98 protein-coding genes (2 of these 98 running past the window's edge) are annotated in these 115,343 nt (G+C 57.5%); 27 read left to right on the forward strand and 71 right to left on the reverse strand.

Going from position 1 to position 115,343, the window contains the following annotated elements; genetic code table 11:
- Together L362_RS13810 and L362_RS13805 are read right to left on the reverse strand one after the other, a co-directional pair.
- Positions 1 to 2,889 carry the 5' portion of a nitrate reductase subunit alpha gene (locus L362_RS13810; RefSeq protein WP_023344353.1) on the reverse strand. The gene continues 855 nt to the left of window position 1, outside the view, so only the first 2,889 of its 3,744 coding nucleotides appear in the window; the start codon lies at positions 2,887 to 2,889; its stop codon lies off the left edge, out of view.
- Positions 2,890 to 3,268: 379 nt separating this feature from the next.
- Positions 3,269 to 4,666 carry a NarK family nitrate/nitrite MFS transporter gene (locus tag L362_RS13805; protein ID WP_023344354.1) on the reverse strand — a complete coding sequence of 466 codons (1,398 nt, stop codon included), beginning with the start codon at positions 4,664 to 4,666 and terminating at the stop codon, positions 3,269 to 3,271.
- A 309-nt stretch (positions 4,667 to 4,975) separates the two neighbouring features.
- Between L362_RS13805 and narX the strand changes: the two genes are divergently transcribed.
- Together narX and narL are read left to right on the forward strand one after the other, a co-directional pair.
- The gene (narX, locus tag L362_RS13800; RefSeq protein ID WP_023344355.1) at positions 4,976 to 6,772 is read left to right on the forward strand and encodes a nitrate/nitrite two-component system sensor histidine kinase NarX; all 1,797 of its coding nucleotides are present in this window, start codon (positions 4,976 to 4,978) and stop codon (positions 6,770 to 6,772) included.
- Complete coding sequence (gene narL, locus L362_RS13795; protein ID WP_008499531.1) at positions 6,765 to 7,415, forward strand: two-component system response regulator NarL; 651 nt, start codon at positions 6,765 to 6,767, stop codon at positions 7,413 to 7,415. Before narX ends, narL begins: the two co-directional genes overlap by 8 nt.
- A gap of 3 nt (positions 7,416 to 7,418) precedes the next feature.
- Here the strand turns inward: narL and L362_RS13790 are convergent, their stop codons facing one another.
- From L362_RS13790 to nasR, 7 genes are all read right to left on the reverse strand, one after another.
- The gene (locus L362_RS13790) at positions 7,419 to 8,825 is read right to left on the reverse strand and encodes a YchO/YchP family invasin (RefSeq protein WP_023344356.1); all 1,407 of its coding nucleotides are present in this window, start codon (positions 8,823 to 8,825) and stop codon (positions 7,419 to 7,421) included.
- A 47-nt stretch (positions 8,826 to 8,872) separates the two neighbouring features.
- Positions 8,873 to 11,398 carry a nitrate reductase gene (locus L362_RS13785; RefSeq protein WP_023344357.1) on the reverse strand — a complete coding sequence of 842 codons (2,526 nt, stop codon included), beginning with the start codon at positions 11,396 to 11,398 and terminating at the stop codon, positions 8,873 to 8,875.
- Positions 11,395 to 15,381, reverse strand: a complete 3,987-nt coding sequence (gene nirB / locus L362_RS0122975; RefSeq protein WP_023344358.1) for a nitrite reductase large subunit NirB — start codon at positions 15,379 to 15,381, stop codon at positions 11,395 to 11,397. Before nirB ends, L362_RS13785 begins: the two co-directional genes overlap by 4 nt.
- A 13-nt stretch (positions 15,382 to 15,394) precedes the next feature.
- Positions 15,395 to 16,183, reverse strand: coding sequence for an ABC transporter ATP-binding protein (locus L362_RS13780; RefSeq protein ID WP_021240347.1), 789 nt, complete (start codon positions 16,181 to 16,183; stop codon positions 15,395 to 15,397).
- A gap of 9 nt (positions 16,184 to 16,192) precedes the next feature.
- Complete coding sequence (ntrB, locus tag L362_RS13775; RefSeq protein WP_008499525.1) at positions 16,193 to 17,071, reverse strand: nitrate ABC transporter permease; 879 nt, start codon at positions 17,069 to 17,071, stop codon at positions 16,193 to 16,195.
- 2 nt (positions 17,072 to 17,073) lie between these two features.
- Entirely contained in the window at positions 17,074 to 18,321 is a 1,248-nt protein-coding gene (locus tag L362_RS13770) for a CmpA/NrtA family ABC transporter substrate-binding protein (RefSeq protein WP_023344359.1), read from the reverse strand.
- A 228-nt stretch (positions 18,322 to 18,549) separates the two neighbouring features.
- A complete protein-coding gene (gene nasR, locus L362_RS13765) occupies positions 18,550 to 19,734 on the reverse strand; it encodes a nitrate regulatory protein NasR (protein WP_023344360.1) in 1,185 nt (394 codons plus the stop codon).
- A 72-nt stretch (positions 19,735 to 19,806) separates the two neighbouring features.
- Here nasR and L362_RS13760 point away from each other — a divergent pair, with 72 nt between their 5' ends.
- From L362_RS13760 to L362_RS13750, 3 genes are all read left to right on the forward strand, one after another.
- Positions 19,807 to 20,160 (forward strand): DsrE/DsrF/TusD sulfur relay family protein, encoded by a 354-nt coding sequence (locus L362_RS13760; protein ID WP_023292217.1) that lies wholly within the window; start codon positions 19,807 to 19,809, stop codon positions 20,158 to 20,160.
- 106 nt (positions 20,161 to 20,266) lie between these two features.
- A complete protein-coding gene (locus tag L362_RS13755; RefSeq protein WP_023344361.1) occupies positions 20,267 to 22,051 on the forward strand; it encodes a methyl-accepting chemotaxis protein in 1,785 nt (594 codons plus the stop codon).
- 211 nt (positions 22,052 to 22,262) lie between these two features.
- Positions 22,263 to 22,502, forward strand: a complete 240-nt coding sequence (locus tag L362_RS13750) for a DUF1883 domain-containing protein (protein ID WP_008499520.1) — start codon at positions 22,263 to 22,265, stop codon at positions 22,500 to 22,502.
- 29 nt (positions 22,503 to 22,531) lie between these two features.
- On the opposite strand, the gene L362_RS13745 is transcribed toward L362_RS13750, so the two are convergent.
- Positions 22,532 to 23,227 carry a gamma-glutamylcyclotransferase gene (locus L362_RS13745; protein WP_023344362.1) on the reverse strand — a complete coding sequence of 232 codons (696 nt, stop codon included), beginning with the start codon at positions 23,225 to 23,227 and terminating at the stop codon, positions 22,532 to 22,534.
- 177 nt (positions 23,228 to 23,404) lie between these two features.
- Positions 23,405 to 23,635 carry a putative cation transport regulator ChaB gene (gene chaB / locus L362_RS13740; RefSeq protein ID WP_008499518.1) on the reverse strand — a complete coding sequence of 77 codons (231 nt, stop codon included), beginning with the start codon at positions 23,633 to 23,635 and terminating at the stop codon, positions 23,405 to 23,407.
- Between the two features lie 269 nt (positions 23,636 to 23,904).
- Here chaB and chaA point away from each other — a divergent pair, with 269 nt between their 5' ends.
- On the forward strand, positions 23,905 to 25,005 hold the full coding sequence (chaA, locus tag L362_RS13735; RefSeq protein WP_008499517.1) for a sodium-potassium/proton antiporter ChaA: 1,101 nt from the start codon (positions 23,905 to 23,907) through the stop codon (positions 25,003 to 25,005).
- 115 nt (positions 25,006 to 25,120) lie between these two features.
- On the opposite strand, the gene kdsA is transcribed toward chaA, so the two are convergent.
- From kdsA to hemA, 5 genes are all read right to left on the reverse strand, one after another.
- Positions 25,121 to 25,975, reverse strand: a complete 855-nt coding sequence (gene kdsA, locus L362_RS13730; protein ID WP_008499516.1) for a 3-deoxy-8-phosphooctulonate synthase — start codon at positions 25,973 to 25,975, stop codon at positions 25,121 to 25,123.
- A gap of 36 nt (positions 25,976 to 26,011) precedes the next feature.
- A complete protein-coding gene (gene sirB1, locus L362_RS13725) occupies positions 26,012 to 26,821 on the reverse strand; it encodes an invasion regulator SirB1 (protein WP_023344363.1) in 810 nt (269 codons plus the stop codon).
- A 121-nt stretch (positions 26,822 to 26,942) separates the two neighbouring features.
- Positions 26,943 to 27,773, reverse strand: a complete 831-nt coding sequence (gene prmC, locus L362_RS13720; protein WP_023344364.1) for a peptide chain release factor N(5)-glutamine methyltransferase — start codon at positions 27,771 to 27,773, stop codon at positions 26,943 to 26,945.
- Entirely contained in the window at positions 27,773 to 28,855 is a 1,083-nt protein-coding gene (prfA, locus tag L362_RS13715) for a peptide chain release factor 1 (RefSeq protein WP_008499513.1), read from the reverse strand. Before prfA ends, prmC begins: the two co-directional genes overlap by 1 nt.
- 41 nt (positions 28,856 to 28,896) lie before the next feature.
- Positions 28,897 to 30,153 (reverse strand): glutamyl-tRNA reductase, encoded by a 1,257-nt coding sequence (gene hemA / locus L362_RS13710; protein WP_008499512.1) that lies wholly within the window; start codon positions 30,151 to 30,153, stop codon positions 28,897 to 28,899.
- A gap of 201 nt (positions 30,154 to 30,354) precedes the next feature.
- On the opposite strand from hemA, the gene lolB reads away from it, so the two are divergent.
- The 4 genes from lolB (at position 30,355) to dauA (ending at position 34,709) form a co-directional block, all read left to right on the forward strand.
- Entirely contained in the window at positions 30,355 to 30,966 is a 612-nt protein-coding gene (gene lolB, locus L362_RS13705; protein WP_023344365.1) for a lipoprotein insertase outer membrane protein LolB, read from the forward strand.
- On the forward strand, positions 30,963 to 31,832 hold the full coding sequence (gene ispE / locus L362_RS13700) for a 4-(cytidine 5'-diphospho)-2-C-methyl-D-erythritol kinase (RefSeq protein ID WP_008499510.1): 870 nt from the start codon (positions 30,963 to 30,965) through the stop codon (positions 31,830 to 31,832). Before lolB ends, ispE begins: the two co-directional genes overlap by 4 nt.
- A 125-nt stretch (positions 31,833 to 31,957) precedes the next feature.
- Positions 31,958 to 32,905 (forward strand): ribose-phosphate diphosphokinase, encoded by a 948-nt coding sequence (prs, locus tag L362_RS13695; RefSeq protein ID WP_003856663.1) that lies wholly within the window; start codon positions 31,958 to 31,960, stop codon positions 32,903 to 32,905.
- Between the two features lie 124 nt (positions 32,906 to 33,029).
- A complete protein-coding gene (gene dauA / locus L362_RS13690; protein WP_021240363.1) occupies positions 33,030 to 34,709 on the forward strand; it encodes a C4-dicarboxylic acid transporter DauA in 1,680 nt (559 codons plus the stop codon).
- Here dauA and L362_RS13685 read toward each other — a convergent pair.
- Both L362_RS13685 and ychH read right to left on the reverse strand, forming a co-directional pair.
- Positions 34,695 to 35,753, reverse strand: a complete 1,059-nt coding sequence (locus tag L362_RS13685) for a MerR family transcriptional regulator (RefSeq protein WP_023344366.1) — start codon at positions 35,751 to 35,753, stop codon at positions 34,695 to 34,697. The two genes, dauA and L362_RS13685, sit on opposite strands and share 15 nt — an antisense overlap.
- 120 nt (positions 35,754 to 35,873) lie before the next feature.
- The gene (gene ychH / locus L362_RS13680; protein WP_008499505.1) at positions 35,874 to 36,149 is read right to left on the reverse strand and encodes a stress-induced protein YchH; all 276 of its coding nucleotides are present in this window, start codon (positions 36,147 to 36,149) and stop codon (positions 35,874 to 35,876) included.
- Positions 36,150 to 36,423: 274 nt separating this feature from the next.
- Here ychH and pth point away from each other — a divergent pair, with 274 nt between their 5' ends.
- Positions 36,424 to 37,008 (forward strand): aminoacyl-tRNA hydrolase, encoded by a 585-nt coding sequence (pth, locus tag L362_RS13675; RefSeq protein ID WP_023336005.1) that lies wholly within the window; start codon positions 36,424 to 36,426, stop codon positions 37,006 to 37,008.
- 126 nt (positions 37,009 to 37,134) lie between these two features.
- Positions 37,135 to 38,229 carry a redox-regulated ATPase YchF gene (ychF, locus tag L362_RS13670; RefSeq protein WP_003856650.1) on the forward strand — a complete coding sequence of 365 codons (1,095 nt, stop codon included), beginning with the start codon at positions 37,135 to 37,137 and terminating at the stop codon, positions 38,227 to 38,229.
- A 60-nt stretch (positions 38,230 to 38,289) separates the two neighbouring features.
- Here ychF and L362_RS13665 read toward each other — a convergent pair whose 3' ends face one another.
- The 38 genes from L362_RS13665 to L362_RS13500 form a co-directional block, all read right to left on the reverse strand.
- Positions 38,290 to 38,712: a hypothetical protein gene (locus tag L362_RS13665; protein WP_032638008.1), complete on the reverse strand. Its 423-nt coding sequence runs from the start codon at positions 38,710 to 38,712 to the stop codon at positions 38,290 to 38,292.
- Positions 38,713 to 38,828: 116 nt separating this feature from the next.
- On the reverse strand, positions 38,829 to 39,170 hold the full coding sequence (locus L362_RS24930; protein ID WP_230469168.1) for a hypothetical protein: 342 nt from the start codon (positions 39,168 to 39,170) through the stop codon (positions 38,829 to 38,831).
- Between the two features lie 367 nt (positions 39,171 to 39,537).
- Positions 39,538 to 40,197, reverse strand: coding sequence for an Imm43 family immunity protein (locus tag L362_RS13660; RefSeq protein ID WP_023344369.1), 660 nt, complete (start codon positions 40,195 to 40,197; stop codon positions 39,538 to 39,540).
- A complete protein-coding gene (locus tag L362_RS13655; protein WP_023344370.1) occupies positions 40,197 to 44,585 on the reverse strand; it encodes an RHS repeat-associated core domain-containing protein in 4,389 nt (1,462 codons plus the stop codon). Before L362_RS13655 ends, L362_RS13660 begins: the two co-directional genes overlap by 1 nt.
- 3 nt (positions 44,586 to 44,588) lie before the next feature.
- On the reverse strand, positions 44,589 to 45,029 hold the full coding sequence (locus L362_RS13650; protein ID WP_023344371.1) for a DcrB-related protein: 441 nt from the start codon (positions 45,027 to 45,029) through the stop codon (positions 44,589 to 44,591).
- A 75-nt stretch (positions 45,030 to 45,104) separates the two neighbouring features.
- The gene (locus L362_RS13645; protein WP_023344372.1) at positions 45,105 to 46,181 is read right to left on the reverse strand and encodes a hypothetical protein; all 1,077 of its coding nucleotides are present in this window, start codon (positions 46,179 to 46,181) and stop codon (positions 45,105 to 45,107) included.
- Positions 46,182 to 46,190: 9 nt separating this feature from the next.
- Positions 46,191 to 46,751 carry a hypothetical protein gene (locus tag L362_RS13640; RefSeq protein WP_023344373.1) on the reverse strand — a complete coding sequence of 187 codons (561 nt, stop codon included), beginning with the start codon at positions 46,749 to 46,751 and terminating at the stop codon, positions 46,191 to 46,193.
- A 63-nt stretch (positions 46,752 to 46,814) separates the two neighbouring features.
- The gene (locus L362_RS13635; protein WP_229020386.1) at positions 46,815 to 47,312 is read right to left on the reverse strand and encodes a hypothetical protein; all 498 of its coding nucleotides are present in this window, start codon (positions 47,310 to 47,312) and stop codon (positions 46,815 to 46,817) included.
- On the reverse strand, positions 47,305 to 49,227 hold the full coding sequence (locus L362_RS13630; RefSeq protein ID WP_023344375.1) for a type VI secretion system Vgr family protein: 1,923 nt from the start codon (positions 49,225 to 49,227) through the stop codon (positions 47,305 to 47,307). Before L362_RS13630 ends, L362_RS13635 begins: the two co-directional genes overlap by 8 nt.
- Before the next feature lie 59 nt (positions 49,228 to 49,286).
- The gene (locus L362_RS13625; RefSeq protein ID WP_230469169.1) at positions 49,287 to 49,724 is read right to left on the reverse strand and encodes a hypothetical protein; all 438 of its coding nucleotides are present in this window, start codon (positions 49,722 to 49,724) and stop codon (positions 49,287 to 49,289) included.
- A gap of 364 nt (positions 49,725 to 50,088) precedes the next feature.
- Complete coding sequence (gene tri1 / locus L362_RS13620; RefSeq protein ID WP_023344377.1) at positions 50,089 to 51,159, reverse strand: ADP-ribosylarginine hydrolase Tri1; 1,071 nt, start codon at positions 51,157 to 51,159, stop codon at positions 50,089 to 50,091.
- Positions 51,156 to 52,490, reverse strand: a complete 1,335-nt coding sequence (locus L362_RS13615; RefSeq protein ID WP_023344378.1) for a PAAR domain-containing protein — start codon at positions 52,488 to 52,490, stop codon at positions 51,156 to 51,158. Before L362_RS13615 ends, tri1 begins: the two co-directional genes overlap by 4 nt.
- Before the next feature lie 2 nt (positions 52,491 to 52,492).
- Positions 52,493 to 53,287, reverse strand: coding sequence for a DcrB-related protein (locus L362_RS13610; RefSeq protein ID WP_008503526.1), 795 nt, complete (start codon positions 53,285 to 53,287; stop codon positions 52,493 to 52,495).
- Positions 53,288 to 53,298: 11 nt separating this feature from the next.
- Positions 53,299 to 55,227 (reverse strand): type VI secretion system Vgr family protein, encoded by a 1,929-nt coding sequence (locus L362_RS13605; RefSeq protein WP_023344379.1) that lies wholly within the window; start codon positions 55,225 to 55,227, stop codon positions 53,299 to 53,301.
- A 64-nt stretch (positions 55,228 to 55,291) separates the two neighbouring features.
- Positions 55,292 to 55,702 carry a hypothetical protein gene (locus L362_RS13600; protein ID WP_230469170.1) on the reverse strand — a complete coding sequence of 137 codons (411 nt, stop codon included), beginning with the start codon at positions 55,700 to 55,702 and terminating at the stop codon, positions 55,292 to 55,294.
- 231 nt (positions 55,703 to 55,933) lie between these two features.
- Entirely contained in the window at positions 55,934 to 57,352 is a 1,419-nt protein-coding gene (locus L362_RS13595) for a serine/threonine protein kinase (protein ID WP_023344381.1), read from the reverse strand.
- Between the two features lie 24 nt (positions 57,353 to 57,376).
- On the reverse strand, positions 57,377 to 59,992 hold the full coding sequence (tssH, locus tag L362_RS13590) for a type VI secretion system ATPase TssH (protein ID WP_023344382.1): 2,616 nt from the start codon (positions 59,990 to 59,992) through the stop codon (positions 57,377 to 57,379).
- Between the two features lie 38 nt (positions 59,993 to 60,030).
- Positions 60,031 to 61,074 (reverse strand): type VI secretion system baseplate subunit TssG, encoded by a 1,044-nt coding sequence (gene tssG / locus L362_RS13585; protein WP_023344383.1) that lies wholly within the window; start codon positions 61,072 to 61,074, stop codon positions 60,031 to 60,033.
- Entirely contained in the window at positions 61,071 to 62,942 is a 1,872-nt protein-coding gene (tssF, locus tag L362_RS13580; protein ID WP_023344384.1) for a type VI secretion system baseplate subunit TssF, read from the reverse strand. Before tssF ends, tssG begins: the two co-directional genes overlap by 4 nt.
- A gap of 2 nt (positions 62,943 to 62,944) precedes the next feature.
- The gene (gene tssE / locus L362_RS13575) at positions 62,945 to 63,508 is read right to left on the reverse strand and encodes a type VI secretion system baseplate subunit TssE (RefSeq protein ID WP_008502634.1); all 564 of its coding nucleotides are present in this window, start codon (positions 63,506 to 63,508) and stop codon (positions 62,945 to 62,947) included.
- Positions 63,501 to 64,313, reverse strand: coding sequence for a type VI secretion system accessory protein TagJ (locus tag L362_RS13570; RefSeq protein ID WP_008502635.1), 813 nt, complete (start codon positions 64,311 to 64,313; stop codon positions 63,501 to 63,503). Before L362_RS13570 ends, tssE begins: the two co-directional genes overlap by 8 nt.
- Before the next feature lie 9 nt (positions 64,314 to 64,322).
- Positions 64,323 to 65,321, reverse strand: a complete 999-nt coding sequence (locus L362_RS13565; protein WP_021240378.1) for a hypothetical protein — start codon at positions 65,319 to 65,321, stop codon at positions 64,323 to 64,325.
- A gap of 16 nt (positions 65,322 to 65,337) precedes the next feature.
- The gene (locus L362_RS13560) at positions 65,338 to 66,135 is read right to left on the reverse strand and encodes a PP2C family protein-serine/threonine phosphatase (RefSeq protein ID WP_008502637.1); all 798 of its coding nucleotides are present in this window, start codon (positions 66,133 to 66,135) and stop codon (positions 65,338 to 65,340) included.
- Positions 66,132 to 67,895, reverse strand: a complete 1,764-nt coding sequence (tagH, locus tag L362_RS13555; RefSeq protein WP_023344385.1) for a type VI secretion system-associated FHA domain protein TagH — start codon at positions 67,893 to 67,895, stop codon at positions 66,132 to 66,134. The genes L362_RS13560 and tagH overlap by 4 nt, the downstream gene beginning before the upstream one ends.
- Before the next feature lie 82 nt (positions 67,896 to 67,977).
- Positions 67,978 to 68,385 (reverse strand): putative T6SS immunity periplasmic lipoprotein, encoded by a 408-nt coding sequence (locus L362_RS23845; RefSeq protein WP_023344386.1) that lies wholly within the window; start codon positions 68,383 to 68,385, stop codon positions 67,978 to 67,980.
- A gap of 67 nt (positions 68,386 to 68,452) precedes the next feature.
- Complete coding sequence (locus tag L362_RS13550; RefSeq protein WP_008502640.1) at positions 68,453 to 68,935, reverse strand: Hcp family type VI secretion system effector; 483 nt, start codon at positions 68,933 to 68,935, stop codon at positions 68,453 to 68,455.
- A gap of 180 nt (positions 68,936 to 69,115) precedes the next feature.
- Positions 69,116 to 69,565 carry a T6SS amidase immunity protein Tai4 family protein gene (locus L362_RS0122985; RefSeq protein ID WP_084832129.1) on the reverse strand — a complete coding sequence of 150 codons (450 nt, stop codon included), beginning with the start codon at positions 69,563 to 69,565 and terminating at the stop codon, positions 69,116 to 69,118.
- Positions 69,550 to 70,044: a T6SS effector amidase Tae4 family protein gene (locus L362_RS13545; RefSeq protein WP_021240383.1), complete on the reverse strand. Its 495-nt coding sequence runs from the start codon at positions 70,042 to 70,044 to the stop codon at positions 69,550 to 69,552. Before L362_RS13545 ends, L362_RS0122985 begins: the two co-directional genes overlap by 16 nt.
- Positions 70,041 to 70,472, reverse strand: a complete 432-nt coding sequence (locus L362_RS23850) for a Rap1a/Tai family immunity protein (RefSeq protein WP_021240384.1) — start codon at positions 70,470 to 70,472, stop codon at positions 70,041 to 70,043. The genes L362_RS13545 and L362_RS23850 overlap by 4 nt, the downstream gene beginning before the upstream one ends.
- Before the next feature lie 80 nt (positions 70,473 to 70,552).
- Positions 70,553 to 72,052, reverse strand: coding sequence for a type VI secretion system contractile sheath large subunit (gene tssC / locus L362_RS13540; RefSeq protein WP_021240385.1), 1,500 nt, complete (start codon positions 72,050 to 72,052; stop codon positions 70,553 to 70,555).
- A gap of 3 nt (positions 72,053 to 72,055) precedes the next feature.
- Positions 72,056 to 72,580 carry a type VI secretion system contractile sheath small subunit gene (tssB, locus tag L362_RS13535; RefSeq protein ID WP_008502644.1) on the reverse strand — a complete coding sequence of 175 codons (525 nt, stop codon included), beginning with the start codon at positions 72,578 to 72,580 and terminating at the stop codon, positions 72,056 to 72,058.
- A gap of 75 nt (positions 72,581 to 72,655) precedes the next feature.
- Positions 72,656 to 73,672 carry a type VI secretion system protein TssA gene (tssA, locus tag L362_RS13530; protein WP_023344387.1) on the reverse strand — a complete coding sequence of 339 codons (1,017 nt, stop codon included), beginning with the start codon at positions 73,670 to 73,672 and terminating at the stop codon, positions 72,656 to 72,658.
- Between the two features lie 11 nt (positions 73,673 to 73,683).
- A complete protein-coding gene (tagF, locus tag L362_RS13525; protein WP_008502646.1) occupies positions 73,684 to 74,400 on the reverse strand; it encodes a type VI secretion system-associated protein TagF in 717 nt (238 codons plus the stop codon).
- 16 nt (positions 74,401 to 74,416) lie between these two features.
- Positions 74,417 to 78,037, reverse strand: coding sequence for a type VI secretion system membrane subunit TssM (gene tssM / locus L362_RS13520; RefSeq protein ID WP_023344388.1), 3,621 nt, complete (start codon positions 78,035 to 78,037; stop codon positions 74,417 to 74,419).
- Positions 78,038 to 78,040: 3 nt separating this feature from the next.
- The gene (locus L362_RS13515) at positions 78,041 to 79,279 is read right to left on the reverse strand and encodes a DotU family type VI secretion system protein (protein WP_008502648.1); all 1,239 of its coding nucleotides are present in this window, start codon (positions 79,277 to 79,279) and stop codon (positions 78,041 to 78,043) included.
- Between the two features lie 17 nt (positions 79,280 to 79,296).
- Positions 79,297 to 80,640, reverse strand: coding sequence for a type VI secretion system baseplate subunit TssK (tssK, locus tag L362_RS13510; RefSeq protein ID WP_021240388.1), 1,344 nt, complete (start codon positions 80,638 to 80,640; stop codon positions 79,297 to 79,299).
- Positions 80,641 to 80,668: 28 nt separating this feature from the next.
- Positions 80,669 to 81,172 (reverse strand): type VI secretion system lipoprotein TssJ, encoded by a 504-nt coding sequence (tssJ, locus tag L362_RS13505; RefSeq protein ID WP_023344389.1) that lies wholly within the window; start codon positions 81,170 to 81,172, stop codon positions 80,669 to 80,671.
- A gap of 23 nt (positions 81,173 to 81,195) precedes the next feature.
- Complete coding sequence (locus L362_RS13500; RefSeq protein WP_023344390.1) at positions 81,196 to 81,690, reverse strand: hypothetical protein; 495 nt, start codon at positions 81,688 to 81,690, stop codon at positions 81,196 to 81,198.
- A 1,003-nt stretch (positions 81,691 to 82,693) separates the two neighbouring features.
- Here L362_RS13500 and L362_RS13495 point away from each other — a divergent pair.
- Together L362_RS13495 and L362_RS13490 are read left to right on the forward strand one after the other, a co-directional pair.
- Positions 82,694 to 84,982 (forward strand): FdhF/YdeP family oxidoreductase, encoded by a 2,289-nt coding sequence (locus tag L362_RS13495; RefSeq protein ID WP_023344391.1) that lies wholly within the window; start codon positions 82,694 to 82,696, stop codon positions 84,980 to 84,982.
- Positions 84,983 to 85,003: 21 nt separating this feature from the next.
- Positions 85,004 to 85,900, forward strand: coding sequence for a LysR family transcriptional regulator (locus L362_RS13490; protein ID WP_023344392.1), 897 nt, complete (start codon positions 85,004 to 85,006; stop codon positions 85,898 to 85,900).
- On the opposite strand, the gene L362_RS13485 is transcribed toward L362_RS13490, so the two are convergent.
- Together L362_RS13485 and L362_RS13480 are read right to left on the reverse strand one after the other, a co-directional pair.
- Positions 85,879 to 86,637 carry a phosphate/phosphite/phosphonate ABC transporter substrate-binding protein gene (locus tag L362_RS13485; RefSeq protein WP_023344393.1) on the reverse strand — a complete coding sequence of 253 codons (759 nt, stop codon included), beginning with the start codon at positions 86,635 to 86,637 and terminating at the stop codon, positions 85,879 to 85,881. The two genes, L362_RS13490 and L362_RS13485, sit on opposite strands and share 22 nt — an antisense overlap.
- Complete coding sequence (locus L362_RS13480; protein WP_032638010.1) at positions 86,630 to 87,601, reverse strand: fatty acid desaturase; 972 nt, start codon at positions 87,599 to 87,601, stop codon at positions 86,630 to 86,632. Before L362_RS13480 ends, L362_RS13485 begins: the two co-directional genes overlap by 8 nt.
- A 148-nt stretch (positions 87,602 to 87,749) precedes the next feature.
- Here L362_RS13480 and L362_RS13475 point away from each other — a divergent pair, with 148 nt between their 5' ends.
- Both L362_RS13475 and gap read left to right on the forward strand, forming a co-directional pair.
- Positions 87,750 to 88,730, forward strand: a complete 981-nt coding sequence (locus L362_RS13475) for a GlxA family transcriptional regulator (RefSeq protein ID WP_023344395.1) — start codon at positions 87,750 to 87,752, stop codon at positions 88,728 to 88,730.
- Between the two features lie 78 nt (positions 88,731 to 88,808).
- Positions 88,809 to 89,819, forward strand: coding sequence for a type I glyceraldehyde-3-phosphate dehydrogenase (gap, locus tag L362_RS13470; RefSeq protein WP_021240396.1), 1,011 nt, complete (start codon positions 88,809 to 88,811; stop codon positions 89,817 to 89,819).
- Between the two features lie 41 nt (positions 89,820 to 89,860).
- Here the strand turns inward: gap and L362_RS13465 are convergent, their stop codons facing one another.
- On the reverse strand, positions 89,861 to 91,048 hold the full coding sequence (locus L362_RS13465) for an MFS transporter (RefSeq protein ID WP_021240397.1): 1,188 nt from the start codon (positions 91,046 to 91,048) through the stop codon (positions 89,861 to 89,863).
- Positions 91,049 to 91,163: 115 nt separating this feature from the next.
- On the opposite strand from L362_RS13465, the gene L362_RS13460 reads away from it, so the two are divergent.
- Positions 91,164 to 92,120, forward strand: a complete 957-nt coding sequence (locus tag L362_RS13460) for an AraC family transcriptional regulator (RefSeq protein ID WP_008502659.1) — start codon at positions 91,164 to 91,166, stop codon at positions 92,118 to 92,120.
- 102 nt (positions 92,121 to 92,222) lie between these two features.
- On the forward strand, positions 92,223 to 93,908 hold the full coding sequence (locus tag L362_RS13455) for an alpha,alpha-trehalase (protein WP_023344396.1): 1,686 nt from the start codon (positions 92,223 to 92,225) through the stop codon (positions 93,906 to 93,908).
- A 64-nt stretch (positions 93,909 to 93,972) separates the two neighbouring features.
- On the opposite strand, the gene L362_RS13450 is transcribed toward L362_RS13455, so the two are convergent.
- Together L362_RS13450 and L362_RS13445 are read right to left on the reverse strand one after the other, a co-directional pair.
- Positions 93,973 to 96,075, reverse strand: coding sequence for a TonB-dependent siderophore receptor (locus tag L362_RS13450; RefSeq protein WP_032637778.1), 2,103 nt, complete (start codon positions 96,073 to 96,075; stop codon positions 93,973 to 93,975).
- A 112-nt stretch (positions 96,076 to 96,187) separates the two neighbouring features.
- The gene (locus L362_RS13445) at positions 96,188 to 96,442 is read right to left on the reverse strand and encodes a GlsB/YeaQ/YmgE family stress response membrane protein (protein WP_008502662.1); all 255 of its coding nucleotides are present in this window, start codon (positions 96,440 to 96,442) and stop codon (positions 96,188 to 96,190) included.
- 208 nt (positions 96,443 to 96,650) lie between these two features.
- Here L362_RS13445 and L362_RS13440 point away from each other — a divergent pair, with 208 nt between their 5' ends.
- Positions 96,651 to 97,382, forward strand: a complete 732-nt coding sequence (locus L362_RS13440) for a flagellar brake protein YcgR (protein WP_008502663.1) — start codon at positions 96,651 to 96,653, stop codon at positions 97,380 to 97,382.
- 39 nt (positions 97,383 to 97,421) lie between these two features.
- On the opposite strand, the gene emtA is transcribed toward L362_RS13440, so the two are convergent.
- The gene (emtA, locus tag L362_RS13435; protein WP_008502664.1) at positions 97,422 to 98,033 is read right to left on the reverse strand and encodes a membrane-bound lytic murein transglycosylase EmtA; all 612 of its coding nucleotides are present in this window, start codon (positions 98,031 to 98,033) and stop codon (positions 97,422 to 97,424) included.
- Between the two features lie 107 nt (positions 98,034 to 98,140).
- On the opposite strand from emtA, the gene ldcA reads away from it, so the two are divergent.
- Positions 98,141 to 99,055: a muramoyltetrapeptide carboxypeptidase gene (gene ldcA / locus L362_RS13430; RefSeq protein ID WP_023344398.1), complete on the forward strand. Its 915-nt coding sequence runs from the start codon at positions 98,141 to 98,143 to the stop codon at positions 99,053 to 99,055.
- Between the two features lie 97 nt (positions 99,056 to 99,152).
- A complete protein-coding gene (locus tag L362_RS13425) occupies positions 99,153 to 100,886 on the forward strand; it encodes a potassium/proton antiporter (RefSeq protein ID WP_021240401.1) in 1,734 nt (577 codons plus the stop codon).
- A 94-nt stretch (positions 100,887 to 100,980) separates the two neighbouring features.
- On the opposite strand, the gene dadX is transcribed toward L362_RS13425, so the two are convergent.
- Entirely contained in the window at positions 100,981 to 102,051 is a 1,071-nt protein-coding gene (dadX, locus tag L362_RS13420) for a catabolic alanine racemase DadX (protein WP_023344399.1), read from the reverse strand.
- 9 nt (positions 102,052 to 102,060) lie between these two features.
- The gene (locus L362_RS13415) at positions 102,061 to 103,359 is read right to left on the reverse strand and encodes a D-amino acid dehydrogenase (RefSeq protein ID WP_023344400.1); all 1,299 of its coding nucleotides are present in this window, start codon (positions 103,357 to 103,359) and stop codon (positions 102,061 to 102,063) included.
- 321 nt (positions 103,360 to 103,680) lie between these two features.
- Between L362_RS13415 and L362_RS13410 the strand changes: the two genes are divergently transcribed.
- On the forward strand, positions 103,681 to 105,213 hold the full coding sequence (locus L362_RS13410; RefSeq protein WP_023293929.1) for a SpoVR family protein: 1,533 nt from the start codon (positions 103,681 to 103,683) through the stop codon (positions 105,211 to 105,213).
- Positions 105,214 to 105,322: 109 nt separating this feature from the next.
- Here the strand turns inward: L362_RS13410 and fadR are convergent, their stop codons facing one another.
- Positions 105,323 to 106,042 carry a fatty acid metabolism transcriptional regulator FadR gene (fadR, locus tag L362_RS13405; protein WP_008500512.1) on the reverse strand — a complete coding sequence of 240 codons (720 nt, stop codon included), beginning with the start codon at positions 106,040 to 106,042 and terminating at the stop codon, positions 105,323 to 105,325.
- A 201-nt stretch (positions 106,043 to 106,243) separates the two neighbouring features.
- Between fadR and nhaB the strand changes: the two genes are divergently transcribed.
- Positions 106,244 to 107,782 carry a Na(+)/H(+) antiporter NhaB gene (gene nhaB, locus L362_RS13400; protein ID WP_023325493.1) on the forward strand — a complete coding sequence of 513 codons (1,539 nt, stop codon included), beginning with the start codon at positions 106,244 to 106,246 and terminating at the stop codon, positions 107,780 to 107,782.
- A gap of 143 nt (positions 107,783 to 107,925) precedes the next feature.
- A complete protein-coding gene (gene dsbB / locus L362_RS13395; protein ID WP_028015880.1) occupies positions 107,926 to 108,456 on the forward strand; it encodes a disulfide bond formation protein DsbB in 531 nt (176 codons plus the stop codon).
- Between the two features lie 115 nt (positions 108,457 to 108,571).
- On the opposite strand, the gene L362_RS13390 is transcribed toward dsbB, so the two are convergent.
- From L362_RS13390 to L362_RS13380, 3 genes are all read right to left on the reverse strand, one after another.
- Positions 108,572 to 109,012: a YcgN family cysteine cluster protein gene (locus L362_RS13390; protein WP_008500509.1), complete on the reverse strand. Its 441-nt coding sequence runs from the start codon at positions 109,010 to 109,012 to the stop codon at positions 108,572 to 108,574.
- Positions 109,013 to 109,105: 93 nt separating this feature from the next.
- Entirely contained in the window at positions 109,106 to 109,765 is a 660-nt protein-coding gene (locus tag L362_RS13385) for a fumarylacetoacetate hydrolase family protein (protein WP_008500508.1), read from the reverse strand.
- Positions 109,766 to 109,812: 47 nt separating this feature from the next.
- A complete protein-coding gene (locus L362_RS13380; protein WP_008500507.1) occupies positions 109,813 to 110,088 on the reverse strand; it encodes a YcgL domain-containing protein in 276 nt (91 codons plus the stop codon).
- 123 nt (positions 110,089 to 110,211) lie between these two features.
- On the opposite strand from L362_RS13380, the gene minC reads away from it, so the two are divergent.
- Genes minC through minE form a run of 3 tightly spaced genes read left to right on the forward strand, consistent with a single transcriptional unit; the run spans position 110,212 to position 112,028 of the window.
- Positions 110,212 to 110,919, forward strand: a complete 708-nt coding sequence (minC, locus tag L362_RS13375) for a septum site-determining protein MinC (protein ID WP_023344401.1) — start codon at positions 110,212 to 110,214, stop codon at positions 110,917 to 110,919.
- Positions 110,920 to 110,942: 23 nt separating this feature from the next.
- Positions 110,943 to 111,755: a septum site-determining protein MinD gene (gene minD, locus L362_RS13370; protein ID WP_008500505.1), complete on the forward strand. Its 813-nt coding sequence runs from the start codon at positions 110,943 to 110,945 to the stop codon at positions 111,753 to 111,755.
- Positions 111,756 to 111,758: 3 nt separating this feature from the next.
- On the forward strand, positions 111,759 to 112,028 hold the full coding sequence (gene minE / locus L362_RS13365) for a cell division topological specificity factor MinE (RefSeq protein WP_008500504.1): 270 nt from the start codon (positions 111,759 to 111,761) through the stop codon (positions 112,026 to 112,028).
- 74 nt (positions 112,029 to 112,102) lie between these two features.
- Here the strand turns inward: minE and rnd are convergent, their stop codons facing one another.
- From rnd to L362_RS13350, 3 genes are all read right to left on the reverse strand, one after another.
- On the reverse strand, positions 112,103 to 113,218 hold the full coding sequence (gene rnd / locus L362_RS13360) for a ribonuclease D (RefSeq protein WP_123277559.1): 1,116 nt from the start codon (positions 113,216 to 113,218) through the stop codon (positions 112,103 to 112,105).
- A gap of 83 nt (positions 113,219 to 113,301) precedes the next feature.
- A complete protein-coding gene (gene fadD, locus L362_RS13355) occupies positions 113,302 to 114,987 on the reverse strand; it encodes a long-chain-fatty-acid--CoA ligase FadD (protein ID WP_023344402.1) in 1,686 nt (561 codons plus the stop codon).
- Between the two features lie 203 nt (positions 114,988 to 115,190).
- Positions 115,191 to 115,343, reverse strand: the final stretch of a protein-coding gene (locus L362_RS13350) for a Slp family lipoprotein (RefSeq protein ID WP_023344403.1). Its footprint extends 429 nt past the window's final position; only the last 153 of its 582 coding nucleotides appear in the window; its start codon lies off the right edge, out of view; the stop codon is at positions 115,191 to 115,193.

Genomic DNA, 115,343 nt, shown 5'->3' on the forward strand with positions numbered 1-115,343 from the left:
GGTTTCCGGGGCCAGGGTCAGGATCATCTCTGCCGCATCAATCGCCGTGTTCAGCATGGGCTGGCCTTTCGCCGGGCCGTCCGCTTTGGTGTAGTTGAGCTTGCGCAGCAGATCCATTTCGCTCTGGGTGTTCCAGGCGATCCCTTTCCCGCCGTTGCCGATTTTCTCCATCAGCGGGCCGATAGAGGTAAAGCGCTCGTAGGTTGCCGGGTAGTCACGTTCAACCGGAATGATGTGCGGTGCGGTCACGCCCGGGATCAGGTCGCATTCGCCTTTTTTCCAGTCCTTCACGTCCAGCGGCTGCGCCAGTTCGGCAGCGGAGTCGTGCTGGATGGGCAGCGTTACCACGTCGGTCTCTTTGCCGAGGTGCCCCACGCAGACTTCGGAGAAGGTCTTCGCGATGTCTTTGTAGATTTCCCAGTCGCTTTTTGATTCCCACGCCGGGTCAACGGCCGCAGACAGCGGATGAATAAACGGATGCATATCCGAGGTATTCATGTCGTCTTTTTCGTACCAGGTGGCGGTAGGCAGCACGATGTCGGAGTACAGGCAGGTGCTGGACAGACGGAAGTCGAGGGTCACCACCAGATCCAGCTTGCCGTCGAGACCGTTGTCTTTCCACTCCACCTCTTCCGGCTTCACGCCGCCCTGCTTGCCGAGATCTTTACCCTGGATACCGTTTTCGGTACCGAGCAGGTACTTCAGCATGTACTCGTGGCCTTTACCGGACGAGCCCAGCAGGTTGGAGCGCCAGATGAACAGGTTGCGCGGGTGGTTTTTACCATTTTCCGGCTGTTCTGCCGCAAAGCGGATTGAGCCATCCTTCAGGGATTGCACGGTGTAATCCACCGGTGACATGCCCGCTTTCTTGGCCTCTTGTGCAATGCGCAGCGGGTTCGTGCCCAGCTGCGGCGCCGACGGCAGCCAGCCCATGCGCTCGGCGCGGACGTTGAAGTCAATCAGATGGCCGCTGTAGCGGGATTTATCCGCCATCGGCGACAGCAACTCCTGTGCGGTAACCGTCTCGTAACGCCACTGGCTGGAGTGGTTATAGAAGTAGGAGGTGCTGTTCATGTGGCGTGCCGGACGCTGCCAGTCAAGGGCAAACGCCAGCGGCTGCCAGCCGGTCTGCGGACGCAGTTTTTCCTGACCCACGTAGTGCGCCCAGCCGCCGCCGCTCTGGCCGACGCAGCCGCAGAAGATCAGCATGTTGATCAGACCACGGTAGTTCATATCGAGGTGATACCAGTGGTTAAGACCCGCACCGACGATGATCATCGAGCGACCGTGGGTCTTGTCGGCGTTTTCCGCAAACTCGCGGGCGATACGCACGATCTGCGCGCGTGGAACGCCGGTGATCTGCTCCGCCCATGCCGGGGTATAAGCCTTCACGTCGTCATAGCCGGTTGCGCAGTTTTCATCACCCAGACCGCGTTCCAGGCCGTAGTTCGCCATGGTCAGGTCATAGACGGTGGTGACCAGCGCGGTAGTCCCGTCGGCCAGCTGCAGGCGTTTCACCGGCAGCTTGTGCATCAGCACGTTTTTCAGCTCAACCTTGTTGAAGTGCTCGGAACCTTCGCCGCCAAAGTACGGGAAGCCCACCTCAGCGATCTCGTCCTGGCTACCCAGCATGCTCAGACGCAGTTCCGTCTCTTCACCGGTCGTGCCGTTACGCTGCTCAAGGTTCCACTTGCCCTTCTCGCCCCAGCGGAAGCCGATAGAACCGTTTGGCGCCACCAGCTCGCCGTTGCTGTTATAGGCAACGGTTTTCCACTCTGGGTTATTTTCCTGGCCCAGCGCGTCCACCAGATCGGCGGCGCGCAGCGTACGGCCTGCTGCGTAGTAGCCGTCACGCTCTTCGAGCATCACCAGCATCGGCATATCGGTGTAGCGACGGACGTAGTCGGTGAAGTACTGGCTTGGTTTATCCAGGTGGAACTCGCGCAGCATGACGTGGCCCATCGCCATCGCCATCGCGGCATCGGTCCCCTGTTTCGGTGCCAGCCACAGGTCGCACAGCTTGGCGATTTCGGCGTAGTCCGGGGTCACCGCAACGGTTTTGGTGCCTTTGTAACGCACCTCGGTAAAGAAGTGTGCGTCCGGCGTACGGGTCTGCGGCACGTTTGAGCCCCAGGCAATGATGTAGCTGGAGTTGTACCAGTCGGCGGACTCCGGTACGTCGGTCTGTTCGCCCCAGGTCTGTGGAGACGCCGGCGGCAGGTCGCAGTACCAGTCGTAGAAGCTCAGGCAGGTACCGCCGATTAAGGAGAGATAGCGCGCGCCGGAAGCGTAAGAGACCATCGACATCGCCGGGATTGGCGAGAAGCCTGCCACGCGGTCAGGACCGTAGGTTTTCACGGTGTAGACGTTGGAGGCCGCAATCAGCTCGTTCACCTCTTTCCAGGAAGAGCGAACGAAACCACCGCGACCGCGCGCCTGTTTGAAGCTTTTCGCTTTGTCGGCGTCCTCGATGATGGATGCCCACGCATCAACCGGGTCGCTGTGCTGCACTTTCGCTTCACGCCACATTTTCATCAGGCGTTTACGCATCAGCGGGTATTTGAGACGGTTGGCGCTGTAGAGATACCAGGAGTAGCTGGCGCCGCGCGGGCAGCCGCGCGGTTCATGGTTCGGCATATCCGGACGGGTGCGCGGGTAGTCGGTCTGCTGCATTTCCCACGTCACCAGACCGTTTTTAACGAAAATCTTCCAGCTACATGAGCCAGTGCAGTTTACGCCGTGGGTAGAACGGACGACTTTGTCATGCTGCCAGCGCTGGCGGTAACCGTCTTCCCAGTCCCGGTTGGTATCCAGAACCTGGCCGTGCCCATCGGCAAACGTTTCGCCCTTCTGCTTGAAGTAGCGAAACCGGTCCAAAAACTTGCTCATCGGGTATCTCCTGTATGGAGCCTGTGGCTCTCTAAATCGACATTGCTGATTTGCAGCGAAGGTAACGCCCTGAAAGAGAGGGAGAATTGATAACGATCAAGACGACGAGGGACTTTCAGGCGAGGGATTACACCAAATACCACCAAAGCGGTATCTTTATAAATTTTATATCTATATGAAATATAAGGTTATTTCAATTTCATCCTACAAAAGACCAGGCAAAATTTAACATCTCAGGTATTAAGGGGTAGAGCGCCCTGGAAAGCGATGGCGATCACAGTGTTGCCTGCGGATTTCCTGAGAAGAGCTTTCAGTATGTTGTAACTATTTTGACCCAAAAAAAACGCGGCCCGAAGGCCGCGTAAACGGATAATCACACTTACTTATTTTTTTTGGTATTACGGCCATATACCAGCCACGTAATCACAACGCAGGCGATATAGAAGATGAGGAAGACCTTCATTGCACCCGCCGGAGAGCCGGTCAGATCCAGTGAGATGCCGAACGCTTTCGGAATAAAGAAGCCGCCAATTGCGCCAATCGCAGAGATAAAGCCCAAGGCTGCAGCCGTATCCGTTGCCGCTTCACGCATCGCCTGCTCTTCGCTTCCGCCCTGCGCCTTCACGCGGTCCATCGTCAGCTTGCGGAAGATCACGGAGATCATCTGGAAGGTAGACGCACTCCCCAGCCCGGCCGTCAGGAACAACATCATAAACACGCCGAAGAAGGCGATGAAGCTCCCGCCCTGTCCGTCAGCAGGCAGCGTCAGGAACAGCAGCGCACAGAAGACTGCCATCACGACGAAGTTAACCAGCGTCACGCGGGTCCCGCCCAGACGGTCGGATACCATGCCGCCCAGCGAACGCGCCAGGGCGCCAATAAACGGGCCGAAGAAGGCGAATTGCAGGATCTGCACGTCCGGGAACTGCGTTTTCGACAGCATCGCAAAGCCCGCCGAGAAGCCGATAAACGAACCGAAGGTCGCCAGATACAGCAGCGCCATCACCCAGAGGTGTCCACGCTTCAGCACCGGCAGCTGTTCGCTCAGCGACGCCTTCGACGCGGACAGGTCATTCATAAAGAACCAGGCTGCAAGGGTAAAGACCACGAGGAACGGCACCCAGATCCAGGCTGCGTTTTGCAGATAGAGGGAAGAACCATCCGCCTGCTCAACGCCACCGCCGCCAAAGGCTGCAAAAATGGAGACCGAGATCGCCAGGGGAGCGATCAGCTGCATCACGCTCACGCCCATATTGCCCAGACCGCCGTTAATCCCCAGCGCGCCGCCCTGCTTCGCTTTCGGGAAGAAGAAGCTGATGTTCGCCATGCTGGATGCGAAGTTCGCCCCGGCAAAGCCGCACAGCAGGGAGATAATCACGAACACGCTGAACGGCGTGGAGGTATCCTGCACCGCAAAGCCAAGCCACACGCAAGGGACGATCATGATGCCCGTACTGAACGCCGTCCAGCGACGGCCGCCGAAGACCGGCACCATAAACGCGTAAGGGACGCGCAGCAGCGCGCCTGACAGCGACGGCAGCGCGGTCAGCATAAACAGCTGATCGGTTGTGAACGTAAACCCGACTTTGGGCAGGTTTACCGCTACCGCGCTAAACAACATCCACACGCAAAACGCTAACAACAGGCACGGCACGGAAATCCACAGATTCCGGCTTGCTACACGATGGCCGCGCTGTTGCCAGAACGCCGGATCCTCTGGACGCCAGTCAGTAATAACGGCACCATTTTCCCTTTCGGGAGCGGATGAGTGACTCATAGACACCTCTGATTCTCGAATGATGCTGCAAACATTAGGGTTTTAGGGCGGCGGTAAGTTGATATAAATCAAAGGAAAAGTGGGAGGATTTGCGGCGTAAAATAAGGCCTCACCCTTAGTGAGTAGGCTAATTCGGTAAAAAAGACGTGGTTTTTCACGGCACTGACGGTTCCCTGCAGCGCCCACCTCTTTCCCCCTACTCCGTTGGCAATTTAGGGGTAATCCTTTATTGGTATGGGTATACTCCAGGGTATGCACCAGAATAGCGCCATTCCTGCAAGCAGGCCACGTCAGGAGCACGCCCACTCTATGTTAAAAAGATGCTTATCTCCGCTAACGCTCGTGAATCAGCTCGCCCTGATTGTTTTGCTGTCCACCGCCATCGGCGTGACCGGCATGGCGATCTCCGGCTGGCTGGTACAAGGGGTACAGGGTAATGCGCATGCCATCAACGAGGCAGGCTCGCTACGCATGCAGAGTTACCGTCTGCTGGCGGCGGTTCCGCTGACGCAGGACGATCGGCCTTTAATCGATGAAATGGAGCGCACGGCGTTCAGCCCCGAGCTGGAAAATGCCGCCATCCGTGCCGGTCAGCAATCCCAGTTGAAAGCCCTTCAGGGGTACTGGCACACCCAGCTGCAGCCGGGCCTGAAACAGGCACGCAGTACAGAAGCCGTTGCCCAGGACGTGGCGGGGTTTGTCTCCCGCATTGACGCGCTGGTCTCCGCGTTCGACCAGACGACCGAATTACGCATCGACCGGGTGGTGATGGTGCACCGGGCCATGGCGCTGTTTATGGGGCTGCTGCTGATCTTCACCATCGTCTGGCTCCGCGCGCGTCTGCTGAATCCCTGGAAACAGCTGCTGGCGATGGCCCGCGCGGTCACCGCACGCGATTTTACCCAGCGCACGCACATTAGCGGGCGCAACGAGATGGCCATGCTCGGCCAGGCACTCAATACCATGTCGGCCGAGCTCTCCGAGAGCTACGCGGTGCTGGAGCAGCGCGTACAGGAAAAAACGGCCGGGCTGGAGCAGAAAAACGAGATCCTCTCCTTCCTGTGGCAGGCCAACCGTCGCTTGCACATGCAGGTGCCGCTATGTGAACGTCTCTCACCGGTGCTGAATGGCCTGCAAACGCTGACCCTGCTGCGCGATCTGGAGCTGCGGGTCTACGATGTGGAAGACGAAGAGAACCACCAGGAATTTACCTGTCAGTCCGATATGTCCTGCGATGACAAAGGCTGCCATCTTTGCCCTCGCGGCCTGCCGCCGCTGACCTCCGGCGGCACGACCCTGAAGTGGCGCCTGACGGACAGCCACACTCAGTACGGCATTCTGCTGGCCACCCTGCCAACCGGACGCCACCTGAGCCACGACCAGCAGCAGCTGGTAGATACGCTGGTTGAACAGCTGACGGCCACGCTGGCGCTCGACAGGCATCAGGAAAAACAGCAGCAGCTGATCGTCATGGAAGAGCGCGCGACCATCGCCCGCGAGCTGCACGACTCCATCGCCCAGTCGCTTTCCTGTATGAAAATGCAGGTGAGCTGCCTGCAGATGCAGGATGCGGAGATGCCCGACAGCAACAAGCAGCTGCTCAGCCAGATCCGCAACGAGCTGAACACCTCCTGGGTGCAGCTGCGCGAGCTGCTGACCACCTTCCGTCTGCAGCTGACCGAGCCGGGCCTGCGCCCGGCGCTGGAATCCAGCTGTCACGAATTTAGCGCCCGGCTGGGGTTCCCGGTGAAGCTGGATTACCAGCTGCCGCCGCGCTTTGTCCCCTCCCATCAGGCCATACATTTACTGCAGATCGCCCGCGAAGCGCTGAGCAACGTGCTTAAACACGCTGAAGCAACGGCGGTCACGGTCACCGTCAGCCAGCACGACAATCAGGTGAAACTGACGGTTCACGATAACGGCCGCGGCGTGCCGGAAAATGCCGAACGCACTAACCACTATGGTTTAATCATTATGCGAGACCGCGCCCAAAGCCTGCGCGGTGATTGCCAGGTTCGCCGGAGAGAGACGGGCGGCACGGAAGTTGTCGTCACCTTTATTCCCGAGAAACCGCTTACAACTGCTCAAGGAGATACCCATGACTAATCAGGAACCGGCATCCATCCTGTTGATCGACGACCATCCGATGCTGCGTACTGGCGTGAAACAGCTGGTCAGCATGGCGCCCGATATCACCGTGGTGGGCGAAGCCAGCAACGGCGAACAGGGCATTGAGCTTGCCGAATCCCTCGATCCCGATCTGATCCTGCTCGATCTGAATATGCCGGGCATGAACGGACTGGAGACCCTCGACAAGCTGCGGGAAAAATCGCTTTCCGGACGCATCGTTGTCTTTAGCGTGTCGAACCATGAAGAGGATGTGGTCACGGCGCTGAAGCGCGGGGCAGATGGCTATCTGCTGAAAGACATGGAGCCGGAAGATCTGCTTAAGGCGCTGCAGCAGGCGGCGGCGGGCGAGATGGTATTGAGCGAAGCCTTAACGCCGGTGCTGGCCGCCAGCCTGCGCGCTAACCGCGCCACATCTGACCGTGACGTCAGCCAGCTCACGCCGCGCGAGCGCGACATTCTCAAGCTCATTGCCCAGGGCCTGCCGAACAAAATGATCGCTCGCCGCCTGGATATCACCGAAAGCACGGTCAAAGTGCACGTGAAGCATATGCTGAAGAAAATGAAGTTAAAATCTCGCGTTGAAGCCGCCGTGTGGGTGCATCAGGAACGCATTTTCTAAGGATTACTCCTCCGGCAGCAGCTTCCAGCGCGGGTCGTCATCAGGCAATGCGACCAGCGGCTGCACCACAGCAAGCGTGATCTCATTGGACGAGACGCGCTGGCCTTTCTCATCTTCTACCACCGCCGAGAGGTGCCAGCGGTTTGTCGCACCTTCCTGTTCATTCCAGGCAGGTATAATCACGCTCCAGCCGTCTGCGCTGTTACTTTTGGCCGGCGACGTCAGGCTCAATGCCTGCGTATCCCCCTGCCAGTGGATCTGACGGATGCCGTGCGTGCTGCGAACCTGCAGCTTCAGCATAACGGTCTCGCCCCCTTTCAGATCCCACGGCGGCGTGGCCAGCCAGACGGACAGCGTTTTACGCTGGCGGAACTCCATCACCGGCAGGCTAGTGCGCTCCGGTGAATCGTAGCGGCTGCCGCGCAGGGATCGCGTCGCGGCAACCTCATCGACGGAAAGCTGCTTAGCCAGCGGCACGCCAAAGCGGTAGTTGAGCTTCAGCCCAAGGTTATTCTGGCTCTCGCCGCTTTCGCCCTGCTTGTGCCCGGCGGTCAACGTGACCAGCGGCACGGGGGTATAGTTAAGCCCCAGATTGACCGCAACCGGGTTGTGGTACCCGGTTCCACTGTTGAACAGGTCAACGTTATCGCCAAAGTACTGCTCAACGCTGACGCTGGTGTTCAGGTGATGAAACCACGGCAGCCAGGCTTTAGCGGTCACGTCATATCCGCGCGCCATGCGCTGCTCCTGAACGTCAGATCGCGCGCGCCATCCGGCAAAGGGCTGATAGTAGTTCGCTGAGAGGCGCAGATTTTCCCCCCACGCTTCCGCTCCCAGCCCGGCACGCTGCAGGTTTTCATCCAGAAGATTATCGTAAAAGGTGTTGTAGCCCAGCAGCCATTTCCCGGCGACCCAGCGCTGACCGATTCCGGCGTTACTGACCAGGCCATCCGTCTGCTGCGTCAGGCCAAGCTGGCTCCAGCTGAGGTAACGGTTAGTATCATTCCACGGAATAAACCAGCTCCCGCTGCTGCCGTTAAATTTGCCGTCATTATCCACCAGCACGTTCACGCTGGCGTTTCCCCAGGGCGACAGCCAGGACTCAATCTGCTGGTTCACTTCCCCGCTTACCGCGTCGCGCACCTGACCAAAGGCAAACTGACGCGCCTGCTCGCCGGTCGTCAGCCCGTTGTCGGTCATGCTGGCTTCACCGAAGGCTTTCGCCATTTCGGCGAGGTGTTTCTCCCCTTCGCCCGTTGGCGCCGCCAGGCCGAGATCGGGCAGACTATCCCCATTATTATCAAAGGGGTGCTGCGCCTGATGCATAAAGGAATTAGGCGCACCGTGAACGGCTCCGGCCGTAAGAAGGGGGAGTAAAAACAGCAAACGAATGCGGGACGATACAACCATCAACGTCGTCAATAAGAACCTGTGTTTATGAATAAACTCTTATTATGTTAACGCGATAAGCCCTGAAATGCAGTTCTGGCGGACATTTCAGGATTATCCTGAAACAGCCCTTTCAGCTCCGGCACGCAGGAACCACAGTTCGTACCACAGCGCAGCTTCGCCCCCAGCGCGGTGACGGAATCACACCCTCCGGCAATCGCCTCCCGTATCGCCTCTTCCCCGACGCTGAAACAGCTGCAGATAATGCGTCCCGGATCCATCGCCTTCCCGACGCTCTGCCCGTTCAACAGGGCGTGGCGTTCTGCGGGCAGCACGGGGGGTGAATGAAAAGCGGCTTCAATCACCGTATGCGCCAGCGCCGGTAACGCGGTACCTTCCCAGAAACCCAGCATAAGCTGGCCTTCATGCCAGGCCAGCACGCTGCTGCGTTCACCGGTCTGCGCAACCTGCAGCTGCCAGCCCCGGCCGCTGGCGTATTCCATTACCCACGACAGCAGTGGTTTATCGCACGCCACCGTCAGGCGTGAAGCTTTACGCCACCAGTAAACCGAAGAGGGCATTTCCAGCCCTTCGCGGGCATAGAGTTCTCCCTGCCAGACGGGCTGCCAGGGCTGGATTCTGACGGCGGTTTGTTTACTCTCCGGCTGGCCCGAAACCGGATCGCAGCGCCCTTCCACCAGCGCATTCACCTTTCCCTGGCGGGCAAACGCAGCGTTCCAGTGCATCGGGGCAAAAGCGTTCCCTTCACGCTGGGCGTCGCTGATGCGCACTCTTGCTACCATGACGCCGCGCGGCGAACTGATGCGCGCCAGCTGGCCGTCGCACAGGGAAAACCGAACGGCGTCTGCGGGGCAAACCTCAACAAAGGGTTCGGCAATATGCTGCATCAGCCTTGCCACATATCCTGTTCGCGTCATGGTATGCCACTGATCGCGGATGCGCCCCGAGTTGAGAATCAGCGGGTACAACGCGCTGACCGTCGCACCGTGCGACTGTGGGTCAACGGGAACAATGTTTCGGCACGGGAAATCCCCCCCAGGCCACTGCCAGGGCTCAAGCCGCTCCCACTCCTCACGGGTAAGCGTAGCCAGGTCATGAAGGTTTAACGCCCGCGCGCCGTCATTTTCAAAGGCCGTCAGCGCCGCATGCTCGCAAAAAATCTCGTGGGGATGCAGCCAGGCAAAGGCGTCACCGTGCCCCAGCCGTTTCGCCACCTGCGCGACGATCCACCAGTCCGGCTTTGCCTCACCGGGCGCGGGCAGAAACGCGCGCTGGCGCGAAATGCGTCGCTCGGAATTGGTCACCGTCCCGTCCTTCTCTCCCCAGCCCAGCGCCGGAAAGCGAATATGGGCAAACCGGCTGGTGTCGGTATCATTCATCACCTCAGAGACAATGACCAGCGGGCAGTGCCCCAGCGCCTGACACACCGCGTGGCTGTCCGGCAGCGAGACGGCAGGATTGGTGCCCATGATCCACACCGCCTTCACCTCGCCGCGGGCAATGGCGTCAAACAGCTCCACCGCCATCAAGCCCGGCGTCTGCGCAAGCCGTTCCGTTCCCCAGAAACGCGCCACCCGCGAGAGATCGTCCGGCTCAAAGTTCATGTGCGCCGCCAGCTGGTTTGCCAGCCCGCCCACCTCTCTTCCGCCCATCGCGTTTGGCTGTCCGGTCAGCGAAAACGGGCCGCAGCCCGGACGGTTAAATTTCCCGCTGGCAATGTGAACGTTAATGATGGCGCTGCACTTGTCGCTGCCGCTGGAGGACTGGTTGATTCCCATGGTGTAGAGCGTGATGGCCCGGGGCACCGTCATAAACCAGTCGTAAAACGTACCAATATCCTGCGGCGAGAGGCCGCAAAACGCCGCCACGCGGGATATCGGCCACGCGTCCGTTCCCTGAATGACATTAAGCAGACCGACGAACAGCCCGGCGTCGCTGCCGGGAGTGAGCGCCAGATGCAGGTCAGCAATATCACAGGAGGCGGTTCTGCGCGGGTCGATGACCACCACTTTCATCTGCGGATTGTTGTGCTTTGCCTGCACCAGCCGCTGATAGAGCACCGGATGCGTCCAGGCCGCGTTTGATCCCACCAGCACCACCAGATCGCTGTTTTCCACATCCTCGTAGCTGCACGGCACGACGTCTTCACCAAAGGCGCGCTTGTAGCCAACGACTGCCGATGACATGCAGAGCCGGGAGTTGGTATCAATGTTCGCCGCGCCGATAAACCCTTTCATCAGCTTATTGGCGGCGTAATAATCCTCGGTAAGCAATTGTCCGGACGCGTAAAACGCCACCGCCTGCGGCCCCCATTTGTCGATAATGTCCTGGAGGCGCTCGCCTGCCGCTCCCAGCGCCTGCGCCCAGGCCACCTCAGCACCGTCAACAACGGGGCGCAGCAATCGCCCCTGTAACCCCATTGTTTCCCCCAGGGCCGATCCTTTCACGCACAAGCGGCCAAAGTTTGCAGGGTGGGTTTCATCCCCCCGAACGCTGACCGTTTCACCGTCCACGCGGGCGACCACGCCGCAGCCGACCCCGCAGTAGGGACACGTTGTCCGGGTTTCCGTCATGAGGCCTCCGCACGCATTACCAGGGCATCATTACCGACCCACACCTTGCCGTTCTCAATTTTGACCGGCCAGGCGCGCACCGCGGGTTCGCCGTTCTCCACCTGACAGCCGTCGCGCAGGCGGATACGCTGCTTGTAGAGCGGGGAGATCACCACCGGCTCCCCCGCCGCATCGCCAAGAATGCCGCGGGAAAGCACGTTCGCGCTGCTGCCAGGCTCCCGATCGTCGAGGGCGTAAACGGTTTTGCCAAAGCGGAACAGCGCGATCGGCTTACGCCCAAGCCGCGCGCCGATTCCCGCCTGCTCGGGGATATCGTCGATGCCGCAGATTTCCTGCCAGCGCTTGCTTTCAACAGACGGCGCGACGTTCACCGCCGTGCGGAACAGCGCCAGACGGTTCGGATCGTTAAGCGTGGTTTGCCATTCGCACTGGTAGGTTTCCACCACCCGGGCCATCTCCTGCTCCAGCTCGTGGGCGATGCCCAGGCTGTCGTTGAGGATGACCTCCCGCAGGTAGTCGAGACCGCCTTCCAGGTTGTCCATCCAGGTGCTGGTGCGCTGCAGGCGATCCGCCGTGCGGATGTAGAACATCAGGAAGCGATCGACGGTGCGGATCAGCGTGTCATCATCAAGATCGCTGGCGAAGAGATCCGCATGGCGCGGCTTCATGCCGCCGTTGCCGCACAGGTAGAGGTTCCACCCCTTATCGGTGGCAATCACCCCTACGTCTTTACTCTGCGCCTCGGCGCATTCGCGGGTACACCCTGAGACCGCCATTTTGATTTTGTGCGGTGCGCGCAGGCCTTTGTAACGGTGCTCGAGCCTGACCGCGAGGCCGGTGGAGTCCTGCACGCCGTAGCGACACCAGGTCGACCCGACGCAGGATTTCACCGTGCGGAGGGATTTGCCGTAGGCGTGCCCGGTTTCAAATCCGGCTTCCACCAGCGCCTGCCAGATCTCCGGCAGCTGTTCCAGCGTGGCGCCAAACAGGTCGATACGCTGGCCGCCGGTGATTTTGCTGTACAGGCTGTAGCGTTTTGCAATCTGGCCGATGGCGATCAGCCCGTCGGCGGTCACTTCCCCCGCAGGCATGCGCGGCACGATGGAGTAAGTACCGTCCTTCTGGATATTGGCGAAGTAGCGGTCGTTGGTGTCCTGCAGCGGCAGGTGTGCCGGTTTCAGCAGATACTCGTTCCAGCAGGAGGCGAGCACTGACCCCACCAGTGGCTTACAAATTTCGCACCCGTGTCCCTGACCGTAGCGGCTAATGAGCTGGTCAAAGGTGCGGATATGGTTGACGCGCACGAGGTGGTAAATCTCCTGACGCGAGTACGGGAAGTGTTCGCAGATGTCCTTTTTCACCTCCACGCCCTGCGCCGCCAGCTGGAACTCCATCACCTGCTTCACCAGTGCGCTACATCCTCCGCAGCCGGTCGCCGCTTTGGTGCACTGCTTAATCGCGCCGATATCCGTTGCGCCCGCACTTACCGCCTGACAGATATCGCCTTTGCTGACGTTATGACACGAACAGATTTGTGCGCTTTCCGGCAGCGCTGCCACGCCGAGCGCTTTTGGCGCACTGCCTGACGACGCGGGTAATATCAGCGTTTCCGGCTCTTTTGGCAGGACTATCCCGTTGAGCATCATCTGTACCAGCGTGGCGTATTCGCTGGCATCACCCACCAGCACGCCGCCGAGCAGCGTTTTGCCGTCGTGGCTGACCACGATTTTCTTGTAGATTTGCTGCGGGCCGTGCGTCCACTGGTAGCTCAGCGCCCCTGGCATGCGGCCGTGAGCGTCGCCGAACGAGGCCACGTCCACGCCCAGCAGCTTGAGTTTGGTGCTCATATCCGCGCCGGCGAAGGTTTTCTCCTCTCCAGCCAGCGCGGCGGCGGCCACCCTCGCCATCTGGTAGCCGGGCGCAACCAGCCCGAAGATTTTCCCTTCCCACAGGGCGCATTCACCAATGGCCAGCACGTCCGGATCGGAGGTCTGACAGCGGTCGTCAATGCCGATCCCGCCGCGTTCGCCGATAGCCAGCCCGCTGCTGCGCGCCAGCGCGTCCTGCGGACGAATGCCGGCAGAAAAGACCACCATGTCTGTTTCAAGCTGTTCGCCATCGGCAAAGCGCAGCACCAGGCCGCCGTCCGCGGCGGCGATCTCCGTCGTTGCTTTACTGGTATGCACACCGACGCCCAGCGCCTCGATTTTCTTGCGCAGCATCGCCGCGCCGTCGTTGTCGAGCTGGACCGCCATCAGATTGGGCGCAAACTCCACCACGTGAGTTTCCAGCCCGAGCTGCTTCAGGGCATTCGCCGCCTCCAGCCCCAGCAGCCCGCCGCCAATCACGACACCGCGGCGTGAGCCCGCCGCATGCGCCGCAATCTTGTCCAGATCGTCAAGGGTGCGGTAGACAAAACAGCCCGGCAAATCGTTGCCCGGCACGGGCGGCACGAACGGGTATGAGCCGGTCGCCAGCACCAGTTTATCCCAGTGGGTCTCATGCCCGCTGGCGCTACGCACCACGCGCGCGTCGCGATCGATAGCGACAATCTGCTGCGACAGGCGCAGCTCAATGCCGTTGTCGGCAAAGAAATCCCCCTCCACCAGCGAAAGCGACGCCGCGCTGCGGCCGCCAAAATATTCCGACAGATGCACGCGGTCGTAGGCGGCATAGCGCTCCTCGCCAAAGACAACGATCTGATACTGCTGATGCAGATTGCGGTTAACGCAGTCTTCGAGGAAATGATGGCCGACCATACCGTGCCCAACCACCACCAGAGTAGGTTTTGTCATAGCGTTCTGTCCTGCAACCTGCGGTTGCGTAGTGAAACGATCGAACAGCCAGTCCGCGTGCGCGGGCGCAGCCGTTGCCAGTAAATCGGTAAATGTCGCCGCGCTGCGGCAGTCCCCCATCAGCAGCACGCCAGCCAGCGCCCCCTGATGGATCAGTAAGCGACGATAGTGACGGGCCAGCGGATCCCATGCGCTCCAGACCACATCGCCCTCCTGCTCTGCCGCGCGACCGAGGCTGAACAGCTCCACGCCGGTCACCTTGAGGCGCACGCCGTTGTCGGTCAGGGCAAACGGCGCGGTGACGTCTCCGGCCAGCCGCGCGGCGAGGATATCCGCCTGCGCCAGACAGGGGGCGACCAGGCCAAACGTCTGGCCGTCAATTTCACAGCACTCGCCAATGGCGTAGACGTCCGGCACGGAGGTTTGCATCTGGTGATCCACCACGATGCCGCGCGCGCAGCGAATGCCGCTGGCCTGCGCCAGCACGACGTTGGGCTGCACGCCCGTCGCCAGCACCACGCGCTCGGCGGTGACGCTGCGTCCGTTCAGCAGCGTCACGCTATTCCCGTCAATCGCCTCGATGCCAGAGGCGAGCTCACAGCGCACGCCCCGCGCCGCCAGCGCCTCTTCCAGCAGCACGCCCGCCTTCTCATCCAGCTGCTGCTCCATCAGCCACGGACCGCGATGAACAAGGGTGACGTTGTCCCCTGAGCGCGCCAGCGCTGCCGCCGTCTCAACCCCGAGCACGCCGCCGCCCAGCACTACCGCCGGACCGGCGATCGCCCGAATGGCCCGGATATCCTCCAGGGTACGGAACGTGAAGACATGCGTCGCATTGCAGCCGGGAATTGGCGGAACAAAGGGCGTTGATCCGGTGGCAAACACCAGCGCATCCCAGCCCAGCGTGCGGGCGGTGGTTTGCACTTCCCGCGTGTCCACATTCACGGCGAGCGCCTTTTCGCCCCGCAGCACCGTCACGCCCCGTTCCTGGTACCAGTCGTCATTCTGAAGACAGATGCCCCCAGCCGTTTTTTCACCGCCCAGCACCGGCGAAAGCTGGATGCGGTTATAGGCATGCTCCGGCTCGTCACCGATGACGGTAATGGCGAAACGATCGGCAGCACGCCCGGTGAGCGAGGCAATCAGCCGCGTGGCCGCCATGCCATTTCCGATAATGACCAGTCGCATCAACGCCCCCTCGCTACGCCGCTTTCGGCTGCTTTTCGTAGAGGAAATGCAGGATCTGCTGGCGCATGTGGTGATAGCGGCTGTCGTCGGCCAGCTGCACCCGGTTACGCGGGCGCGGCAGGTCAACGTGCAGGATCTCCCCGACGGTCGCCGCCGGGCCGTTGGTCATCATCAGCACGCGATCGGAGAGCAGCACCGCTTCGTCCACGTCGTGGGTAATCAGCACGATGGTGGTGTTCAGCGCCTGCTGGATCTGCATCACCGAGTCCTGCAGATGGGCGCGCGTCAGCGCATCCAGCGCGCCGAAGGGTTCATCCATCAGCAGGACTTTCGGCTTCATCGCCAGCGCGCGGGCTATCCCGACGCGCTGCTTCATGCCGCCGGAGATCTCCCCCGGGCGCTTGTGCAGGGCGTGCCCCATCTGCACGCGGTCGAGGTTGTGCTCAATCCACTCCCGGCGCTCCGCCTTGCTCATGCTGTGGCGAAACACGTGATCTACCGCCAGGGCCACGTTGTCGAAGCAGGTGAGCCACGGCAGCAGCGAATGGTTCTGGAATACCACCGCGCGCTCCGGACCCGGCCCGGCAATTTCGCGGTTGTCGCAAATCAGCCCGCCTTCCGTCGGCAGCGTGATCCCAGCGATAAGGTTCAGCAGCGTCGATTTACCGCAGCCGGAGTGCCCAATCAGGCTGACGGTTTCGCCCTCATGGATATCAAAGGAGACGTTCTGCAGCGCCAGAAATTCGCCGCTGGCGGTGGAAAAACGCTGGCTCACGGCCTGGACCTGGATTAATGGTTTCATGTTCGCTCCTTATTTTTCCTGCCAGCTAAAGCGACGGGCGATCAGCATCAGCCCCTGCTCCAGCAGCAGCCCGACCACGCCAATGATGACGATGGCGATGAGAATGTTTTCGACGTTGAGGTTGTTCCACTCGTTCCAGATCCAGAAACCGATCCCTAAACCGCCGGTCAGCATCTCGGCGGCGACAATCACCAGCCAGGCGATGCCAATGGAGAGGCGCACCCCGGTCAGCACCGCGGGCAGTACCGCCGGGAAGAGAATGCGGCGCATGATGGTCCACTCGGAAAGCTGCAGCACCCGGGCCACGTTGAGGTAGTCCTGCGGAATACGGCGCACGCCTTCGGCGGTGTTGATCACCATCGGCCAGATGGAGCAGATAAAAATGGTCCAGCTCGACGCGGGCTCCGCTTTCTGGAACAGCAGCAGGCCGATGGGCAGCCAGGCCAGCGGGCTAACCGGGCGTAACAGCGCGATCAGCGGGCCGAACATGCGCGAAAAAAAGGTGAAGCGGCCAATCAGGAAACCGAGCGGGATCCCGGCGAACGCGGCCAGGCCAAAGCCCACCGCCACGCGCTGTAATGAGGCGAGCACGTTCCAGCCGATGCCCATGTCGTTTGGCCCGTCGCGATAAAACGGATCGGCAAACAGGGTAATAGCGGAATCGAGCGTGCTGAGCGGCGTCGGGAAACCTTTGCTGTTAATCGCCGCCAGCTGCCAGAGCACCACCAGCAGTCCCAGCCCCAGAAAAGCCGGAATGATGCGCTGAAGGATCGCGTTAATCCGACGCGCAAACGTCGGCGTACGGCGGCGAACCTGCACCGGAGGCAGGACAATCACCTCTCCACTCTCCGGCGTCTCGTGTGATTTTGTCTTTTGCAGATGCTGCATAATCAGGCCCCTTTACGGTGAATGGCGAAACGGCTGGCGTATCCTTCCGGGTCGGTACCGTTCCAGACGGTGCCGTCCATCAATGTGCTGCTGCGTAGTGGTGAAGTCGGTGTGGTAATGCCCCCCACCGCCGTGGCGGCATCCTGCCAGACCGCCGTCTGGTTAATGCGTTGTGCGATGCCCGCATAGTCCGGGGCGGCTTTGAGCAAGCCCCAGCGGCGGAACTGGGTTAAGAACCACATGCCGTCGGAGAGATACGGGTAGCTGACGGCCCCCTCGTTGAAGAAGCGGATCGGGTGCGCGTCCTGCCAGCGCTGGCCCAGGCCGTTGTCGTACTCGCCGAGCATGCGTCCGGTGAGATACTGCTCTTTGCAGTTGAGCCACGCCCGGCGGGAGAGGATCTGCGCGGTTTCGCGTTTGTTTTCCGGGGAGGCCTCAATCCAGCGCGCCGCCTCCAGCACTGCGCTCACCAGCGCCCGGGCGGTGTGCGGGTTTTTCTCCACCCAGTCGCGACGCGTCCCGAGGATTTTTTCCGGATGGTCGGCCCAGACAGACTGCGACGTGGCGGCGGTAAAACCGATGCGGTCGTTGATGGCACGCGCGTTCCACGGCTCGCCGACGCAAAAGCCGACCATGTTGCCAATGCGCATGTTCATCACCATCTGCGGCGGCGGCACCACCACCGTGCGCACGTCGTCAAAGGGGTGAATGCCCGCGCTGGCCAGCCAGTAGTAGAGCCACATGGCGTGCGTCCCGGTCGGGAAGGTGTGCGCGAAGGTATAGGTGCCAGGCGCCTGCTGCCCAATCCGCTTTTTCAGCCCGTCAAGGTCATGAACGCCCTTCTCTGCCAGATCGCTGGATAGCGTAATCGCCTGGCCGTTCTGGTTGAGGGTCATCAGGTTAGCCATCTGCTGTGGCTTGCCGGCGATGCCCAGCTCCAGTCCGTACAGCAGGCCGTAGAGAATGTGCGCGGCATCGAGTTCGCCCGCCACCAGTTTGTCGCGCACCGCCGCCCAGCTCGCCTCTTTGGTGGGCACGATGGTAATACCGTATTTTTTATCAAACCCTTTCAGCGCCGCGATAACCACCGGGGCACAGTCGGTCAGCGGGATAAACCCGATGCGCACTGTTTCCTGCTCCGGTTTATCCGAGCCTGCCGCCCATGCGGCCTGCATGACACCCGGCAACAGCATTGCACCACTCGCCAGCATGCTGGCCTGCAAAAAACGCCGTCTCGACAAATCCGCCATGACCACTCCTGAAAAAAAACCAAAAAAAAGCGCCCACGGTGCCGAAGCACCAGTGGACGCCTTTATCCCGAAGACGGATGCACCGCCATTGGCGCATCGTCAAAAATGGTTAATCTGATAATGCAAAGTGAATGCCAGGTTTTAACACACCGTTTCTTGCGGCGCTTACCGTTATTCCCTCGCCTTTACGCACCGCAAACAGGCATAAAATGCCCACTGACCGTGCAGCTACTCCTTTGGTGTTACCTGCCATACATTCTTCACCATGAGCAGCGCGCGGGCGATATCCACCATCCTTTGGTTTTTGTCCATCGCCATTTTGCGCAGCGCCGTCCAGGCCTGTTCCTCACTCATATTCTGGTGGGTCATCAGCACGCTCTTCGCTTTATCAATGATTTTGCGCTCTTCAAGCGTATCGCGCAGCGACGCAAGCTGACGTGAGAGCTGCTCTATCTCGCGCGCCTGCTGGCGAACCAGGGTAAGCAACGGTTTTTCCGGATAGCGGATCGGCGGGTCATCCTGTTCATCGCCGGGGAGCGCGTACTCATCGTCACGGTGAATGCATTCGTCCACCGCGACCATCAGATCGGCGATGATCGTCTCCTCCAGCGTGCGCAGATGCTCAAGGCGCGCGGTTTGCAGAGCAAACCAGGCCAGCGCGGTAAGGCCGTTATCGGCGGCGGGCTGGCGGGTACAGGCCACGCGCCGGAGCTGCTCCGTTTCACGATCGGGCTGACAGTGCATTGAAAAGGTGGTCTGAACGTCAGCGGAGCTGTGTGAGAGAAAGATCTCAAAGCAGGCCTGCTGCCCGTCAATGCGGTCAACCAGCCTCTGACGAGTCACATCATCGAAAAAACCCTGCGTGAAGCCAATCGCCCCCAGCGCACGCTCCTGTCCCGCCAGCTCCTTGCCCTGCATCAGGCTATAAAGCGCGACAAAACGTCCTGCGATTTGCGGATCGTCAATGCTGTCATTAAGCTGCGGCACGATACTGAGCAGATGGCGAAGCATGCGGGAGTAGTGTTCCATCGCCTGGGGTGCCGTTACCGTCTGCTGAATCACACCGTCACGCAGCGCGGGAAGCGTCTCCAGGCTCAGGAGCGCGCCGCCGATGCGTTCACAGACGGCACTTCCCGGAATCGGCGACTGTGTTTCAAGAATGGCGTAAAGGGCTGAGAGGTTTTCATCCACCAGCGCCCGGCTGGCTTTGCATTCGGGAGCGTACAGCTTGCCCTGTGAGCAGAGCCAGACGTTGGACGCCCCGCGCTCGCACTGTAACATGTGCACCAGTTGGCTAATGCCGTGCACAAGCACGCCCAGCTGTGCCAGCTTGCTGAACTGCTCCTGGCGCATCATCTTTGCGCGCGTGAGCCATTCGGCAGCGCCTGGCGAAATGCCTGCCATTAATGTCATGCTTACTCTCCCGGACAGCGAAACTCCGGAGAATTAAGCAATATTCGTGCCTTTATAAGAACAGGAGTCAACATGCAGAAGATTGTGATCGTCGCCAACGGTGCGGCCTACGGCAGCGAATCCCTTTTCAACAGCCTGCGCCTGGCGATCGCGTTACGTGAAAAAGAGAGCGATCTGGCGTTACGCCTCTTTTTAATGTCGGACGCCGTCACCGCCGGGCTGAAGGGACAAAAGCCGGCCGAGGGCTATAACATTCAGCAGATGCTGGAGATCCTGACCGCACAAAACGTGCCGGTGAAGCTGTGCAAAACCTGCACCGACGGGCGCGGCATGACCGGACTGCCGCTGATTGATGGCGTAGAAATTGGTACGCTGGTTGAACTGGCCGAGTGGACGCTGTCCGCTGATAAAGTATTAACTTTTTAATAATAAACCCGTAAAAATATTATTTTCTTATGGACGCGGTTTCAGCATCAAGTTTACCTGCGGGGTTGCCGATAGGCATGGAAACAACACAGCAGGTATTTCACTTATGTTCAGATCGATTCGTGCACGCATCATCGCGGCGACGGCAGGCTGTCTGGTCGTCGCCCTTCTCCTCAACACCGTTATTAACTTCCAGGTCACACGCCAGGATAACCAGCAGTCCCAGCGCGATATTCTGACCAGCACCAGCGCCAGCCATAACATGGCGATTGCCGACTGGGTAAAAAGCAAGATGACGGTGATCGCCTCTGCCCAGACCATTGCGCTGAGTGACGACCCGGTTCCGGTGTTTAAACAGCTTGCGCAGGCGGGTGGATTCACCAACGTTTATGTCGGCTACGCCAGCAAAACGGCGAAATTCTCTGAGCCCGCGGGCGTACCTGCGGATTATGACCCGACCATTCGCCCGTGGTATCAGCAGGTGGTCAGCACGGACGGCCCGGTCGTCACCGCGCCTTACGTTGATGCCGGTACCGGTAAACTGGTGGTGACCTTCGCCGTGCCGGTGAAAGAGAATGGCGCCCTGAAAGCGGTGGTGGCGGGCGATGTGGCCATGGACAGCGTGGTGGCGAACGTGCGCGGGATCCATCCAACTCCGTCCAGCAGCGGCTTGCTTCTGAACAGTGACGGCAGCGTGATTGCGGCTAACGATCCGGCTCTGACGCTTAAACCGTTTGCTGAGACCATCAAAGGCATCGATTTTGCTGCGCTGAAAAGCGGTAACCTTGTCGACGGTACGCTGAACGACGTCGAAAAAACCTTCGTGGCAACCGCCGTGCCGGGCACAAACTGGCTGCTGGTCGTCGCCCTCGACAGCGGTGACGCCACCTCCGGCATGCGTTCCCTGCTTAAGGCCTCGGCGATTTCGCTGGTGATCCTGGCGCTGCTGAGCGCGGCCATTGTTCACCTCCTGATTGCCCGTCTGCTGAAGCGCCTGTCGGACATTCGCGACGCGATGCACAACATTGCCAACGGGACTAACGACCTGTCGCAGCGTCTGCCTGACAGCGGTGAGGACGAGGTGGCGCAGATTGCCCAGGCCTTTAACGCCTTCAGCGATAAGCTGTCGGTGGTGATGGTGCAGCTCCGTGATGCCAGCGAGTCGGTGAAAAACGCCGCTCAGGAGATTGCGGCGGGTAACCAGGATCTCTCCGGACGTACCGAGCAGGCGGCGTCCAGCCTGCGCGAGACGGCCAGCGCCGTGGAGCAGATCACCGCCTCCGTGACCCAGTCGAACGAGTCGGCGGCAGAAGCGAACGACCAGGCGAGCAAGGCCTCTGCGGCCGCGGCGCGCGGCGGCGAGGTGGTATCCCAGGCGATCAGCACCATGCAGTCCATCGAAGTCGCGTCGGCTAAAATTGGCGACATCACCAGCGTGATTGACGGCATCGCGTTCCAGACCAACATTCTGGCGCTGAACGCCTCCGTCGAGGCGGCCCGTGCCGGGGAGCAGGGGCGCGGGTTTGCCGTGGTGGCGGGCGAAGTGCGTAACCTGGCGAGCCGTAGCGCCCAGGCGGCGAAAGAGATCAAATCGCTGATTGATTCCACCACCGACAGCGTGGCCACCGGCTCCCGCTACGTGCATCTGGCCGGGGAAAGCATGGATGAGATCCGCTCCAGCATCGGCAGCGTCTCCGGCATCATGCGCGAAATCTCTATCGCCACCAGCGAGCAGATGAAAGGCATTCACGAGATTAACCACGCGGTGACCCACCTCGACCGCATGGTCCAGCAGAACGCCGAGCTGGTGGTGCAATCCGCCGCCGCCGCGGGCGCCCTGCAGAGCCAGGCGGGCGACCTTGCTGAAACCGCCGGCCATTTCCGCATTTAATTTTCTACTGGCGCGCGTTTAGCGGGTAAAACGCGCGTCAGCTGAAATTTTGAGGAATTTTGTCATTTTTGTTTAATCGTTATGCCATTTTTTGATCAAAATCAGCATCCCTCCCCCTCCCCTTTGGTGTTATGCCATGAGTGAATTGTGAACAACATCACGCTCGGATATGGCTGCAGGGAGAGCGTTGTTTAAGACTACGGGGTAAAAAATGGCACTGGTAAAAACAAGTTTGAAACTGTTTGGCGGGGATACGGTAGTGGTGCGTTGCTCAGAGCGCTGCCGTATTCATCTGATGAGTGCGAAAGCACAAAAACAATCCCAGGCGGATATTCTCACCGTGCAGGATGATAACGCCTGGCTTACCGTGCCGTATACCGGCACCTGGGATGTGCTGATCGACAGCCACAGCCAGTCGCTGGAGCATTCTGTCAGTTACGTAGCAGCTTAAATTACGCGCCCGGCCAGCCGGGCGTATTATCAGGCAAAACCCGGTCGCAGCGTGCCGTTGAGCGGGTTTCCTTCCAGCAGCGCCTTCACCTTCACCACCAGCTCATTCAGACAATCGTCCTTCATGCCGAGGCGGGTCAGCTCTTGATCGAGAGAGAAGAGATACTGCGCGTTGGTACCCAGCGGCCCGCTGGCGGCGGCAATTAACGGGGCAATCACCTGCGTGCGGGTGTCCGCTTCATACAGCGGATGGCGCGGGTCCATAATAAACACCAGCGCATTGACGGTGCGTCCGTCGTCCAGCTCCAGCTTACACCAGCTCGGCATGTAGCAGCCGGTGATCATCTCACGCTTCCAGAGCAGCGTAAGCTCCTCTTCCAGGGTGGCATCCGGGAGGCGATACGCCACGCCCGTGGTGCGTCCGCCCTCTTTCAGTGCAAGCATACGCCCGGGCTGGCACGCGCTGCCGCGTCCGGCCGTCAGGCGCAGGCAAAATGCGCGATGCCAGCCGGGCAACGTGCCCGTTGCCGATTCGACAAATTCGAGCGCCGGGTTCCACATCAGGGAGCCGTAGCCAAAAATCCATACCGGGCCATCATCCGGGCGGCAGGCAAGCGTGGCAGCGAGCGACGCCGCACGTTGTTCAGCTGACCAGAGAAGCGATTCCTCAATAGCACCAAATGCCGTCTTACAATCTGCCTTCATTAAGAAATCACGCGTTAACACTTTCCACCTCCGCCACTGCATGCTTCCTTGCGACATCTGTAATTCGCCTTCCCGGCCTTAGGTGCTGGTCATTTTGCCAGCAGTTGAATAACGATAAGCAATTAGCGGACCAGTTGCAATACAACGGCAGTTCAACCGCCTGAAAAGTCAAAATGAAGGCAGCGAATTATTTCAGGGCTATTTCTTTTTATGCCATTTATCGTCGTCTCCTTTTTCATATTCATGTTTTACGGCGGCCCAGGCGACTTTGTGTGCCGTCTCTTCACGGCTGGCATCATCCCGGCGATCGTCCTTATCTTTGTACTGATCCCAGGCACTGTTAAACGCCTCTTTGTAGATATCCTGCGCGTGAGCGGGCAGCACGTTTTGCACATTATCGGGTAATTCGCGTTTCGTTTTATAAGGCATCACTCACCTCTCTTTTGGTTAAAGAGATAAGTGTGGACGACGATATGGCAGCGTGCCACCCACACTTCATTTATGAATGATCAAAACATTAAATTATTGTTATTTAACAAATATTTTTAGAACATGGTGAATTACAGGAATCAGGCGTGATAATTATTAAAAAAGGTAAAATTAAGTAAAAAATAAAGGGCATTTAACAGAGATCTGTTAATTTAATGACCTCAAAAATCTATCTATAATTACAAGCACCTGCATTGATGGAGAAGCACATGACAGCAACACACGAGGCGGTAAAGACCCGCCACAAGGAGACGTCTCTCATTTTCCCGGTTCTGGCACTGGCTGTGCTGCTCTTCTGGGGAAGCAGTCAGTCACTGCCAGTGGTGGTTGGTATCAATATTCTTGCCCTGGTCGGTATCTTAACCAGCGCATTTAGCGTCGTTCGCCATGCGGACGTACTGGCCCACCGTCTGGGCGAACCCTACGGATCGTTAATTCTCAGCCTTTCCGTTGTTATTCTCGAAGTCAGCCTGATTTCCGCGCTCATGGCCACCGGCGATGCCGCGCCGACGCTGATGCGCGACACGCTCTACTCGATCATTATGATTGTGACGGGCGGCCTGGTGGGCTTCTCTCTGCTGCTGGGCGGGCGTAAATTCGCGACCCAGTATATGAACCTGTTCGGCATTAAACAGTATCTGATTGCCCTCTTCCCGCTGGCGATTATCGTGCTGGTCTTCCCGATGGCGCTGCCGGGTGCCAACTTCTCCACCGGTCAGGCGCTGCTGGTTGCGCTGATTTCCGCAGCCATGTACGGCGTGTTTCTGTTGATTCAGACCAAAACGCACCAGAGCCTGTTCGTGTATGAGCATGAAGACGACAGCGACGACGATGACCCGCACCACGGTAAGCCGTCGGCCCACAGCAGCGCGTGGCATACGGTTTGGCTGATCGTGCATCTGATTGCGGTGATTGCCGTCACCAAGATGAACGCCAATCCGCTGGAAACGCTGTTAACCGAACTGAACGCTCCGGTCGCGTTTACCGGTTTCCTGGTGGCGCTACTGATCCTGTCCCCGGAAGGGCTGGGGGCGCTGAAAGCCGTCTTAAACAATCAGGTGCAGCGCGCCATGAACCTGTTCTTCGGCTCCGTGCTGGCGACCATTTCACTCACCGTGCCGGTGGTGACGCTGATTGCCTTTATGACCGGTAACGAACTGCAGTTCGCGCTGGGCGCGCCAGAAATGATTGTGATGGTAGCCTCGTTGCTGCTGTGCCAAATTTCGTTCTCAACCGGACGCACCAACGTGCTGAACGGGGCGGCGCATATGGCGCTGTTTGTGGCTTACTTGATGACAATTTTTGCGTAGCCTTTTTGCCCAGCGGCGCTTCGCTTGCAGAGCCTACGGGTTTTGTAGGCCGGGTAAGCGAAGCGCCACCCGGCAATATGCCCCATAAAAAAACCCGCCGAAGCGGGTTTTTTTATTATTTGCTGGTATCCAGCTCATCGAAGCTCTTGACCAGATCGTCAATTGCTTTGATCTGTTTCAGGAACGGCTCCAGCTTATCCAGCGGCAGCGCGGATGGGCCGTCGCATTTTGCGTTATCCGGATCCGGGTGCGCTTCAATGAACAGGCCAGCCAGGCCGGTTGCCATACCGGCGCGCGCCAGTTCGGTCACCTGAGCACGACGGCCGCCGGACGCGGCGCCAAACGGGTCGCGGCACTGTAGCGCGTGGGTCACGTCGAAAATCACCGGAGACTGATTAGAGACGTTTTTCATCACGCTGAAGCCCAGCATATCCACCACCAGGTTGTCATAACCGAAGTTGGAACCACGGTCGCACAGGATAACCTTGTCGTTGCCACCTTCGATAAACTTATCGACGATGTTGCCCATCTGACCCGGGCTCACGAACTGTGGTTTTTTCACGTTGATCACGGCACCGGTTTTCGCCATCGCGGCAACCAGGTCGGTCTGGCGAGCCAGGAACGCCGGGAGCTGAATCACGTCAACCACGTCTGCCACCGGCTGCGCCTGAGCGGCTTCATGCACGTCGGTGATCACTTTCACGCCAAAGGTCTGCTTCAGCTCCTGGAAAATCTTCATCCCTTCTTCCAGGCCCGGGCCACGGTAAGAATTGATGGAGGAGCGGTTGGCTTTGTCAAAAGAGGCTTTAAACACGTACGGGATGCCCAGCTTCTGGGTCACGGTCACGTAGTGCTCGCAGATACGCATGGCGAGGTCGCGGGATTCCAGTACGTTCATGCCGCCAAACAGCACGAACGGCAGGTCGTTTGCTACCTTGATATCACCAATGCTAACCACTTTTTGTTTCATAGGATCGCCTTATTCAGGTGTGAATCGGAATTAAGATTAATGCAGTGTAATTTGCTTGTGCGAGATCGCGTTGATCTGCGCACGAATCATTTCGCTAATAGGATCTTCCGGACACTGCTCGACGAAATAGCTCAGATCGTTCAGCGCCACGTGCTCACAATCGAGCTGGGCATAGATCAACCCACGGTCGCGAATTTCGTACGGGTCTTCCGGATTAAACTGCAGCAGCACTTCGCTGGCGCGCAGGGCCAGCTCCATCTGACGCTCTTCCATTAACGCAGACTTCAGCGTATCCAGCAGCTTGCGGATCACTTCTGCGTTATCCGCCTCGTCGAGATCTTCGTTGAAGAGCTCAGCCACCGGGCTGATATTGCCTTTCAGCCACACGTTCAGCGTATGTTCATCCAGCGTATCGCCGTTGAAGGGATTAATGAGCCACATCTCACCGTCCAGCCACTCCGCACGCAGGATCATCTGCGTCGGAAAAATGACCGGCACCAGTGGAATATCCAGGCGATGCGCAACCCAAAGCAAAATAGAACCCAGCGCAACGGCGCTCCCCTGACGATTTTTTAAGACCTGGTCCAGCCATAATGCGTCAGACAGGCGATACACGCCCCGCGTGTCGCAGAAACCCCATTCGCCGTAGAAAAGCTCGAGCAGCTTCTCTAATTGCCAGTCCTGCGGGCGCGCCTGATTGATCTCTTCACGCGCCAGGCTGACCAGATTCTCCAGCTCATCGTAGACGTACTGCGACGTAAAATCGTCGCGGATCATCTCAGAAATCAGGATCATGCCATCGCAAAGCGGCACTTTATTAAATTCGAAATCGGCTAAGGACTTCATGACTTACCCCAGTAACGACCGAGCGTACAGCGACGCCCGGGCGAGATAAAACTCAAAACGATGTAGATGATAACGCCAAACCGCCTTTCAGTCAGCCTTACGCCTTTATCAGTACCTGCGCTCATAACCACTGCCCCAGCGTCAGGCGTTCGTTGCCGCCGTAGTCGCGGCAGGTTTTGACACTGGCGTAGCCCGCCTCGGTAAAGAGCGCCCGCACGGCTTCCCCCTGCGTCCAGCCATGCTCCACCAGCAGCCAGCCGCCGGAAAGCAAATGTTGTCGTGACGTTGTCACAATGTGATCAAGGTCGGCTAAACCCTCCCTGGCGGCGACCAGCGCCGTCAGCGGTTCGAAGCGCACATCCCCCTGCGCAAGGTGCGGGTCATGCTCGTCAATATAGGGCGGGTTACTGACAATCACTCCGAACGTCTGCTTCTCCAGCGCGCTGAACCAGCTGCTTTGCAGCACCGTCACGTTGGTCAGGCCAAGACGTTCCACGTTACGCTGCGCCAGCGCCACCGCGTCGGGCATCACATCTACCGCCGTGATCGCGCAGTCGGGCCGTTCGGTAGCGAGCGCCAGGGCAATAGCCCCGGTCCCCGTTCCGAGATCGAGAATGCGGCAGGACGATGCGGGTAAGCGCGCCAGCGCCTGTTCAACCAGACACTCGGTGTCGGGACGCGGGATCAGCGTTGCCGCCGAGACGTAAAGCGGTAACGACCAGAACTCGCGCTCGCCGACCAGGTGCGCCACCGGCTCGCCGGTTTTACGGCGGGCAAGCAGCGCGGCGAGCCGGGCTTCCTGTTCAGCAGTCAGTTCGGTTTCGCCGAAGGCCAGCAGGTACGTGCGGGCTTTACCCGTCACATGCTCAAGCAAAATTTCGGCATCGCGTTTCGGGCTTTCGCTTTCGGAAAGCTCACCGGCAGCCTCACGTAACCAGCGCTGAAAATCCATTATTCCTGCTCGGACAGTGCCGCCAGCTGGTCGGCCTGGTATTCCTGCACGATAGGCTCAATCAGCATATCCAGCTTGCCTTCCATTACTTCGTCCAGACGGTACAGCGTCAGGTTGATGCGGTGGTCAGTCACGCGCCCCTGCGGGAAGTTGTAGGTGCGGTTACGGTCGCTGCGATCGCCGCTGCCCAGCAGGTTACGACGCGTAGACGCTTCCGCCTGCTGGCGTTTCGCCATTTCGGCCGCGTGGATACGCGCGCCCAGCACGGAGAGCGCTTTGGCTTTGTTTTTGTGCTGGGAACGCTCGTCCTGACACTCCACCACGATGCCGGTCGGCAGGTGGGTAATACGAATAGCGGAGTCGGTGGTGTTAACGTGCTGACCACCCGCCCCGGAGGAGCGGAAGGTATCAATACGCAGGTCAGCCGGGTTGATGTCCGGCAGCTCCGCTTCCGGCAGCTCCGGCATCACCGCCACCGTACAGGCGGAGGTGTGGATTCGGCCCTGAGATTCGGTGGCCGGTACGCGCTGCACGCGGTGACCGCCGGATTCAAACTTAAGACGGCCGTACACGCCGTCGCCGCTGATCTTGGCGATAACCTCTTTGTAGCCACCGTGTTCGCCTTCGTTGGCGCTCATGATCTCCACGCGCCAGCGACGCGATTCGGCGTAGCGGCTGTACATGCGGAACAGATCCCCGGCAAACAGCGCCGCTTCGTCCCCGCCGGTCCCGGCGCGGACTTCCACGAACGCGTTGCGCTCGTCGTCCGGATCTTTTGGCAGCAACAGCACCTGAAGCTGCTGCTCCATCTCCTCAGAACGCGCTTTCGCATCCTGCAACTCTTCCTGCGCCATCTCGCGCATTTCAGGATCGTCGAGCATCATCTGCGCGGTTTCGATATCGTCCTGAACCTGTCGCCAGTCGGTAAAGCATTTAGAAACATCACTTAACTGCGCGTATTCACGTGAAAGTGCGCGAAAACGTTCCTGGTCCGCAATGGTCCCGGCATCCCCGAGCAGCGCCTGGACTTCTTCATGGCGCTCGTGCAGAGCTTCCAGTTTAGCGACGATAGAAGGCTTCATAGGCGTAAGTGCACCTTGTCTTAGAAAATGGGTATAGGGCGCTATTCCAGCCCGAGGCTGTTGCGCAGAATAGTCAGGCGTTCATCATCCCCGTCACGGGCAGCCTGCTGAAGAGATTTGGTTGGGGCATGAATCAGGCGGTTAGTCAGTTTCCACGCCAGATCCTGCATAATAGCCTGCGCATCGCCGCCCTGCTCCAGGGCCGCTAACGCTTTGGCAGTCAGGTCATCACGCACCTGCTCCGCCTGCCCGCGGTACTCGCGGATGGTCTCGCTGACGCTTTGCGCGCGCAGCCAGGCCATAAACTCACTGGTTTCCTGCTCGACAATGGTTTCTGCCTGCACTGCCGCCGCTTTACGCTGCGCGAGGTTGTGCGAAATGATGCTTTGCAGGTCATCTACGCTGTAAAGATAGGCGTTAGCCAGCTTGCCGACTTCTGGCTCCACATCGCGCGGGACGGCGATATCCACCAGCAGCATCGGCTGATTACGGCGGGACTTCAGCGCGCGCTCCACCATCCCTTTGCCGATAATCGGCAGCGGGCTGGCGGTCGAACTGATAATAATGTCCGCCTCCTTCAGGCGTTCATCGATGTCGCTCAGGGCAACCACCTCTGCCCCCACTTCATCCGCCAGCACCTGCGCGCGTTCGCGGGTGCGGTTAGCGATAATCATCTTTTTCACTTTATGCTCGCGCAGATGGCGCGCCACAAGTTCGATGGTTTCGCCCGCGCCCACCAGCATCACGGTGACGGTGGAGAGGGATTCAAAGATTTGGCGTGCAAGGGTGCAGGCCGCGAAAGCAACAGAAACCGCACTGGCACCAATGTCGGTTTCGGTTCGCACACGCTTCGCCACGGAGAAGGACTTCTGGAACATACGCTCCAGCTCGCTGGCCTTCAGATGCCCTTTTTGCGAATCCGCAAAGGCTTTTTTCACCTGACCGAGAATTTGCGGCTCGCCCAGCACCAGCGAATCCAGCCCGCTGGCCACGCGCATCAGATGGCTGACGGCATCATTGTCCTGATGCCAGTACAGGCTGTTGCGCAGCTCGTCTTCATTGAGATTGTGGTAGTCGCATAGCCAGCGGATCAGCGCTTCGTGCAGGTTGTCCTGCTCTTCCACGCTTAAATAGAGCTCGGTACGGTTGCACGTCGAGAGCACCACGCCACCCTGCACCATAGGCTGTGCAAGCAGGCTGTCCAGCGCCAGGTCGAGCGTATCTGGCGAAAACGTTACGCGTTCTCGCAGCGAAACCGGGGCTGTTTTGTGGTTGATACCGAGTGCTAATAGGGTCATGTTGAGCGGGAGTAGTACCAGCGTTAATAAGGTTAGCAGAACGCATCATACAGGATGCGCGAGATCAATAAAAGAGACAGCCCCCTTTCGGAGTAATAGGTTACACAACGCTTTGAGATAATTTGAACGTAGACGGTAGCCCCCTTCGACGCTAGCATTAACAGTTATAACTGCAACGTATCTCAAGGATTTGTCCTCATTATGACCCGACTGATTCGCCTGCTGCCCCTGACGGCACTGGTTCTGACCGCGTGTACCGTCACCCAACCAAAAGGCCCGGGCAAAAGCCCTGATTCACCCCAGTGGCGTCAGCACCAGCAGGACGTCCGTAATTTGAGCCAGTACCAGACCCGCGGCGCCTTCGCCTACCTCTCTGATGAGCAAAAAGTGTATGCCCGTTTCTTCTGGCAGCAGACGGGTCAGGACAACTATCGCCTGCTGCTGCTGAACCCGCTGGGCAGCACCGAGCTGGAGCTTATCGCGAAACCGGGCGAAGCGCAGATCACCGATAACAAAGGCCAGCACTACACCGCAACCGATGCCGAAGAGATGATTGGCAAGCTGACCGGAATGCCTATCCCGCTGAACAGTCTGCGCCAGTGGATCCTCGGCCTGCCGGGTGACGCCACCGACTACACGCTTGACGATCAGTACCGTCTAAGCCAGGTGAACTACACCCAGAACGGCAAAACCTGGAAAGTGGTGTACAGCGACTATGACAGCAAGAGTAAACCGTCGCTGCCATCGAACATGGAACTGACCCAGGGCAGCCAGCGCATCAAGCTGAAAATGGACAACTGGATCGTTAAATGATGACCCACTGGCCCTCTCCGGCAAAACTGAATCTGTTTTTATACATTACCGGCCAGCGCGCTGACGGCTATCACACCCTGCAGACGCTGTTTCAGTTTATTGACTATGGCGACACAATTTCTATCGAACTGCGCCAGGACGGGCAGATTTGCCTCCTGACGCCGGTCGACGGCGTGGCGCATGAGGACAACCTGATTGTGCGCGCTGCGCGTCTGCTGATGAACGCTGCAGCGGAATCGGGTCGTCTGCCGGCGGGAAGCGGTGCGGACATCCGTATCGAGAAACGTCTGCCGATGGGCGGCGGCTTGGGCGGAGGCTCATCCAACGCCGCTACCGTGCTGGTTGCCCTGAACCACCTTTGGGGCTGTGGGCTGTCGCAGGACGAACTGGCCGCCTTAGGCTTGAGGCTGGGTGCGGATGTCCCGGTGTTTGTGCGCGGTCATGCGGCCTTTGCTGAGGGCGTGGGCGAAATCCTCTCCCCGGTCAACCCGCCGGAAAAATGGTATCTGGTTGCTCACCCCGGCGTGAGCATTCCGACCCCGGTCATCTTTAAAGATCCTGACCTGAAAAGAAATACCCCGATTCGGTCAATAGAAACGTTATTAAATTGTGAATTCAGCAACGATTGCGAGGATATCGCAAGAAAACGTTTTCGCGAGGTTGATGCGGTGCTTTCCTGGCTGTTAGAATACGCGCCGTCGCGCCTGACTGGTACAGGGGCCTGTGTCTTTGCTGAATTTGACACCGAATCCGCCGCTCGTCAGGTGCTTGAGCAAGCGCCGGTTTGGCTGCATGGTTTTGTAGCGCGTGGGATGAACATTTCCCCCCTACAGCAGGCCATTCTGGCGCAGACTGAGTTTCGGTGACAACGTCACCCTGTTCCAGACGTTGCATCGCGCTCTTTAATACACCGCCTGGATAGCCTTTGCCTGGCCCGCACAGTTTACGGCGAACGCTATCCACCACTGGACGCATGCCTGAGGTTCTTCTCGTGCCTGATATGAAGCTTTTTGCTGGTAACGCCACCCCGGAACTAGCACAACGTATTGCCAACCGCCTGTACACTTCCCTCGGCGACGCCGCTGTAGGTCGCTTTAGCGACGGCGAAGTCAGCGTACAAATTAACGAAAATGTACGCGGTGGTGATATTTTCATCATCCAGTCCACCTGTGCTCCAACGAACGACAACCTGATGGAACTGGTTGTTATGGTCGACGCCCTGCGTCGCGCTTCCGCAGGCCGTATCACTGCTGTAATCCCTTACTTCGGCTATGCCCGCCAGGACCGTCGCGTCCGTTCCGCGCGTGTGCCAATTACCGCGAAAGTTGTCGCTGACTTCCTGTCCAGCGTTGGCGTTGACCGCGTACTGACCGTTGACCTGCACGCAGAGCAGATCCAGGGATTCTTCGACGTCCCGGTTGATAACGTATTCGGCAGCCCAATCCTGCTGGAAGACATGCTGCAGCTGAACCTGGATAACCCAATCGTGGTTTCTCCGGACATCGGCGGCGTGGTACGTGCCCGTGCTATCGCTAAGCTGCTGAACGATACCGACATGGCGATCATCGACAAACGTCGTCCGCGCGCTAACGTTTCTCAGGTGATGCACATCATCGGTGACGTGGCTGGCCGCGACTGCGTGCTGGTTGACGATATGATCGATACCGGCGGTACGCTGTGTAAAGCGGCTGAAGCGCTGAAAGAGCGTGGTGCCAAGCGCGTATTCGCTTACGCGACCCACCCGATCTTCTCCGGCAATGCCGTAAACAACCTGCGCAACTCCGTCATTGACGAAGTTGTAGTATGCGATACCATCCCACTGAGCGACGAGATCAAGGCACTGCCAAACGTGCGTACCCTGACCCTGTCCGGGATGCTGGCCGAAGCGATTCGTCGTATCAGCAACGAAGAATCCATCTCTGCAATGTTCGAACACTAATCGAACACGGCCGAAAAACCCGCTGCGGCGGGTTTTTTTGTCTCTGGGTTTTATTTGTATGATTAATGCCTCCTTCACCTGCCATTCACATGACAGATGATGCGCATACGGATGATAGATAATTGTGAAAAACGTAACCTCCTCACATGTTCTGCCCTTTCGCGCCCTCATCGACGCCTGCTGGAAAGAGAAGTACACCTCGTCACGTTTTATCCGTGACCTGATTGCCGGGATCACCGTCGGCATTATTGCCATCCCGCTGGCGATGGCGCTGGCGATTGGCAGCGGCGTTGCGCCGCAGTACGGCCTGTACACCTCGGCCGTGGCCGGGATCGTCATCGCTCTGACCGGCGGCTCACGCTTCAGCGTCTCCGGCCCGACCGCCGCCTTTGTGGTGATCCTCTACCCCGTTTCGCAGCAGTTTGGTCTGGCTGGCCTGCTGGTCGCCACCCTGATGTCCGGCGTCTTTTTGATTCTGTTTGGTCTGGCCCGCTTTGGGCGGCTGATTGAGTACATCCCCCTTTCCGTCACGCTGGGGTTCACCTCGGGGATTGGGATCACCATCGGAACCATGCAGATCAAGGATTTCCTCGGCCTGCAAATGCCCCATGTTCCGGAGCACTATTTACAGAAAGTGGGTGCGCTGTTTATGGCGCTTCCGACGGCCAACCTGGGCGACGCCGCCATCGGGATTGTGACGCTCGGAACACTGATCGTCTGGCCTCGTCTGGGTATCCGTCTGCCCGGCCATCTTCCCGCGCTGCTGCTGGGCTGCGCGGTGATGGCTGTCGTCAATATGTTCGGCGGCCATGTCGCCACTATCGGCTCGCAGTTCCACTATGTTCTGGCGGACGGTTCGCAGGGGAGCGGCATTCCGCAGCTGCTGCCGCAGCTGGTGCTGCCGTGGGATATGCCCGGATCCAGCTTTACCTTAAGCTGGGATTCCCTGCGCGCCCTGCTTCCCGCCGCGTTCTCGATGGCGATGCTGGGGGCGATTGAATCCCTGCTCTGCGCCGTCGTTCTGGACGGGATGACCGGCACCAAGCACAAAGCCAACAGCGAGCTGGTTGGTCAGGGGTTAGGGAACCTCATCGCACCGTTCTTTGGTGGTATTACCGCCACGGCAGCCATCGCCCGTTCTGCGGCCAACGTGCGCGCGGGTGCAACGTCACCCGTTTCGGCAGTTATCCACTCCCTGCTGGTGATCCTCGCCCTGCTGATCCTCGCCCCACTGCTCTCCTGGCTACCGCTTTCCGCCATGGCCGCCCTGCTGCTGATGGTGGCCTGGAACATGAGTGAGGCGCACAAGGTGGTAAACCTGCTGCGTCGGGCGCCGAAAGACGACATCATCGTGATGCTGATCTGCATGTCGCTGACCGTGCTGTTCGATATGGTTATCGCCATCAGCGTCGGAATCGTGCTGGCTTCCCTGCTGTTTATGCGCCGTATTGCGCAAATGACGCGCCTCTCCCCGGTTAACGTGGAGGTGCCTGACGATGTGCTGGTTCTGCGCGTGATTGGCCCGCTGTTCTTCGCCGCGGCGGAAGGTCTGTTCAGCGATCTGGAGTCTCGCATCGCGGGTAAACGGGTTGTGGTGCTAAAATGGGATGCCGTACCGGTGCTGGATGCTGGCGGCCTGGACGCCTTCCAGCGCTTTGTGAAACGTCTGCCTGAAGGCTGTGAGCTGCGGGTGAGTAACCTCGAATTCCAGCCCCTGCGCACCATGGCGCGTGCGGGCGTGCAGCCGATCCCTGGCCGCCTTGCCTTTTATCCTAACCGTGAAGCCGCGTTAGCGGATCTGTGAGCCGCCTGATGCAGAGAAACGTCTCTGCATCATCACCCCGATCGCCTGCTGGAGCCATGCAAGCACGGCAGGCGTCATCCAGGTTCCCTTCATCAGATGCGGCTCCTGCTGCATGGCCGTGCGAAACTTTTGCTGGGTCTCCGGGTTGGTGCCCGCGTACGACTGGAACAGCGCCAGCCAGTTTTCGGCAAGCTTTTGGGCATCGTCAGAGGCGGGGTCGAGATTTTCCCGCTGCGCCTGATGCAGCTTCGCCACCAGCGGCGGCCACTCCATCATGCGATCAAAGTAGTGCTTCCGCGTAAAGGCCATCTCTTCGGGAGTAAGGTACTTCTCCCATATGCTGAGCTTGGATTCCGCAAACGCGCGCGTAATGTAATCCGTCATCTCCGGCGTGATGCCGGTCTGCACCTGCATCTGTGGCTCTACGCTGTGCATCTCGTTCAGCCGGGTAAGAAACTCCGGTTTGCCCGCCGTGTCCTGCTCCAGGCGCTCCATCCAGCGCGTCGCCAGGTCCTTCGCCCTCTCGTCCGTAACGGGTATATGGTGCTCCAGCAGCGCGTTGGCCTCTGCCACCAGCCCTGACCAGATAGCCGACAGCGCGTCCTTCTGCACCGCAAACGGCAGCTGCTGTAACTCTTCTTTGCTAAACCAGCGATCGTACATATTCATCAACTCCAGAGTCTGTAGCCAGGATCCCAGGTCCGGCGTCGCATCGTCGAGAAGCCCGTTACGCAGTTCGACCAGCCGGTCGCGCAGCGTATGTATGCTGCGCAGCTGTTTATCCAGCAGCGTGATTTGCGCATCGAGTAACTCGGTTAACGACAGCGACTCCTGTTCAAGAAAATCCCTGATTTCAGCAAGTTCCAGCCCCGCTTTTGCCAGCGCCTGGATCATGTGCAGACGCTGGACATCCGCCAGGTTGTAAAGCCGGTAACCTGCCGCGCTTCTGGCAGAAGGCAGCAACACTCCTGTTTGCTCATAGTGATGCAATGTGCGTACGGTGATACCGGCCCGTTTCGCCAGTTCCCCCACCTGAATCAACATAACTGCTCCTTTTCTTTGCCAGTGCCGCCACTCTGGCGCCTTACGTTACGTGAGGGTCAACCCTTGATGCAAAAAAAAACGACTCCCAGGGAGTCGTTTCGGTATTCTTTCGTCATGGCACTAGCTGTGCTTATGCTGATCTCGACGGCAGCGTTTGTCGTAGTGGCGCACCCACCAGTATTTATCGCAGACTTCCTCATGTCCGCTCACGCGCGCGCCGGCGAGCCACAATACCGCACCGAGGAAGATGCTCAGTACCGCGCCATGCGCGAAGTATTGCGGAAGATCAAGCTGCGGCAGCTGGTTTAATATGGAATAACCTACGCCGACGACCATCACAAACAGCCCCAAACCCATCAGCACGTTACCGAGTAGCGAAGCGTTTTTGCGTTTCATGTGTCACCTCCGGAACTTTGGGTTGTCAGGGGAAAAGCCCCTAATCCTTGTGTGTAAAGTATAGACAACGCTCCTTTTATGAGTTGCGTGAATGATCACAATTACAGATAACGCCCAGACAAAAGTTTACAAATAACACGTTGAACAGCTTGAAATTCTAATTGTTCAGGTAAGTAATTATTCGTATTTCGCTGAGACGATCGCAGAATTTTGTCAAGCGGCGCGCCAGACAGTAAACTACGCGCCAGATCTGGAACCCATTAGGAATTGAATCGTGACGATTAAACTGATTGTCGGCCTCGCCAACCCGGGCGCAGAATATGCGGCTACCCGCCACAATGCCGGGGCATGGTACGTCGATCTGCTGGCCGAGCGGTTACGTGCTCCCCTGCGTGAAGAACCTAAATTCTTCGGGTATACCTCACGTATCAACCTTGCTGGCGCGGATGTTCGCCTGCTGGTCCCCACCACGTTTATGAATCTGAGTGGTAAAGCCGTGGCGGCGATGGCAACGTTTTATCGCATTAATCCGGATGAAATTCTGGTCGCCCACGATGAGCTGGATCTTCCCCCTGGCGTGGCAAAATTCAAGCTGGGCGGCGGGCACGGTGGTCACAACGGTCTTAAAGACATCATCAGCAAGCTGGGCAATAACCCGAATTTCCACCGTTTGCGCGTGGGAATCGGCCATCCGGGCGATAAAAACAAAGTTGTCGGTTTCGTGCTCGGTAAGCCCCCGGTTTCCGAACAGAAACTGATTGACGAGGCGGTAGACGAAGCGGCGCGCTGCACGGAAATCTGGCTGAAAGACGGCTTAACCAAAGCGACAAACCGCTTACACGCTTTCAAAGCGCAATAATCCGCCCAATACGGCTTTTTTACCGCGCGTCATGCGGGTTACGTGTATAATAGGCGTAGTTATTTACTTTTCATCAATCGGTTATCCTTAACGGATTGATTATCAAGATATTAAGGTGATTTAGAAATGGGATTCAAATGCGGTATCGTCGGTCTGCCAAACGTGGGCAAATCCACCCTGTTTAACGCGCTTACCAAAGCGGGTATCGAAGCGGCGAACTTCCCGTTCTGTACCATCGAACCGAACACCGGCGTTGTGCCAATGCCTGATCCGCGTCTGGACCAGCTCGCGGAAATCGTGAAGCCGCAGCGCATTCTGCCAACCACCATGGAATTCGTGGACATCGCGGGCCTGGTAAAAGGCGCATCCAAAGGTGAAGGTCTGGGTAACCAGTTCCTGACCAACATTCGTGAAACCGAAGCGATCGGCCACGTTGTGCGCTGCTTCGAGAACGACAACATCATCCACGTCAACAACAAAGTGGATCCGGCTGACGACATCGACGTCATCAACACCGAGCTGGCGCTCTCTGACCTCGACACCTGCGAACGTGCAATTCACCGCGTGCAGAAGAAAGCCAAAGGCGGTGACAAGGACGCGAAAGCGGAACTGGCTGCGCTGGAAAAATGTCTGCCACAGCTGGAAAACGCCGGCATGCTGCGCGCGCTGAAAAACCTGACTGACGAAGACAAGGCGGCGATCAAATACCTGAGCTTCCTGACCCTGAAGCCAACCATGTACATCGCCAACGTTAACGAAGACGGTTTCGAGAACAACCCGTACCTCGACAAAGTGCGTGAAATCGCGGCGGCAGAAGGTTCTGTGGTTGTTGCCGTGTGCGCGGCCGTTGAATCCGATATCGCCGAGCTGGACGATGCCGACCGTGAAGAGTTCATGGCCGAGCTGGGTCTGGAAGAGCCGGGCCTGAACCGCGTGATCCGCGCAGGCTATGAGCTGCTGAACCTGCAGACCTACTTCACCGCTGGCGTGAAGGAAGTGCGTGCGTGGACGATTCCTGTGGGTGCGACTGCGCCTCAGGCGGCCGGTAAGATCCACACCGACTTCGAGAAAGGCTTTATTCGTGCGCAGACTATCGCGTTTGAAGACTTCATCACCTACAAGGGTGAGCAAGGCGCGAAAGAAGCAGGCAAGATGCGTGCGGAAGGGAAAGATTACATCGTTAAAGATGGCGACGTGATGAACTTCCTGTTTAACGTTTGATTGGTTTTGAATGAAAAAAAATCCACGCTTTGGCGTGGATTTTTTTATAGCGTAACGAACTTATCCCCTCTTGCGCAGATAGAACTCTAGATATTTTTTAGGTCTATCCTGAAACGCACGCTCTTTGCCGTAGTTATAAGCATCGTTAAAATATTTATACGCTTCCTCGAATTGATTCAACTCATAACAGACCATGCCGAGATCGATTAAGGGTGCAGTGTCTATATCCGATCCACGTGTCCGTAATGTCGTCTCTCCCCATTTCTTTGCCTCAGCGTAATCCGCGAGATCAAAATATGCGCCGTACATGCAGGCAGAGATCCAGTTGGCAAATTCAGATTCGAGCTTTGGTCCAGGAAGAGCTTGCCAGGCTTTTTGGTATTGCTCTAAAGCCTCGGCGTATTTTTGGTTGCCGTGAAACTCGTTTCCTTTTTGTACAAGAGATGTAACTTTTTCATCAAATTTATCGAAACCGTTTTTCATATTTTTATTCATTATCAATCGAAAAGAGACCTCCTTGCCTATATAAAAGTGGATTTAAGCGAAAAATGTTGTCAGAAGCAAGGAGGGTTCTAAAAGTGTTAGTTTTTATTATTAACCTAGTCAAAAAAGAATTGCTTAAAGCCTTCTGCCTCAACATCCTTTAGCTTGTTTTTTAGCATTAAATCGATATCTTTCAGAAAGTCCTCTCTAAAATTAAAATCATCAGCTGTAACATCACCATCATATTTACTTTGTTCTATCTCAATGGCAGAACAAAAAGAATCCAAAAAGTCAGCTAAGGAACTGGAAATGATGAAATTTCTTTTTTGGATACTACCATAAACTGGAGAGGTTATATTTTTGGTATCACAAAAAAGAACATCTCCATTTCTTTCAGCAAAGATTACATAATCATCGTGCCAAGCCGTATCATTTTGAACTCTCCAGCCTGATAACATTTCTTTTAGCTCTTGGGACTCAACAATCTGTATAAAGAAGGCACCATCAAATGTTGGGTGGTCATTTAAAATCAAATGGCTATAAAAAATCGAATTTCACCATTTAAATTTACAGGAAAAGAAATTTCATTCTCATCGTCTGTATATACTATCTCTCCCATATTTAAATCATTCATTTTGAATTTGTTAACAAAGTCTTGGATAGTATTTTTTATATGCATTATTCCTCTTTAAGAGTTAACATTATTGGCTACTCTTAAAATTACTATGACCCATAGTTGAAAAATGTACCCATAATCCAAAGAACTTCTTCGCGCCATTAAAAAAGAAAAACAAAGAATCAATAATGGCACGACACCCTTCAATATTAAGGTAGTTTATTGCCCTTTCTTTTACGATTTGAGTCTATTTCGTAGAAATAATCTTCACAGAAAACGTCTAAAGCATTTTCCAGTGGAACAAGTTTCACCCCCCGGAATCCTTTACTTTCTATAACTTCCTTGACCTCTTGTTTAACAATAATAAAACCACCTAACAATGTGTCGTTCAACGAAAGTATATCATATTCAAGCGCATCATCATTGAATTCAATTTTAAAAGGTATGATATCTCCGAACTTATCCTCTTCGAGAATAGATTTATCCTCATCTATAACATCGCCGCCTGGAAAATATACATATTTAAAATCATCCCGAAGAACTTGACCATTCCCAATCGAAACTGGTGTTATATCTCGGCCAAAAAAAACATTGTGCTTATAATTTTCAAAAATTGAAAATAAAGACTTACCCATCAAGTGTCCAAAGTCTTTTTTATAATAGTCAAATTTCAAAGCCCCAACATTTTTATTGCACAACAAATAAATACGGTCTGGGCATGCATCGTCTGTTATTCGATAAGGGAAGGAAAATGCAGAGCCTTCTATTTCCCAGTTTTCATTGATCTGTAATCTTTCATCAACCATGCCCTGTAAATTTCTTGGCATGAGTGATGATTCAAAGTCATTCATGATCACATAATAGGACATTAATTCATTCTCCTGCATTTTGTTGTGGGAACATGTCCCATCCAAATTTTATTCTTCATATCAATCTGGATCCGCCTTATAGCTATCCTCGCCCCTTTAGCATCCAATCTTCCAGAATTATATCGTTGCTCAACACGAGCAATGCGCTGACGGACAATGTCACTATAGTTATGATGATTACTACTATGGAAAACATCCATACCTTTCCCTGCATCTTGTTTCATCGCTGATGCACTACCTGGAACATGAATACCATTAAATGCAGAGTTCATGTCTTTTCCGATACCAATATTATTGAAGAATGATTGGTTCTCTTTCCACACCTCAACGGGTATAACATGGTGAGCAGAAAGTCTATCACCAACTTTACCAGCCATAGCTTTATCTAATATACCGCTATTAGATAGCCCCCACGGATCCACCCACCCCAGCGCATTCGGCGCATACTGGTAAAGGTTTATTCCCCCCGCCAGCCCTATCGGGTCCTGCTGCGTAAACCTTCCGCAGTCCGGGTCATAATACCGGAACAGATTGTAGTGCAGCCCTGTCTCACGGTCCAGGTATTGCCCCTGCATGCGCAGGTTCTGAGAATATCCTGATATCTGCGTCTCGCTTTCCCGCAGCAGCTTGCCCCAGGCGCCGTTCACACCTTCCCAGCGTACCTGCCCTTCGATATCCGTCATCCGCTCCGGCGTGCCGTTGGGCTGGCAGTGGAACCAGAAAATCTCCGGGGCATCAACGCCGTCAATACGCGCCAGCGGGTCGTAACTGTCCTGATCGCTGTAAACGTAGGTCAGCGGCACATCCCCGTGCACCTCCTGCAGCAGGCGGAACCCTTCCCAGACAAACCGGGTGGTGACCGGCTTGCCGGTTGGCTGTCCGCCCAGCATCTGGCGGCGCGTTTTGCTGATGCGGCGACCGAGCGGATCGTAGCGGAAGCTGACCTGCGTCTGCGGTTTGTTGCGATCCCGCGGCTGGCTGATGACTTCCGTCAGGCGATGTTCGCCGTCGTAGCGGTAGTGCCAGCGGGTCTGGCCGTTATCCTTTTCAACGGTGCGGCCGTGGATGTCATAACGCCAGCGAATGCCGTTCAGCTGCGTCAGGCGGTTGTGTGTAACCTTCTCAGCAGATCCGTAGAGCGGGTTACCGGCTGCATCCCAGCGCCACTGCTCCTGACCCGGCAGCGTGCCGTCCTGAACGAGCAGGCGCCCGGCGCTGTCGTACTGCCAGCGGTACCAGCTGAACGGGTTATCGTCCCGCTCTTCGCGCACCAGATTATTGCGGTAGTCGTAATCCCAGCGGCGGGACCAGCGGCGCGGCGACGGGCGTTGCGCATTGCCGGTAAAGACGTCCCGGCGGTGCAGTCGGCCGAGGCGGTCGTACTCGCTGCGGGTGGTCAACAGCCCCTGGGTGCGGCTGGTCTCACGGTGGAGTTCGTCGCGAGTAAAATCGGAGACCGACAGCTTATCGAGAGCAATGCTGAGCAAATGCCCGCTGCCGTAGTAGAACTGCTTCAGCTCGCGACCATCGGGCAGCGTGACGGAGGTGCGGTTGCCCAGCGCGTCATACTCCCACGCCAGCTCACCGTGCTCGCCCGCTTCGCGCGTCACGCGACCGAGCGCGTCATACTCAAAGGCGAGCTCCTGCTCTGCCTCGGTGGTCCACGCGTCGGCTGAAAGCGCAGGATGCAGACCAATCCGGCTTAATAGCCCGGACGGCGTGTAATGGTAGCGGGTCTGCCCTTCCGGCGTGGTGCGGGCGACCAGCTGGCCGCTCGCGCTCCAGGCGAAGGCGTGGGTAATAGCCTCCGGATGACCGGCGGCAAAGGTGCGCGCAATCGTGCGCCCGCAGGCATCATAGCGATACTGCGAGGCTACGCCATCGAGCCCCACCTCTTCCAGCAGCAGCGAGTCTGGCCCCCAGCGGAACTGATACGCTTCGCCGTTCTCGTTTTCCAGGGCAATCAGACGCCCGCGGCTGTCCCAGCGGCGTCGCACTTCTTCACCCTGCGTATTACGGGTGGCGGTTAAGCGCCCCGCCTCGTCGTATCTGAACTCACTTTCTTTCCCGTCAGCACCCGCATGCTTCACCGGCAGGCCACGTTCGTTCCATTTGAGCGATTCCGTCCAGCCTTCCGGGCGATCGAGCTGCACCGGACGCCCTGCGGCGTCGTAGCGGTAGCGCGTCTCTTCACCGTCGGCGCCAGTCTCAGCCACCAGCCAGCCCAGCGGATGATAGCGATAGCGGGTAATACGCCCGGAACAGTCCGTCGAACGGACAATCTGCCCGGCCTCGTTGTACTCCTGGTAGCGGCTGTTGCCTGCGGCATCGACCTCTTCCACGACCTGGCCGAACGCGTCCCGGCGCAGCTGCGTTGTCTGCCCCATCGGGTCCACCACGCGCTTCAGCCCGTGATGTTCGTCGTACCAGAACCGGGTGGCGCTGCCGTCGGCTTCGATAATGGCCGCGGGAAGCGCGCGGTGCTCCAGCCAGGTGGTGGTGCGTGTATTGCCGTCGGCATCGGTCTCCTCCACCCGGTTGCCCATCTCGTCGTAGACGAAGGTGACGGCGTTGCCGAGCGGATCGATGCGACGCGTCAGAAGCTCGTTATCATCCCACTCGTAGCGCCAGTTTTCACCGCGCTCGTCAACGTAGCGGACAATCAGATTCTGCGCGTTCCAGTAGTGGCGGCGCGTCTGACCATCGTAGTGCTCGACGGTCGTCAGCCCGGCGGCCAAATCGTAGCTAAAGCGGCAGCCGTCGCCGGTGCTGGTGCGGTTTTCCACCACGCGCCAGTGGTCGAATTTTTGCCAGCGGTATTCGCTCTCCAGCCCGCCCGGCATCCGGTGCCAGACCATCAGGCCGTGGTCGTTGTAACGGTATTCACGCGTCACCACGCCGGAGGCGTCCGTCGCGCTCGCCAACTGGCCGCGCGCATCGTAGCCCCACTGCATCAGCGGCCAGGTTTGGTTGCCGTCGAAATGGCTGGCTGCGGTCACGCGCAGCGGGAAGCGCTCATCTTCATAGCGCAGGGTGACGTCGATGGCCCGCGGCTCATCATGGATACCAACCAGCCTGCCGTGCTCGTCCCACTCCGTCAGCAACGCGTTGTCGTATTCGTCGCTGAGGGAGGCCAGACGCAGGATGGAGGGATTCGCGCGGGTCGGTTTATACAGACGCCACACCGCGCCGTCATCGTCGGCAATCGCCACGTCGCCGTTCTCATTGCGGCGGATAATGATGCCTTCGCTGATGCTGTAAAACGCGCGGTCGACCGGCGGCAGCTCAAAGCTCAGCTCGCGCCCGGTTTCGTCGAACCAGGTGGCGTTGTTTTCTTCCAGCGCCAGATAGCTGTCAAAGGTCGTTGCCCAGCCCAGGCCAAACAGCCCTTCGCGGGTGGTCAGGCTGTTGTAGCTGCGCTGCCAGCGAAGCGGGAAGCGCCCCGGCAGCGAGAAGTCGAGCTCATCGTCGTCGTTCAGCACCTTCACGCCGGTGGCGGCGTGAACCGGGTGCGAGGAGCCAAACACGGCGTTGACGGCCATATCCGCCAGCATCCCGCCGCCGGCCGCCGCCAGCGCGCAGGGCATGTTTTTCAGGATCTTGCCCGGACGCCCGCGCAGCAGGGAGAGCGCAATCATCCCCAGCGCCAGACCCGGCGTTTTACCGCTTTTGATATCGCGGACCGTGAGCGTGTCCCCGCCGATGATCACGTTCGGGGAGACGTCGTCGGAGACGGTGCCTTCGCAGGTGGTGCGATCTTTCGCACGCACCGCGGGCTGCCCGTTGATGAAGACGCTTTTGGAGCCTTCCGCCAGATACTGCGGCCCGGAGTGCTTTTCACACGCCACCTTGTCCTCTTCCAGCGGCGAGGTCCCCGCGGCGGCAGAGGCGACACTCGGCTGCCACATTTCGCTGCCAAACTGTCCGGCGGCGGAAAGCAGCATGCCCGCGTAATCGGCAAAGCTGCCCGGTGACTGCGGCTCAGGGGACGGTGTATCGGCGGGCGTCAGGGTTCCTGCCGCACGTGCGGCGGGGATTGCGTTGGTCAGTACGTTGTTCGAACCGGTGGTAATTTTACCCGCAGGCGACGGTGGGAAAAGCGCATTGCCTAACCCTTCCGCGGCGTTGCTGATATCGTCGGTGATCCCCGCCACGTTCGCCAGCACGCCACCGATAATCCCGCTTAACAGACAGCTGGACCCAATCGCCGCCACGCCCGCTGCGGCGGCTCCGGCACCAAGGAGTGGCGCGGCGGCCGTAGCCGCCAGCCCCACCGCCGCGCCGATCACCGCATAGGCGGCACCTTCCGCCACGATGCTGGTGATGTCAGCAAAAATGCTGGAGTGAATAATCTCGTCGCCCTTACGGGCCGCGTTGTTATCGCTCATGCCTTACACATTCCGGTTGTCGTTTAGCGTCAGACTCTGCTTAAGCGCGCTCCAGCGCACCTCGTCCTCTTCGGTAAAGGCTCTTAATGCCGAGAGGGTAAAAATCATCAATACCGGTTTGCCCGGCGTCTGCACGGCCAGCTGTTTTTGCCACAGGCGTTGCCCGTTACGGTCAAACGTGGTCTCAACTTCCAGCCCGTTAATTTTTCCGTCTGGACCGGCGTTTACGTCCCGGAATTCGCTCTGGGCGATCTCACCCATCTGAGGACGCAACACATCCCACTGGCGGTGAAACTCTTGTTCGTAGTCGCTGCCATCGGGAATCACGCCGCGGCTGACCACCACGGACAGCCCGCTTTCGTCATCGCGAATGATGTTCATGCTGTTATCCTGCCAGGCAGCAGGAAAAAGGGAAAATGAACCTTCCTGGAGGGTGTATTTCATAAGTGAACTCGGGATGATTAATATTGAGAGAAACATGAAGGCCAATCCATGTTGGCCCTTTGGCTGGCTGTTTTATTATTTACGCCATTGACCTGACTGTTCGACTAAAACATGGCTGCCTTTGCTGACAAGCAATTTCACAGGTGCATACGTCACGGTATAAGCGATCTCGCCATTCTTGTACGTTGAGCCGATTATTTTACCTGCGGGGTCGTGTAACGTTTTTCCCTTTAAGGAGATCGTACTGTTATCGCTTTTGCGCACACCGAGATAAACCATCTGGTCACATTCACCCTCGAAACGCCCGCACTTGTTTATCAGAGAGATAGTGAACTTGTCGGTGTCCAGTTTTCTGGTTTCAGCGTGATGAACCGAAGCGGCTTTCCGTAACGTATAACGCAGCGGAGTATAATCATTTCCTTTTTGTGGAGGCGTTACCAGACGCCATTCCATTTCACTCCCCTTTATTTCCAGAACAGCCCTTCCGCCTGCGCCGCCAAACGATGAGTTGAACTCTACGTTCGCACGGTTTCCCGCGATCGTACCCCTAAGATTTCGCTCATCTTCTTCCGGGCAGTCGATGCGATTCCCTCTCTGGGAGATATAGCAATAAGACCCGGTGATACGGTTGCCTGATTCAGCTAACTGCAGGGTTAACGTCGAGTCGTTGCCAACCCCGCCTGTCCAAACCCCGTCAAACGCAGGTCTCGATTGGCTGTTCGTTGCAAACTGCATCGTATTGAACCTGGCGGCCCATTGCTGTATATCAGCATTAATACCCGGGCTATTATCAGAGGATTGGTAATGGATTACGTCCGACTCCGGAACCACCCAGGCCGCAAAGATTTTGCCATCAGGATTGATGACCAGCGCTGACGCGTTCTCCAGATAAAGATCTTTTAGCCAGCCTTCAACAAACAATCCGCCACCTGCGGTGGTGTGCGGTTCGCCAAAGACGTCAAAGTTATCAATAAAGGTTTGGTAATGATTTCCCAACAGCGTCCTGAGATTGTCTGTCACTTCACTGTCGTTAAGGATGCGACTTACCGTATCGAGCTTATTGTATTGCGATAATTCTAGTGCCGATGACGTTTCAACGACGCCTGTCAATAAAGCCGTGAACAATACGACTGCAACATATTTTTTGGTCATAAATTATTCTTAAGAATTATTGTTGTAATTCATCGTTATTTTTATAACGTTCCCGCCTTTTATCTCAAAAGAAAGCACTTTTTTATCCAATTCGTAGGTAATCCACTGCTCCCCCGCATCATTGTCGACCTGACCGGTACCGTATGCGCTGTTCAGTTCCTTTCTCGTTGAACCCACATGGACACCACGCGGCGTTGCGAAGTTTTCGGCAGTCAGCGTAATCTGCGACACGATATAATCATCAACGCTTCGTTCAGCTTTATCCCACCAGAGATTGGAACTGAATATTTCTAACCCAGCCCTTTGATGCTGGTAGAATTTATAGTTCGTTCCGTCAAAAGGAACCTCACCGACAAAGTTGCCTTCCAACGGCACATCAATTTTACCGGCACTATCAGGAGACCATCGGTCGCCCAATGCGACAGGCTGGTCTTTGATCTGCACAGAAAAATCCCGTTTTGTCAGAACGGGAGGCATTACCTGAGCCAAAACCACATTGCTGCCGAGACAGGTAAACATCAGGACGGAACAAAGAAATATCGGCGTGTGTTTTTTCACGTTAATCGTCATTTATTGAATGTGTATTGCAATTATCACCCTGAAGAAACCGCCAGGACATGAGTGCAGTATTTCTTAGTCTGCGCTAATGACGACTGAACCCAGACAGTGAGGATTTTTCACGGTAAAACTGAAGCTCACCTTTTGTCCATTCATATCTTTTCGGGCTGTATAGCTGGTCACTTCGTTCTCCGAGCGGCCTCGTGGATATTCAGTTAACGTCAGCTGCGGATAATACTTTTTAACGGCATCCAGCGTTATGCATTGACCTGAGGAGGGTGAAAAATTCAGTAAAGGCGCCATGCCGTCGTTATCTTTGCTTAAACGTAACTCAATTGCGGTTATGTTCGTTCCATCAGCGAGTTTGATATCGTCGGCATTGTAGAAATTGATATATTCATTTTGCCTGGTCATTTTAAACGATAACGGCGCATTACTAAGGGTTGTAACGGATAACGTCTTAAGCGATGCACTCATCCCGGAAATAAACATCCAGAGATCCTTTTTCTGCGCGTCTCCTCCAGCCATTCCCGTCGTTAGTAACGCGATAAGCACCGCACCTGCTTTACTCATCTTTGGCCGTAAATTTCGCCTGCACCGCCGCATCAATATCCCCCTTATGCCCCGATCCCGGTGCCGTCGTGCCCGGCTTGGTTCCCGAGGTATTCAGATGCAGCTTACCGCCCGTGGTGATATACCCATCCCCTTCCACGAAGAAGTTAAACTCTTTGCCGATGAGGTTAATCTTGCCGTTAGCATTCAGCTCAATGGCACTCTCACCGGAGACCAGCCGCAGCTTCGTCCCGGAAGCAATGACGTACTGCTCCACCGCCGCATCCAGCTTGCCTTTCCCCGTCAGGATCTCTGTGCCGCCCTTCACCGCCTGAGTCTGATTCGCTTCCACGCGATGCAGTTCATTTTTCTTCACGTAATGGCTGCGCGCTCCGCCGACGCTGTGCGTTTCATCATTTTTAACGCTGGTGTCCATGTTGCGCTCGGCCTGGATCCATACCTGTTCTGCGCCCGCTTTATCCTCAAACCGCAGGGCATTGGCATTGTCCACGGAACCGTCTTTCGTGCGGCTCATAAAGCCCATCTGCGTCGCCGCTGCCGGCAGCGCCCACGGCGGCATGCTCGCGTCGTTGTACACCCGACCGGTAATGATCGGACGGTCCGGATCGCCGTTGATAAAGTCCACCACCACCTCATCGCCGACGCGCGGGATCTGCACCCCGCCGTAGCCCTGGCCCGCCCACGCGCTCGACACGCGCACCCAGCAGGAACTGGTGTCATCGCCCTTCGCCAGACGGTCCCAGTGGAACTTCACCTTCACCCGGCCGTATTTGTCCGTCCAGATACTTTCCCCGCTCGGCCCCACCACTTTCGCCGTCTGCGGGCCGTAGGTGCGCGGCCACGCCGTGCTCTGCGCCGGACGGTAGGCCACTGACGCAGGAATGACCGTGAAGTCGGTCCGGTGAATGGTCTCCCCCTCGCCGCTGGCATAGCGGTTCTCTTCGAGGTGGTAACCCGCCGCCGTGACCAGATACTCACCGTTGTCGCTGAAGAACGGCGCGTTGGTTAAGGTGAAGGTGTGACCGGGCGCAATCCCCGCCGCCGTCGCGGTGGCCTGAATCTGCTGATGCTCCACCTGCCAGCGCTCCTGACGGATGCGGGCATAAAACTCCCCGTGCCCCTTGTCCACAAAGCGACCCGGCCAGTCGTACACGTCGATGCTGCCCGGCTTCGGCGACGCCGGGTTCTGCTGGGCCTGAAACAGCCATGCGTTCGGCTTGCGGAAGTCATAGTCGTCGAGGCTGTAAATCCCCGGCGTCACGCTGTCCTCCAGCGCCCACTGGCTGATGCCCTCTTCGTCCGTACTGCCGCCTGACGGCGTCTGGTGGTACGGAATGACCTCATAGCCGCTGAACGGCTGGTACTGCGTGGCGGCGTCGGTGAGCACCAGGGTGTGCTTGTCCGCCTCATGACGAAAGTGATACGCAATCCCCTCCAGTTCCATCAGGCGGCTGATGAAGTCCAGGCTCGACTCCTGATACTGCACGCAGTAGTCCCACACCCGGTAGCTGCCGGTGAGTTTGTCCTCAACGTTGACCTGATGCTCACCCAGCAGCGTTTTCACAATCTGCGGCACCGTCTGGCCCTGGAAGATACGCAGGTTACGGTCGCGCTTCATCGGCCACAGGTCCGGCTCCACCGTCAGCTGGTACACCGCATAGCGGGTGCCCGTCAGCTCAACGGCGCTGACCGCCACGCGGGTAATTTTTCCGTTAATGTAGCGGGACGTCAGCAGGCTCTGCATCGGGATGGTCACCGTGACCGGCTGGCCCAGCAGCTTACTGCGGTCAATGCGCGCGTCCGTGCCGAGCACGGTCAGCGTCAGCGCGAACGACTCGGACATCGCCTCGCGGCCCGTCAGTTTCCAGAACAGAAGCCCCTCCACCGGGAGCTGAACGGTAATTCGGTTGAGCATAATCTTTATTCCACTATGGACTAATCTCGGTGTTCATTGAGATATTTTTTAAATCGTGCTTATTTAAGCCATAAACCTGAAAACATAAGGACGCTCCCCAGGGAAACTACGCTTTTAGCAACGATAAGTAAGCAAGGCGCAACGACGCGTGTTATAGACGATATTGCTTCATAATTTTCAGCATTGTATTTTTTGTGCCCTCCTGTAATCCCGGAAAATATCGTGCAGAGCAGCACAACGGTAACTTTTAGTCCCCATACGCACAGGAAAGACATGGAAAAGATAATCGAATAGTGTTTCGCCGTTGCGACGGAGAATAATGACATTGACTGAGCGAGCCATTTCAACGTAAAACCAATAACAACCGTAGCCACTAGCACCAGAATGAACATCAACCCAGCAAGGAACCATTGTTTTTTACTGAATAAGTCTTTTCCATTCCAGATAAGCGCTAGTGTCCAAATCATAAAGAGAATAAAGAAAAGCCATTGAATCATAACGTACCACATTTATACATGTTGTTCTCCAGGCATTGTCGTGTCGTCATCTCACTTCGCATCACACTCCTTTTCCAAACCAAATACCATAAAACAACAAGATACAGCTTAACGCGGCGAGAGATTTTGGTATCAGGCGTAATATTGGCCCAAACCGCTGATTGACTATATCAGTGATGCCATTAATTCAACCCAACTCAATATAATTTTATTTATCCACAAACCATGGTCACCACATGTTCTCTTCTCGAAGAATCTGTATTGTCCAATTTTTGACACGCCGGGACGCTTTTAACTAACAAACCATTAGGGACAGACAAAGAAAGAGGCACGGTACAATACCCGTGCCATATGACTAATATAATTATAAGAAATTATCCTCTGGAGCTCTATCGAACAGTTCACCTGCCATTTTGGCGATACGTTCGTGCTGCACGAGTTTGTTTTTCCACTCCTGCGGAATACCGGAATAACCATATAATGCCCCCGCGATTTGTCCCGCCGTCGCTGCAACGCTGTCAGCATCATCGGCAAGGTTAGCTGCCAGTAAAATGGCATCACGGAAATTATTCGTATTCCATACGGACCACATCGCGGCCTCAAGCGTATCAATAACGTAACCACTTGAACGAATCTGGTCGCGAGTTTTTTGCTTATACTCACCCGCGTTTATGATCATTACACGCGCGCACAGTGGGAAAACATGAGGCGAAAAAGCTTCTTCTTTTTGATAACCGTTGATTAAATAGTGCAATACCAATCCGAGAAATTGACATGCGTTAATTGATTCTACCGCGCCATGCGTTGCTCGACTCTGAGCCTGTGATTCGAAGTAAATCGCACGCAGCGATTTTCGACGAAAGATAGACACAGGTGCTTGACGAATAACCCCAGCATTACCAGCAGTGTGTTTCTCTGTATTACCATACCAGGAAGGTCCCACACGCATATACTGTTCAAGCGCGAACCGCGTCGTATTCCCGATATCGAAGCACCGACCATTACTGCTATTATCTCCGTCAAGATACCATTTCAGGAGATATTTTCTAAGCACATCGGTGTGCATTCTGTTTTCTGAAAGATAAGTCTCTGCCAGACATAATGCCATGGACGTATCATCTGTCCATTCACCAGGTTTTAATTGAAAAGGCCCGCCACCAATCATATCTGCTACATGTTCACTGTCTCTTTTCTTAAACTCAAGAGTGGTGCCGACGGCGTCCCCAACAGCCAATCCCACAAACGCCCCAAGCGCTTTATCACGTGAAACATCTTCAGTCGTAATTAAAGGTAAAGTTGCATCCCAGACTTGTGAAGAACTCAAATTATCAATACTGTTGCTCCTTATTGCCTTACGGACATTAACTGGCATGTATGTATGATAGCGATCAGCATAATGATTGATTACTGAGTCTTCGGAATGAAGGTCGATCATGGTATTTCCTTTAATTCTATATTCGTTATCCCAAGTTCATCTGACCTGCTGATAACCTCAAACGATGTATTCGGCTTAAACAGCACTTCAGTCTCTGTTGCATTGAACTCTGAAAGGAAGTCAATTTTCCTACCGGAAAAACCTTCAATACGCATTTGGATAGGACCGCTGAAGCCTCGATTAACATCAGTACTAAGAAAGGCGGGATCGATAACTGTTTTGCCCGGAGTATATCCTTCCAATATGTGCGAAGGTAGGCTGTTCATCCCGCGGTATGTCTCGCCACTAAAAGTAGGAAGCTGGTCTAAGCCATCATTTATATGTTGAGTAAATGCTTCCATTTCTTTAGTCATTGGTTTCATACCTCGTAACGCTGGGTTTACCATTTGGTAGCCTGGATCGGTAGTATAACCATACAATGCACCTACTTGCTCATCACTGAGTAAAGCAGACAGAGCAGGATCTCGATTATCCGCCAATTCTCTGCCACGAGTAATCCATTTTTCGGCTCGTTGTTTCCCCACGGCTTCGCTTAAGCTCATCCTTGGCGAAGCTGAAGCTGTAACAGGTTCCGCACTAACGCGCGGCATTGATTTACCAGCCCGCCACGCATCAAACCGTGCCCCGCCTTTAATACCAGCCCCGCCGCCGATAACGGAGCCGATCAGCATCCCCCATTTCTGACCGTCGCTACCTTCGCCACACAGCATTCCACCCGCGTAGCCACCAATAGTCCCACCGCCCATCGCACCGAGGGTACTCAGAAGTGCGATTGCCGGACTGGCCAGCACCGCCATGGCTCCGGCACCAACGGCGAGCATCGTCCAGTTCACCCATTCCGGGATTTCAGGACTTATTTCATCGGTCTGAACTTTGCTTCCACCGATAATAACATTACGCGATCCCTGACTAATCTCAGCGCTGCATGTCAATTTATCGCCTGTGCGAGAGGCGGGAAAGTTGTTGATGTAAACTTTTATCGAACCTTCCGCAACCCGTTGCAGGCTACCGCTGTGCTCATCACACTCTCCGGCTGACAGGTGAGCGCGGATCGCCTTTCGGCTGTTGATAAAAACATTGGGTGAACCTTCTTTTAGCGTACCGGTAGTATGGCGTGGAGCCCATGACATACTGCCGAGGAGCTCACCCAACCCACCCGCAGCGCATGCCCCAGCCGCAACGGCAGAAACAGCAACCAGCGCGGTCCCTCCGGTGACGACAACGGCAGCTGCGCCCAGAATGGCCCCGCCCACCAATCCTGCAATCATCCAGCCTTTTGAGGCTGTATGTGCAATCTCATCATCTACGCGAGCAGCCTGACATTCGGACATGGCTATTCGGCTCGCTGTGCCATCAGATACTTACGGATCCGGTCGGCTGTATCAAGCGGGTCAGAACCAGACACCTGGCGGCATACGGAAAGCTGTGAAAGTAGGTGATGTGATTTGTCTGCGAAAGTCGTCCACAGCGCGTAACGAAGGGGTTGGCTCCCCGGAACGGGTGCAATACTGAGTGGTTTACCCTGTTTTTCAAAAAGCAAATATTGCCCCTCTTTCGCCCGCTGAAGCGAAAGATGTCCATACAGTTCCTGAATGTTTTCAAAGACACTCAATTCCTTACTCTCACTATCAAGCGCAAAAAATGGCCCCTGGCTGTCGGCAGCGAGCATTTCTCTAGTTTCAGTCTGAGCCGGTTTGTGGAACTTAATACTGCGGATAATTTCCTGATATTGATTATGATAATAATCGCTAAACTCGCCCGGGCAAGTACCGATATAACACACCATCTTTTGGCCGCCAGGATGGTCACCGAGCAAAATAACGGTCTGCCTCTGGAAAATGATCGCATTATCATTTTTGAATTGATAAAAAAGCTCAACTGCCGGGAGACCATCAACAGAGGTCATCTGCGAGGATTCGAGACGAAAGTCGGGCACCGTAATTTCCAGTTCACGTACCAAACGAGTTGCCGCATCATGGACTTTATCTTCGTTTTTAGCACTCGCACGAGAAACAACAAAAGTAAACTCGCTGGCTCCGTTATCACTCAGGGTAAATAAATTCATGGTTCTGTCTTTAAATACATCGGGTAAGGCAAGGGATGCTTCCTGAAGAATATATTCAGCCATTCGGGTTACTCTTATTTATTGCCATTAATAACAAAAAAACTATCCACTTCCTGCTGGATTTCACCCTGAAGGGATGCGCCAGGCGGATCGATGACATTTTGTCCATCATCAGGGTTCAAATGTAATTCGCCGGAAAGCGTATTAATTTGCGCGTTCTGTTTCGCAGTAAAGTTAAAATTATTACCAATGATATGGACGCTGCCGTCTTTTGATAGCTCGATGGCGCTTTCACCACATTCCAGTCTCAGCGTATTTCCTGCGGAAAGTATAAAATTATTAACGACTTTATCGTTTCGACTGTTCCCCGTCAGGCATACCACATCGCCTTTAATCCCTGATTTCTGATTTTTCGCTACCCGTAAGGTTTCATCTTCGCCAACGAACTGGGTTCGATTTTTTTCAGTAGAATGTGTTTCGTCGTTTTTGACGTTAATATCCAGATTGCGCTCGGCCTGGATCCATACCTGTTCTGCGCCCGCTTTATCCTCAAACCGCAGGGCATTGGCATTGTCCACGGAACCGTCTTTCGTGCGGCTCATAAAGCCCATCTGCGTCGCCGCAGCTGGCAGCGCCCACGGCGGCATGCTCGCGTCGTTGTACACGCGGCCGGTAATAATCGGCCGGTCCGGGTCGCCGTTGATAAAGTCCACCACCACCTCATCGCCCACGCGCGGGATTTGCACCCCGCCGTAGCCCTGGCCCGCCCACGCGCTCGACACGCGCACCCAGCAGGAGCTGGTGTCATCGCCCTTCGCCAGACGGTCCCAGTGGAACTTCACCTTCACCCGGCCGTATTTGTCCGTCCAGATACTCTCGCCCTTCGGCCCCACCACTTTCGCCGTCTGCGGGCCGTAGGTGCGCGGCCACGCCGTGCTCTGCGCCGGACGGTAGGCCACTGACGCAGGAATGACCGTGAAATCGGTCCGGTGAATGGTCTCCCCCTCGCCGCTGGCATAGCGGTTCTCTTCGAGGTGGTAACCCGCGGCCGTGACCAGATACTCGCCGTTGTCGCTGAAGAATGGCGCGTTGGTTAACGTGAAGGTGTGCCCCGGCGCAATCCCCGCCGCCGTCGCGGTGGCCTGAATCTGCTGATGCTCCACCTGCCAGCGCTCCTGACGAATGCGGGCATAGAACTCCCCGTGCCCCTTGTCCACAAAGCGACCCGGCCAGTCGTACACGTCGATGCTGCCTGGCTTCGGCGATGCCGGGTTCTGCTGGGCCTGGAACAGCCACGCGTTCGGCTTGCGGAAGTCATAGTCATCGAGGCTGTAAATCCCCGGCGTCACGCTGTCCTCCAGCGCCCACTGGCTGATGCCCTCTTCATCCGTACTGCCGCCTGACGGCGTCTGGTGGTAGGGAATGACCTCATAGCCGCTGAACGGCTGGTACTGCGTGGCGGCGTCGGTCAGCACCAGGGTGTGCTTGTCCGCCTCATGGCGGAAGTGATAGGCAATCCCCTCCAGCTCCATCAGGCGGCTGACGAAGTCCAGGCTCGACTCCTGATACTGCACGCAGTAGTCCCACACCCGGTAGCTGCCGGTGAGTTTGTCCTCAACGTTGACCTGATGCTCACCCAGCAGGGTTTTCACAATCTGCGGCACCGTCTGCCCCTGGAAGATACGCAGGTTACGGTCGCGCTTCATCGGCCACAGGTCCGGCTCCACCGTCAGCTGGTACACCGCATAGCGGGTGCCCGTCAGCTCAACGGCGCTGACCGCCACGCGGGTAATCTTGCCGTTAATATAGCGGGACGTCAGCAGGCTCTGCGTCGGGATGGTCACCGTGACCGGCTGGCCCAGCAGCTTACTGCGGTCAATGCGCGCGTCCGTGCCGAGCACGGTCAGCGTCAGCGCGAACGATTCGGACATCGCCTCGCGGCCCGTCAGTTTCCAGAACAGAAGCCCCTCCACCGGGAGCTGAACGGTAATTCGGTTGAGCATAATCTTTATTCCATCTAGCTTATGCGATGCAGAAAAGGGGTTCGCATCTGTGATAAAGCGTCATTCAAGAAAGGGGCTTTTCCCTCTTGATCATCCAAAAAACAAGAGAGTAGATTTTCAGTGACTCTGATGTGACAAATAAACCTACATTCAACCAGATGTTTGAAAAATCAAACATACTTACTAAAAGAGGGAACAATGAGACCGAACATCTGAATGAAATCAAGCGAAATAATTCCTGAGCGAGGGCAAGTTTAACCGCTCCGATCTTTCGCTTGAAGAATAAACAGGCCGAAGTACACAAAGAGAGTAATAAAAGTAAGTCAAGCACAAAAAAAAGCATGACCAAAATGCTGAAACCATCACCTGCATAATAATTCAACGAATCACTAAACGCTTTTGCGTCAGAAATGAATGGAATTCTGTGCTGGCGAACTGAATTCACGCAATAAAGCAATATTGCGAGAAGATCCATACCTCCCCAGAAATACCATAGATGGCTATTTAAATGAGCGAGCTTGTTTTGTGTACGCCCGTTATTGTTATTTAAAAAAATGGGGGAGCACATATTGGCTTCAACTCAACCCTCCGGGTTAGGAATAAATTCAAAACGCACAAACAGGAGAGACAATCTTCTCGTACTCCTTTGAATGAAGCCTAAGACTTCGAAGATCGTACACTTCCATAGTCTCCCCTGTTTATATTCCTACGGATTCACCAGCCAGGTGCCCGGCTTGGTAATATCCAGCGTCTGGCCACGCGTTCTTCCGTTGCCCTGCAGTTCAATCTTCGCCTCACCGGCCGGCAGCTTGAGCGATGCATAGCCGTTGGTTCCCGGGCGCAGCGCTTTTGGCTCGCCGTTCACTTTCAGCGTTTCGCCGTCGAGGATGCGGATATAGACCAACGCAACAGGACTCGCGGCAGGCGGTGGCGTCTGCTGTGCCGTCGCCGGTTCGCTCACCTTCACCGTTTCTGGCTTCACGTCTGGGGCGTTCGCGGCGGTTTCGGTTGGACGCGTCTCTGCCGGTGCCTGCGCAGCCTGCTCAGGCGCATCGTTACCGCCGCTGAACAGCATCGCGCCAGCGACAACGCCGACCAGCACGCCTGCGGCAACCATGCCCGGGATCCTGTAGCGACGCCAGTCGAGCAGCGACGCCGGTTTTTCGTCTTCCACCGGTACCAGCATCGTGCCGGGCTTTTTCGCCGTCAGCACATCGTTGATACCCGCGACCGGCATTTCAATCAGCGCGGCGAACTCGTCGATGGACTGCGGACGATCCTCCATGTGCAGCGCCAGCGCGCGGTCAATGGCCTGGAGTAGCGGGATGGAATAGCCCTGCGGCATGATTTCCACCAGCGGTTTGCAGGTATCCTGAATCGAGCGCACCACGCTGACCGGCGGCGGAGAACCCACAATCAGGGTACGCAGCACGGCGCCGAGGGCGTAAATGTCCGTCCACGGGCCCTGCTCGCTTTCGTTGTCGTCGGTGTACTGCTCAATCGGCGCAAAGCCCGGGCGCAGCATGGTTTCCGTTTCGTCGGAAAGGTTACCGATGGTGCGGCGCGCGGAGCCGAAATCGAGCAGCACCGGCAGGCCGTTATCCTGGATCTGGATGTTATCCAGCGAGATGTCGCGGTGCAGATAGCCTTCGTCGTGGATGGTCTTGATCGCACCGAACAGCATCGGCAGCGTGCGGCGGATCCAGGCTTCGTTGATCAGCTCCGGCTTTTCCTCGCGCAGGCGCGAAAGCGTGGTGCCGCTGTAAAACAGCGTCCCCATGTAGGCCGTGTCGTTTTGTACCCAGAAGCGCAGGACGTGCAGCAGGTTCGGGTGGTTAAAGCGCGCCAGCAGACGGGCTTCCTGGATAAAGCTGTTCAGGCCTGCGGAAAACGCTTTGCCAAAGCGCTCGCTGCGCAGCACCAGGGTCATGTCGTCGCCGCGTACGGCGAGCGAGGAAGGCATAAATTCTTTGATAGCGATAGTGCGTTCGAGCTGGTGATCCCACGCGCGATAGACAATGCCAAAACCGCCGCCGCCGATCACCTCTTTGATTTCAAACTCGTTGAAGCGGTACCCGACCGGGAGCGCGTTTGGGACAGTCCGATTGTTATCATTATCCGTCATCTTTTACAGTTCTCTTGATGATTATTACGCGGCAAACTGACAGTGAAACTCGCCCTGCTCGCAGGTGACGTGCAGACGTCGGTACTGTTCGTCGCTGCGGCTGGCGGTAAGTAAGATCTGGCTCATCTGAGGCAGCAGGGTGTTGGTCAGAATAGCATCCACCATGCGGCCGCCGGACTCCACCTCGGTGCAGCGCTGAACAATCTGTTCCACCACGCTGTCGTCAAACTCAGAAATAATGCTGTGATTCTCCTCCAGACGACGCTGAATACGCTTAAGCTGCAGGCGAACAATCTGCCCCAGCATCTCGTCGCTGAGCGGGTAGTACGGCACCACCAGCAGACGGCCCAGCAGCGCCGGTGGGAACACCTCCAGCAGCGGCTGGCGCAGCGCGCCGCTTAAGGCCTCAGGCTCCGGCATCAGGTCCGGATCGGCGCACATGGCGCTAATCAGCTCGGTGCCAACGTTGGAGGTCAGAATAATAATGGTGTTGCGGAAATCAATATGGCGCCCCTCGCCGTCTTCCATCCAGCCTTTGTCGAAGACCTGGAAGAAGATCTCGTGGACGTCCGGGTGCGCTTTCTCAATTTCGTCCAGCAGCACGACGCTGTATGGACGGCGGCGGACGGCCTCGGTTAATACCCCGCCTTCACCATACCCTACGTACCCCGGAGGCGCACCTTTTAAGGTGGAGACGGTGTGCGCTTCCTGGAACTCGCTCATGTTGATGGTAATGACGTTCTGCTCGCCGCCGTACAGAGATTCGGCGAGCGCCAGCGCGGTTTCGGTTTTACCGACGCCGGACGGACCGCACAGCATAAAGACGCCCACCGGCTTGTTCGGGTCGTCCAGCTTCGCCCGGGAGGTTTTCACGCGGCGGGCAATCAGGTCCAGACCGTGACGCTGGCCGATAACGCGCTGGTTGAGCGTGTCGGCAAGGTTGAGTACCGCGTCGATCTCGTTTTTCACCATCCGGCCCAGCGGGATCCCGGTCCAGTCAGAGACGACCGCGGCGACCACGTTTTCATCCACCGCGGCAAACAGCAGCGGCTCGTCTCCCTGTAAGGCGTTCAGCGCCTGCTGCTGCTCCGCCAGCTGGCCGCGCAGCTCGGCGGTATCTTCTTCGCCCGCCGCGAACAGCGCGGCGCGCAGGCGGATAATCTCCTGCACCAGGCTGCGCTCTTCTTCCCAGCGCCGGGCCAGGGCTTCGCGTTTTGTCTCATACGCGTCGCGTTCGGCGCGTAATGCCGTGACGCGCTCGGCATCACCGGCCCCCACGCGCGCTTCGCGTTCTGCGATCTCAATTTCCACGTCAAGCGCAGCAAGGTGGCGCAGGCAGTCTTCCAGCTGCGCAGGCGGCGCGCTCTGGCTCACCGCGACGCGGGCGCAGGCGGTGTCGAGCAGGGCCACGGCTTTGTCCGGCAGCTGACGCGCCGGGATGTAGCGGTGGGACAGCTTCACCGCCGCGCTGACCGCTTCGTCGAGCAGCAACACCTGGTGGTGCGTCTCCAGCGGCGACACGGTGCTGCGCAGCATCAGAATGGCTTTCGCTTCGTCCGGCTCGTGAACCTGCACCGTCTGGAAACGACGGGTCAGCGCCGGGTCTTTCTCAATGTACTTTTTGTATTCTGCCCAGGTGGTGGCGCCGATGGTGCGCAGCTGGCCGCGCGCCAGGGCTGGCTTCAGCAGGTTCGCCGCATCGCCGGTCCCCTGCTGGCCGCCTGCGCCAATCAGGGTGTGGATCTCATCGATAAACAAAATGATCGGCGTGGCGCTGGACTGGACTTCGTTAATGAGCGCCTGCAGACGGGCTTCAAACTCGCCTTTCATGCCTGCACCGGCCTGCAGCATACCGATATCCAGCAGCCACAGCTGAATGTTCTGCAGCGGCTCCGGCACGTCGCCGTCGGCGATACGCAGTGCCAGCCCTTCCACCACCGCCGTTTTCCCGACTCCGGCTTCCCCGGTCAGCAGCGGATTGTTCTGACGGCGACGCATCAGGATATCCACCATCTGGCGGATCTCCTCGTCGCGCCCGACGACCGGGTCAATCTTCCCTTCGCGGGCGCGGGCGGTCAGATCCTGGCCATACTGGGCCAGCGTCCCCTGTGCAGCCGGTACCGCACCCGCCGGTGCGTCGACGGCGGCAGCGGCCTGCTGCGTCTCTTTGCTGTTGGCGCAGATGGTATCAAACTGCTCAATCAATACCTCGACGTTAAGGCGGGTGAACTGCGCCGAAATGCTTTTCAGCACGTTGGCCAGGTTCCAGGTTTTGAGTATGCCGATCAGCAAATGGCCGCCGCGAATGCGGCTGACGCCAAACTTCAGCGAGCCGAAGACCCAGGCGCGCTCCACGGCGCTGTCGATATGCTCGGAGAGATCGGAAACGGAACTCGCCCCGCGCGGAAGCACATCCAGCGCGGCAACGATATCGCGCGTCAGCTGCTGTTCATCAAGGGCAAAGTGGCGGATGACCTGCTGCAGATCGCCATCCTGCTGCTGCATCAGCTGATGTAGCCAGTGCACCAGCTCAACATAGGGGTTGCCGCGCAGCTTGCAGAACGCAGTGGCGCTTTCCAGAGAGGTAAATAACAGCGTATCCAGTTTGCCGAAAAGCACGGCACGGCTAATTTCTGACATGTTAGTTTCCATTAACAATGATTCGGTAGACGGAAGGATTACCGCTCTGCGCGATACACCAGATCGCCGCGCGGGACAGGCTGCGGCTGAAGGCCCAGCCAGGTGTTATAGCCTAATCGCCCATGACTGCCGAGCGTGGCGCCCTGCACCGCGTCTGCGCGCAGGATCACCCGCGTTTCCCATTCAAACTCCACGCCGGCGTACTGACGCACCCAGTCGCGCAGCTCGGTGACCCACGCTTCACCCGGCAGAAAGCGGTTGTACTCCTCCGCGCTCAGCGGGCCAATCTCGATGCGAAACTTATGCTGCACGTCGCGGACGGCAACGCCGAGAAACGCGGACTCACCCATGCGCGGCATGCGGCGTCCTTCCCCAAGCTGCGCCTGCTCGCGCGTGGAGAGCGGCATCCACTGCGGCACGTTGCTGACCAGTTTGACCGGCGCCTTAAAATAGCTGCGCAGGATCTTCTCCAGCCCCTCCGGATCCCGCCCGTGACGGGTCAGGTGCCCGGCGTGGGTAAAGCGCGCGTGTGAGCTCAGGCTGCCGTTGTCCATCTGACCCGGCTGGCCCATACCAATCAGCGACGCCAGATAGCCCTCAAAGCGCCTGTTATCGGCGCGGTCCAGCGAGACGGTGGGCTGCGCATCCGCCCAGGCGCGGTAAAACAGCAGCGCCAGACGATGGTGGAACAGATCGGCAAACGCGCTCAGGCTGGTGTCCTGATGATGATAAATACGCTCGCGGGCGTACTCGGTCATGTGGACCGGCAGCGGGCCGTTCGGGCCAAACAGGCCGAAGCTGAGGATAGACACCTCATGCAGCCCGCTCTCTTCCCGCTGACGCACCCTGGCCAGCGTCGACGGGGCAAAACTCATCGACGGCTGCTGGCCGATGCGCAGCGGTTCAAATTTTGGCAGCGGCGCGCGGCCCAGCGGATAGCGCTCGCCGCCCTGGGCATCAATGCGCCTTAACAGCTGAAACAGATCGTAGCGCCAGGGCGTCTCGCGGACGCCGTGCCAGAACGCGTCCGGCAGCTTCGTCAGGCGATGCACGCGCAGCGGTGCAGTGGCGGCGTCACTCATATCAGCGCCCTTTTACCCATGCGCGGCGCCCAGTAGCCAATCTCGCCGCGCTGCTGACTTTTCAGGGTGAACTCGGTGAAGCTGTTGATAGAGACCAGACGGGCAAAGAGGCGCTCCATCACGCTGCCGAAGAGCCACGGGCTGGCGCCGGAAAAGGCTCGCTCATCCACCGTCAGCGTAATGCCGATCCCGCGGGCGAACACGACCGGACCGGGTTCAGGCACGCGGCGGTGAACCGGCTCCAGCACGCAGTGGCGCACCCCCTCCACCTGACGCGCAACGGGCGTTTCGGCCAGGTTGGCATAAAGCCCTAACAGCTGGCGCAGCGCGGCAGCCCCCTCCTCATTGTCACTGTCCATCAGGCTGAGGTAGTTCATCTGCAGCTGGCTGATAAGCCGCCAGGTGCTGAACCCTTCTGCCAGCGCCGGACGCGGCGGCGTCGGCCCTTTACGCAGGGTGAGGGATTTCACCGGCATGGAGTCAGCCATAATGAACTCCCCGAGCTCCTGCTGCAGCATCAGCGGCAGGTCACGGCTGGTGCAGAGCACCTCCGCAGAGATATAGCGCAGATTTTCCTGCCACGGCGCGTGCTGTTCATCCACCAGCGAGACGAAGACCTCCGAGCCGATATAGCCGGTACGGGTGCCGTAGCGCAGCGCGTGCTCGGACAGCACGCGCTGCTCGCGTCGCAGGGAAAAATAGGCCCCGTAGTTGCCCGCATCGCCGCTCCAGGTGCTCCAGAACGGACGAAACGTCTGGTCATCACGCTGGCCGTCCGCGCTGCCATAGATTTTTTTTACCGCGTAGATTTCATAATCCAGCGGACGGATGTTATCGACCACCAGATGGTATTCATGCTGACCGTCATTTAGCTTCTGCCGCGCCGCAACTTTCGGGAAAAGGTTGATGACCGGGGTGCAGTGCAGCGCCAGATGGCTGGCATCGACCACGCGCTCCAGCTGTTCATCCGACTTATCCAGCAGGATGAAGATGTCGAAGGCTTTTTCTTCTTCACAGCGCTGGATCAGCGTGCTCAGGCCGCTGAGGCTAATGAAGCGGAAACGGGCCGGAAACGCGAAATACTCCTGCAGCAGGCGATAGCCGTCAAAGTTACGCAGATCGTCCGGAAGCAGCGCCTGGTCAGGCTCAAATCCCTCCTGGCGCAGCGCGTCCGTCGCCAGCAGCTGTCGCTGCGGCTGCGGGCTGACCGTCTGACAGACGATCCCGGCGTGGTGCTCCATCACCAGCTCCAGCAGCTTCAGCGCCTCGATATCCGGACCGGCGAGGAAAAATTCCAGACGGTCGAAGTCCAGATGCCCGAGATGTTGCGGGCCGTCGCAGGCGATGCGGATCCGCAGGGCGCTGCCGATCCCCCGCTGGCTCAGACCCAGCTGTGCGAGCGGCAAATCGGCGGGAACTCCGCCCAGCTCAACCTTGTCGATTTTCAGCGGCAGCAGGTTGACCTCGTGCGCCGTGGTATAGCTGCAGGTCACGCCGGTTTTTTTCAGCGCCAGGCTGTCCATCATGGTGCCGCGCGGCACGATGAAGCCCTTGCTCAGGTCGCCCCGGCTGCTGTCGGGCAGAATCTCCGCAATCGCCATCGACGGCGTGGGCGCAAGATAGTTCGGCGCAATCATCTCCAGCAGACGCTGGGAGAAGCGCGGAAACTCCGCGTCCATTTTCATCTGCACGCGGGAGGTCAGGAAGGCGAACCCTTCCATCAGACGTTCGGTATACGGGTCCGCCACGTCGATGCCGCGCATGCCCAGCCGTCCGGCGACTTTCGGGTAGCGTTCGGCAAATTCGGCCCCCATTTCGCGCAGGTAGGCCAGCTCACGGTTGTAGTATTCGAGCAGTTTACTTTCCATGATTACCCCGCATCTTTCAGTTCAAAATGGCCGTTTTCCAGATCGACATCGGTGCGAAACAGAAACTCCAGCGGGTACGGCACGCACCATAAACGCCCTTTGATCTCGATGGAGAGCACGTTGTGCAGATCCAGCGAGGAGGTATCCGACACGCAGCGGACCTGCAGCCCCTGCGGCAAAATGCGTGGTTCAAAATTGATGATGGCCTCGGTGAGCTTGCGCTGAATGTCGTGCCATTCGATGTCCGACATTCTTTTCCCGGCCAGGGGCGCGACGCCGAAGTTAACCACCGAGCGGCTCACGTGCGGTAGCGCGCTTAAATCGCCGGAGGCATCGTGGTTGATGGTATTAAACAGCCACTGCAAATCGCGCAGCACATTGCGGCGCAGGGCGGCGTGGGTGATCAGATTGCTGTTGGCCGACTCACGCTTTTTTTCCGGGTCGTTATCAGTGAGGCGATCGAGCAGCGAGGGCTGCATTTTGTCGCGCGCCCCCACCTTCTCCTGCCTGCTGCGGGCTTGCCAGCCGCTGCGCAGCAGATCGCCTTCGCCAGCGGGATTACTCATCGGCTCCATCCGTCGCAAACGTCACGAGGCTTAAGGACAGCAGCGGGCTTTCGCTTTGCTCGCTCAGCCAGGCCTTCTGGCCCTGGCCTTCATAGAGCGTGCCGTCAGTATCGAGCGGGTGCCAGTCGGTGGTCCGCCCGAGTTTAACCGCGTCAGAGGCATCGGCCGCAAACGGGTAACGCGCCGGGATCTGGCACACCTGCTCCGTCCCGTCCGTCAGGCGCACCAGCGCGTGACGCCAGACCAGGTCGGTCACGCTGGCAGGCGCCTGGAAACGGATCTCCGCGATGGCGTTAAACGGCAGCCAGAAATAGCGGCCGTTGACGATGGTTTCGCACACCGGGCCGAGACGGGCATCGCCGTCCATCAGCCAGTCAAAGGCCTGCGTCTCCTCGTTTTCGAGGGTAATCTGGCCGGGGGTGGCCTGCGCCTGTTCAAGGGCTTCCAGACGCAGCGCCTGCGCGCGCTCGCCCTCCTCGCTCAGCGCCGCCGCAAGGGTGGTTAGCCACGGCCACTGGGTTTCAGGCATCGCCGGACGCGCCTGTCCCGCCATCACCTGCGCGCGCTGCAGCTCGCCCTGAATGGACTGCTCCAGCAGCGTGACGGTGGGTTTCGCCTGCGGCTTCAGCGCCAGCCAGCTTTTCAGCTGGGTCAGGGCGCGCGTCCAGTTGCCGCTAAGGGTTAAAAACTGCACGAACGCGGCGCGGAGGTCGGCATCCGCCGGACGGGCTTTGATTTCTGCTTCCAGACGCGCAAGCGCGTCGTTGAGCGACTCACCCGCCAGGTGTTGATAGAGCGTATTCATCGCCATTCCTTAATTTGCCGCGCGCCATGCGCCAACGGCCGGATCGCGCAGCTGAGGACGCAGGGTGTCAATCAGCACGATATTCAGCGGGGTGCCGGGTGCCACCCAGGCGCTCCAGGTTTTTTTCACCGCCGCGATACGCGCCTGCAGCTTTGCATCGTCGCTGGCGGTTTCACGGGAGATCTCCACCGCGACGGTGCCGTTGCTCTTCCAGCTGTTCAGGGCGCTGTCGTAAGGCAGGATCATCCAGCTCTGGTCGCTGTTTGGGGTGCTGAATACCATGCGCTCTTTGTTGACGGAGGTGATCAGCGCGTTTTCCGGGTCGGCGCTCTGATTCAGCCCGGTTACCGGGAAGCCATGAATATACGTTACCGCCATCTCTTTCTGCCCGCCGTTGCGGGACTGCGACACAACGGTGTGTCCGCTCAGCCAGCTGCCGTTGCCGCAGCGGGTGGTGTCAGAATCCGGAATGAAGAGCGCCGGTGCAGAGGCGCCCCCTTCCCAGAAGGTGCGCAGGTGGCAGCCGTCCTGCAGGGTAAACTCCTGCCACGGCGTACGGTCGGCGGCAACGGTGCGGGAAGCCACGTTCTGATCGGGCGGCAGTAACGCGCCGCTGGCTGGGGTGGCGGTGACGGTCGCAGCAGGCGCGGCCTGCTCCTGTTTCACCACCAGCGCCCAGTCCTGCGCTTTGCCTGCCGTGCCCTGCGCCAGCGTGGTACCCGCCGGATCGTTGAGCGTCCAGCTGAGTTTATTGACTTTGCTGCACTGGTGTTCCAGCAGCGCGCCAAGACGCGGCACAAAGTTCTCCAGCACGGAGACGTCTTTCTTGCCGTTCGCCACAATGCGCAGCGCCACCTCAGGCTTACACCAGCTCTGCGGCGTGTTGTCTTTGATGTTGTCGATCCAGATATCCAGCTTCTGCGCAGGAGACTGCACGATGCGGAAATTTTCAGCCTGCGCGGTAGAGGTCGCCGCCAGAAGTGCCAAACCCGATAGCCAAAGTTTCATATCGTTCCTTGTGTGTCTAATCAGTTCCGCAGGGAAGAAATTGTGCTGCGTCAGAGAGGGTGTGCAGCAAAGTGGTGTCCTGAGGGTTGCCCATCCATACCGCCAGGGCAGTATAGTTATCCTGGGCATTCCCCTCCTGTTCGCCATTCTTTTGAATGATTTGGTTCATTAAGGTCAGCCACTCCTGCGGCGTATTCACCATATGCAGCGACTGCTTCATTTGCTCTTCGCTGACGCCGTGCCAGAACCCGTCGGTGCAGAGTAAAAAGGCATCGCCGTCTTCAACCTGCACCACGTCGCTGTAGCTCGCTTCCGGCCCGCCGTTTTCAATTCCCAGCGCCAGATAGAGCAGATTGCTGTTCAGGTTGTCGGTCTGGTGCCCGGCATCTTTCATCTGCTGCACCAGGCTGTGGTCGGTGGTCACATGCCACAGCCATCCCCGGCGGAACAGGTACAGGCGGCTGTCTCCGGCATGGGCCCAGTAGGCCAGCCCGTAATCACGGTCAATGAACAGGCTAACCAGCGTCGTGCCCATCCGGCGATAGTCCTGAACGGCCTGCTGTTCGCTGAGAATAGTGCGATTCGCCGTCTGCACGTAGTCGCGAATATGCTGCGCATTAAGATGTTTGTCGCCATCAAAGCGGGAGATAATGCTGTTGCGGGCCAGCGCGGCGGCCACTTCGCCGCCCGGCAGCCCCGCGATGCCGTCGCAGACGACAAAGCAGGCTGAACGTTCCCCAATGGTTTCTCCCGTCTGATCCTGGTTGCTGGCGCGCGTCCCCTGGCGGGAGAGAGAAGCCGTTGCGATATTCATTTGTCTTCCGATCCGCTCTGTGAGTCTTTGTACTGATTGACCTCCATGTCATACGCATGAAGGAAGGCCTCGCCGAACAGGGTGTGGAAGTCGTCCTCAATCTCGCCCGCCGTCTCGCCATAGCTGCGAACAAAGTAGTCCCACAGGGCGGCTTTGCGGCTGCCCGGCAGCGCCAGACGCGAGGTCATGCCGTTCTGCTTCGCCTGCTCTTCCAGCTGTTCCGGGTTAAATGACTGCAGCATCGCGGCAATAATGGCGCGGATGCCGGAGATCATGCCCAGCTGGTGCGCCTGCAGATCGATCAGCGCGTCGCGCACGGATTTGGTCGGCGGCATAAAGCCCGGCATCGGGGTGCCGAACATCTGGATTAACACGGTTTTGCCGGTCGGCAAAAGCTTGAACGGGTTGTTGGCATCGTCCAGCACCATGGTCATGTCGGCTTTTACGCCGCGCTTGAGAATGGAGCGCGAGGAGAGCAGCGCCACGGTCCCCTGGGAGAACATGCCGAGGATCTGCCCCAGCTGACGCATATTTTCACGGTCAAACTGCGGAACGGGCTGCATTTCGCTGAGCCCCATCCCCTCCAGCAGCGCCTCCAGCAGCTCGCCCTGCAGCACTTCGCCCTTCTCACCGCTGTTTGCCGTGGCGGTTGGGGCGGCGGCGTTATTCACCGGATCGATGCGCAGGCGGCCCTTCGGTGCCTGAGCGCTGCTGCGCGCAACGGCCTGTGGCGTCGGCATGGTGAAGCCAGCGTAATCCGGTCGCGCGGGTTCCTCTTCAGCACGCGGTTCTTCCTGCGGCTCAGGGGCGAACAGCGGAGAATCGGCCAGCGCGTCCTCTTCCTGCTCAGGTTCCGACACGGGGGCTGGCTTCTCGTTAATCACGTCATCCGGATGGGTTAACGGCGCGCCGCCCATCAGCCCGAGCGGGTCGTCATTACGCGCGGCTGGCGCGCTGGACTTGCCGCCAAACAGGGCCAGCGGATCGAGCTCATCCGTCGCCTGCTCTTCTGGCTTAACGGGGCTATTCTCGCCCGGCGGCACCAGCGTTGACGGGGTGACGTCGTCAAAAATACTCTCTTTTTTGAACAGCGCGTCGTCGCTGAACAGCGTGTTCGGATCGACATGCTTACGCTCGAGCGTGGGATCGCTGTCGTTGAACATCGCCAGCGGATCTTCGGCGTTACGCTCCGGAGCCGCAGGCTGGGAGAACGGATCGTGCGATGCCGTAGGCTGCGGCTTTGTGCGGTTACTGGAGATGCTGTCGGAGATGGAGAACTCCTGCATCAGGCTATCCCAGATCTCCGTTGGCACGGCGGTCGGCTCGGCTTTCCCACGGGGTGCGGCACTCGCCGGTTTCGGCTGCTGCGCAGGCGCAGGAGCCACGGTCGGACGCGCCTGCTGGTGCAGGCTGGCCGCCATGCGGCTTACCGGCTGCGTATCGTGGATAAGCTCGGTCACTTCAATGCGGTAGTCATCAATGCCGAGAATGTCGCCATCCTGCAGCTCAACCTGACGTCCCCGCTCCAGCGGAATGTCATTTAAAACCACGCGGGTGACGCTGCCGCGGTTGGTGACGCGGCATTCGCCCTGAGCGTCAACGTGAACAATGGCCTGCAGACGAGAGATGGTGCGGTCATTGTCCGGCAATACCAGATTGTTATCCGTACCGCGCCCAATGGTGCCGCCCGGGGCGTAAAAATCACAGCTGCTTTGCGGCGGCTGATGACCGGGTTTCGTAGAAATAATCGTGAATCGCATGGCGTATTCCTGCTGGTATGATTAGCGCTCAAACGCTGCCGCTCTCGGGGCGAGAACGGCGGCGTTTGGGTGATAACACATTCTATTCGGTCTGAGAGATCGTAAATTGGCCCGAAGCGTTTTCTTCCAGAGTGAATCGCGCGGCATAACGAACAGAATCGTTTTTAGCCGACACTGTCTGTGCCACATCATATTCTCCGGTTTGCCACGCGATACCACGCCACTGGTTGCACTGCTGAGTATTTAACGTCACTACAGGGCTATATGTTGACGGCGGCGATATCGTTTTCCATTCATTTCCCGCTCGTTTCATAATGGTGGGTGAATGGCTGGTGACCGGCGCTTCTAACCCGGAATTAGCAGGGATAGCAAAGCAGGGTTCATTATTTTTCAGCGTTACCGAAAGCGACTGATATTGTTCTGGATGAGACAAACAGGCGCTGACCATTAACGTGACTGCAAACACACCGAATAACTTTTGCATAATCATGCCCGCCAATCCTGAGGGCTCTTGAGGTTGATAATGACCGGGGAAAACTCCCCGGCCACATGCGCAATTACGCTTCTTTGTTCTCTTTGATGTTCCAGCCAGCGCTGCTTTCAGCACCTTTACCACCCGACGTGGTCTGCTCCCAGTACTGCTGTTTCACTTTCGCAGCCTGGAATGCATAGGTCACACCAACGGTATCGCCGTTGTCAGCACCGGTGTACTGAACAGAGGTCACCAGCACATCTTCCAGCGTGATGCGGGAGTATTCCACCTGCTGGCCGCCCGCTTTACAAACGGACAGCTCAACTTTGGTCAGGTGTTTACCGCTGGCGCAGTGTTTCAGGATAGCGGTGGTGGATTTGTCGATCAGCGCATTAACGTGCAGGTCGTTAAAGTTAACTTTACCGGCACCGCCGCCACCGCCAACGCTCATATTACCTGGCTGGGAAGCGCCCCAGGAGAAGGAGGTAATATCAGTCCAGCCGGTGTGGTTAGAATCTTTAGATTCGCCCGTAACACCCTCGACCTTCAGAAACATATCAATAGCCATAATATCTACTCTTCGTGGATGAACAATATTGCTTTCGAAAAAGCACTTATATGGCAAACAGGAAAGCATGGGGCTGAATAAAACCGTCCATATTTTACCTCTGCCTCATATCAAATGACCCGTGTCATTTGACAGTCTTACATTCCCCCGGAATAAATGGAAAGAATGTGAAGTCTTTTACTATTGTGGATTATCCTGATTCCAGGTGCGGTCAGGATTTCCGATGATTAATTGAGGAACAAGTTTATTAAGTTCGTCACTATGATAAAGACGCAGACAATTTAACGTGACACCTTTTACGTCGGGCTTTCGCTCAGCATGAAACCCGTTAATGTGATCTTTATATTTTCCAATGAGCGCATCCATTTTCTCAGTGCCATTTTCAGCATCAAAAGGTATCCACTCAATGAATGCACTCGCAGTGCGAGCGGCGTCAGCAGAAAACTGGCTGCCTTTATCTGCCACCTGCGCAAGGCAGCGCGCAAGGACAAAATCTTTAACTACCTGCCGGTATGTTTGCTGCTGATAAAAATCAACGTATGGGTTATCGCCGCGAGCAGAAAAACATAAGCAAGCGAGCAAAAGAAATGCTGTCTTTAGCTGCCTGGATGAAATTATTTTAATTCCCAAAACCAGATTTCCTGACAGTACGGAAAGCAATCGGAGTTACATATAAACGAATTATTACTCAGAGGCTCGATAAGGTCGATATGACCACCGCCATACCCATCAATTTTATTGAAGAAAACAACGCCTTTTCGGCCCAACATCGATCGCGCACCCGCCTCGCGATCGGTAAAGATTTCTGCCTTGCCAAACACATGTGATTTATAAAGTTGATCCGCAAGTAATTTTGCGCCGGGTTCGATTGTTTTTCCTTTATAGGGGCCCGACTTTATGGGTAAACGCCCTGTGAATTCAACATTACATTTTAACAATGCCAGACTCATTCTTACCGCACAGGTATTTTCGTATGCCGGTTGCTGCTTGATAATCGTTGAATAATCATAGCCAATTTCTGAGAAGACCTGTTCACCCGAGGCAAAACCCGCGCGGGTATGATTTGAAGAGTAATGCTGACGTTTTAGTTGTTCGTATAATGGTCTCATTTGTCACTCTCCTTTTTGCACGGGCGTAATTCTTTCATTCCGTCAATGATGATTTTTGAAGCGCGTTCCTCGCCTTGCTGTTTCGATAAGTTCGCAAAACGAGAATAGAGAAACTCATGTAGCGTATTTGGCAAAAAAGGCCTGCCCTTGCACCATGCAGTGCCCTCAGACGCATCGACTACGCCGAGAAGATACATATTTGCCTTGATGCGTTCACGTTCATTCGTTTTCGACAGCCAGGCTTTAGCGAAACGATCTGCACTCAAATTTAAATCGTATCCCGTTAACAACGTCGGATCGCGTTGGAAGTTTGATGTGTCATCCTGAGGCAATGCTTCCGCTTGAGGGTATTTATAATTTCCAGCGTCCGCGCTTGCCAGAGTAGAAACTGCCAGCAAACTGGTTGCGATCAAAAGTCTATGTTTCACCGTATATCCTTATTCACTGACAGAAATTAGCTAAGCTCTTTACGTTCAAATGGCCGGCTCCTTCGAGCCGGCAATCGTCATCACGCGTCTTTCGTCTTCAGCGACGGCAGTTTAGAAACCAGACGCAGGGAAACGGTCAGACCTTCCAGCTGGTAGTGAGGACGCAGGAAGAACTTCGCGGCGTAGTAGCCAGGGTTGTCCTCAATCTCCTGCACCTGCACTTCCGCAGCCGCCAGCGGTTTGCGGGACTTGGTCTCCTGGGAGGAGTTCGCCGGGTCACCGTCGACGTAGTTCATGACCCAGTCGTTCAGCCAGCGCTCCATCTCTTCGCGCTCGCGGAAGGAGCCGATTTTGTCGCGCACGATGCACTTCAGGTAGTGGGCAAAGCGGCAGCAGGCGAACAGGTACGGCAGACGAGACGCAAGGCGCGCGTTGGCGGTGGCATCCGGGTCGTGGTACTCGGCCGGTTTCTGCAGAGACTGCGCGCCGATGAAGGCAGCAAAGTCGGAGTTTTTACGGTGAACCAGCGGCATAAAGCCGTTTTTCGCCAGCTCGGCTTCACGACGATCGCTGATGGCGATCTCGGTTGGGCACTTCATGTCCACGCCGCCGTCATCGCTCGGGAAGGTGTGGCACGGCAGGTTTTCCACCGCCCCGCCGGACTCCACGCCGCGAATCGAGGTGCACCAGCCGTACTCTTTGAAGGAGCGGTTGATGTTGGCGGCCATCGCGTACGCGGCGTTCGCCCAGGAATAGCTGTTGTGGTTCGCGCCGTCGGTCTGCTCTTCAAAGTCAAAGCTGTCGACCGGGTTGGTGCGAATGCCGTACGGCAGGCGCGACAGGAAGCGCGGCATCACCAGGCCCAGATAGCGGGCATCTTCGGATTCACGCAGTGAACGCCAGGCGGCGTATTCTGTGTTCTGGAAGATCTTGGTCAGGTCGCGCGGGTTGGCCAGCTCCTGCCAGGACTCCATCTGCATCACGCCCGGTGCGGTACCGGTAATGAACGGACAGTGCGCCGCAGACCCGATGCGCGCCATTTCGCCCAGCAGCTCAACGTCCTGCGGGCTGTGGTCGAAGTAGTAGTCGCCGACGATGCAGCCAAACGGCTCGCCGCCGAACTGACCGTACTCCTGCTCGTAAATTTTCTTGAAGATCGGGCTCTGGTCCCAGCCCACGCCCTTGTAGCGCTTCAGGGTGCGGCCCAGCTCCTGCTTGGAGATGCTCATAAAGCGGATCTTCAGCATCTCGTCCGTTTCAGTGTTGTTCACCAGGTAGCTCAGACCGCGCCAGGCGCTCTCCAGCTTCTGAAACTCTTCGTGGTGAATGATCTGGTTCACCTGCTGTGACAGCTGTTCGTCGATACCGGCAATCAGGTTCTGAATGGTGCGGTAGGTATCGTTCGAGAAGGTGACGGTATTTTCCAGCGCCTGCTGCGCCAGGGTTTTGACCGCGCTTTCGACGGCGGAACGCGCCTGGTCGGTTTTCGGGCGGAACTCTTTGTTCAGCAGCGCGCTGAATTCATCCTGGCTGAACGCCTGACCCGCCTGCTGCTCGTGTTGTTGAGTCTGGTTGCTCATCGATTATTCCTCGCTACCTTTCGCGCTTTCGTCATTTTTCGGCAACTGGCTCAGGGATTTGAGCAGCGTCGGATCCTGCAGAATTTTTGCGATCAGCTCTTCCGCACCGTTTTTACCGTCCATATAGGTCAGCAGGTTGGAGAGCTGGGTACGCGCTTCCAGCAGCTTGTTCAGCGGCTCAACCTTGCGGGCCACCGCGTCCGGCAGGAAGTCGTCCATGCTGTCGAAGGTCAGATCGACGTTGAGCTTACCTTCGCCGGTCAGGGTGTTGTCCACCTGGAACGCCACGCGCGGCTTCAGCGCCTTCATGCGTTCGTCAAAGTTGTCGATGTCAATTTCGAGGAATTTACGCTCGTCGACGGCCGGCAGGTTTTCCACCGGTTTGCCGACCAGATCGGCCATAACGCCCATCACAAACGGCAGCTGAATTTTACGTTCTGCACCGTAGATCTCTACGTCATACTCGATCTGCACGCGGGGGGCACGGTTACGTGCGATGAATTTCTGCCCACTGTTACTCATTGCCATGATGTTCTCCATCAAAGATGCGCGGTGAAGGTGAAACGACAGGCTCCATGCCTGACGTCATAATGCCTGGACGCGCTATTCGCGGCGCCCAAAGATGTTTTCCAGTTGGTTAACGCCGTCTGGCGCCAGGTCGCGAATAATGTCCATAAAGTTAAGTTCTGACAGCCGCTGCACCCGTTCAATCATCAGCGGTGCGGGGTGGCTCGGTTCGTACTGCGCAAAATACTGCTTCGCTTTTTCCAGCATCAGCTGGGCGTCGGCGCGGCTGGTGACCTGCACGCTGCGCCAGTCGGTCACCGGCTGAACGGGCTGCGTAGCCGTCGGCTGCTGCTCAGCCTGGGGTTCAGCCTGCGCATCACGGTTCGGCAGCAGCTTGCTGATGTCGGTCACCTGACAGGCGCTGGCCACCAACCCCACGGTTTTCAGCAGCTGTTCCATCTCAGGTACGCCGCTTTCACCGAGATGCCCGATGAGCAGCTCGCGAATGGCCAGCAGACGTTCGTTAATGACGATGACCGCGGCGGTCCCCGGCTGGTCGCCGCGAGCCAGCTCGTCAATCAGCCGCGGGCGCCCGCCGGGATAGTCCGGACATTCAGTTTTACTGCCGTCCAGCAGCGCCTGGGCGTCACGCAGCGAAATTTCATCGCCGTTAGAACGCAGCAGCGAGGCGTTGCGTACCGCGACGGTGAGCTCGGATTTATCGCTCAGCCCGGCGAGAGCGTTGATGCGGTAGAACGGGTCGGTTTCACCGTACTCTTCGAGCAGCGGATAGAGCGGCTCCCAGTAGCGGGCGATCGCCTCCTGCACCAGCAGCAATCCGTCCGCGTAGCCCGCCAGCCCGCGACGGCGGGTCCAGGCATGGGTTAACGCCAGCAGGACGCGAAGATCTTTGGTGCGGGTCAGCAGGCTGGTGGCGTATTTTTCGACCGTGTTCCAGTCAGCAGGCTCCGCCGGGATGATGGTGTCGCCAAACTGCTGTTCCGCTTTCCCAAGGCTTGCCTGGTTCATCGCCTGGAAGTCAGCGTCGTACTCCAGGTTTTCGCCGCAGGGGTTGTCGGGGCTTATGGGCGCGAGAAATTCTTCGATATTCATGAGATCCCTGCTTATTCAAACATAGGCGGATAGAGACCGTGACGGCCCGGACGGGCGCCCCCTGCCGGATCGAACAGCAGGGTGAAAAGCTGCCCGGTAAAGTTACCGCTGTGCACGTGGGTGTAGAGCGGGTATCCGTCGCAGCGGTTGGTCCACCAGTAGCTGGTCTGACGCAGCGGGTCAAAGCACTCTGCCGCCTGAGGCCAGCCCAGCGTGCTCTGGCCGTCCTCGTCGTAGCCAATCACATCCAGGATGTCGGAGCGCTTTTGCGGCTCGACCGGCTGCGGCGCCGGAATGGACATCAGCATCTCGTCGAGCTGCGAGGCGGAAAAACTGTTGCGCACCGCGTGCAGCCCCAGACGACCAATCTGCTGATACCAGCTTTCGGCCTGGCTGAGCAGGCTGGTCGACCACTCTGACGGGGCGAAGCTCAGCTGAATGCAAACCGGGTATTGTCGGCCGACGCTGTCGCGCCCGGGCAGCAGACAGCCCATCTGGATCATCTGGCTGCCCAGCATGGGCGGTACCACAAAATTCCAGACGGGTGCTTTCTGAAACGGGCGCTCGCCGCTGCGCTGCTCTTCCTGCTGCCAGGCCAGCAGACCGACCTGGAACCAGTGCGACCACTGGCGCTGTAAGGTGTCAGGAAAGCGGCGCTGCAAAAAATCTCCGGCGCTGGGTAACTTGCCATACCAGCTGTAGCGGTTCATCGCAGGGGTATTCGTCATACGGCTGTCCTTGCGGTTATGGGCATGAGAAACGGGGAAGCTGGAACGGGTTGCGAATGCTGTTTGGCGCAAACTCCAGCGTGACCTGATGTCCGTCGACGTTGAAGGTGGCCTGACGGCTGAGGCTACCCGCCCCCGGGCTGGTGCTCGCTTTATCAAAGAAGCGGTTCAGCGCCCAGGAACCGTTGGTCACCAGCGTCGCCGTGCTGCCGTTCGCCAGACCCAGCTGCATGCGGACCTGGTTGGTGCCGCCCGGCCCCGGCCAGTTCATGATCTGCACCGCCTGCGGCCCGTGGCTGTAGCGCAGCAGCTGACCGTCCACGTCCAGGGTCAGGTTCAGAATGGTGTTATCCATTCGCACGGTGCGAACCGTCACCTTGAAGGACGGCGTGGTTGCGCCGTTAGCAAAGAAGGCGTCGCGAATCGACTGGGCCTGCTGGAACGGTCTCAGCAGCCCTTCGCTTCCCGGCAGCGTTTTCCCGTCGATGCCCGGCATAAAGCGCCAGTTGGCCTGGGTGGTGTCCACTTTGCTGGTCAGGTTATCGCGAAAGAAGGTATCCATCAGCCCGGTCCCCGGCGCAAACATGCGCGCGAGATCGTCAGGGGTGACCTCGGTGCTGGCGCTGCGCACCAGCGGGTAGCGACCGGCAATCGCCTGACGGCAGAACCCGCCCACCTCAACGTTAATGCGCTTACGCACGTTTTCCAGATCGCGACGCTGGGTGTCGCTGCTGGCACCCACCGCCATGTTGCTGAACATGGTTTGCAGCCCGCCCGGCAGACGACCGGCGCTGGCCTGCAGGCGGCTGATCGCCTCCCCGCCCGGCGCCGGCATGCCGCTGTTGGCCGCGTCCTGCACGGCGGTCAGGTAGCGATACAGCTCATCCACCTGCTTGAGAAAATCGTCAAACACGATGGTCTTCCCGCCCTTCTCCAGCGGCTGGGCCAGCTCAATCATCGGCGCGTAATGGTCGGTCACCAGCTGCTCCGGCGCCTGGGTAACCGCGGCGGCCTGCGTTGGCGCGTTGTCATTATTGCTGAACAGCGCTTCCAGCGTGCGGGTGGCGCGGCTGCTTTGCGCCTGCGCTTTACCCGCATCTTCCGGCGCTGGCGTATCGCGGGAGAGCGTCAGGACCTGGCTCAGGTTCTGCACCAGGCGGCGCAGCGGCGAGCTGGCGCCGGAAAGCAGGCGCGCGGTGTTGATGCGCTGGGAAAGGTCGGCGCTGTTATTCAGCTGAATGTCAGCGAGAAAGCGATCCCAGTTAGCGATAAAGTCGCGCATATAGAGCTGGCGCACGGCGTTATCGATCTGCTGTTTATCATCCTGCGCCGTGGCGGCCCCCAGCACCCAGGCATCGTCCTCGTGCAGGGCGGTGGTAACGCTGTCAATCTGGCCGTTAAAGCTTTTCCAGTAGCCGTCCGGCGTATACAGACCCGGAACGCCCTCGCTCACCGGCTTGCCGCTTTTGCGGGAAAATACCAGCTCGCTATGCGGTCCGCCCAGGTCGGAAAGGGAGACCGGCTTCAGGTTGTCGTCATGTTCCAGCAGGCGCTTCAGGCGGCCGTAGACGCGGGTCGAAAGCGGCTGCTGGCCGATCATCGCTCTTTCGCGCGCCACCAGGGACTCGTCCTGCGCGTACGGCGAGGCCTGAATTTTCGGCTCCAGCAGCTGCGTCAGGTGCCATTCAAGCTGCTGCAGCTGCGCCTTCGTGACGTTCTGCGGCAGGTTACGCTGCAGGTTGAGCATTACCCACGAATGCAGGAATTTGCCGTCGTAGTGCTTCGGCTGATAGAGCATCTGATAGGCTTTCAGCGCCTCGTAGCTGTATTCCACATCGCTGCCGTTGTCGTTGCGAAGCCAGGTGGTGATGTGCATGGCGACGGCAGGCAGCAGCATCTGATCCAGCGCTTTCTGATACAGGGACTGAGAGGCGTCGCTGACGTCATCCCCGCGATAAAGCCCCATACGGCGGGAGACCGGCGGATCGTTCACATCAAACGCGTCGCTTTTCGGCAGATCCACCAGGCTATTCAGCAGCGGCAGCAGTTCGAACAGGTCACGCTGGGTCTGGTTCTGTAAGGCCTTGCTCTGCTGGTCGAGCAGCGGAACTTTCGCATCCACTTCTTCCAGGTAGGCCTTGTTTTTGGCATAGCTGGTGAGCCACAGTCCACCCAGGATCACCAGCAGGGCCAGCAGCGCCGCATAGCCAGACCAGATCACGGCCCGGTTGCGCAGCTCCCACCAGCGGTTTTCTCCGGCGATCCCGGCTTCCTGGAAGATGACGTTTTGCAGCAGGTTCTTGATGAAGAAACTCTGGCCTTTTGCGCCCGGGATTGGCGATTCTTTGCTGACCGAATCCCAGTTATCGCTCTCTGCCCCTTCCGGCAGCGACAGCGCGCGGTTCAGTTCGCCCATCACGCGGTCGAACGGCATGCCTTCCTGCGTCCCGCTGGCGAAGTAGATCCCGCGCGGAGAGAACTCGGTTTCGAAGTTCGAGCGGGCGAAGACCGTGCTGAGGTAATCCGCCAGCAGCGGACGCAGCGCGGCGAACTCCTGCGGGAAAAGATACGCTTCGGCGCGGGTCTTCGCGTCATGCTCTTTGAGCATGGTTTCCGGCAGCCCGGCGTCGAGGCGCTGCTGCAGCAGAGAAAACTCCTGCTGGAAATTGCCCATCAGGTCGTAATCGGCGTGTTTGGTTTGTTCCCACGGCAGCGTGAAGCCCCAGATCTGGTCGCGCTGCGCTTTATCGTAGTCGGCAAACCAGGCGCGGAAGCCTTTAAGCAGGTCGGCCTTGGTGACCATCACGTAGACCGGGAAGCGAATCCCCAACTGTTCATGCAGCTCGGACAGACGCTGACGCAGGTTCACCGCCTGCTGGCGGGACGCCTCGGCTGACTGGGTGAGCAGGTCAGAAATGCTGATGGTGACGATCACACCGTTGATCGGCTGGCGGCGGCGATACTTGCGCAGTAACCCCATGAACTGCAGCCATTCCCCGGCGTCCTGCACCTGCTCGCTCTCCTGGGTGGTATAGCGACCCGCGGTGTCCAGCAGCACGGCCTCGTTGGTAAACCACCAGTCGCAGTTGCGCGTGCCGCCAATGCCGCGCAGGGCGGTCTTACCGAAACGGTCGGCCAGCGGGAACTGCAGCCCGGAGTTGACCAGCGCCGTGGTTTTACCGGAACCCGGCGCGCCGATAATGACGTACCACGGCAGCTGATAGAGGTATTGCGTGCTGAAGCGCTGCGTCCACTGGGCGCCCTGTCCCGCCTTGCTGAAGTGCGCTTTTTTCAGCATCTGCGCGGCTTCATCAAAACGGCTGGCGAGGATCTGCTCCTCGTTGTTCAGTCGCTTCTGCGGATCCGCCGCTTCCGGGCTGGTGGTGTTCTCATTGAGCTTGTCCATCAGCTTGCGGTTCAGCCAGGCGTTATAAAGACGCGGCAGAATGTGGCCCTGCGCCCACAACAGATAGACCACGGCGATACTGATGATGCGGTTCTGTTCAGATTCAAGCGGCCGGGTGTCCACGATGGACAACAGCGGGCCAATCATCCAGATCACCGCCGCCAGCGCCGTGACGCCGAGGAAGCTCCACAGAATGCGGTTAGTCAGTATGGAAAGAAGAGTCGTCAGCATTCCTTAGTTTCCTTGCGGCAATCCGTTCAGCTCGGCCTGGGTATTTTCAGGCGACACCAGCAGAGTAATTTCCACACGGCGGTTACGGGCGCGGTTTTCAGGCGTCGTGTTCGGCGCTACCGGGTTAATCTCGCCCCGCCCTTCCGCTTTCACGCGGCCAGGCTGAGAGAGGCTTCCCTGCAGCATTTTCTGTACCGAGCGGGCGCGTTCCAGAGAGAGTTCATAGTTAGAGGCAAAGCGCGCGCTGCGGATCGGCACGTTGTCGCTGTAGCCCACCACCAGAATTTTGCCGCTCACGTTATTCATTGCCTGCGCGATGCGGTGGATGACCGGTTCATAGCGGTCGCGCACGACGGTCGAGGCAGAGGCAAACAGCCCGTCGCCTTTCAGGATAACCACGCTGCGATCCGCTTCGTCTTTCACCGCGACGAGGCCAGCCTCGATCTCCGGTTTCAGGAAGCCGCGCAGGTTCAGCACTGCCGGAAGCTGACGCGCCGGTTGCTGAATAGTGGTTTCCGGTAGCTGGGACTGGTAAATCTTCGCCAGCACCGGGTTGGTGCTGTCGCCAAGACGCCAGTTGAGCACGATATAAAACAGACAGGCGATAAACCCGGCCAGCGCCACGCAGGCCCAGAGAGGAACCATCGGCCGCCAGAGCTTGCGCAGCACCGGGCGATCTTCCGGATGGGGGGAAAGCGGCGCCGGATAGCTGCCGCGCACGCCGCGGATCATCTGCCACAGTCGCTGCTTGATGGTCTCAAGCTGGGTGCGGCCATTGTCCAGCACGCGATAGCGTCCTTCGAAGCCCAGCAGCAGGCAATAGTTGATCATCTCCAGCAGCAGGATGTGCTCGCGCGGATTTTGCGACAGGCGCGCCAGCAGCTGGAAGAACTTCTCGCCGCCCCAGGTTTCGTTATGGAACGTCACCAGCAGGCCGTTGCTTGACCAGACCCCGCTGCTGCCCCAGGGGGTCAGCGCGGCAGCCTCATCGAGCGCCGTACAGAGGCAGTAGCGTGCCCCGACGATCACTTCGTAGGGCAGCCCCGCCTGCTGACAGCGGACTTCGAAACGGCGAATTTCATCGATCAGGCGCTGGCGTAACGCCACCTGATCGTCGTGCGATACCGAATGACGGATCTGCGGAATCGCATTGAGCAGCGGATTGGCGGCCGCCACCAGCTGATTGTTGCTACTGGCCCCGGTGAACGCGGCATCGCTGCCGGTATCCTGTCGTTCCTGCATATTAAGCGCTCGCTTTATTATTCTGTCGGGCTACGGATGGCCCAAAACTCCATATCCAGCCCCGGGAACTCCCCCGCAAGGTGCAGGGCGAATGCGCCGGACTTATCCATCTCGTGCCACAGCTCGCTGCCCTTTTCGAGTTCAAAGTAGCTGTAGCCGGCATGCCACGGGATCTGCGGCGGTGCAACCGGCATGGCGCGCAGCATAATGCCCGGCAGCTGAAGCTGAACCAGATCGCGGATTTTCGACACCGGTGCGACCTTCATCTGCGCCGGGAAATGGGTTTGCAGGTGTTCGCCCGGCACGTTGGCTTTGACCGCCAGCACGAAGCCGAACTCACGCACCATGCTGGTTTCAGGCACCGTGGCGATGTTGAGGCCGTGAGAGCGCTCGTTAAGCGGCAGCTGGATAGCGTGGTCTTCCATCACCAGCGACAGCCCCTGACGCAGCATCAGCATCAGCTTGCTGAAGCAGTTCGCCAGATCGTCATGATCGTAAATCGGCAGCACGCTTTCGGCGGTACGCTGCGACGTCCAGGTGGCGAGCTCGGTGGCAAACGGCAGCCAGCTGCGCCAGAGGGTTTCCGGATGCAGCAGCGGGAGGGTTTTTAAATGAGACACCTCGCCCAGATGACGGTTAACCAGCGACAGCAGCGTAAACTCGATCATTTCAGAGGTGTTAAAGCGGCCGGGCTGGCGCAAACGGCCGCCAATCTGCTGGCTGCGCTGCACCAGTAAGCCGTGCAGATCGTTGATCATGCTGTAGATCTGCGGGCTGTTATTGGCATTGAGCATCGGCGGGATGTAGCTGTTGTCGAGCCGCACGTGGTTGTCGTTACGCTTCTCGGTCACAAACGCCACGCCGATGGCGGTCCACTCCGCCGTGAGGTCTTTTTCGAGCATCAGGGTCAGACGCAGGCGGCCAAACTGGACGGTAGCATCCCCCACCGACATGGCGTTATCGTCCTCCACCTCCTGCTCGAACGCGATAAAGCGCGCCAGCGAGGATGGCTCTTCGCTGAAAATCACCTCTTCTCTCTCGCCACGACGAACCGGCAGTGCGAGCACCACCTTTTCGTTGGTGAGATTGTCAGGAATTTTCAGCGGTACAGGACCGTTGCGCCCGTTGCGCACCTGGAAAAAGGTGCCGTCCGGCAGCAGCCCACTGCAGTAGCTCAGGGCAATGCATCCCTGACGAAGCATCGCTTCATCCAGTTCAACGTCGAGAAAGCCCCAGAGATACGATCGCTGCAGCGCGCCCCATTCACGAACATGGTTGAGCAGATAGCTTTCAGTCCGCTGAAAATGGTGTGGACGCAGGAACATGCCTTCGGTCCAGACGACCTTTTCTGCTTTCGTCATGATGATGTGTTTCCTGTTTAGAAGCGCGTTACTGGCTGATGACCCGAATGCCGTTCACGTCGAGAAAAACGTTGGCCTGAAGTTCATCGGCGGACCATTTCCAGAACTGGTAGATATGATTTTCGCCAGGCACGGGCAGAGGGAGTGAAACGCGCCATTTTTTGCCATCCAGCACCTGGTACTCCGCCATCACGCCGATGTAGCGAGCCTCCGGCGAGCTTTGCCCGCTGAGAGTTTTTGACAGCTGTCCCGGCATCAGGAAGAACACATCGCTGTTCAGCAGATTCGCGCCAAGCGTGGCTGACGCGTTGTTCTGCAGGGAGTAGAAGTCGCTGGACATGAAATCCGCATCGGATTTCAGCAACAGCACCCGAACCTTAAGCGGCGCAGATTCATTGATTTGTGGATGAGCCTGAAACTGCAGATTGTAGCGGGAGGGGTCGCTGTGTGAAGACGACGAACAACCACCGATCAGCGCGAAAATCATCGCGTAAAAGAATAACCACAGCCTATGAAAATTTTTATTATTCATAAAAATGCGCTCATGAAAGCCGTTTAGTTCAGGATCCAGGTACCGTTAGCGCTGTCTTTGCAGGCTTTGCTGTTACCGTCGACATCAACACAGGTCGCTTTTTTACGCGCCTTTGGACGAATAGCCTGTTTACGCACGGTGGCTTCGTACTGGTCGGCCTTGATAACAGCGCGCATCGGAACGTAACCAATCAGCTGTTCGTTACCTTCATCGGCAAGCGCCATCCAGTAGTGTTCAACCTGCCCCAGCACCACGTACGTTTTTCCGGTCTCGAGAGTGCGGATAACTTTACCGCCAAAGTCAGGACGGCTCATCAGGGAGGCCGGATACATGGCACGATACGGCTCGTTAACCGGGTTGAACTCCGTCGGCGCCGTCACGGCGTGACGGTGGGTTAAGGTGACGCCGTTGACCTGGCTGGTCTCGATCGTATCGTCGTTGATCACAGGTTTCTGCGGTGCTTTACAGCCCGCCACCGCCATTACAAACAGAAGTGAAAACAGTACGCGCATTTTCATATGCTTTTCCGTAGCGATATTTCGATGATGGAGATAAGGGGATGAAGTTTGACTTAAGTGCTATTGTTAAAATAGCCAGGATATTTTCGGGGCGTTACTACTTTAAGGGCATAGCTACCGCACGAGCCTTTCAGAATAAGGCCCAGTGTCTTCCTGACATATTTTGACAAACGGTAAACAAGTTTACATGAGCTTCGTATCAATTCAATATTTACCGCCGCGTAACTGTTGGTAAATGAAGCAGTCGGAAAATTATAGGATTAATCCTATGATAAAAAACGATAGGGACTACCTTTTCTTATTCCCCCACCACAAAGCGACATAACTTTATGTTTTATATATTAAAAAACACAAAGGAGAACCACTTTCATTAACGCAATCACGCTATTATCGCCACTACCATAATTAGTAGAATTAGCGTTTTTTTGATGTCAAAGGAATATATCTCTGATGAATTATTTGTTGCACTAACAGGGTATCTTTAATATTGAAGACGCTTCATCGCCTGGGTGAGAATATTTCACTTATGCAGCAAGATGTTAATTTCATGCCGCAAAAAAAGCGTATATTTTCGGCCGTAATAATTCCACTGTCAGGTATACCTTATATCTATTATTCATTAAGCGTGAGTAAACCTTCCTGCCATTCTCTCAATTGAAAAATGCCTCGAGCAGCCCACCAGCCGCGAATCGCGGCGATATCTCCAGCGCATCAGCTTCATTCGAAGTTTTACTGGCGCTACATACTTTCCTGCTCACCGCCATCTATCTCGCCTACCGGACGATAGATAAGATTTATTATTAAAATGATAAATATTCGTTATAATTTCTTTAAATATTTAAACACCAGACCAGATAAATTACTGTAATAAAAAGAGTTTGCGTTAAGGCATTTTCCCGTTCCGTATGTGCGTTGCCATCCGGCCGTCATTGCTTTCACCTATTGCTCTCGTCGGTGATTTATTGGCTCAGGCGTTGTGTGACCGAATCAATCAGGAGTGGGTATGAACAAAAAAAGACGCTCGGTGCCAGGCATCAGACACTATGACGGCCCTGCCGGCGGCTGGGGCGCACTGAAAGCAACGGCCATTGCGGTACGCACCCAAATGGATACCTTTGACGCCCCGGCGACGCTGCTGCGCACCAACCAGCCTGACGGCTTTGACTGCCCGGGCTGCGCGTGGCCTGATAAAGAACACAAATCGACGTTCCAGTTCTGCGAGAACGGCGCCAAAGCGGTGACCTGGGAAGCCACCAGTAAACGCGTCACCCCCGCGTTTCTGGCGGAAAACAGCGTCTCCTCGCTGCTGGCAAAATCGGACTTTGAACTGGAAGGTTACGGTCGGCTGACGCATCCCCTGCGCTATGACCGCGACAGCGATACCTTCAGGCCCGTCGACTGGGACGAGGCGTTTCAACGCATCGGAGAGGTGTTGCGCGGGCTCGAACCGGACCAGGTCGAGTTCTATACCTCCGGGCGCGCCTCTAACGAAGCGGCGTATCTGTTCCAGCTGTTCGCCCGCGAATACGGCACCAATAACTTCCCCGACTGCTCAAATATGTGTCACGAGGCCACCAGCGTCGGTTTGCCCCGTTCGATTGGCATCGGGAAAGGGACCGTCTCGCTGGACGACTTCGACAAGACGGAGCTGGTGATCTCCATCGGCCATAACCCCGGTACGAACCATCCGCGAATGATGGGGACCCTCCATGAGCTGGCCCGTCGCAACGTGCCGATTATCGTCTTTAACCCGCTGCGCGAGCGCGCGCTGGAACGTTTTGCGGACCCGCAAAGCGTGATTGAAATGGCGACCTACGGCTCCACGGATATCGCTTCGACCTATTTCCAGGTGAAGGCCGGAGGCGATGCCGCCGCGCTGAAAGGGATTGCCAAACACCTGCTTGAAATGGAGGCCGCACGCGGTGACGTGCTCGATCGCGCGTTTATTGCCGAACATACTCAGGGCTTTGAGGACTTTGCCGCCGATATCGCGCAAACCCGCTGGGACGACATTGAGCGCGAGTCAGGTCTCAGCCAGGCGGCGCTCAAAAAGGTGGCAGAGGCGTATGCGAAATCGAATGCCACCATCATTACCTACGGGATGGGCATTACCCAGCATAATAAAGGGACGGCCAACGTCCGCCTGATTGCGGACCTGCTGCTGATGCGCGGGAATATCGGCAAGCCCGGCGCGGGAATATGCCCGCTGCGCGGCCACTCAAACGTGCAGGGGAACCGTACCGTCGGGATTAGCGAGAAACCCACGCCGGCCTTCCTGAACCGTCTGAAGGAGGTTTTCGGCTTTGAGCCGCCGTCTCACCACGGCCATGACGCGGTGCAGGCCACCCAGGCGATGATCGACGGCCGCGCGAAGGCGCTCATCTGCCTCGGCGGTAATTTTGCGGTGGCGATGCCCGACCATGAACGCGGGTTCCCGGCGATGGGATCCCTGGATTTGAGCGTCCACGTCGGCACCAAGCTCAACCGTACCCATCTGCTGGTGGGCAAAGAGACCTTTATTTTCCCGTGTCTTGGCCGTACCGAGCTGGATGTTCAGGCCACCGGCCGCCAGTCCATTACCGTTGAAGACTCGATGTCGATGGTCCATGCCTCATCCGGCAAGCTCAAACCCGCCTCTCCGTTGCTTCGGTCAGAACCCGCTATCGTCGCGGGCATGGCGAAAGCCACCCTGCCGGATACCCGCGTGGACTGGATGACGCTGGTTGAGGATTACGATCGTATCCGCGATCTGATCGAGCAGACCATTCCGGGGTTTGAGAACTACAACGCGCGGATCCGCGTTCCCGGCGGCTTCCGTATGCCGCTGCCGCCAACGCAACGTCTCTGGCCAACGGCGACGGGAAAAGCGATGTTCTCGGTCTTCGTCGGCGTACACGAGAACGCCAGCGGTGAAGGTGAGCACGTCCTGCGCCTGATCACGCTGCGCAGCCACGACCAGTACAACACCACCATTTACGCGCTGGACGACCGCTACCGCGGCGTGTTTGGCCGCCGCGACGTGCTGTTTATGAACGAAGAGGATATGGCGCAGTCAGGGCTGGAACACGGCGACCGCGTGGATATCGAAACCGCCCTGCCCGGCAACGGACAGCGTCTGGAAGACATTACCGTGGTGGCGTACGACATCGCGCCGGGGACCGTCGGGGCCTATTATCCGGAGGCCAACGTGCTGGTACCGCTTGATTATCTGGATAAGGACAGCGGTACGCCGTCGTATAAATCCGTTCCGGTTCGCATCACCCTGCGCTCAAAAGAGATCCGCATGCTGTAAGCCGATCGCGCAGAGAAAAAGATGGATATTAAACAGTTAAAATATTTAATCGCGCTCGACGAGACCCGCCATTTTGGCAAGGCGGCCTCGCAGTGCAACATCACCCAGCCGACTCTTTCCATGCGCATCCGCAGCCTGGAAGAGGAGCTCGGGCTGGTACTGATTGTGCGCGGGCAGCGCTTTGAAGGGTTTACGCCGGAGGGTGAACGCATCCTCGCGTGGGCCCGCGCGCTGCTGGCTGCACATGACGGGCTACAGGCGGAAGCCGCGCTGTGCAAAGGTCAGGTGGTGGGCGAACTTCGTCTGGGGATGGTGCCGCTGGCGAGTGTGGATCCGATGATCTTTATTCGCCTGCTGACGGAAAAATACCCGGAGCTGACCTACAGCCTCTATTCCATGTCCTCCGCGCAGATTGCCGACGGCGTCAGCCGCAATCAGCTTGAGCTGGGGATTTGCTATCTCAACAGCATCGACGCCAGCCTGTTCGATATTATCCAGCTTCCCAAAACGAAGATGGGCCTGCTGCACGACGTCCGCCATTTCCAGCTCGGCCAGGAGACATTGACCTGGCGCAATCTGACGGATTTTCCGCTGGGGTTCCTGACCAAAGGGATGCATTACCGGGCGCATATGGAGGCCAGCTTTAAGTCTGCTGGCATTGAACCGAGGTCCGTTTTCGAGAGCGACTCCACGTTCCAGATCATTCAGGCGGTGCAAAGCGGCGTATGCTGCGCCGTGATGCCGCTGAACAACGGGCTGGAAGATCTGAACGGTCATTTCAGGATTGTCCCCATCGCCGACGCCAACATTGAGGCTCCTGTCGGCCTGATTATGCGCCGACAGAAACCCGTCTCCTCGCTGGCGCTGCGCTGTTTTACCGACGCGCAGGAGATCTATCACGCCAGCAATGAGGCGTAGGCCTGACGCGTCACCACGCTAAAACCGCGGATCAGCACCGCGTCGCAAACGGCCCGGTGCTCCGGCGAACTCACCAGCGCGTGGAGCGCATCGCGAAGGGCGTTCAGGGTCTCAGGCGAGGTGCGGGGCGAGGTAATGAGCGGCAGCCCCGGCGTCAGCGGGGTACGGTCAATGACCGCCAGACCCGTCAGGCTTTCCGGTTCGTGACGCTGCAGCAGTGCCCAGGTGACACAGTCGATGGCCGCGATATCCCCTGCCCCGCGTTTGACATCAATCAGCGACTGGCGATGGCTGCCGCTAAAGAACGTTTGCGCGAAAAACGGCTCCTGAGCCACCAGAGACGCCACTTTTTTTCGCAGCGCATTGTAGCCGGACTGCGAGTCCGCAGAGTTACAGACCGCCCGTCGGCCGCGAAAATCCGCCAGCGTGAGGTGCCGATCCTCCTCGCGCACCACCAGAAAGCTGCGGTAGTGGCTCCCTTCGCAGCCCGGGGCCGCGTAGTGAAAACAGCCGACGACCTGCACGTCCGGAAGCAGCGTGACGAGCGGATAACCACAGGCCTGGCTGAGGATAAGCCCGGGCTGTTGCCAGTGGGTGAGCAGATCGGACTCCGGTCCGTCGGGGACATCATCGACGGGCACACCGCGAGCGGCCAGCAGCCCCTTTACCGCCAGCCAGAGCGCGCGGGTGTCGGCGCGATCCACCGCATACATGGGAAACGCCAGCAGGTTACTCATATCCCTCCTCCTGTTGTTTTCCGGGGTGAACGGTGACGTCGACGGGCCTGGCCCAGAACTGGCGCAGCCATTCACCGTAGCCCCTGACGAGAAAACCGCGGTTTCGCTCCCGGTACGCCTCCCGGTTTTGCTGGTAGATCGCCTTCAGCCCGTACCACGGCACGCCCGGTAAATCATGGTGTACTGAATGGTAGTTGAGATTTAAAAACAGTATCCGCCAGAACAGCCCGGCCTCGTTAATGACGGAGCGCGCCAGCGGATCGTCCGCCGCGCGATGTTCGAAAAACGATCGCACCTTGGTCAGCGCCAGCGCCGGATAGCTGACCGCCAGCACGAACCAGACGGGGGAAAAACCGACGTGCGTCATCCAGGCGAAAAGCGCCACCAGCAGCGTGATGTGAACCAGCCACATCGTCATCGCCCGCAGGTGAAGATGACGAAACGCCGCCCCGGCGCTGCCCAGCGTCTGGACGATATCCAGCAGCGGCGCCAGCAGAAGCCGCCCGGCAAAGGTATTTCGGGCCCGGATCAGGCGCTTCTGCCAGGGGGAAAAGCGCGCCCAGCTCGCCTCGGTAAAATAGTACGACTCCGGGTCATCCACCGGATGGGTCAGGCTATCGTACCGATGGTGGGCCAGATGGGAATCCCGGTAGAGGCCATACGGATACCAGACCGCCAGCGGGAGCGTGCCGAACAGCTGGTTAAGCCAGGCAAAACGGGTGGGATGCCCGTGGATAAGCTCATGCTGTAGGGACATATACCAGGCGGTAAACCCGATCAGCAGCAGCGTGGCGGGCAGCAGGCCGAGCGTTTGCCAGAACGCCAGCGTGGCAAACCAGCCCGCATAAATCGTGAACATTACCAGCCAGGTGGGCAGTTCGCTTCGCCATAAGAAACCCGACGCGAGGCGGTGAATTTGATTGCGTTGTTGCGGATGTAAATAGAGGGAGCTTCGTTTACCCATTCCTTCAGACGCCGTTTCGCCAGAGACAGAGCCCTGACGATCGGGGATTACGCCTGAAATCACAAACAACTTAAATCGCTTTGCTTTGCCAGAAACGTGAAGTGAGGGCACGCTTGACTTATTCTGTATTAAAGGTACTTTTCAGGACATGAAGAAGATCCTGATTATCGTTCCCGACGGCGGCATGCTGTTTGAAGCCGCCGGTATCGCCGACATTCTGATGCAGGCCAACCAGCTGCATCCGGAAGGGCTTGCGCAGCCGCGCTACCGGATTATCATCGCCACCACGCAGCCTCACCAGGTGATCCACGGCCAGTCCGGCCTGAATCTGCTGGCGGACTATCGCCTGCCGGAGCTGGATCCGCGCGAACCGCTGGACACCATTATCATCACCGGACGCGGTATGAACGAGCAGGAGAGCATAGCCGTTGTGGACTGGCTGCACCTCGCAGCGCCGCACGCCCGGCGGGTAGCCTCTATCTGCGGCGGCGCGATGCTGTTGGCCCAGACCGGCTTGCTGGACGGTCGGCGCGCCACCACCCACTGGCGGCTGCTGGAGACCCTGCAAGCCCAGTACCCGTCAATCCAGGTCGAAGGCGGCCCGCTGTACATTCAGGATGGCCCCATCTGGACCTCCGGCGGCGTGAGTTCCGGATTCGACCTGACCCTGGCGCTGGTGGAGGACGACTACGGATTTACCCTCGCCCGCGACGTGGCGCAGGATATGGTGATGTACCTGCGACGTCCCGGCGGACAGCTGCAGTTCAGCCGCTACAGCCTGCAGCAGCCGGGCACCGCAGGGCCGATAGGCGAAGTGCAAAGCTGGATCCTGCAGAACCTCACCGCCGATCTGTGCGTGGAGAACCTGGCCGAGAAAGCGGCGATGAGCCCGCGTAACTTCACCCGCGTGTTTACCCGCGAGGCCGGGGTCTCGCCTGCCCGCTACGTGACCGAAGCGCGACTGGCCGCCGCCCGCCAGCTGCTTGAGCAAACCCGCGATCCCCTTGAGCGCGTTGCGGAGCAAAGCGGATTTGGCACCAGCATTAATTTACGCCGCATCTTTGAGAAACAGCTTCACCTCACGCCCGGCGAATACCGCCAGCGCTTTCACTGCCGCAAGATGGCGTAATCTGATCCTTTTTTGTCATTTACGCCAGCCGGCCCGACGCCTACAGTGACTCCAGACAACAGAGATAAGGAGTGCACCATGGTTAAGGTCGGTATTAACGGTTTCGGCCGTATCGGACGTAATGTCCTGCGCGCGGCGCTGGGCAACCCGGATCTGCAGATTGTGGCGATTAACGATCTGACGGACAGTAAAACTCTCGCCCATCTGCTGAAGCATGATTCCCTTCTGGGCAAACTGCCCGCGCCCGTTGAAGCGGGTGACGGTGCGTTGCAGGTAGACGGCCAGCGGATCGTGGTATTTAGCGAACGCGACCCGGCGAATATCCCGTGGCGTGATGCCGGGGTAGACGTGGTGATTGAGGCCACCGGCTTCTTCACCGAGCGGGAGAAAGCGGCGGTGCATATCACCCACGGCGGCGCTAAGCGCGTCATCATTTCCGCCCCCGGGAAGAACGACGACCTGACGATTGTGATGGGCGTCAACCATGACCAGTACGATCCCGCCCGGCACGCGGTGGTGAGCAACGGGAGCTGCACCACGAACGGTCTGGCACCGGCCGCTCAGGTGCTGCATCAGCAGTTCGGAATTGAGCATGGCCTGATGAACACGACGCACGCCTACACCAACAGCCAGGCGCTGCACGATCAGCCAGAGAAAGATCTGCGCGGCGCCCGCGCGGCGGCGCTGTCGATTGTGCCCTACTCCAGCGGCGCGGCGAAAGCGCTGGGGAAAGTGATCCCCTCCCTGGACGGCAAGCTGACCGGGTACTCCCTGCGCGTGCCGGTGCCGGTGGTGTCGATTGTCGATTTAACCGTGACGCTGAGCCGCAACGTGACCGCCGAAGAGGTGAATGACGCGTTCCGCAACGCGGCCGCCAGCGGGCCTCTGAAAGGCATTCTGGGGTATAGCGATGAACCGCTGGTCTCCAGCGATTACCAGGGTGACCCGCGATCCTCGATTATCGACGGGCTTTCCACGCTGGTGATTGGCGGGAATATGGTGAAGATCCTGGCGTGGTATGACAACGAATGGGGCTTCTCTAACCGCCTGGTGGATCTGGCGGTATTGATGGATAAGAAAGGGCTGTAAACCTGAGGCCGGGTGGCACGAACGCTCACCCGGCTAAAAAATCACTCCGCTTTCACTTTCACACCCATAAACACAATCACCATCGCCGTCACCAGCAGCAAACCGCTGCCCGCGAACACGCCGCTGGCACCGTTAAGATCAAATACCGCCCCACCTCCGGCCGCACCGGCGCTTATCGCCAGCTGGATTGAGGCCACCAGCAGCCCCCCTGCACTTTCGGCTTCATCCGGAACGGTGGTCGCAAGCCAGGTTGACCAGCCCACCGGAACCAGGCCAAATGCAAAGCCCCACAGCGCGACCAGCAGCCCGTCCAGCATCGCCAGATGACCAAAGGCGACCATCATGAGCGCGAGAACGCCCATCGCAAACGGCACCAGCGCCAGCGTCAGGCGCAGATTGCGTGCCAGCAGATGTCCGGCCACGGAGGTGCCCACAAAGTTGGCGATACCAAAGCCCAGCAGGATCAATGAAATGGTTTCCACGCTCGCCTGTCCTACCGTCTCCAGGAACGGACGCAGGTAGGTAAAGAAGGCGAAATGGCCGCTGAAGATCAGGATGGTCGCCAGCATGCCGCCGATCATCCCCGGACGGCGCAGCACGCGGAACAGCGTACTCAGGCTACCGCTGCTCTCCGGCTTCATGGACGGAAGCACCCACAGCTGCCACAGCAGCGCCAGCATGCTCGGCAGAATGCAGAGCACAAAGACGTTGCGCCAGCCGATCAGGCTGCCCAGATAGCTGCCCAGCGGCGCCGCGACTACCGTGGCAATCGACACGCTGGAGAAGATCACCGCCAGCGCTTTTGGCACTTTATCTGCCGGAACCAGACGCATCGTTGTCGCCGTCGACATGGCCCAGAATCCCCCGATGGCTATCCCCAGCAGCAGACGCCCCATGAGCAGGACGTGCAGGTTGGGCGCAAAGGCCACCAGCAGGCTGGAGATAATTTGCAGCACCGAGAAAAACATCAGTACCCAGCGGCGGTCGATACGCCTGGTCGCCGGGGTGATCAACAACCCGGTGACCAGCGCCACCAGCGCGGTGGCGGTGACAGCCTGTCCGGCCATCCCCTCGGTCACGCCCAGGCTCGCGGCCATGGGTGTTAACAAGCTGGCGGGCAGAAATTCTGCCGTAATCAAACCAAATACCCCCAGCCCCAGTGAATAGACGGCCCGCCAGGCGGGTTTTGCAGGCGCTACCGCCTCGCTCGCCGCGACACATGAACTCATCTGTTGATCTCCCGTTATAAAAATGTGACTACTGTCGCAAAAGAATAGAAGGTTCACCCTGGACGATCTATGACATATAATCTCCACTTATTGATTATTCGTCCGGAGTTGCGCCATGACCGTACAGTCACCCGATTTGATCAGCGAACTTTTACGGGGCATGCGCCTGTCAGGCGTGAAATACCGGCGGATTGAAGCCAGTGCGCCCTTTGGCGTCGCGTTTCATCAGGCTCCCGGCCGGGCACAGTTCCATTTTGTGAGCCACGGTAGCGCCCTGCTGCGCATGGAGAGCGGCGCAACGTTCGAACTGAGCGGCGGCGACGCCCTCTTTATTCCCGGCGGGAATTCCCACGCTTTGCTCTCTGACGAGCAGGCCACCCTTACCCCGGTCAACGCCTTCCCGAGCGAGCCTATCTGCAGCTCGGTCTGCGCCATTACCTGCGAGCCCTGCCCTGAGAGCGAGAACACCCTTATTTTTAGCGGGTGCATGGATTTTGAGCTGGGCGGGATGCAGCCGCTGATCAAGGCGATGCCGGAAGTGATGATGGTTAGCCGGCTGATGTCCACCTGGCCGGAAATTCATCCGCTGCTGGCGGCGATGGAGCGGGAATCCGCGGCGCGTCAGGCCGGGTATGCCGGGATCCTTGCGCGGCTGGCCGACGTGGTGGCGGCGTTAATTGTGCGGGGCTGGGTTGAAGGCGGCTGTGGCAAAGCCACCGGCTGGGTGCAGGTGCTGCGCGACCCGCGCCTGAGCCGGGCCATTTACGCCATGCACCAGCAGCCAGGCCTGAACTGGAGCGTGGCGGATCTGGCAAAAGAAGCCGGGACTTCCCGATCCGTTTTCGCGGAACGGTTTCTCGCGGCGACGGGAACGACCCCGGCAAAATATCTCAGCGAGCTGAGAATGCGGCTGGCCATTCAGTATATTCGTCATGAAAACCAGCCCATTGAAACGGTCGCGCTGCGGCTGGGATATGGCTCTCTGGCGGCATTTAGCCGGGCGTTTAAGCGCATCATTGGCCATGCGCCGGGCACGCTGCGGGAAGCCAGCCAGACCGCGGAAGAGGTCTGAAAGCGCGGCAATATTTAACGCGAAGCGGGCAATATTCGTCTAAGGTTTTCAGGTGATTGACAACAGCGGTCACGCTGTTTAGTGAAGACAGGAGACGAACTGATGATAAGACCTCGTACACTACGCCCCGCGTTTTTGCCCCTTGCGTTAGGCGGCGCGCTGCTCGGCCTAACGACACTGGGCTATGCCGACGATAACCCCGCAACCCAGACAACCTCACCCGATATTTTACTTGGCCCTCTGTTTAACGACGTGCAGAGCGCCAAACTGTTTCCCGATCAGAAAACCTTTGCGGATGCCGTCCCCAAAAGCGACCCGCTGATGATTCTGGCGGACTACCGCATGCAGCACACGCAGTCCAGCTTTGACTTACGCCACTTTGTCGAGATGAACTTTACGCTCCCTGCGGAAGGGGAAAAATACGTTCCGCCTGCTGGACAAAGTTTACGTGAGCACATTGACGATCTCTGGCCCGTACTGACGCGCACTACCGATAAAGCCAGCAACAAATGGGATTCCCTTCTCCCGTTACCGAAGCCCTACGTTGTGCCCGGCGGACGTTTCCGCGAGGTCTACTACTGGGACAGCTATTTCACCATGCTGGGACTGGCAGAGAGCGATCATTGGGACAAAATCAGCGACATGGTGGATAACTTTGCGTATGAGATCGACACCTTCGGCCACATTCCCAACGGCAACCGCAGCTATTACCTGAGCCGCTCCCAGCCGCCGTTTTTCTCACTGATGGTTGAACTGCTGGCGACCCATGACAGCGACGCGCTGAAGAAGTATCGTCCGCAGATGGAGAAAGAGTATGCCTACTGGATGGACGGCGTCGACGCCCTTCAGCCGGGCCAGGCCAACAAACGCGTGGTGAAGCTGGATGACGGCGCTGTCCTCAACCGCTACTGGGACGACCGCGATACGCCGCGCCCGGAGTCCTGGCTTGACGATGTGAATACCGCGAAAAGTAACCCTAACCGACCGGCAACCGAGATCTACCGTGATTTGCGTTCCGCCGCGGCCTCGGGATGGGACTTTAGCTCCCGCTGGATGGACGATCCGCAAAAACTCGGCACCATCCGGACCACCAGCATTGTGCCCGTGGACCTGAACGCCCTGATGTTCAAGATGGAAAAACTGCTGGCCCGGGCAAGCCAGGAGAGCGGCGATGCCGCCAGCGCAAGCAAGTATGAGACGCTGGCCACCGCGCGCCAGAAAGCCATCGAGAGCCACCTGTGGAATGATAAAGAGGGCTGGTACGCCGATTACGACCTGAAGAGCAAGAAGGTACGCAATCAGCTCACGGCGGCGGCCCTGTTCCCGCTTTACGTCAAGGCGGCGGCGCAGGATCGTGCCGAAAAAGTCGCCGCGGCAACCTCCTCTCGTCTGTTGAAGCCGGGCGGGATAGCGACCACCACCGTCAACAGCGGCCAGCAGTGGGATGCGCCAAACGGCTGGGCTCCGCTGCAATGGGTGGCCGCGGAAGGGTTGCAGAATTACGGGCAAGAGAAGGTCTCAATGGATGTGACCTGGCGCTTCCTGAAAAACGTTCAGCATACCTATGACCGGGAAAAGAAACTGGTCGAGAAGTATGACGTGTCGACCACCGGTACGGGCGGCGGCGGCGGCGAGTATCCGCTGCAGGACGGCTTCGGCTGGAGCAACGGCGTGACCCTGAAGATGCTGGACCGGGTCTGCCCGAAAGAGAAACCGTGCGACAGCGTGCCGGAGAATCGGCCTGCGGCGAATGATGAGGTGGCGCCGGTGAAAGCCTCGGCGCAGTAAGGGAGTATTGCCGGGTGGCGGCTACGCCTTACCCGGCCTACTTTTTGCCCTCACAGGGCCTTGCTCAGAAACTGTAACTTGCCCCAAGCTGATACGTTCTGTCCCGCCCAATCCAGCAGTTGGTCGCGTCGTAGCAGGTCAGCGTCTCTTTGTTGGTGATGTTCTGCGCGCTGGCTTTAAGCGTTAGCCCGGCCAGCGAAGGCAGAATTTCACCCATTCGATAGGATGCCGACAAATCGTACTGCGTGCTGCCCCCCAGTTTACCCGCATTGTTAGCCGGTGAGATTTCCATTGGCCCGGTGTAGCGTGCGCCCGCCCCCAGCATCAGCCCTTTCAGCGGTGTGTTTTCAAAGGTGTAATCCCCCCAAAGGTTGAAGGCATTCTCCGGCACCTGCGTTGGACGTTTACCTTTGTACTTGTCATCTTCCGTATTGATCGCGTGGGTGTAGGCGTAGTTGGCAATCAGCGTCAGGTTGTCCGTCGGGCGGCTGATGGCAGACAGTTCCGCCCCTTTGGATTCCACTTCCCCGGTCTGACGATAGTTCAGGAAGCCCGGATCGGAGGTAACGACATTTTTCTGGCGGATGTTAAACACCGAGGCGGTAAAGGTGGTGGCGTAATCCGCCAGCAGATATTTTACCCCACCCTCCACCTGCTTGCTGGTGGTCGGTTTGACGTCTTTCGCCACGAGCGTGCCCTGCGGCGACACCGGCGCAAAACCTTCGGAATAGCTGATAAACGGCGAAATCCCGTTATCAAAGGCGTAAAGCGCGCCCAGACGTTTGGTGACGCGATCCTGCGATACCCAGGCCTTATCACCGTTTTGCAGATAATTGGTGGTGACGGAGCGATAATCATCGTAACGCAGGCTGGCCAGCAGATTTAACCCGCCAAACTCCACCTGATCCTGCAGGTAATAGCCGTTCTGCTGATAGCTCAGACGGTTTTTCTGAGCGGTATACAGCCCTAATGCGCTTTCGCTGATTTGCGAATAGTCAGGATTGCGCATATCCATGCCCGGCGCGGTCGACGCGTAACGGTAGTGGAAATGGGAGTTCAGCTTCTGATAGTCAAACCCGGCCAGCAGATGGTGTTGCCAGTCGCCCAGCGCCACGGTTTTAGTGACCTGGTTATCGATGTTGAAGCTCTGCAGATCTTCATCGGTGGTGTAGGCAAAACGGTTGAGCTGATAAACCTCGCTTCCCGTTCCCGTTGCATAGACGCTGCGCTGATGCGTGTCGACGTCGAAATAGCGCGCCTTCTGGTTAAAGCCCCAGCCGCTGTCGAACTCATGCTCAAAGCTGTAGCCCAGCATCCACTGACGCTGCTTAAACCCGCTCCACTCATCACCGGCGTAATCGCGCTTGCCCGCGTATGTCGAGCGCAGGTAGGCGATCGGAAGCGGGTTAGACGGCGTCAGGCTCGGGGAGTTCTGCGCCAGCGCATCCAGGGTGAGGCGGGTTTTGCTGTCGGGCAGCCAGGTGACGGACGGGGCAACCAGGTAGTTTTCATACCGGGTGGTGTGCGGCTGATCGTCATTTTCCGTCGCTTTACCCAGCAGGCGGTAGTTCCAGTCGCTGTTGGCAATCTGCCCGGTTGAGTCGAGATAGCCCTCTTTCAGGTTGCGGTTGCCGGTGTTAAAACCCAATTCGGTTCGCGCTTCCCGCTGCGGCTTTTTACTCTGGATATTCACCAGCCCGCCCGGCGAGCCGCCGCCGTAGAGAACCGATGAGGGGCCTTTCAGGATATCAACGCTGTCAATCAACAGCGGATCGATGCGCGCTTTGGTATTGCCGGTGACGTTATAGGGTAACTGCAGCCCGTTGTAGAACTCCTGGTCGACGGTAAAGCCACGAATTTTATATTCGCTCATGTAGGAGGTATTTCCCCGCACTTCGGTTGAAACACCCGGCGCATAGCGGAGGATTTCATTCACGGAATTCGCATGGCGCTTGTCAATTTCCGGCGCAGAGAGGGTCGTGATGACCTGCGGCGTTTTACTTTCAGCAACGGCCGATTTCGTGGCGCTGTTCGTCCAGGCCGGCAGCGCGCTGCCCTGCTCTGCGCCCGTGACGACGATAGTGGATTCTTCGGCGAATGCCGGAGCGTGCAGTGCGAGCGTGATGGCGCCTGCCAGGGCGCAAAGCATAAAACGTGAGGGAGTCATAATGTCGTCTTGTTGTCAGATGCAATACGGAACGACAATTATTATCATTTACATTAACAAATCAATACTCAGGTAAAAAAACGGCCCTCCGCAGAGAGCCGTTTACGTTATCTTATGCTCGTCGCAGTAACCTGAATATGCCCAGCACCACAATGGCGCCCACGACAGCGACCAGAAAACTGTGCAGGTCAAAACCACTTATGTTGCCTCCGAAGCCAAACATCGTCGCCAGCCAGCCGCCCACAACCGCACCAACGACCCCGAGTACACAGGTCAAAATAAAGCCGCCGCCATCGTTTCCCGGCATGATCAATTTCGCGATAGCGCCAGCAATAAGACCAAAGATAATCCAGGCGATGATACCCATAGCGATGCCCTCTTGCAGGTTTAACGCATGTGCAGAAAACCTTCTGCACAGCTAACTTAAGTATAGGTCATCGCCGGAAAATCATTTTCTTGTCACCGACTTATCTTTGCCTGAACAGGCAAAAAAAACTCACCGGTTTGTATTAAGTTTCATTGCAGATTGCCGATAACGCTAAGACAGTCTGTCATCTATCAAGGAGCCATCCGGCGTGAGTCATTACAGTGAGCAGTTCCTCAAGCAAAATCCGCTGGCTGTATTAGGGGTATTACGCGACCTGCAAAAAGGTGAAGTGCCGCTGCGCATCAGCTGGTCGAATAATCAGTTCATCAGTAAGATCCTTGACGCCTCGCAGGAGCGGCTGGTGATTGATTTAGGCAGTCAGGAGTATGAAAACCGCGCGGCGCTGAAGGCGGAGAATATCGCCGTGATGGCCGAAACGCAGGGCGCAAAAGTGGAGTTTGTCCTGTCGCGACTGGAACTGAGCGAATACCAGGGGCTGCCGGCCTTTGTGACCCCGCTTCCCACTAATCTTTGGTTTGTCCAGCGTCGTGAATATTTCCGCATCAGCGCCCCGCTTCACCCTGCCTACTTCTGCAAGGCCAAAATGCCGGACAAAAAAGAGATTCGCTTCCGTCTCTTCGATCTGTCGCTGGGCGGTATGGGCGCGCTGATGGATACGCCGAAGCCTGACGGACTGGTAGAGGGCATGCGGTTCACGCAAATCGAGCTGGATATGGGGGGCTGGGGGCGCTTTTATTTCGATGCACAGCTGATTGCCATCAGCGAACGCACCGTCGTGGACAGCAAAAATGAAACGATCACCACGCCGCGTCTGAGCTTCCGTTTCCTCAACGTCGGACCTGGCGCTGAGCGCGAACTGCAGCGCATTATCTACTCCCTGGAGCGGGAGGCGCGCGAACGCGCAAATAAAGTTCTGTAAAAAAACATCGGGCAGCGTGACCGCCGCCCGTCTGCGGCATTACATGGCATCCATCGCTTTCTGCACTTTCCAGATATAACGAGGCGCCTGTGGTGCCGGGTGATTTTTCACCACATGCTCAAAGAATTCGTCTTTGTCCATGCCGTTAATCTCTTCTATCGCCTCTTTGCGGTCAGAGGAGAAGGTTCTCAGCAACGCGCCGGCGCCGTTAACGTAAGACACCACCAGCGCGTACTGCATGACCTCCGGATCCTGAATCCCCTTCAGCACGCCATGCTCCATGATGCTCAGATAGGCCGTGCCCATTGAAATGTTGCGCTCCGGGTTCTTCAGCTCGCTGGTCGACGGCTGGCCGCTCCAGCCCATGTAGCGGTATACCTCTCTCCCCGCCGTTGACGCTTTAAGCTGCATCAGCCCCACCGCGTTCGACTTGCTGACAAGCGTGGGGTTACCGCCGGACTCCACCGCAATGATCGCCGTGATGAGACGCGGACTGACGCCCCAGGCTTTCCCGGCTTGTTCACTGATCGGCATCCACTGCATCGCCCGCTTCACCGGCACTTCCGGGTTCCAGGGCGGGTTTTGATAATCATGCTTTGAACTACAGCCAGCGAGCAACACAATCAAAAAAGCAAACCATCTCAATTTCACGTCATCTATCCTTATAGCCGGTCATCGCGGTGCGCCGCCACTTGAAGCAGGCGGCGTATACGCGGCATGATATAGACAATTAGTTTCTCATTCAGCAAGGAATTGCCATGTCTCAGATTCATCTCATCGCGCCGTCGGGCTACTGCATCAACCAGGACGCGGCGCAGCGGGGCGTTCAGCGTTTGCTGGAATCGGGCCACCAGGTAGAAAATCAGACGATTATCCCCCGCCGCCAGCAGCGTTTTGCCGGTACCGAAGCGCAGCGGCTGAATGATATCAACAGCCTGGTGAACCTGAAGGGTGAAAACCGGATAGTGCTGGCGGTGCGCGGCGGATATGGCGCGAGCCGACTGCTGGAGAGCATTGACTGGCAGGGCCTGGCGGAGCGTCAGCAGCAGGATCCGCTGCTGATATGCGGCCACAGCGATTTCACCGTCATCCAGCTTGGGCTGCTGGCGCTGCATAACGTCATCACCTTCAGCGGCCCGATGCTGGCCGGTAACTTCGGCGCGCCGGAGCTGGAAGCGTTCACCGTGGAACATTTCTGGCGCGCGCTGCGTAATCCCACCTACAGCGTGGAGTGGCAGGGGAATGGACCGCACTGGGAATGCGAAGGCCAGCTCTGGGGCGGTAACCTGGCGATGCTGGTTTCGCTCATCGGTACGCCGTGGATGCCGCAAATCAAGGACGGCATTCTGGTGCTGGAAGATATCAACGAACATCCGTTCCGCGTCGAGCGCATGCTGTTGCAGCTCTATCATGCCGGTATTCTTGAGCGCCAGTCCGCGATTGTGCTGGGCAGCTTCAGCGGCTCTGAGCCGAATGACTATGACGCGGGTTACTCCCTGGAAACCATGGTTCAGTTCATTCGCTCGCGGCTGGATATTCCGGTGATCGCCGGTCTGGACTTCGGTCATGAGCAGCGCACCGTGACCCTGGCGCTGGGGGCGCACGCCGCCCTGCTCCATAATGATTCCGGCTCCCGGCTGACCATCAGCGGCCATCCTGTCATAAAGGCATAAAAAAGCCGTTATACCCCCTTAATAAAACGCTGTTGCCGTCGTTAATATGTTAGGGTTTTAGTAACAGCGTTAACATTGAGGTGGGAGTAAGAGAACATTGGATGCCGCAGCGATAATCAGCCTTTTCATTCTGGGTTCGGTCCTTGTAACCAGCAGTATTTTATTAAGTTCATTTTCATCGCGTCTCGGCATACCTATTCTTGTTATTTTCCTCGCCATCGGCATGCTGGCCGGCATTGATGGCATTGGCGGTATCCCATTCGATAACTACCCTTTCGCCTACATGGTGAGTAACCTGGCGCTGGCGGTGATCCTGCTGGATGGCGGGATGCGCACCCAGGCGAGCTCCTTCCGCGTGGCCTTAGGGCCTGCGCTGTCGCTCGCCACGGTTGGCGTGTTGATTACCTCCGGCCTCACCGGAATGATGGCCGCGTGGCTTTTCCATCTGAATATCATGGAAGGGTTGCTGATAGGCGCCATCGTGGGCTCAACCGATGCGGCTGCGGTGTTTTCCCTGCTCGGCGGTAAAGGGCTTAACGAACGCGTTGGCTCCACGCTTGAGATTGAATCCGGCAGCAACGATCCGATGGCGGTGTTTCTCACCATCACGCTGATTGAGATGATCCAGCAGCACGAGACGGGCCTCAGCTGGATGTTTGCGTGGCATATCCTGCAGCAGTTCGGGCTGGGGATTGTTATTGGCCTGGCGGGGGGATACCTCTTACAACAGATGATCAACCGCATCTCGCTGCCCGCGGGGCTTTACCCGCTGCTGGCCTTGAGCGGCGGCATTCTTATTTTTGCCGTTACCACGGCGCTGGACGGCAGCGGCATTCTCGCCGTCTACCTCTGCGGGTTCCTGATGGGCAACCGCCCTATTCGCAACCGCCATGCCATTTTGCAGAACTTCGACGGCCTGGCATGGCTGGCGCAGATCGGCATGTTCCTGGTGCTCGGTCTTCTGGTTACCCCATCGGACCTGCTGCCCATCGCCGTTCCGGCGCTGCTGTTGTCTGCGTGGATGATCTTCTTCGCCCGTCCGCTGTCGGTATTTGCTGGCCTGCTGCCGTTTCGCGGCTTCAACCTGCGCGAGCGCGTCTTTATCAGCTGGGTGGGTCTGCGCGGCGCGGTTCCGATTATTCTTGCGGTCTTTCCGATGATGGCCGGTCTGGATAACGCCCGGCTGTTCTTTAACGTGGCCTTCTTCGTGGTGCTGATTTCGCTGCTGTTCCAGGGAACGTCCCTCGGGTGGGCGGCGAAAAAAGCAAAAGTGGTGGTGCCTCCCGTGGGCTGGCCGGTGTCGCGGGTGGGGCTCGACATTCATCCGGAAAACCCGTGGGAGCAGTTCGTCTATCAGCTGAGCGCCGACAAATGGTGCGTGGGCGCTTCGCTGCGCGATTTGCACATGCCGGCCGAAACGCGCATTGCCGCCCTGTTCCGCGACAATGTCCTGCTGCACCCTACCGGCAGCACCCGCCTGCGCGAAGGGGATATTCTGTGCGTGATTGGCCGCGAGCGTGACCTGCCCGCGCTGGGCAAGCTGTTCAGCCAGTCGCCGCCGGTGGCGCTGGACCAGCGTTTCTTCGGCGATTTCATTCTGGAAGCCAGCGCCAGGTTTGCCGATGTGGCGCTGATTTACGGCCTGGATGAAGGTGCTGAAGACGGAGATAGCCAGCAAACGCTGGGCGAAATCATCCAGCAGCGGCTTGGCGCTGCCCCGGTCGTGGGCGATCAGGTAGAGTTTGCCGGGATGATCTGGACGGTAGCAGAGAAAGAAGATAACGCGGTAAGGAAAGTCGGTTTGAGGCCGATGGAAGAGGAAGCGGAGTAGCGGTTTTTTTGCCGGGTGGCGGCTTCGCCTTACCCGGCAAAAAAACCCTCGAACGTAGACCGGGTAAGCGTTAGCGCCACCCGGCGAATATACGTTACACCGTCACAACCGGCACCCTTGGTGCCAGGGCACACATCAGTTCATATCCCACCGTGCCCGCCGCGGCCGCCACGTCATCAATTCTGATTTCGTTACCCCACAGCTCGACCGGGGAACCGATACCCGCCTGCGGGCAGGGCGTCAGGTCAACGGCCAGCATATCCATAGATACGGTGCCTACCGTTCCCGTGCGGACTCCATCTACCCACACAGGCGTACCGGTCGGCGCAATGCGCGGGTAGCCGTCGGCATAGCCACCCGCCACGATACCAATCCGCTGCTCGCCCTTTGCCCGATAGCGGCTACCGTAGCCCACCGTGTCGCCAGCTTTCAGGGTCTGCACACCAATGATTTCGCTGCGCAGGGTCATAACCGGCTTCAGGCCGCTGTTGGCGATATCCTGCCACTGGCCCGAGGGCGACGCGCCGTACAGAACGATCCCCGGACGCACCCAGTTGTAATGCGCCTCGGGATGCCACAGCGTGGCCGCCGAGTTGGACAGCGAGCGCGGGCAGTCCAGCCCTTCTGCGGCCTGCTCGATGCGGACCATGGCATCGGCGATACCGTCCGGTTTTTCCGCGTCGGCAAAGTGCGCCATCAGCGTCATTTCACCCACGTTCTTCAGGGCGCGCAGCTGCTGCCAGACCGTATGCACCCGCTCAGGCTGGAAGCCCAGGCGGTTCATGCCGCTGTTGACCTTGAGATAGATATCCAGCGGCGCGTGGAGCTTCGCATCCTGAATCGCTTTGATCTGCCAGTTGCTGTGAACGCTGGTGGTCAGCCGGTACTTATCCAGCAGCGGCAGATCGTCGGCGTGGAAGAAGCCCTCCAGCAGCAGTATGGGCCCTTTCCAGCCGCGCTCGCGCAGCAGAATGGCCTCTTCAAGATTGAGTAACGCAAAGCCATCGGTGGCGCTCAGCGCGCTCCAGATACGGTCAATGCCGTGGCCGTAGGCATTCGCTTTCACCACCGACCACACGCGTGCGCCAGGTGCTGCCCGACGAACAATCTGCAGGTTATCCTTCAGGGCCTGCAGGTTCAGCTGAGCGAGAACAGGACGGGACATGACAACTCCTTAGTTATGTGCGCCGTGCAGGTGCTGTGGACGCGACGGCGTAAACCCCGATTGATAGCGCGCGACACTGAGATCGTCAAACGGAATGGCCGGCGTGCGTCCGGAAATCAGGTCGCTCAGCAGCTGCCCGGAGCCGCAGGCCATCGTCCAGCCAAGCGTGCCGTGTCCGGTATTGGTCCACAGGTTTTTGAACGGCGTGCGCCCCACAATCGGCGTGCCGTCCGGCGTCATCGGACGCAGGCCGGTCCAGAAGGTCGCCTGCTCGACAAAGCCACCGCGCGGGAAGAGGTCCCCCACCACCATCTCCAGCGTTTCACGACGCGGTTTCAGCAGTTCGGTGTTGAAGCCGACAATCTCCGCCATGCCGCCTACGCGGATGCGGTTATCGAAGCGGGTTATGGCGATTTTATAGGTTTCATCCAGAATGGTAGAGACCGGTGCGCCGCTCTCCTCTTTTACCGGAATGGTCAGCGAGTAGCCTTTTAGCGGGTAGACCGGAATGTCGAGAATGCCTTTCAGCATGGCGGTGGAGTACGAACCAAACGCCATGACGTAGGCATCCGCTTTGATCACCTCTTCGCCACACTTCACGCCGTAAATTTTTTCCCCTTCCGACAGCAGCTTGTCGACAGAGGTGTTAAAGCGGAATTTCACCCCCGCCTGCTCGCACATCTGCGCCAGACGCTGCGTAAAGAGCTGGCAGTCGCCGGTTTCGTCATTCGGCAGGCGCAGGCCGCCCGTCAGCTTATGCGCCACTTCCACCAGCGCAGGTTCAACCTGACCAAGCTGGCTGGCTTCCAGCAGCTGATACGGTACGCCAGCATCTTCCAGCACGGCGATATCGCGGGTGGCGTTTTCATACTGTTGTTCAGTGCGGAACAGTTGGAGCGTTCCGCCCTGACGGCCTTCGTACTCAATCCCGGTTGAGGCGCGCAACGCTTTCAGACAGTCGCGGCTGTATTCCGCCAGGCGCACCATGCGCCCTTTGTTCTCCATGTAGTGGCGTGTGTCGCAGTTGCGCAGCATCTGCCACATCCACTTCAGCTGGAACTGCGTGCCGTCAAGGCTGATGGCCAGCGGCGCGTGGCGCTGGAACATCCATTTAATCGCTTTCAGAGGAACGCCCGGCGCCGCCCACGGAGCGGCATAGCCCGGAGAGATTTGTCCGGCGTTCGCCGCGCTGGTTTCCAGCGCGGGGCCTGACTCACGATCGATAACGGTGACGTCATGTCCCGCCTGACTTAAATACCAGGCGCTGGTTACCCCAACGACACCACTTCCCAGTATGACAACACGCATAGCCACTCCATTATGTGCAAAAGAACAATCTTCTAATTACAGATTGATAACCTAGTTGAAAATATTATTCAACATACGACTTTTTTATGGTGACTTACCTCACACATCCCCCAGCATCAGGGGATAGTGCTAATTTGGGATCTCCTGCTGCGCGTTATTTTTAACCAGCATAAAATGCTGAGAGACACCGTTTTTTTGCCGTATCAAAAACGCGAAATCGCAAAGAAAAAATTTCTGCCCCAGCACGCTTTTTAACACGTTGATCTATGCTTGAAAGGAGGCTCTCCAGACAGAGAGAGCACCCACAACGAGGGCGCGCTAATGGCTACTATTGATTCCCTGAACAAGGACAACACACGTCTGAGCGATGGACCCGACTGGACCTTCGAGCTGCTGGATGTTTACCTCGCCGAAATCGACCGGGTTGCAAAACTGTATCGCCTGGATACCTATCCCCATCAGATTGAAGTCATTACGTCCGAACAGATGATGGACGCCTACTCCAGCGTCGGGATGCCGATTAACTATCCGCACTGGTCGTTTGGTAAGAAATTTATCGAAACGGAGCGGCTGTATAAGCACGGGCAGCAGGGTCTGGCGTATGAGATCGTCATTAACTCCAATCCGTGTATCGCCTATTTAATGGAAGAGAACACCATTACCATGCAGGCGCTGGTGATGGCGCACGCCTGCTACGGGCACAACTCCTTTTTCAAGAATAACTACCTGTTCCGCAGCTGGACGGATGCCAGCTCCATCGTCGATTACCTGATCTTCGCCCGTAAATACATTACCGACTGCGAAGAACGCTACGGCGTGGATGAAGTGGAAAAACTGCTCGACTCCTGTCACGCGCTGATGAACTACGGCGTTGACCGCTACAAACGTCCGCAGAAAATCTCCCTGCAGGAGGAGAAGGCCCGGCAGAAAAGCCGCGAGGAGTATCTGCAAAGCCAGGTGAACATGCTGTGGCGCACCCTGCCGAAGCGTGAGGAAGAAAAAACGATCGCCGAAGCGCGGCGCTATCCGTCCGAGCCACAGGAAAACCTGCTCTATTTTATGGAGAAGAACGCCCCGCTGCTGGAGCCGTGGCAGCGTGAGATCCTGCGCATCGTGCGCAAGGTGAGCCAGTATTTCTACCCGCAAAAACAGACGCAGGTGATGAACGAAGGCTGGGCGACCTTCTGGCACTACACCATCCTCAACCACCTGTACGACGAGGGGAAAGTCACCGAGCGGTTTATGATGGAGTTCCTCCACAGCCATACCAACGTGGTGTTCCAGCCGCCCTATAACAGCCCGTGGTACAGCGGTATTAACCCGTATGCCCTTGGCTTCGCCATGTTTCAGGACATTAAGCGTATCTGTCAGTCGCCGACGGAAGAAGACAAGTACTGGTTCCCGGATATCGCCGGATCTGACTGGCTGGAAACGCTGCACTTTGCGATGCGCGATTTTAAAGATGAGAGCTTCATTAGCCAGTTTATGTCGCCGAAGATCATGCGTGACTTCCGCTTCTTCACCGTGCTGGACGATGACCGCAACAACTATCTGGAGATCTCCGCAATCCACAACGAGGAGGGATACCGTGAGATCCGCTCTCGCCTCTCTTCCCAGTACAACCTGAGCAATCTTGAACCCAACATTCAGGTGTGGAACGTGGATTTGCGCGGTGACCGCTCCCTGACGCTGCGCTATATCCCGCACAATCGCGCGCCGCTGGATAAAGGGCGTAAAGAGGTGCTGAAGCACGTGCATCGCCTTTGGGGCTTTGACGTGCAGCTGGAGCAGCAGAATGAAGACGGGAGCGTCGAGCTGCTTGAACGCTGCCCGGCGCGATTGAATACGCTGTAGTTTTTTGCCGGGTGGCGGCTACGCCTTACCCGGCCTACGGGTTTTGTAGGCCCGGTAAGCGAAGCGCCACCGGGCGAAAAAAAACCTCTCACACGAGAGGTTTTTTATTTCAGCGGCTCTGAATCGCCAAATCACCCGGCAGCGTTTTCTGCATACGGTGCCAGATTTCACCGGAATCGTGACCGTAGCGGCGCACCGTCTCATACACCTGATCGTGCAGACCTTCGGAGCACAGCTTGCTCAGCTTATGGTAAAAGCCCAGCGCCAGGCTGCGGGCTTCGGGATTGGCAAAGTAGTGGCGGCCAATGCGGGTGTAGAGTCCCTTCATACCGTTGAGGATCAGACCGTACACCGGGTTGCCGGAGGCAAACGCCAGGCCACGGAAGACGTTGTAATCGAGGGTGGCGAACGCGTCGGCGTGATCTTCCACCTCGTTGGCACTGGCCAGCACCGCAAGCGCATCTTCCGGATGCTGGCGGAAAGCCGTACGAATAAAGATCGTCGCGATGTTGGTGCGAACGGAGAGCAGATTATCAATAAGCTGCGGCACGCTTTCATGATCGAGACGCGCCAGCGTTTCAAGAATGTTCAGCCCGGAGGTTTCCCAGAAGTTGTTCACTTTTGTTGGCTTGCCGTGCTGGATCGTCAACCAGCCATCGCGCGCCAGTCGCTGAAGCACTTCACGCAGCGTGGTGCGAGTGACGCCAATCAGTTCAGAGAGTTCGCGTTCAGCCGGAAGAATGGACCCCGCAGGGAAACGATTATTCCAGATGCTTTCAATGATGTACTCTTCCGCGAAACCCGCCGGGCTCTGCGCCTTAATGACCATAGTGAGATTTCCATTACACAGCTTTTGCAAATTGGACTCATCATACCAGAGGCGTGCAGTGGCAGGTAGCGCGGCAAAGAGAGAAAAGAGGGATCGCCGTTTCATTTTTATGAAATTTACAATGCAGTCTTATCCGCGTCTGGACCGTGAATTTTGCGTATACTGATGTTTTGTCTTACTTGACGGGGAAGGACGTCTGTCGTGGAAATTTCTTTTGGGCGCGCCCTGTGGCGCAATTTTTTAGGCCAGTCTCCTGACTGGTACAAACTGATACTGCTGGTGTTCCTGGTCGTTAACCCTCTCCTCTTTTACGTGAACCCGTTCGTTGCCGGGTGGCTGCTGGTCGCGGAGTTTATCTTCACCCTGGCGATGGCGCTGAAATGCTATCCCCTGTTGCCGGGCGGATTGCTGGCGTTTGAAGCGGTAGTGATTGGGATGACCTCTGCCGAGCATGTCAAAGCAGAGCTGGCATCCAATCTTGAAGTGCTTCTGCTGCTGATGTTTATGGTGGCGGGCATCTACTTTATGAAACAGCTGCTGCTGTTTATCTTTACGCGCCTGCTGCTCAGCATTCCGTCGAAAACGGTTCTCTCGCTGGCGTTTTGCCTTGCGGCGGCCTTCCTGTCAGCCTTCCTGGACGCGCTGACGGTCGTCGCGGTGGTGATAAGCGTCGCGGTGGGGTTTTACGGTATTTATCACCGCGTGGCCTCCTCTCGTCCGGGTGAGGATCTGCAGGATGACAGCCATGTCGATGCGCATAACCGCGAGGTACTTGAGCAGTTTCGCGCCTTCCTGCGCAGCCTTATGATGCATGCCGGCGTCGGTACCGCACTGGGGGGCGTGATGACGATGGTGGGCGAGCCGCAAAACCTGATCATTGCGAAAGCGGCGGGCTGGCACTTCGGTGATTTCTTCCTGAGAATGGCCCCGGTGAGCGTGCCGGTGCTGATCTGCGGTCTGGCGACCTGTTTGCTGGTGGAGAAGTTTCGCCTCTTTGGTTACGGGGCACAACTCCCGGAGCCGGTACGTCAGGAGCTGCATAAATTCGATCTGCAGAGCCGACGCCAGCGGACGCGCCAGGAGACGCTGCGCCTGATTGCACAGGGGATCATCGGCGTCTGGCTTATCGCCGCGCTGGCGTTCCATCTTGCTGAAGTGGGGCTGATTGGTCTGTCCGTGATTATTCTCGCCACGACCTTTACCGGCGTGACGGATGAGCATGCCATCGGCAAAGCCTTTACCGAAGCGCTGCCGTTTACCGCCCTGCTGGCGGTGTTCTTTGCGGTCGTGGCGGTGATAATCGACCAGCACCTGTTCGCGCCGATTATTGCCTTTGTCTTACGGGCATCGCCGGATGCTCAGCTGTCGCTGTTTTACCTGTTTAACGGCCTGCTCTCGTCAATCTCAGATAACGTCTTTGTCGGGACGGTTTACATTAACGAGGCTAAGACCGCGATGGAGCAAGGCGTGATCAGCGCCGGACAGTTTGAACTGCTGGCCGTGGCGATCAACACCGGTACCAACCTGCCGTCGGTGGCGACACCCAATGGCCAGGCCGCCTTCCTGTTCCTGCTGACCTCCGCCCTTGCGCCACTCATACGTCTTTCTTATGGAAGAATGGTCTGGATGGCCCTGCCCTATACGCTGGTGCTTACGATCGTGGGATTGCTTTGCGTCAAAATTACCCTTATTCCCTGTACGCAATGGTTGATACAAGCGGGTATACTTGCGGCGCAGTAAACACTGCAACTCGGGCAGTTCGCTGCCCGTTTGCCTTTTCGCACGATAAACATCCAATTACGTTTTATTTCGCCAGGTACAGGTGGCGCGAAAAACGAATTCGTTTACACTGCGCTTTCTAAGCATGTTCCAGGGAAATGATTATGTTGAGATTTTTAAACCAGTGCTCCCGCGGTCGCGGAGCATGGTTGTTAATGGCCCTGACCGCCTTTGCGCTGGAAATGGTCGCGCTGTGGTTCCAGCACGTAATGGGACTCAAACCTTGCGTGCTCTGTATTTACGAACGCTGCGCGCTGTTCGGCATTATGGGGGCTGGCCTGGTCGGCGCGATTGCGCCGAAGTCGCCGCTTCGCTATGCCGGGATCGCAATCTGGCTCTACAGCGCCTGGAAAGGCATTGAACTCTCCTGGCAGCACACGATGATGCAGCTGCATCCGTCACCGTTTATGACCTGCGATTTTGCCGCCCGCTTCCCGAGCTGGCTGCCGCTGGACAAATGGCTGCCGCAGGTGTTCGTTGCCTCCGGTGACTGCTCCGTTCGCCAGTGGGAATTCCTGACGCTGGAGATGCCGCAGTGGCTGGTGGGCATTTTTGCCGCCTACTTCGTCGTGGCGCTGCTGGTGTTGATCGCTCAGCCGTTCAAACCGAAGAAACGCGATTTGTTCGGACGCTAATTCGCCCGGCGGCGCTTCGCTTGCGCGGGCCTACGGTTTTGTAGGTCGGGTAAGCGCAGCGCCACCCGACACAACAGCGCACAATAAAAAACCCGCTTCGGCGGGTTTTTTAATCTCAACGGGTCGGGTGGTTCATGATGTGATCTTCCCAGTCCCGCACCTCGGACTCTTTCACCGCAATGTGGCGCACGGAGATACGTTCGCCGTGCATCGCCGCTTTTGAACCGGTCAGCAGGGGGTGCCAGTCAGGCAGACCTTTCCCCTCCGCCAGCAGGCGATACGCGCAGGTATGCGGCAGCCATTCAAAGGTGGGCAGATTCTCACGGGTTAATTTAATGCAGTCTGGCTCGAACTCGAAGCGGCGCTCGTAGTTGCGGCACTGGCAGGTTTTGATATTCAGCTGCTTGCAGGCCACGTTGGTGAAGTAGATTTCGTCCGTGTCTTCATCCATCAGCTTGTGCAGGCAGCACTGACCACAGCCGTCGCATAAGGATTCCCATTCCGCGTCGGTCATGTCGTCGAGAGTTTTGCTTTGCCAGAAAGGGATGTCGTTCATCAGGATGTCCACACGTCAAAAGAAAGCGCACCTTATAACGAGTCTGGCACGTCGTTGCAAGTTTTGCCGCCCTTTTCAGGCGGCAAGAGGAGGTTACAGCACGCGGGTTTTCAGCGACAGGCCGTTAAAACCAACTTCAAGTTCATCACCGCTCGCGAGCGGACCAACGCCTTCCGGCGTGCCGGTCAGGATCACATCACCCGGCTTGAGGGTAAAGAAGCGGCTCATGTAGGCGATCAGCGGCACAATCTTATGGATCATGTCTGCCGTGGTGCCCTGCTGGCGGATTTCACCGTTAACCTTCAGGCTGAGCGGCGTATCCTGCGGATTACCGGTAAATTCGCTCACCGGCACAAACGCCGAAATCGGGCAGGAATTATCAAACCCTTTGGCTTTTTCCCACGGCTGCCCCGCTTTCTTCATTTTACCCTGCACGTCGCGTAGCGTCAGATCCAGCGCCACGCCATATCCGGCGATCGCTTTTTGCACATGCTCTTCGGAGGCCTGACGCAGCGTTGCGCCGATCAGCACGGCGAGTTCCACTTCGTGGTGCACCGAGCCGAGCCCCTGCGGCAGGGCCAGCGGCTGGCGAATATCGCAAAGCGCCGTTTCAGGCTTAATGAACAGAACCGGCTCTTCTGGCGTCGCACTGCCCATCTCCTGAATATGTTTTGCATAGTTGCTGCCCACGCAAACCACTTTGCTGACGGGATAATCCAGTAATGCACCTTGCCAGTTATGATGTTGATACATGGTCGACCCCTAAACGGTTGATGTGTTGTGCTCAAAAACAGTTGAGACTATTTTTTACCGTTCGCCTCAAGATGCTGTTTTAATAAATTCTCGGGTGGCGGCGGAAGCTGTAAATAATAGCCCTGCTCGGCTAATGCCGTTTTCACTTTCTCCAGATCGGCATTCACCAGTTTCTTGCGACCATCAAGCGGCAGCAGCATCGCCATCTGCGGTCGGCCAAAGCTCTTCATTAATTCTTCAGGCACGCGTGAAAAATCGTCTTTCTTTTCGACATAAAGATAGGTCTGGTCACGGGTTGTACTTCTGTAGATCACACAAAACATGTTTTTACTCTGAATTAATGGGTGGTTGCTTGCCTCAATATACTCCTGACTATAACATGCCTGATACTCTTCGGAATATCGCAGCGAGTGGTTGCGGTTAATAGCAAATTGAGTAAGGCCAGGATGTCAAACACGCCCATCGAGCTTAAAGGCAGTAGCTTCACCTTATCAGTGGTACATTTGCATGATGCAAAACCCGAGGTTATTCGTCAGGCGTTAGAAGACAAAATCGCCCAGGCTCCCGCCTTCCTGAAGCACGCCCCTGTTGTTATCAACGTCAGCGGTCTTGAAGCGCCGGTTAACTGGAAACGTCTCCAGCAGGCCGTCTCCTCGACCGGACTGCGTATTGTCGGCATCAGCGGCTGCAAAGATACTGAACTGAAAGCGGAAATTGACCGTGCGGGGCTGCCGCTTCTGAATGAAGGCAAAGAAAAAGCCCCGCGTGCGGCACCCGTTGCCGTCGAAACGCCCCCTCCTGCGGCGCAAAACGTTACAACCATCACAAAAACGCGAATGATTGATGTGCCGGTTCGTTCCGGTCAGCGCATTTATGCACCAAACTGTGATCTGATTGTTACAAGCCACGTCAGCGCTGGCGCTGAGCTGATTGCAGATGGCAATATTCACGTTTACGGTATGATGCGTGGACGTGCGCTCGCAGGTGCAAGTGGCGATCGGGACGCGCAAATATTTTGTACTCACCTGACGGCGGAACTGGTGTCCATCGCAGGTGAATATTGGCTGAGCGACAAGATCCCAGCCGAATTTTATGGCAAAGCGGCTCGCCTGCTTCTGGCAGACGACGCGTTGACCGTTCAACCGTTGAATTGATCCCTTTTTAACAAGGAATTTCTATGGCACGCATTATTGTTGTTACTTCGGGTAAAGGAGGCGTTGGCAAGACCACCTCCAGCGCGGCCATCGCTACTGGTTTGGCCCAGAAGGGAAAGAAAACCGTCGTTATCGACTTCGATATCGGCCTGCGTAACCTCGACCTCATCATGGGATGTGAGCGTCGCGTCGTGTATGACTTTGTGAACGTCATTCAGGGCGATGCCACGCTGAACCAGGCGCTGATTAAAGACAAGCGCACCGAGAACCTCTACATTCTCCCGGCTTCTCAGACGCGTGACAAAGACGCCCTGACCCGTGAAGGGGTAGAAAAGGTGCTCGACGAGCTGAAAAAAATGGAGTTCGACTTCATTGTCTGTGACTCCCCTGCCGGTATCGAAACCGGTGCCCTGATGGCGCTCTACTTCGCTGATGAAGCAATCATCACCACCAACCCTGAAGTTTCATCCGTGCGTGACTCAGACCGCATTCTCGGGATCCTCGCCTCTAAATCCCGTCGTGCGGAAAATGGCGAAGACCCGATTAAAGAACACCTGCTGCTCACCCGCTACAACCCGGGCCGCGTGAACAAAGGTGACATGCTGAGCATGGAAGACGTGCTGGAGATCCTGCGCATTAAGCTGGTGGGCGTTATCCCGGAAGATCAGTCCGTGTTACGTGCCTCTAACCAGGGCGAGCCAGTGATCCTTGATACAATGGCAGATGCAGGTAAAGCTTACGCCGATACCGTTGACCGTCTGCTGGGAGAAGAACGTCCTTTCCGCTTCATTGAAGAAGAGAAGAAAGGTTTCCTCAAACGCCTGTTCGGAGGATAAGTTATGGCATTACTGGACTTTTTTCTCTCGCGGAAAAAGAACACCGCCAACATCGCAAAAGAACGTCTGCAAATTATCGTTGCGGAGCGTCGTCGTAGCGACGCCGAGCCTCACTACCTGCCGCAGCTGCGCAAGGACATCCTGGAAGTGATCTGTAAGTACGTGCAGATTGATCCGGAGATGGTGACGGTGCAGCTGGAACAAAAAGACGGGGATATTTCGATTCTGGAGCTGAACGTGACGCTCCCGGAAGCGGAAGAGTCGCGTCCGTAGGTTTGTGATTTCGTCGCCCCGGTAAGCGCAGCGCCACCGGGGAAATATGCCGGGTTTATCACCCGGCATATTTTTTATCGCGGATAACCTTCCAGCAGCGTATTCAGGCGATCGGCCATCAATTCCCCGCGCCATCCCGCCATCATTTCCGGCAAGCCATTCTGCGGCTTCAGCTTCCAGTGCCAGTTAAGCAGCTGATTAATCTGACGGCGTGAAGCGAGCAGTTCCGCGCTCAGCTTGCTTTCCGTAGCCACCGCCTGCACCAGCGCTTTGATGTCCTTAAACGCTTTGCGATAGCCTGGCATATCCATCAGGTTCAGCAGCGGTTCCGGCAGCGCCTCTTCCGGTAACGCCTGCGCTTTTGCGACCAGCGCCAGCAGGGTTTTGCCGTGGAAACGGATTTCGCTGCCCGAAAGCCCAATGCTGTCCAGCTCGCCGAGGCTGCCCGGCATATAGCGCGCAACCGCCCAGAGATGCTCTTCGCGAACCACAAAGTTAACGGCCAGATCGCGCTCGCGCGCTTTACGCAAGCGCCAGTCTGCCAGCAGCTGCAGGCACGCCAGCTGACGCGTACGCAGCTGCCAGGCGTTGCTGATGTCGCGCCAGGCCTCTTTCGGATCCACCACTTCCTGACGACGCAGCTGGGTCATACGGCACTCGTCCAGCGCGGCGGACAGCCAGCCGGATGCCTCGGCTTCTTTCATCAGCTGTCCGGCGATCGGCAGCAGGTAAAACACGTCAGCCGCCGCATACTCCAGCTGGCGCGCGGTAAGCGGACGCGCCAGCCAGTCGGTACGGGATTCGCTTTTATCCAGCGTCAGGCCCGTATACTCCTCCACCATGGCGGCAAAGCCCCAGGAGAGCGGTCGCCCGCTGAACGCCGCAAGGATCTGCGTATCAATCAGCGGCTGAGGCATGATGCCAAAGGTGTTCAGAAAGACTTCCAGATCTTCACTGCCTGCGTGCAGGTATTTCGTGACGGCGGTATCGAGCAGCAGATCGCGCATCGGCGTCCAGTCGGTAATGCCGAGAGGGTCGATCAGCGACACGTGTTTACCGTCGTACATCTGAATCAACCCCAGCTGCGGATAGTACGTCCGGGTACGGACAAACTCGGTATCCAGGGCAATGGCAGGAAAGTCGCGCGTCACTTCGCACAGCGAAGCCAGCTCGTCGTTGGTCGTGATCATCTGGTAATTCAAATCGGATTCTCTTTTGTTTGCGCCCATAAAAAACGCCGGCTTAACCGGCGTCTGGACGATTAACGTGAAGCTCAGGCCTTATTGTCTACTTTGGCACGGGCTTCGTCACGTAATTCTCGTCGTAATATCTTCCCGACGTTGGATTTCGGCAGCTCGTCGCGGAATTCCACCAGCTTAGGCACTTTATAGCCCGTCAGCTGACGACGACAAAACGTTATCAGCGCTTCCTCGGTGAGAGAAGGATCTTTCTTGACCACAAATATCTTCACCGCTTCACCGCTGCTGCCGGAAGGCACGCCGACCGCTGCCACTTCGAGTACGCCGCTGTGCTGCATGACCACGTCTTCGATCTCATTCGGATAGACGTTGAAGCCGGAGACCAGGATCATATCTTTCTTGCGATCGACAATGCGCAGGAAGCCCTCGTCATCCATCACCGCGATATCGCCGGTATGCAGCCAGCCGTCTTTGATGATTTCGTCGGTCGCGTCGGGACGCTGCCAGTAGCCCAGCATGACCTGTGGACCTTTGACGCACAGCTCACCCGGCTCACCCGGCGCGACTTCGTTATCATTATCATCGACCAGTTTCGCTTCAGTGGAAGGAACGGGCAGTCCAATGCTTCCGCTGTGGTAGTCGATGTCATGCGGGTTAACGCTGACCAGCGGCGCGCACTCCGTCAGGCCATAGCCCTCCAGCAGATACTGGCCGGTAAGCTTCACCCAGCGCTCGGCCACCGCCTGCTGAACCGGCATGCCGCCGCCCGCAGAGAGATGGAGCGTGGAGAAGTCCAGCTGCTGGAACTCTTTGTTATTAAGCAGCGCGTTAAACAGGGTATTTACCCCGGTCATGGCGGTGAACGGGTATTTTGCCAGCTCTTTCACCAGCCCCGGGATATCACGCGGGTTAGTAATCAGCACGTTTTGCCCGCCGAGCTCAATAAACAGCAGGCAGTTCATGGTCAGTGCGAAAATGTGGTACAGCGGCAGCGCCGTAATGACCAGCTCTTTGCCGGGATGCAGCAGCGGCCCGTAGGTGGCATTGACCTGCTCAAGGTTCGCCAGCATGTTGCGGTGGGTCAGCATTGCGCCTTTCGCCACGCCGGTGGTACCGCCGGTATACTGCAGGAACGCGAGATCTTCTGAGACCACTTCCGGCTTAACGTACTGCATACGATAGCCCGCATGCAGCGCGCGGCGGAAGGAGATAGCGTCCGGCAGGTGATATTTTGGCACCAGACGTTTGACGTATTTGACGACAAAGTTAACCAGCGTGCCTTTGGCGGTGGAGAGCTGGTCCCCCATGCGCGTCAGGATGACGTGTTTCACCTGGGTTCTGTCGACCACTTTTTCCAGCGTATGGGCAAAGTTGGACACAATGACAATCGCAACCGCGCCGCTGTCGTTCAGCTGATGCTCCAGCTCGCGCGGGGTGTACAGCGGGTTGACGTTAACGACAATCATCCCGGCACGCAGGATACCGAACAGCGCCACCGGGTATTGCAGCAGGTTCGGCATCATTAGCGCGACGCGATCCCCTTTTTGCAGCCCCAGCCCTTCCTGCAGGTACGCCGCAAACGCCCGGCTGCGCTCCTCCAGCTTACGGAACGTCATCACCTCGCCCATATTCACAAATGCGGGCTGGTCCGCGTAGCGCCTTACCGAGTGTTCAAATAATTCCACCAGGGATTGATAACGGTCAGGATTGATCTCAGCAGGAACATCTGCGGGATAACGGTTAAGCCAAACCTTCTTCAATGCATCACCTCTGAAATGAGTGTTCGTCGTCATCACAACCCCGATAATAAACAGTTTGTTAACATTATATTAACTCAGCGTACCAGTTTATTAATTGTTCAGATTTAAGGTTGCGAAGCGCGTCACTCTTTTTTTTCGTTTTATCCGTAAAAAAACAGAGACAGCGGCTGAGCCGCTGTCTCTTTTCTAACAATAACAGTAAGTTACTCAGTAACGATCGTCTGTACCTGTGCAGGCCCCGGGTTATACCAGCCCCAGCCCGGGTAGCCGTAACGATAAGGATGTGGACCCCACATCCACGGATCGATCGGCTGAGGCGGCATGATCACCTGCTGTGCCAGCCGCCAGCGCTTGTA

The sequence above is a fragment of the Enterobacter sp. MGH 16 genome, assembly GCF_000493175.1.
GTDB classification, from domain to species: Bacteria; Pseudomonadota; Gammaproteobacteria; order Enterobacterales; family Enterobacteriaceae; genus Enterobacter; species Enterobacter roggenkampii.

Coding starts and splice junctions, on each gene's coding strand:
- L362_RS13805 (WP_023344354.1), bottom strand. CDS start 4,666: ATGAGTCACTCATCCGCTCCCGAAAGGGAAAATGGTGCCGTTATTACT.
- narX (WP_023344355.1), top strand. CDS start 4,976: ATGTTAAAAAGATGCTTATCTCCGCTAACGCTCGTGAATCAGCTCGCC.
- narL (WP_008499531.1), top strand. CDS start 6,765: ATGACTAATCAGGAACCGGCATCCATCCTGTTGATCGACGACCATCCG.
- L362_RS13790 (WP_023344356.1), bottom strand. CDS start 8,825: ATGGTTGTATCGTCCCGCATTCGTTTGCTGTTTTTACTCCCCCTTCTT.
- L362_RS13785 (WP_023344357.1), bottom strand. CDS start 11,398: ATGACGGAAACCCGGACAACGTGTCCCTACTGCGGGGTCGGCTGCGGC.
- nirB (WP_023344358.1), bottom strand. CDS start 15,381: ATGCGACTGGTCATTATCGGAAATGGCATGGCGGCCACGCGGCTGATT.
- L362_RS13780 (WP_021240347.1), bottom strand. CDS start 16,183: ATGAAACCATTAATCCAGGTCCAGGCCGTGAGCCAGCGTTTTTCCACC.
- ntrB (WP_008499525.1), bottom strand. CDS start 17,071: ATGCAGCATCTGCAAAAGACAAAATCACACGAGACGCCGGAGAGTGGA.
- L362_RS13770 (WP_023344359.1), bottom strand. CDS start 18,321: ATGGCGGATTTGTCGAGACGGCGTTTTTTGCAGGCCAGCATGCTGGCG.
- nasR (WP_023344360.1), bottom strand. CDS start 19,734: ATGACATTAATGGCAGGCATTTCGCCAGGCGCTGCCGAATGGCTCACG.
- L362_RS13760 (WP_023292217.1), top strand. CDS start 19,807: ATGCAGAAGATTGTGATCGTCGCCAACGGTGCGGCCTACGGCAGCGAA.
- L362_RS13755 (WP_023344361.1), top strand. CDS start 20,267: ATGTTCAGATCGATTCGTGCACGCATCATCGCGGCGACGGCAGGCTGT.
- L362_RS13750 (WP_008499520.1), top strand. CDS start 22,263: ATGGCACTGGTAAAAACAAGTTTGAAACTGTTTGGCGGGGATACGGTA.
- chaB (WP_008499518.1), bottom strand. CDS start 23,635: ATGCCTTATAAAACGAAACGCGAATTACCCGATAATGTGCAAAACGTG.
- chaA (WP_008499517.1), top strand. CDS start 23,905: ATGACAGCAACACACGAGGCGGTAAAGACCCGCCACAAGGAGACGTCT.
- kdsA (WP_008499516.1), bottom strand. CDS start 25,975: ATGAAACAAAAAGTGGTTAGCATTGGTGATATCAAGGTAGCAAACGAC.
- sirB1 (WP_023344363.1), bottom strand. CDS start 26,821: ATGAAGTCCTTAGCCGATTTCGAATTTAATAAAGTGCCGCTTTGCGAT.
- prmC (WP_023344364.1), bottom strand. CDS start 27,773: ATGGATTTTCAGCGCTGGTTACGTGAGGCTGCCGGTGAGCTTTCCGAA.
- prfA (WP_008499513.1), bottom strand. CDS start 28,855: ATGAAGCCTTCTATCGTCGCTAAACTGGAAGCTCTGCACGAGCGCCAT.
- hemA (WP_008499512.1), bottom strand. CDS start 30,153: ATGACCCTATTAGCACTCGGTATCAACCACAAAACAGCCCCGGTTTCG.
- lolB (WP_023344365.1), top strand. CDS start 30,355: ATGACCCGACTGATTCGCCTGCTGCCCCTGACGGCACTGGTTCTGACC.
- ispE (WP_008499510.1), top strand. CDS start 30,963: ATGATGACCCACTGGCCCTCTCCGGCAAAACTGAATCTGTTTTTATAC.
- L362_RS13685 (WP_023344366.1), bottom strand. CDS start 35,753: ATGTTGATTCAGGTGGGGGAACTGGCGAAACGGGCCGGTATCACCGTA.
- ychH (WP_008499505.1), bottom strand. CDS start 36,149: ATGAAACGCAAAAACGCTTCGCTACTCGGTAACGTGCTGATGGGTTTG.
- ychF (WP_003856650.1), top strand. CDS start 37,135: ATGGGATTCAAATGCGGTATCGTCGGTCTGCCAAACGTGGGCAAATCC.
- L362_RS13665 (WP_032638008.1), bottom strand. CDS start 38,712: ATGAAAAACGGTTTCGATAAATTTGATGAAAAAGTTACATCTCTTGTA.
- L362_RS24930 (WP_230469168.1), bottom strand. CDS start 39,170: ATGTTATCAGGCTGGAGAGTTCAAAATGATACGGCTTGGCACGATGAT.
- L362_RS13660 (WP_023344369.1), bottom strand. CDS start 40,197: ATGTCCTATTATGTGATCATGAATGACTTTGAATCATCACTCATGCCA.
- L362_RS13655 (WP_023344370.1), bottom strand. CDS start 44,585: ATGAGCGATAACAACGCGGCCCGTAAGGGCGACGAGATTATTCACTCC.
- L362_RS13650 (WP_023344371.1), bottom strand. CDS start 45,029: ATGAAATACACCCTCCAGGAAGGTTCATTTTCCCTTTTTCCTGCTGCC.
- L362_RS13645 (WP_023344372.1), bottom strand. CDS start 46,181: ATGACCAAAAAATATGTTGCAGTCGTATTGTTCACGGCTTTATTGACA.
- L362_RS13640 (WP_023344373.1), bottom strand. CDS start 46,751: ATGACGATTAACGTGAAAAAACACACGCCGATATTTCTTTGTTCCGTC.
- L362_RS13635 (WP_229020386.1), bottom strand. CDS start 47,312: ATGAGTAAAGCAGGTGCGGTGCTTATCGCGTTACTAACGACGGGAATG.
- L362_RS13630 (WP_023344375.1), bottom strand. CDS start 49,227: ATGCTCAACCGAATTACCGTTCAGCTCCCGGTGGAGGGGCTTCTGTTC.
- L362_RS13625 (WP_230469169.1), bottom strand. CDS start 49,724: ATGATTCAATGGCTTTTCTTTATTCTCTTTATGATTTGGACACTAGCG.
- tri1 (WP_023344377.1), bottom strand. CDS start 51,159: ATGATCGACCTTCATTCCGAAGACTCAGTAATCAATCATTATGCTGAT.
- L362_RS13615 (WP_023344378.1), bottom strand. CDS start 52,490: ATGTCCGAATGTCAGGCTGCTCGCGTAGATGATGAGATTGCACATACA.
- L362_RS13610 (WP_008503526.1), bottom strand. CDS start 53,287: ATGGCTGAATATATTCTTCAGGAAGCATCCCTTGCCTTACCCGATGTA.
- L362_RS13605 (WP_023344379.1), bottom strand. CDS start 55,227: ATGCTCAACCGAATTACCGTTCAGCTCCCGGTGGAGGGGCTTCTGTTC.
- L362_RS13600 (WP_230469170.1), bottom strand. CDS start 55,702: ATGGATCTTCTCGCAATATTGCTTTATTGCGTGAATTCAGTTCGCCAG.
- L362_RS13595 (WP_023344381.1), bottom strand. CDS start 57,352: ATGACGGATAATGATAACAATCGGACTGTCCCAAACGCGCTCCCGGTC.
- tssH (WP_023344382.1), bottom strand. CDS start 59,992: ATGTCAGAAATTAGCCGTGCCGTGCTTTTCGGCAAACTGGATACGCTG.
- tssG (WP_023344383.1), bottom strand. CDS start 61,074: ATGAGTGACGCCGCCACTGCACCGCTGCGCGTGCATCGCCTGACGAAG.
- tssF (WP_023344384.1), bottom strand. CDS start 62,942: ATGGAAAGTAAACTGCTCGAATACTACAACCGTGAGCTGGCCTACCTG.
- tssE (WP_008502634.1), bottom strand. CDS start 63,508: ATGAGTAATCCCGCTGGCGAAGGCGATCTGCTGCGCAGCGGCTGGCAA.
- L362_RS13570 (WP_008502635.1), bottom strand. CDS start 64,313: ATGAATACGCTCTATCAACACCTGGCGGGTGAGTCGCTCAACGACGCG.
- L362_RS13565 (WP_021240378.1), bottom strand. CDS start 65,321: ATGAAACTTTGGCTATCGGGTTTGGCACTTCTGGCGGCGACCTCTACC.
- L362_RS13560 (WP_008502637.1), bottom strand. CDS start 66,135: ATGAATATCGCAACGGCTTCTCTCTCCCGCCAGGGGACGCGCGCCAGC.
- tagH (WP_023344385.1), bottom strand. CDS start 67,895: ATGCGATTCACGATTATTTCTACGAAACCCGGTCATCAGCCGCCGCAA.
- L362_RS23845 (WP_023344386.1), bottom strand. CDS start 68,385: ATGATTATGCAAAAGTTATTCGGTGTGTTTGCAGTCACGTTAATGGTC.
- L362_RS13550 (WP_008502640.1), bottom strand. CDS start 68,935: ATGGCTATTGATATGTTTCTGAAGGTCGAGGGTGTTACGGGCGAATCT.
- L362_RS13545 (WP_021240383.1), bottom strand. CDS start 70,044: ATGAGACCATTATACGAACAACTAAAACGTCAGCATTACTCTTCAAAT.
- tssC (WP_021240385.1), bottom strand. CDS start 72,052: ATGAGCAACCAGACTCAACAACACGAGCAGCAGGCGGGTCAGGCGTTC.
- tssB (WP_008502644.1), bottom strand. CDS start 72,580: ATGGCAATGAGTAACAGTGGGCAGAAATTCATCGCACGTAACCGTGCC.
- tssA (WP_023344387.1), bottom strand. CDS start 73,672: ATGAATATCGAAGAATTTCTCGCGCCCATAAGCCCCGACAACCCCTGC.
- tagF (WP_008502646.1), bottom strand. CDS start 74,400: ATGACGAATACCCCTGCGATGAACCGCTACAGCTGGTATGGCAAGTTA.
- tssM (WP_023344388.1), bottom strand. CDS start 78,037: ATGCTGACGACTCTTCTTTCCATACTGACTAACCGCATTCTGTGGAGC.
- L362_RS13515 (WP_008502648.1), bottom strand. CDS start 79,279: ATGCAGGAACGACAGGATACCGGCAGCGATGCCGCGTTCACCGGGGCC.
- tssK (WP_021240388.1), bottom strand. CDS start 80,640: ATGACGAAAGCAGAAAAGGTCGTCTGGACCGAAGGCATGTTCCTGCGT.
- tssJ (WP_023344389.1), bottom strand. CDS start 81,172: ATGAATAATAAAAATTTTCATAGGCTGTGGTTATTCTTTTACGCGATG.
- L362_RS13500 (WP_023344390.1), bottom strand. CDS start 81,690: ATGAAAATGCGCGTACTGTTTTCACTTCTGTTTGTAATGGCGGTGGCG.
- L362_RS13495 (WP_023344391.1), top strand. CDS start 82,694: ATGAACAAAAAAAGACGCTCGGTGCCAGGCATCAGACACTATGACGGC.
- L362_RS13490 (WP_023344392.1), top strand. CDS start 85,004: ATGGATATTAAACAGTTAAAATATTTAATCGCGCTCGACGAGACCCGC.
- L362_RS13485 (WP_023344393.1), bottom strand. CDS start 86,637: ATGAGTAACCTGCTGGCGTTTCCCATGTATGCGGTGGATCGCGCCGAC.
- L362_RS13480 (WP_032638010.1), bottom strand. CDS start 87,601: ATGGGTAAACGAAGCTCCCTCTATTTACATCCGCAACAACGCAATCAA.
- L362_RS13475 (WP_023344395.1), top strand. CDS start 87,750: ATGAAGAAGATCCTGATTATCGTTCCCGACGGCGGCATGCTGTTTGAA.
- gap (WP_021240396.1), top strand. CDS start 88,809: ATGGTTAAGGTCGGTATTAACGGTTTCGGCCGTATCGGACGTAATGTC.
- L362_RS13465 (WP_021240397.1), bottom strand. CDS start 91,048: ATGAGTTCATGTGTCGCGGCGAGCGAGGCGGTAGCGCCTGCAAAACCC.
- L362_RS13460 (WP_008502659.1), top strand. CDS start 91,164: ATGACCGTACAGTCACCCGATTTGATCAGCGAACTTTTACGGGGCATG.
- L362_RS13455 (WP_023344396.1), top strand. CDS start 92,223: ATGATAAGACCTCGTACACTACGCCCCGCGTTTTTGCCCCTTGCGTTA.
- L362_RS13450 (WP_032637778.1), bottom strand. CDS start 96,075: ATGACTCCCTCACGTTTTATGCTTTGCGCCCTGGCAGGCGCCATCACG.
- L362_RS13445 (WP_008502662.1), bottom strand. CDS start 96,442: ATGGGTATCATCGCCTGGATTATCTTTGGTCTTATTGCTGGCGCTATC.
- ldcA (WP_023344398.1), top strand. CDS start 98,141: ATGTCTCAGATTCATCTCATCGCGCCGTCGGGCTACTGCATCAACCAG.
- dadX (WP_023344399.1), bottom strand. CDS start 102,051: ATGTCCCGTCCTGTTCTCGCTCAGCTGAACCTGCAGGCCCTGAAGGAT.
- L362_RS13415 (WP_023344400.1), bottom strand. CDS start 103,359: ATGCGTGTTGTCATACTGGGAAGTGGTGTCGTTGGGGTAACCAGCGCC.
- L362_RS13410 (WP_023293929.1), top strand. CDS start 103,681: ATGGCTACTATTGATTCCCTGAACAAGGACAACACACGTCTGAGCGAT.
- fadR (WP_008500512.1), bottom strand. CDS start 106,042: ATGGTCATTAAGGCGCAGAGCCCGGCGGGTTTCGCGGAAGAGTACATC.
- dsbB (WP_028015880.1), top strand. CDS start 107,926: ATGTTGAGATTTTTAAACCAGTGCTCCCGCGGTCGCGGAGCATGGTTG.
- L362_RS13390 (WP_008500509.1), bottom strand. CDS start 109,012: ATGAACGACATCCCTTTCTGGCAAAGCAAAACTCTCGACGACATGACC.
- L362_RS13385 (WP_008500508.1), bottom strand. CDS start 109,765: ATGTATCAACATCATAACTGGCAAGGTGCATTACTGGATTATCCCGTC.
- L362_RS13380 (WP_008500507.1), bottom strand. CDS start 110,088: ATGTTTTGTGTGATCTACAGAAGTACAACCCGTGACCAGACCTATCTT.
- minC (WP_023344401.1), top strand. CDS start 110,212: ATGTCAAACACGCCCATCGAGCTTAAAGGCAGTAGCTTCACCTTATCA.
- minD (WP_008500505.1), top strand. CDS start 110,943: ATGGCACGCATTATTGTTGTTACTTCGGGTAAAGGAGGCGTTGGCAAG.
- minE (WP_008500504.1), top strand. CDS start 111,759: ATGGCATTACTGGACTTTTTTCTCTCGCGGAAAAAGAACACCGCCAAC.
- rnd (WP_123277559.1), bottom strand. CDS start 113,218: ATGATCACGACCAACGACGAGCTGGCTTCGCTGTGCGAAGTGACGCGC.